101 protein-coding genes, 2 rRNA genes, 2 pseudogenes and 1 riboswitch (2 of these 106 only partly in view) are annotated in these 109,967 nt (G+C 45.2%); of the genes and pseudogenes, 73 read left to right on the top strand and 32 right to left on the bottom strand.

Annotated elements, in window-relative coordinates; translation table 11 throughout:
- A 23S ribosomal RNA gene (locus KIK04_RS06590) occupies positions 1–2,056 on the top strand (it extends 878 nt beyond the left edge of the window).
- Between the two features lie 100 nt (positions 2,057–2,156).
- A 5S ribosomal RNA gene (gene rrf, locus KIK04_RS06585) occupies positions 2,157–2,273 on the top strand.
- A gap of 150 nt (positions 2,274–2,423) precedes the next feature.
- Here the strand turns inward: rrf and KIK04_RS06580 are convergent.
- On the bottom strand, positions 2,424–3,143 hold the full coding sequence (locus tag KIK04_RS06580) for a 3-ketoacyl-ACP reductase (RefSeq protein WP_232277485.1): 720 nt from the start codon (positions 3,141–3,143) through the stop codon (positions 2,424–2,426).
- Between the two features lie 15 nt (positions 3,144–3,158).
- On the bottom strand, positions 3,159–3,485 hold the full coding sequence (locus KIK04_RS06575; RefSeq protein WP_232277484.1) for an antibiotic biosynthesis monooxygenase: 327 nt from the start codon (positions 3,483–3,485) through the stop codon (positions 3,159–3,161).
- A 226-nt stretch (positions 3,486–3,711) separates the two neighbouring features.
- On the opposite strand from KIK04_RS06575, the gene KIK04_RS06570 reads away from it, so the two are divergent.
- The 19 genes from KIK04_RS06570 (at position 3,712) to KIK04_RS06480 (ending at position 25,121) form a co-directional block, all read left to right on the top strand.
- A complete protein-coding gene (locus KIK04_RS06570; protein WP_232277483.1) occupies positions 3,712–4,629 on the top strand; it encodes a transglycosylase domain-containing protein in 918 nt (305 codons plus the stop codon).
- Positions 4,630–4,656: 27 nt separating this feature from the next.
- Positions 4,657–4,938, top strand: a complete 282-nt coding sequence (locus tag KIK04_RS06565) for a DUF1294 domain-containing protein (protein ID WP_232277482.1) — start codon at positions 4,657–4,659, stop codon at positions 4,936–4,938.
- A gap of 310 nt (positions 4,939–5,248) precedes the next feature.
- Positions 5,249–5,349, top strand: a riboswitch (purine riboswitch).
- Positions 5,350–5,504: 155 nt separating this feature from the next.
- Complete coding sequence (gene purE, locus KIK04_RS06560; RefSeq protein ID WP_442951141.1) at positions 5,505–6,077, top strand: 5-(carboxyamino)imidazole ribonucleotide mutase; 573 nt, start codon at positions 5,505–5,507, stop codon at positions 6,075–6,077.
- A complete protein-coding gene (gene purK, locus KIK04_RS06555) occupies positions 6,074–7,573 on the top strand; it encodes a 5-(carboxyamino)imidazole ribonucleotide synthase (protein WP_442951140.1) in 1,500 nt (499 codons plus the stop codon). Before purE ends, purK begins: the two co-directional genes overlap by 4 nt.
- Positions 7,566–8,870, top strand: a complete 1,305-nt coding sequence (gene purB, locus KIK04_RS06550) for an adenylosuccinate lyase (protein WP_232277481.1) — start codon at positions 7,566–7,568, stop codon at positions 8,868–8,870. Before purK ends, purB begins: the two co-directional genes overlap by 8 nt.
- Positions 8,871–9,163: 293 nt before the next feature.
- Positions 9,164–10,081, top strand: a complete 918-nt coding sequence (locus KIK04_RS06545; RefSeq protein WP_232277480.1) for a phosphoribosylaminoimidazolesuccinocarboxamide synthase — start codon at positions 9,164–9,166, stop codon at positions 10,079–10,081.
- 165 nt (positions 10,082–10,246) lie between these two features.
- Positions 10,247–10,489, top strand: coding sequence for a phosphoribosylformylglycinamidine synthase subunit PurS (gene purS, locus KIK04_RS06540; protein ID WP_232277479.1), 243 nt, complete (start codon positions 10,247–10,249; stop codon positions 10,487–10,489).
- Between the two features lie 4 nt (positions 10,490–10,493).
- On the top strand, positions 10,494–11,180 hold the full coding sequence (gene purQ / locus KIK04_RS06535) for a phosphoribosylformylglycinamidine synthase subunit PurQ (RefSeq protein ID WP_232277478.1): 687 nt from the start codon (positions 10,494–10,496) through the stop codon (positions 11,178–11,180).
- On the top strand, positions 11,161–13,446 hold the full coding sequence (gene purL, locus KIK04_RS06530) for a phosphoribosylformylglycinamidine synthase subunit PurL (RefSeq protein ID WP_269671002.1): 2,286 nt from the start codon (positions 11,161–11,163) through the stop codon (positions 13,444–13,446). The genes purQ and purL overlap by 20 nt, the downstream gene beginning before the upstream one ends.
- Before the next feature lie 35 nt (positions 13,447–13,481).
- On the top strand, positions 13,482–14,990 hold the full coding sequence (gene purF, locus KIK04_RS06525) for an amidophosphoribosyltransferase (RefSeq protein ID WP_232278628.1): 1,509 nt from the start codon (positions 13,482–13,484) through the stop codon (positions 14,988–14,990).
- Positions 14,991–15,150: 160 nt separating this feature from the next.
- The gene (purM, locus tag KIK04_RS06520; RefSeq protein ID WP_232277477.1) at positions 15,151–16,191 is read left to right on the top strand and encodes a phosphoribosylformylglycinamidine cyclo-ligase; all 1,041 of its coding nucleotides are present in this window, start codon (positions 15,151–15,153) and stop codon (positions 16,189–16,191) included.
- The gene (gene purN, locus KIK04_RS06515; RefSeq protein ID WP_232277476.1) at positions 16,188–16,817 is read left to right on the top strand and encodes a phosphoribosylglycinamide formyltransferase; all 630 of its coding nucleotides are present in this window, start codon (positions 16,188–16,190) and stop codon (positions 16,815–16,817) included. Before purM ends, purN begins: the two co-directional genes overlap by 4 nt.
- 455 nt (positions 16,818–17,272) lie before the next feature.
- Positions 17,273–18,820, top strand: coding sequence for a bifunctional phosphoribosylaminoimidazolecarboxamide formyltransferase/IMP cyclohydrolase (purH, locus tag KIK04_RS06510; RefSeq protein WP_232277475.1), 1,548 nt, complete (start codon positions 17,273–17,275; stop codon positions 18,818–18,820).
- A 15-nt stretch (positions 18,821–18,835) separates the two neighbouring features.
- Positions 18,836–20,113, top strand: a complete 1,278-nt coding sequence (gene purD, locus KIK04_RS06505; RefSeq protein WP_232277474.1) for a phosphoribosylamine--glycine ligase — start codon at positions 18,836–18,838, stop codon at positions 20,111–20,113.
- Positions 20,114–20,202: 89 nt separating this feature from the next.
- On the top strand, positions 20,203–20,463 hold the full coding sequence (locus tag KIK04_RS06500) for a hypothetical protein (RefSeq protein ID WP_232277473.1): 261 nt from the start codon (positions 20,203–20,205) through the stop codon (positions 20,461–20,463).
- Positions 20,464–20,686: 223 nt separating this feature from the next.
- Complete coding sequence (locus tag KIK04_RS06495) at positions 20,687–21,517, top strand: alpha/beta hydrolase family protein (protein ID WP_232278627.1); 831 nt, start codon at positions 20,687–20,689, stop codon at positions 21,515–21,517.
- 629 nt (positions 21,518–22,146) lie between these two features.
- The gene (locus KIK04_RS06490) at positions 22,147–23,268 is read left to right on the top strand and encodes a DUF3048 domain-containing protein (protein WP_232277472.1); all 1,122 of its coding nucleotides are present in this window, start codon (positions 22,147–22,149) and stop codon (positions 23,266–23,268) included.
- 147 nt (positions 23,269–23,415) lie between these two features.
- The gene (locus KIK04_RS06485; protein WP_232277471.1) at positions 23,416–24,027 is read left to right on the top strand and encodes a DUF47 domain-containing protein; all 612 of its coding nucleotides are present in this window, start codon (positions 23,416–23,418) and stop codon (positions 24,025–24,027) included.
- 92 nt (positions 24,028–24,119) lie between these two features.
- Positions 24,120–25,121 carry an inorganic phosphate transporter gene (locus KIK04_RS06480; RefSeq protein ID WP_232277470.1) on the top strand — a complete coding sequence of 334 codons (1,002 nt, stop codon included), beginning with the start codon at positions 24,120–24,122 and terminating at the stop codon, positions 25,119–25,121.
- Positions 25,122–25,244: 123 nt separating this feature from the next.
- On the opposite strand, the gene KIK04_RS06475 is transcribed toward KIK04_RS06480, so the two are convergent.
- Positions 25,245–25,949, bottom strand: a complete 705-nt coding sequence (locus tag KIK04_RS06475; protein WP_232277469.1) for a hypothetical protein — start codon at positions 25,947–25,949, stop codon at positions 25,245–25,247.
- Between the two features lie 306 nt (positions 25,950–26,255).
- On the opposite strand from KIK04_RS06475, the gene KIK04_RS06470 reads away from it, so the two are divergent.
- The 4 genes from KIK04_RS06470 to rlmD all read left to right on the top strand — a co-directional run bounded on the left by KIK04_RS06470 (position 26,256) and on the right by rlmD (position 30,221).
- A complete protein-coding gene (locus KIK04_RS06470; RefSeq protein WP_232277468.1) occupies positions 26,256–26,546 on the top strand; it encodes a YerC/YecD family TrpR-related protein in 291 nt (96 codons plus the stop codon).
- Positions 26,546–27,367, top strand: coding sequence for a sirohydrochlorin chelatase (locus KIK04_RS06465; RefSeq protein WP_232277467.1), 822 nt, complete (start codon positions 26,546–26,548; stop codon positions 27,365–27,367). Before KIK04_RS06470 ends, KIK04_RS06465 begins: the two co-directional genes overlap by 1 nt.
- Before the next feature lie 26 nt (positions 27,368–27,393).
- Positions 27,394–28,305 carry a diacylglycerol kinase gene (locus tag KIK04_RS06460; protein WP_232277466.1) on the top strand — a complete coding sequence of 304 codons (912 nt, stop codon included), beginning with the start codon at positions 27,394–27,396 and terminating at the stop codon, positions 28,303–28,305.
- A gap of 341 nt (positions 28,306–28,646) precedes the next feature.
- Positions 28,647–30,221 carry a 23S rRNA (uracil(1939)-C(5))-methyltransferase RlmD gene (gene rlmD, locus KIK04_RS06455; RefSeq protein WP_232277465.1) on the top strand — a complete coding sequence of 525 codons (1,575 nt, stop codon included), beginning with the start codon at positions 28,647–28,649 and terminating at the stop codon, positions 30,219–30,221.
- 522 nt (positions 30,222–30,743) lie between these two features.
- Here the strand turns inward: rlmD and hpaB are convergent.
- On the bottom strand, positions 30,744–32,207 hold the full coding sequence (gene hpaB / locus KIK04_RS06450; RefSeq protein WP_232277464.1) for a 4-hydroxyphenylacetate 3-monooxygenase, oxygenase component: 1,464 nt from the start codon (positions 32,205–32,207) through the stop codon (positions 30,744–30,746).
- A 541-nt stretch (positions 32,208–32,748) separates the two neighbouring features.
- On the opposite strand from hpaB, the gene KIK04_RS06445 reads away from it, so the two are divergent.
- The 7 genes from KIK04_RS06445 to KIK04_RS06415 all read left to right on the top strand — a co-directional run bounded on the left by KIK04_RS06445 (position 32,749) and on the right by KIK04_RS06415 (position 39,758).
- Positions 32,749–33,846, top strand: coding sequence for an alpha-helical endospore appendage domain-containing protein (locus KIK04_RS06445; RefSeq protein WP_232277463.1), 1,098 nt, complete (start codon positions 32,749–32,751; stop codon positions 33,844–33,846).
- Positions 33,847–33,867: 21 nt separating this feature from the next.
- Complete coding sequence (locus tag KIK04_RS24180; protein WP_269671001.1) at positions 33,868–34,956, top strand: collagen-like protein; 1,089 nt, start codon at positions 33,868–33,870, stop codon at positions 34,954–34,956.
- 39 nt (positions 34,957–34,995) lie between these two features.
- Positions 34,996–36,105, top strand: a complete 1,110-nt coding sequence (locus tag KIK04_RS24175) for a collagen-like triple helix repeat-containing protein (protein WP_442951162.1) — start codon at positions 34,996–34,998, stop codon at positions 36,103–36,105.
- 30 nt (positions 36,106–36,135) lie between these two features.
- Complete coding sequence (locus tag KIK04_RS06430; RefSeq protein WP_232277462.1) at positions 36,136–37,008, top strand: hypothetical protein; 873 nt, start codon at positions 36,136–36,138, stop codon at positions 37,006–37,008.
- Between the two features lie 793 nt (positions 37,009–37,801).
- Positions 37,802–38,371, top strand: coding sequence for an SF0329 family protein (locus KIK04_RS06425; RefSeq protein ID WP_232277461.1), 570 nt, complete (start codon positions 37,802–37,804; stop codon positions 38,369–38,371).
- Between the two features lie 160 nt (positions 38,372–38,531).
- On the top strand, positions 38,532–39,239 hold the full coding sequence (locus KIK04_RS06420) for a DNA alkylation repair protein (RefSeq protein ID WP_232277460.1): 708 nt from the start codon (positions 38,532–38,534) through the stop codon (positions 39,237–39,239).
- Between the two features lie 126 nt (positions 39,240–39,365).
- A complete protein-coding gene (locus KIK04_RS06415) occupies positions 39,366–39,758 on the top strand; it encodes a DUF1259 domain-containing protein (RefSeq protein ID WP_232277459.1) in 393 nt (130 codons plus the stop codon).
- A gap of 166 nt (positions 39,759–39,924) precedes the next feature.
- Here the strand turns inward: KIK04_RS06415 and KIK04_RS06410 are convergent, their stop codons facing one another.
- Positions 39,925–40,491 (bottom strand): TetR/AcrR family transcriptional regulator, encoded by a 567-nt coding sequence (locus tag KIK04_RS06410; protein ID WP_232278626.1) that lies wholly within the window; start codon positions 40,489–40,491, stop codon positions 39,925–39,927.
- A 195-nt stretch (positions 40,492–40,686) separates the two neighbouring features.
- On the opposite strand from KIK04_RS06410, the gene lpdA reads away from it, so the two are divergent.
- The 3 genes from lpdA to KIK04_RS06395 are packed head-to-tail and all read left to right on the top strand — an operon-like array spanning position 40,687 to position 43,915.
- Positions 40,687–42,090: a dihydrolipoyl dehydrogenase gene (lpdA, locus tag KIK04_RS06405; protein WP_232277458.1), complete on the top strand. Its 1,404-nt coding sequence runs from the start codon at positions 40,687–40,689 to the stop codon at positions 42,088–42,090.
- Between the two features lie 36 nt (positions 42,091–42,126).
- Complete coding sequence (locus KIK04_RS06400) at positions 42,127–42,759, top strand: biotin/lipoyl-containing protein (RefSeq protein WP_232277457.1); 633 nt, start codon at positions 42,127–42,129, stop codon at positions 42,757–42,759.
- On the top strand, positions 42,743–43,915 hold the full coding sequence (locus KIK04_RS06395; protein ID WP_232277456.1) for an ABC transporter permease: 1,173 nt from the start codon (positions 42,743–42,745) through the stop codon (positions 43,913–43,915). The genes KIK04_RS06400 and KIK04_RS06395 overlap by 17 nt, the downstream gene beginning before the upstream one ends.
- Positions 43,916–44,017: 102 nt before the next feature.
- Here KIK04_RS06395 and KIK04_RS06390 read toward each other — a convergent pair whose 3' ends face one another.
- Positions 44,018–44,353, bottom strand: a complete 336-nt coding sequence (locus KIK04_RS06390) for a GNAT family N-acetyltransferase (RefSeq protein WP_232278625.1) — start codon at positions 44,351–44,353, stop codon at positions 44,018–44,020.
- Between the two features lie 678 nt (positions 44,354–45,031).
- Between KIK04_RS06390 and KIK04_RS06385 the strand changes: the two genes are divergently transcribed.
- The 3 genes from KIK04_RS06385 (at position 45,032) to KIK04_RS06375 (ending at position 47,623) form a co-directional block, all read left to right on the top strand.
- A complete protein-coding gene (locus KIK04_RS06385; protein WP_232277455.1) occupies positions 45,032–46,039 on the top strand; it encodes a phosphoribosyltransferase-like protein in 1,008 nt (335 codons plus the stop codon).
- The gene (locus KIK04_RS06380; RefSeq protein ID WP_232277454.1) at positions 46,032–46,367 is read left to right on the top strand and encodes a helix-turn-helix domain-containing protein; all 336 of its coding nucleotides are present in this window, start codon (positions 46,032–46,034) and stop codon (positions 46,365–46,367) included. Before KIK04_RS06385 ends, KIK04_RS06380 begins: the two co-directional genes overlap by 8 nt.
- A 233-nt stretch (positions 46,368–46,600) precedes the next feature.
- Positions 46,601–47,623 (top strand): retron St85 family RNA-directed DNA polymerase, encoded by a 1,023-nt coding sequence (locus tag KIK04_RS06375; protein ID WP_232277453.1) that lies wholly within the window; start codon positions 46,601–46,603, stop codon positions 47,621–47,623.
- A 155-nt stretch (positions 47,624–47,778) separates the two neighbouring features.
- Here the strand turns inward: KIK04_RS06375 and KIK04_RS06370 are convergent, their stop codons facing one another.
- A complete protein-coding gene (locus KIK04_RS06370; protein WP_232277452.1) occupies positions 47,779–48,168 on the bottom strand; it encodes a hypothetical protein in 390 nt (129 codons plus the stop codon).
- Complete coding sequence (locus tag KIK04_RS06365) at positions 48,165–48,371, bottom strand: helix-turn-helix transcriptional regulator (RefSeq protein WP_232277451.1); 207 nt, start codon at positions 48,369–48,371, stop codon at positions 48,165–48,167. Before KIK04_RS06365 ends, KIK04_RS06370 begins: the two co-directional genes overlap by 4 nt.
- Positions 48,372–48,797: 426 nt before the next feature.
- Between KIK04_RS06365 and KIK04_RS06360 the strand changes: the two genes are divergently transcribed.
- The 4 genes from KIK04_RS06360 (at position 48,798) to KIK04_RS06345 (ending at position 51,220) form a co-directional block, all read left to right on the top strand.
- Positions 48,798–49,646: a P-loop NTPase family protein gene (locus KIK04_RS06360; protein WP_232278624.1), complete on the top strand. Its 849-nt coding sequence runs from the start codon at positions 48,798–48,800 to the stop codon at positions 49,644–49,646.
- Positions 49,647–49,716: 70 nt separating this feature from the next.
- Positions 49,717–50,133 (top strand): GNAT family N-acetyltransferase, encoded by a 417-nt coding sequence (locus KIK04_RS06355; protein ID WP_232277450.1) that lies wholly within the window; start codon positions 49,717–49,719, stop codon positions 50,131–50,133.
- Positions 50,127–50,648: a GrpB family protein gene (locus KIK04_RS06350; protein WP_232277449.1), complete on the top strand. Its 522-nt coding sequence runs from the start codon at positions 50,127–50,129 to the stop codon at positions 50,646–50,648. The genes KIK04_RS06355 and KIK04_RS06350 overlap by 7 nt, the downstream gene beginning before the upstream one ends.
- A gap of 131 nt (positions 50,649–50,779) precedes the next feature.
- On the top strand, positions 50,780–51,220 hold the full coding sequence (locus tag KIK04_RS06345; RefSeq protein ID WP_232277448.1) for an OsmC family protein: 441 nt from the start codon (positions 50,780–50,782) through the stop codon (positions 51,218–51,220).
- Between the two features lie 120 nt (positions 51,221–51,340).
- Here the strand turns inward: KIK04_RS06345 and KIK04_RS06340 are convergent, their stop codons facing one another.
- Complete coding sequence (locus tag KIK04_RS06340; RefSeq protein ID WP_232277447.1) at positions 51,341–52,099, bottom strand: GNAT family N-acetyltransferase; 759 nt, start codon at positions 52,097–52,099, stop codon at positions 51,341–51,343.
- 179 nt (positions 52,100–52,278) lie between these two features.
- Here KIK04_RS06340 and KIK04_RS06335 point away from each other — a divergent pair, with 179 nt between their 5' ends.
- Positions 52,279–52,857 carry a GNAT family N-acetyltransferase gene (locus KIK04_RS06335; RefSeq protein WP_232278623.1) on the top strand — a complete coding sequence of 193 codons (579 nt, stop codon included), beginning with the start codon at positions 52,279–52,281 and terminating at the stop codon, positions 52,855–52,857.
- 134 nt (positions 52,858–52,991) lie between these two features.
- Here the strand turns inward: KIK04_RS06335 and KIK04_RS06330 are convergent, their stop codons facing one another.
- Positions 52,992–53,351 (bottom strand): hypothetical protein, encoded by a 360-nt coding sequence (locus KIK04_RS06330; RefSeq protein WP_232277446.1) that lies wholly within the window; start codon positions 53,349–53,351, stop codon positions 52,992–52,994.
- Positions 53,352–53,519: 168 nt separating this feature from the next.
- Between KIK04_RS06330 and KIK04_RS06325 the strand changes: the two genes are divergently transcribed.
- Entirely contained in the window at positions 53,520–53,945 is a 426-nt protein-coding gene (locus KIK04_RS06325; protein ID WP_232277445.1) for an NUDIX domain-containing protein, read from the top strand.
- Between the two features lie 124 nt (positions 53,946–54,069).
- Here the strand turns inward: KIK04_RS06325 and KIK04_RS06320 are convergent, their stop codons facing one another.
- Positions 54,070–54,360 carry a hypothetical protein gene (locus KIK04_RS06320; protein ID WP_232277444.1) on the bottom strand — a complete coding sequence of 97 codons (291 nt, stop codon included), beginning with the start codon at positions 54,358–54,360 and terminating at the stop codon, positions 54,070–54,072.
- A gap of 224 nt (positions 54,361–54,584) precedes the next feature.
- A pseudogene (locus KIK04_RS06315) lies at positions 54,585–55,319 on the bottom strand (methyltransferase domain-containing protein).
- Between the two features lie 281 nt (positions 55,320–55,600).
- On the opposite strand from KIK04_RS06315, the gene KIK04_RS06310 reads away from it, so the two are divergent.
- Positions 55,601–57,514, top strand: coding sequence for an acyltransferase family protein (locus tag KIK04_RS06310; protein WP_232277443.1), 1,914 nt, complete (start codon positions 55,601–55,603; stop codon positions 57,512–57,514).
- Between the two features lie 70 nt (positions 57,515–57,584).
- Here KIK04_RS06310 and KIK04_RS06305 read toward each other — a convergent pair whose 3' ends face one another.
- Complete coding sequence (locus tag KIK04_RS06305; RefSeq protein WP_232277442.1) at positions 57,585–58,397, bottom strand: metallophosphoesterase; 813 nt, start codon at positions 58,395–58,397, stop codon at positions 57,585–57,587.
- 332 nt (positions 58,398–58,729) lie between these two features.
- On the opposite strand from KIK04_RS06305, the gene KIK04_RS06300 reads away from it, so the two are divergent.
- The 6 genes from KIK04_RS06300 (at position 58,730) to KIK04_RS06275 (ending at position 64,437) form a co-directional block, all read left to right on the top strand.
- Positions 58,730–59,185, top strand: a complete 456-nt coding sequence (locus KIK04_RS06300; RefSeq protein ID WP_232277441.1) for an ASCH domain-containing protein — start codon at positions 58,730–58,732, stop codon at positions 59,183–59,185.
- A gap of 572 nt (positions 59,186–59,757) precedes the next feature.
- A complete protein-coding gene (locus tag KIK04_RS06295; protein WP_232277440.1) occupies positions 59,758–59,940 on the top strand; it encodes a DUF3934 family protein in 183 nt (60 codons plus the stop codon).
- Positions 59,941–60,083: 143 nt separating this feature from the next.
- The gene (locus tag KIK04_RS06290; protein WP_232278622.1) at positions 60,084–60,515 is read left to right on the top strand and encodes a HEAT repeat domain-containing protein; all 432 of its coding nucleotides are present in this window, start codon (positions 60,084–60,086) and stop codon (positions 60,513–60,515) included.
- 69 nt (positions 60,516–60,584) lie between these two features.
- A complete protein-coding gene (locus KIK04_RS06285) occupies positions 60,585–60,872 on the top strand; it encodes a hypothetical protein (protein WP_232278621.1) in 288 nt (95 codons plus the stop codon).
- Positions 60,873–61,216: 344 nt separating this feature from the next.
- Positions 61,217–62,173, top strand: coding sequence for a GNAT family N-acetyltransferase (locus KIK04_RS06280; protein WP_232277439.1), 957 nt, complete (start codon positions 61,217–61,219; stop codon positions 62,171–62,173).
- Positions 62,174–62,475: 302 nt separating this feature from the next.
- The gene (locus tag KIK04_RS06275) at positions 62,476–64,437 is read left to right on the top strand and encodes a DUF2075 domain-containing protein (protein ID WP_232277438.1); all 1,962 of its coding nucleotides are present in this window, start codon (positions 62,476–62,478) and stop codon (positions 64,435–64,437) included.
- A gap of 182 nt (positions 64,438–64,619) precedes the next feature.
- Here the strand turns inward: KIK04_RS06275 and KIK04_RS06270 are convergent, their stop codons facing one another.
- From KIK04_RS06270 to KIK04_RS06250, 5 genes are all read right to left on the bottom strand, one after another.
- Positions 64,620–65,267 carry an ABC transporter ATP-binding protein gene (locus KIK04_RS06270; RefSeq protein ID WP_232277437.1) on the bottom strand — a complete coding sequence of 216 codons (648 nt, stop codon included), beginning with the start codon at positions 65,265–65,267 and terminating at the stop codon, positions 64,620–64,622.
- A complete protein-coding gene (locus KIK04_RS06265) occupies positions 65,264–66,922 on the bottom strand; it encodes an ABC transporter permease (RefSeq protein ID WP_232278620.1) in 1,659 nt (552 codons plus the stop codon). Before KIK04_RS06265 ends, KIK04_RS06270 begins: the two co-directional genes overlap by 4 nt.
- Positions 66,923–66,924: 2 nt before the next feature.
- Positions 66,925–68,022, bottom strand: a complete 1,098-nt coding sequence (locus tag KIK04_RS06260; RefSeq protein WP_232277436.1) for a Fe(3+) ABC transporter substrate-binding protein — start codon at positions 68,020–68,022, stop codon at positions 66,925–66,927.
- A 151-nt stretch (positions 68,023–68,173) separates the two neighbouring features.
- Positions 68,174–69,616 (bottom strand): sensor histidine kinase, encoded by a 1,443-nt coding sequence (locus tag KIK04_RS06255; protein WP_232277435.1) that lies wholly within the window; start codon positions 69,614–69,616, stop codon positions 68,174–68,176.
- Positions 69,617–69,628: 12 nt separating this feature from the next.
- The gene (locus KIK04_RS06250; RefSeq protein WP_269671024.1) at positions 69,629–70,315 is read right to left on the bottom strand and encodes a response regulator transcription factor; all 687 of its coding nucleotides are present in this window, start codon (positions 70,313–70,315) and stop codon (positions 69,629–69,631) included.
- A 219-nt stretch (positions 70,316–70,534) separates the two neighbouring features.
- Between KIK04_RS06250 and KIK04_RS06245 the strand changes: the two genes are divergently transcribed.
- The 4 genes from KIK04_RS06245 to KIK04_RS06230 all read left to right on the top strand — a co-directional run bounded on the left by KIK04_RS06245 (position 70,535) and on the right by KIK04_RS06230 (position 73,179).
- Positions 70,535–71,131: a DUF2087 domain-containing protein gene (locus tag KIK04_RS06245; protein ID WP_232278619.1), complete on the top strand. Its 597-nt coding sequence runs from the start codon at positions 70,535–70,537 to the stop codon at positions 71,129–71,131.
- Entirely contained in the window at positions 71,131–71,823 is a 693-nt protein-coding gene (locus KIK04_RS06240; protein ID WP_232277433.1) for a hypothetical protein, read from the top strand. Before KIK04_RS06245 ends, KIK04_RS06240 begins: the two co-directional genes overlap by 1 nt.
- A gap of 122 nt (positions 71,824–71,945) precedes the next feature.
- A complete protein-coding gene (locus KIK04_RS06235; RefSeq protein WP_232277432.1) occupies positions 71,946–72,551 on the top strand; it encodes a DUF4190 domain-containing protein in 606 nt (201 codons plus the stop codon).
- A gap of 232 nt (positions 72,552–72,783) precedes the next feature.
- Complete coding sequence (locus KIK04_RS06230; protein ID WP_232277431.1) at positions 72,784–73,179, top strand: DUF4190 domain-containing protein; 396 nt, start codon at positions 72,784–72,786, stop codon at positions 73,177–73,179.
- Positions 73,180–73,232: 53 nt separating this feature from the next.
- Here the strand turns inward: KIK04_RS06230 and KIK04_RS06225 are convergent, their stop codons facing one another.
- Both KIK04_RS06225 and udk read right to left on the bottom strand, forming a co-directional pair.
- Positions 73,233–74,135, bottom strand: coding sequence for a DMT family transporter (locus KIK04_RS06225; RefSeq protein WP_232277430.1), 903 nt, complete (start codon positions 74,133–74,135; stop codon positions 73,233–73,235).
- 251 nt (positions 74,136–74,386) lie between these two features.
- Entirely contained in the window at positions 74,387–75,037 is a 651-nt protein-coding gene (udk, locus tag KIK04_RS06220) for a uridine kinase (RefSeq protein ID WP_232277429.1), read from the bottom strand.
- Between the two features lie 202 nt (positions 75,038–75,239).
- Here udk and KIK04_RS06215 point away from each other — a divergent pair, with 202 nt between their 5' ends.
- Complete coding sequence (locus tag KIK04_RS06215; protein ID WP_232277428.1) at positions 75,240–76,112, top strand: aminoglycoside 6-adenylyltransferase; 873 nt, start codon at positions 75,240–75,242, stop codon at positions 76,110–76,112.
- Between the two features lie 209 nt (positions 76,113–76,321).
- Entirely contained in the window at positions 76,322–78,202 is a 1,881-nt protein-coding gene (gene htpG / locus KIK04_RS06210; protein WP_232277427.1) for a molecular chaperone HtpG, read from the top strand.
- A gap of 541 nt (positions 78,203–78,743) precedes the next feature.
- Here htpG and KIK04_RS06205 read toward each other — a convergent pair.
- A complete protein-coding gene (locus KIK04_RS06205; protein WP_232277426.1) occupies positions 78,744–78,944 on the bottom strand; it encodes a helix-turn-helix transcriptional regulator in 201 nt (66 codons plus the stop codon).
- A 441-nt stretch (positions 78,945–79,385) separates the two neighbouring features.
- Positions 79,386–80,576 (bottom strand): helix-turn-helix domain-containing protein, encoded by a 1,191-nt coding sequence (locus KIK04_RS06200; RefSeq protein WP_232277425.1) that lies wholly within the window; start codon positions 80,574–80,576, stop codon positions 79,386–79,388.
- A gap of 242 nt (positions 80,577–80,818) precedes the next feature.
- Here KIK04_RS06200 and KIK04_RS06195 point away from each other — a divergent pair, with 242 nt between their 5' ends.
- From KIK04_RS06195 to KIK04_RS06180, 4 genes are all read left to right on the top strand, one after another.
- The gene (locus tag KIK04_RS06195) at positions 80,819–81,361 is read left to right on the top strand and encodes a hypothetical protein (RefSeq protein WP_232277424.1); all 543 of its coding nucleotides are present in this window, start codon (positions 80,819–80,821) and stop codon (positions 81,359–81,361) included.
- A 157-nt stretch (positions 81,362–81,518) separates the two neighbouring features.
- Positions 81,519–82,127: a transglutaminase-like domain-containing protein gene (locus KIK04_RS06190; protein WP_232277423.1), complete on the top strand. Its 609-nt coding sequence runs from the start codon at positions 81,519–81,521 to the stop codon at positions 82,125–82,127.
- A gap of 167 nt (positions 82,128–82,294) precedes the next feature.
- Positions 82,295–84,076 carry an HSP90 family protein gene (locus tag KIK04_RS06185; RefSeq protein WP_232277422.1) on the top strand — a complete coding sequence of 594 codons (1,782 nt, stop codon included), beginning with the start codon at positions 82,295–82,297 and terminating at the stop codon, positions 84,074–84,076.
- On the top strand, positions 84,073–85,131 hold the full coding sequence (locus KIK04_RS06180; protein WP_232277421.1) for a hypothetical protein: 1,059 nt from the start codon (positions 84,073–84,075) through the stop codon (positions 85,129–85,131). Before KIK04_RS06185 ends, KIK04_RS06180 begins: the two co-directional genes overlap by 4 nt.
- A 205-nt stretch (positions 85,132–85,336) precedes the next feature.
- Here KIK04_RS06180 and KIK04_RS06175 read toward each other — a convergent pair whose 3' ends face one another.
- Positions 85,337–86,116: an ANT(4')-I family aminoglycoside nucleotidyltransferase gene (locus KIK04_RS06175; RefSeq protein WP_232278618.1), complete on the bottom strand. Its 780-nt coding sequence runs from the start codon at positions 86,114–86,116 to the stop codon at positions 85,337–85,339.
- 328 nt (positions 86,117–86,444) lie between these two features.
- On the opposite strand from KIK04_RS06175, the gene KIK04_RS06170 reads away from it, so the two are divergent.
- Positions 86,445–89,006 (top strand): diadenylate cyclase, encoded by a 2,562-nt coding sequence (locus KIK04_RS06170; RefSeq protein ID WP_232277420.1) that lies wholly within the window; start codon positions 86,445–86,447, stop codon positions 89,004–89,006.
- A 15-nt stretch (positions 89,007–89,021) separates the two neighbouring features.
- The gene (locus KIK04_RS06165) at positions 89,022–90,515 is read left to right on the top strand and encodes an alpha/beta fold hydrolase (RefSeq protein WP_232277419.1); all 1,494 of its coding nucleotides are present in this window, start codon (positions 89,022–89,024) and stop codon (positions 90,513–90,515) included.
- A gap of 115 nt (positions 90,516–90,630) precedes the next feature.
- On the opposite strand, the gene KIK04_RS06160 is transcribed toward KIK04_RS06165, so the two are convergent.
- A complete protein-coding gene (locus KIK04_RS06160) occupies positions 90,631–91,398 on the bottom strand; it encodes an arylamine N-acetyltransferase family protein (RefSeq protein WP_232277418.1) in 768 nt (255 codons plus the stop codon).
- 175 nt (positions 91,399–91,573) lie between these two features.
- Between KIK04_RS06160 and KIK04_RS06155 the strand changes: the two genes are divergently transcribed.
- From KIK04_RS06155 to KIK04_RS06140, 4 genes are all read left to right on the top strand, one after another.
- Positions 91,574–92,455 (top strand): LysR family transcriptional regulator, encoded by an 882-nt coding sequence (locus KIK04_RS06155; RefSeq protein WP_232277417.1) that lies wholly within the window; start codon positions 91,574–91,576, stop codon positions 92,453–92,455.
- A 284-nt stretch (positions 92,456–92,739) separates the two neighbouring features.
- Complete coding sequence (locus tag KIK04_RS06150) at positions 92,740–94,296, top strand: GNAT family N-acetyltransferase (RefSeq protein WP_232277416.1); 1,557 nt, start codon at positions 92,740–92,742, stop codon at positions 94,294–94,296.
- Between the two features lie 186 nt (positions 94,297–94,482).
- Positions 94,483–95,148 carry an NAD(P)H-dependent oxidoreductase gene (locus KIK04_RS06145; protein ID WP_232277415.1) on the top strand — a complete coding sequence of 222 codons (666 nt, stop codon included), beginning with the start codon at positions 94,483–94,485 and terminating at the stop codon, positions 95,146–95,148.
- 165 nt (positions 95,149–95,313) lie between these two features.
- Positions 95,314–95,709 carry a winged helix-turn-helix transcriptional regulator gene (locus KIK04_RS06140; protein WP_232278617.1) on the top strand — a complete coding sequence of 132 codons (396 nt, stop codon included), beginning with the start codon at positions 95,314–95,316 and terminating at the stop codon, positions 95,707–95,709.
- Here the strand turns inward: KIK04_RS06140 and KIK04_RS06135 are convergent.
- The 3 genes from KIK04_RS06135 to KIK04_RS06125 form a co-directional block, all read right to left on the bottom strand.
- On the bottom strand, positions 95,706–96,284 hold the full coding sequence (locus KIK04_RS06135; RefSeq protein ID WP_232277414.1) for a hypothetical protein: 579 nt from the start codon (positions 96,282–96,284) through the stop codon (positions 95,706–95,708). The two genes, KIK04_RS06140 and KIK04_RS06135, sit on opposite strands and share 4 nt — an antisense overlap.
- Before the next feature lie 329 nt (positions 96,285–96,613).
- On the bottom strand, positions 96,614–97,921 hold the full coding sequence (locus KIK04_RS06130) for an MFS transporter (protein ID WP_232277413.1): 1,308 nt from the start codon (positions 97,919–97,921) through the stop codon (positions 96,614–96,616).
- A gap of 151 nt (positions 97,922–98,072) precedes the next feature.
- The gene (locus KIK04_RS06125) at positions 98,073–99,230 is read right to left on the bottom strand and encodes a winged helix-turn-helix domain-containing protein (protein WP_232277412.1); all 1,158 of its coding nucleotides are present in this window, start codon (positions 99,228–99,230) and stop codon (positions 98,073–98,075) included.
- Between the two features lie 350 nt (positions 99,231–99,580).
- On the opposite strand from KIK04_RS06125, the gene yunB reads away from it, so the two are divergent.
- Positions 99,581–100,759, top strand: coding sequence for a sporulation protein YunB (gene yunB, locus KIK04_RS06120; RefSeq protein WP_232277411.1), 1,179 nt, complete (start codon positions 99,581–99,583; stop codon positions 100,757–100,759).
- Between the two features lie 126 nt (positions 100,760–100,885).
- On the opposite strand, the gene KIK04_RS06115 is transcribed toward yunB, so the two are convergent.
- Positions 100,886–102,004, bottom strand: coding sequence for a M23 family metallopeptidase (locus tag KIK04_RS06115; protein WP_442951161.1), 1,119 nt, complete (start codon positions 102,002–102,004; stop codon positions 100,886–100,888).
- 176 nt (positions 102,005–102,180) lie between these two features.
- On the opposite strand from KIK04_RS06115, the pseudogene lipA reads away from it, so the two are divergent.
- Both lipA and KIK04_RS06105 read left to right on the top strand, forming a co-directional pair.
- A pseudogene (lipA, locus tag KIK04_RS06110) lies at positions 102,181–103,077 on the top strand (lipoyl synthase); the annotation flags it as partial.
- A gap of 103 nt (positions 103,078–103,180) precedes the next feature.
- Positions 103,181–104,209, top strand: coding sequence for a YutD family protein (locus tag KIK04_RS06105; protein ID WP_232277408.1), 1,029 nt, complete (start codon positions 103,181–103,183; stop codon positions 104,207–104,209).
- Positions 104,210–104,339: 130 nt separating this feature from the next.
- Here the strand turns inward: KIK04_RS06105 and KIK04_RS06100 are convergent, their stop codons facing one another.
- Positions 104,340–105,173 carry an NAD kinase gene (locus KIK04_RS06100; RefSeq protein ID WP_232277407.1) on the bottom strand — a complete coding sequence of 278 codons (834 nt, stop codon included), beginning with the start codon at positions 105,171–105,173 and terminating at the stop codon, positions 104,340–104,342.
- Positions 105,174–105,336: 163 nt separating this feature from the next.
- Positions 105,337–106,629 (bottom strand): sporulation integral membrane protein YlbJ, encoded by a 1,293-nt coding sequence (gene ylbJ, locus KIK04_RS06095; RefSeq protein WP_232277406.1) that lies wholly within the window; start codon positions 106,627–106,629, stop codon positions 105,337–105,339.
- 574 nt (positions 106,630–107,203) lie between these two features.
- Between ylbJ and KIK04_RS06090 the strand changes: the two genes are divergently transcribed.
- Together KIK04_RS06090 and KIK04_RS06085 are read left to right on the top strand one after the other, a co-directional pair.
- Entirely contained in the window at positions 107,204–107,584 is a 381-nt protein-coding gene (locus tag KIK04_RS06090) for a globin domain-containing protein (protein ID WP_232277405.1), read from the top strand.
- A gap of 18 nt (positions 107,585–107,602) precedes the next feature.
- The gene (locus KIK04_RS06085; RefSeq protein ID WP_232277404.1) at positions 107,603–108,340 is read left to right on the top strand and encodes a DUF2225 domain-containing protein; all 738 of its coding nucleotides are present in this window, start codon (positions 107,603–107,605) and stop codon (positions 108,338–108,340) included.
- Positions 108,341–108,459: 119 nt separating this feature from the next.
- Here the strand turns inward: KIK04_RS06085 and KIK04_RS06080 are convergent, their stop codons facing one another.
- Together KIK04_RS06080 and KIK04_RS06075 are read right to left on the bottom strand one after the other, a co-directional pair.
- Complete coding sequence (locus tag KIK04_RS06080) at positions 108,460–108,687, bottom strand: hypothetical protein (RefSeq protein ID WP_232277403.1); 228 nt, start codon at positions 108,685–108,687, stop codon at positions 108,460–108,462.
- Positions 108,684–108,917: a YycC family protein gene (locus KIK04_RS06075; protein WP_232277402.1), complete on the bottom strand. Its 234-nt coding sequence runs from the start codon at positions 108,915–108,917 to the stop codon at positions 108,684–108,686. Before KIK04_RS06075 ends, KIK04_RS06080 begins: the two co-directional genes overlap by 4 nt.
- 134 nt (positions 108,918–109,051) lie before the next feature.
- Here KIK04_RS06075 and KIK04_RS06070 point away from each other — a divergent pair, with 134 nt between their 5' ends.
- Positions 109,052–109,967 carry the 5' portion of a M3 family oligoendopeptidase gene (locus tag KIK04_RS06070; protein ID WP_232277401.1) on the top strand. Its footprint extends 875 nt past the window's final position, so the window shows 916 of its 1,791 coding nt (coding positions 1–916); it begins with the start codon at positions 109,052–109,054; the stop codon falls past the right edge of the window.

Below are 109,967 nucleotides of genomic sequence, written 5' to 3'. Positions count from 1 at the left end.
GGCTAGCCTCGGAATTAAGAGTCGTGGAGGTAGAGCACTGATTGGGTGCGGGGCCCGCCAAGGGTTACCAAGCTCAGTCAAACTCCGAATGCCATAGACTTATATCCGGGAGTCAGACAGTGAGTGCTAAGATCCATTGTCAAGAGGGAAACAGCCCAGACCATCATCTAAGGTCCCAAAGTGTGTGTTAAGTGGGAAAGGATGTGGAGTTGCACAGACAACCAGGATGTTGGCTTAGAAGCAGCCACCATTTAAAGAGTGCGTAATAGCTCACTGGTCGAGTGACTCTGCGCCGAAAATGTAACGGGGCTAAACACACCACCGAAGATATGGCTTGCGACGTATGTCGCAGGGGTAGGGGAGCGTTGTGTACCGGGTTGAAGGTAGACTGTAAAGACTGCTGGACTGTACACAAGTGAGAATGCCGGTATGAGTAACGAAAAGACATGTGAGAATCATGTCCGCCGAAAGCCTAAGGGTTCCTGGGGAAGGCTCGTCCGCCCAGGGTAAGTCGGGACCTAAGGCGAGGCCGAAAGGCGTAGTCGAAGGACAACAGGTTGAAATTCCTGTACCACCGTGAACCGTTATGAGCAATGGGGTGACGCAGAAGGATAGGGACGCGAACTGATGGAATAGTTCGTCCAAGCAGTGAGGCCGATGTGTAGGCAAATCCGCACATCACTAAGGCTGGGCTGTGATGGGGAGGGAAATTTATAGTACCGAAGGTCTTGATTTCATGCTGCCGAGAAAAGCCTCTAGCCAGGGAGAAGGTGCCCGTACCGCAAACCGACACAGGTAGGCGAGAAGAGAATTCTAAGGCGCGCGGAAGAACTCTCGTTAAGGAACTCGGCAAAATGACCCCGTAACTTAGGGAGAAGGGGTGCCTCGGTAGGGTTAATAGCCCGAGGGGGCCGCAGTGAATAGGCCCAATCGACTGTTTAGCAAAAACACAGGTCTGTGCGAAGCCGCAAGGCGAAGTATACGGGCTGACGCCTGCCCGGTGCTGGAAGGTTAAGGGGAGTGGTTAGCCGCAAGGCGAAGCTATGAACCGAAGCCCCAGTAAACGGCGGCCGTAACTATAACGGTCCTAAGGTAGCGAAATTCCTTGTCAGGTAAATTCTGACCCGCACGAATGGCGTAACGAATTGGGCGCTGTCTCAACGAGAGATCCGGTGAAATTTTAATACCTGTGAAGATGCAGGTTACCCGCGACAAGACGGAAAGACCCCATGGAGCTTTACTACAGCTTGATATTGGACTTTGGTACGGACTGTACAGGATAGGTGGGAGCCTTAGAAACCTGAGCGCCAGCTTAGGTGGAGGCACCGTTGGGATACCACCCTGTTCGTATCGGAGTTCTAACCTAGGACCGTTACCCGGTTCGGGGACAGTGTCAGGTGGGTAGTTTGACTGGGGCGGTCGCCTCCTAAAGAGTAACGGAGGCGCCCCAAGGTTCCCTCAGAATGGTTGGAAATCATTCGAAGAGTGCAAAGGCATAAGGGAGCTTGACTGCGAGACCTACAAGTCGAGCAGGGACGAAAGTCGGGCTTAGTGATCCGGTGGTACCGCATGGAAGGGCCATCGCTCAACGGATAAAAGCTACCCTGGGGATAACAGGCTTATCTCCCCCAAGAGTCCACATCGACGGGGAGGTTTGGCACCTCGATGTCGGCTCATCGCATCCTGGGGCTGAAGTAGGTCCCAAGGGTTGGGCTGTTCGCCCATTAAAGCGGTACGCGAGCTGGGTTCAGAACGTCGTGAGACAGTTCGGTCCCTATCTGTCGCGGGCGTAGGAAATTTGAGAGGAGCTGTCCTTAGTACGAGAGGACCGGGATGGACATACCGCTGGTGTACCAGTTGTTCTGCCAAGAGCATCGCTGGGTAGCCAAGTATGGAAGGGATAAGCGCTGAAAGCATCTAAGCGTGAAGCCCCCCTCAAGATGAGATTTCCCACTTTTGGTAAGACCCCTTGAAGACGACGAGGTTGATAGGTTCGGGGTGGAAGTACAGTAATGTATGGAGCTGACGAATACTAATAGGTCGAGGGCTTATCCTAAATAAGCAAGATGATTCGAAGTAACGATTTACCTTTCACGATCAGTTTTCAGGGCGCAAGTCTTGAATTAAATATTGGCGAGTATTAACGAGCCAAGCTGTCTGGTGATGATGGCGGAGGGGTTCCACGCGTTCCCATACCGAACACGACCGTTAAGCCCTCCAGCGCCGATGGTACTTGGACCGCAGGGTCCCGGGAGAGTAGGACGTTGCCAAGCAGCAAAGACCACTGATGATAACCATTGGTGGTCTTTTTATGTTTTTTTTACATATTTATGATACAAAAAAGTTACTCACAGCATGTGCATTGTGAGTAACTTTTTGTTGTTATGTCTTTATTTTGTCTTAACTTTTGTTACTTTGTTATCTTATTGTGGATTTGTTGTCCAAATCCCAGCTGTTTTAACGAATACACGTTGTGGCAGCTTCAATGTTGCAAGTGCCAATTCAGCTACGTCTTCTGGCTGCATCATACGATCTTCGTCACCGATTTTGAGCCCAGCACTTGTTGCAAGCTCGGTATTTACTGTGCTTGGTGTCAAACCAACGACACGAATATTGAACTTGCGTACTTCTTGCATCAACGCTTCCGTCATACCCATAACGGCGAATTTGGACGCATTGTATGCAGAGCCTGACGCGAAGCCACGCTCACCAGCTGTGGACGAAATGTTGATGATATTACCGGTGTTCTGTTCGATCATTGTTGGAAGAACAGCACGTGTTGCATAGTAAGTACCCATCAAGTTCACTTGAATGATACGCTCCCAATCTTTCGAGTCCATATCGACAAGTGTGCCGAATTTAGCAATACCTGCATTGTTCACCAACACATCAATGGAACCGAGCTCGTTTTTAATCGTGCTAACGGCTTGTTCGATGTCTTGTTGGTTTGAAATATCAGCTGTAGCGATAACGACTTTTACACCGTGAGCTTGTTCAAGCTGTGATTTCAATGTTTCCAAATCGGATGTTGTGCGTGCAATCAATCCGAGGTTAGTACCTTCTTTTGCTAATGCTTCTGCAATTGCTTTACCGATGCCTTTACCTGCGCCTGTAATAATCGCAGTTTTATTTTTCAATTCCATATGATATATCTCTCCTTATGCTTCTGACGCTTCTTTAAGGGGTGCGAGTAGTTCGTACTTGTTGAGTGAGGCTCCGAGCATATATTGTTTGCTCTCGCTTGCTCCAGGTCCACGATGGGCGTTGCGGAATGACTCGCTTGACGTCCAATTGTGGAATGCTTCTTCGTTTTCCCAGACGGTACACACTTTCAATTCCTCTTCACCTTCGTTGCCTTTTCCAAGCCATAGTTCAAGGCGAACAAAACCGGGCATTTCCTGTACACCTCTACCTTGCTGAAAACGTTCTGCAATTTGCTTTCCATATCCTTCTTTGATACGGATTGTATTTGTTACGACTAACATGCTCTCGCCTCCCATACTCGAATAGGTCATTTTTTCATTACAGGCATGTCCTGTATTCCTATTATAACGAAAATGTGAGGAGAGTTCACATTTATCGTTATCTTTTCCAACTGTAAATAAACTACAACTTCAACCTTTCAGCATTGTAAGATATATGCAAGCCAAAACGATAGGATGTTATGCTCATTTCCGGTATAGTGGAGGTATGGAGAGGAGGTCGTCGCAGATGCATCATAAGAAGTCGGGACATACTGTCCAAGTATCGATGCTCGTTCCTTTGCAGACGACAGCGACACACGCTTTCCGAAATGCGAAAGACATACGAAATCAGAAAATGATGCACTTTGCTCAGACCAAAGAGTTGGGAAAGCAAATGTCATGTGTACGGCAATGGAAGAGTTGGCTTATATACATTTTGGTGGCAGCGTTGGTTGTACCGCTTGTAGTCTGGACAGCGTTAGCGATGGCGGGTACCATTTGGATCGATAATGACAAGTTAAAAGCATTCAATACTCAAATCGTGGCGGGTTCGACGGCTACAGGGGCTACAGGAGCTTCGGGACAGCGTACGGTTCGTTTGCAGGATATGCCTGCTTATGTAACAGAGGCACTGCTTGCAATTGAAGATCATCGTTATCGGATGCATCTAGGGGTAGACCCTATTGCGATAGTACGTTCCGTGTGGGTAAACGTTGCCAAGCAAAAAAAGGCGCAAGGCGGTAGCACGGTAACGATGCAGTTGGCTCGCAATTTGTTCTTGTCTCATGACAAAACGTACAGTAGAAAGATAAAGGAAATAGCGATCGCAGCCCATTTGGAGCTGAAATATAGCAAGCAGGATATTCTTGAAATGTACATGAATAAGGTGTATTTTGGTCAAGGGCAGTACGGCATTGAAAATGCAGCCCGCACGTATTTCGGCAAGACAACACGAAAACATGGTGATGTGCCTACTATTAATGTAGCGGAAGCAGCTATGTTGGTTGGGTTGCTTAAAGCACCAGAGCGTATTAATCCGGTTAAAAATATGGAGCTGGCGGTGAAACGGCAGCGTGTAGTGTTGAAACGGATGAAGGACTTGGGATGGCTGTCTGAAGCGGAAAGCCAACTGGCGTTAGCTGCAAAGTTGGATAAAGCCATCTAAGCGTGTGTAATAGGTAATGGGAGGCGGATGGACGTGTTTACGCTTAGCTTATTTATATATTTGCTTATTGTTAATGGGGTAGGCTATCAACTGATGGTTGTCGACAAGCGGCGTGCAGGGCGTAAGCGTCGCCGTATTCCGGAGCGTAAGCTGTTTTTGACGGCTTGGCTTGGAGGCGCGCTAGGTGTACTGGTTGGGATGTACAGCAAACGCCATAAGACGCAGCATGTGTCTTTTACAGCAGGTATTCCATTTATTTTGCTGGTGAACGCTTTTGTGGTTGTTTTTTTGATGCTTCGGTTAGGATGAATTAGTGTATGTAGTGTATGTGGTGATCAGCTAGAATGAAAGCGGACAAGCTCAGAATCGGAAATGTCCAGAAATAGAAAGTTACAAGATGAAATGATGCAAAGCTGAAGTGACGAATAGCTGAGATACTGAAATAGTGAAAAGCCGACGACTTACGGATCAACGTGAGTGAGTTGGCTTTTTGCGTTAATGGGGTATTGTGTTGAAGTAATAACCGAACATTAAATTATAATTATATATTAATGTTCGTATATTGGGTTGACACTATGTGGTGGCCTTGTTAAACTGGAGTTACTTTAAATGATAATCGAATAATAAAGAAATCATGACTCGTATAGTTCCGGAAATATGGCCGGAAGTTTCTACCCAGAGACCGTAAATCTTTGGACTACGAGAGGATGAGGAACAGCAGTCGTATGGCGTATGACTTACGATTTAGCTGTTGTTTGCATTCTCGTAATAGGCCCAAGATGAACAGTTCAGGGGAGACGATATTTTGTCTACTGAACTTTTTTGTGTTTTTCGGCAATGTGACGATATGGACTTGTTGAAAGTGGGTTGATGGTGTGATGGATAAGTTGACGAGTACGTATACGGAAGAGGAACAGAAGCAGTTGCGGGAACGAGAGCAAGAGCAAAGTAAGGCGAAGGGTATTCTTCCGCAAGTTGGCGTTATTATGGGCAGCACTTCAGATTGGGAAACGATGAAGCTCGCTTGCCAAGTGTTGGATGAGTTTGAAATCCCGTATGAGAGCCGAGTCGTTTCGGCACATCGTACGCCAGATGAGATGTTTCGCTATGCAGAGAGTGCTGCTGAACGGGGCTTGCGTGTTATCGTGACGGGGGCCGGCGGTGCTGCGCATTTACCAGGCATGGTTGCAGCAAAGACGGTGCTTCCGGTAATCGGCGTGCCCGTAAGATCGTCGCAGTTGAACGGTCTTGACTCGTTGCTATCCATTGTGCAAATGCCTGCTGGTGTTCCTGTAGCTACGGTTGCGATTGGTCCAGCTGGAGCGACGAATGCAGGGCTGCTAGCTGTACAGATGCTAGGCATGTATGACGAGGATTTGCGTCGTAGGCTTACGGAGCGTAGAGAAGATGTGCGGCAGAAGGTGCTGGCTACAGGTGAGTTGGTATGAAGGCTCAGGTAGAGCAGTTAACCCTGCTGTTGGAAGAGCAGGGAGAGGTTGCTCATGATGTTCATGAGCAGGACGAGAGGTTGCACACGCGGACTGTGGTGTCGGAAGCTGCAACAGAAGCCAAGTTAGAGGTAGATGTAGCAGAGTTAGAGATAGATGCAGTAGGCATAGCTAAGGTAGATGTGGTAGGTGCAACAAAGGTAGGTACAGCAAGCGCAGCAAAGTCAGCTATGTCGATTATGGAGTCAAGGTCAGGGATTGCTACTGAAAATGAAGGGACCGTTCCGACATATGCAGGAACTAGACGGGGCGAAGCGCCTGTGCTTCTGCCAGGCGCGACGATTGGTTTGCTCGGCGGTGGTCAGCTTGGTCGCATGCTGGCGCTCGAAGGGCTGCGGATGGGTTACCGCTTTGCATCGCTCGATCCGCTGCCCAATGGTCCAGCGGCAGCCGCTTCGTCAGCTATTACAGCTGACTATGGAGATTCACTGGCGGCCCAGCAGCTAGCGGAGCGCTCTGATGTAATCACGTATGAGTTCGAGAACGTGTCCGCAGCCGCTGTCGAGCAACTGGAGCGCATGGCGTATGTGCCGCAAGGGAGCGATCTGTTGCGCCTCTCGCAGCATCGTGTGCGAGAGAAAGAGGCACTGACGGCTGCTGGCATCCCGATCGCACCGTATGCAGCGGTATCCTCTGCTGAGGAGGTGCTTCGGCAGGTAGAAGCTTTTGGTGGCAAAGGCGTGCTAAAGACTGCCACGGGTGGCTATGATGGAAAGGGACAACGTATGATCCATCATCCTGATGAAGCGGGTGAGGCATATGCCGCCCTAGCTGAAATGAAGCGATCTGTCGATGCTGTCGGGCCAGAGCTTGTGTTGGAAGCCTTTGTACCGTTTGTGCAAGAGTTATCGGTGATCGCAGCTCGCAACCCTAATGGAGACATTGCCACTTTTCCGGTGGCTGAAAACATACATCAGCATCACATTTTGCATATGTCCATCGTGCCGGCTCGTATTCCGCAGCATGTACAAGCGGAAGCCGAACGGCTAGCACACAAAGTTGCGGAGGCACTCGGTGTGGTCGGGCTTATCGCGGTCGAAATGTTCCGCACCGCGGACGACGAGTTGCTTGTCAACGAATTGGCACCGCGGCCACACAATTCGGGGCACTATACGATGGATGCTTGCCGAACTTCACAGTTCGAGCAGCACATTCGAGCCATTTGCAATTTGCCGCTTGGCGACCCGAGCATGACGACCCCAGTTGTCATGGTGAACCTGCTCGGCGAGCATCAAGACGACATGTTACAATGGTTCGGTAAGGACGACCCTGCCGCTAAGCGCTATGGTGTGACGCCTAAGTTGCATTGGTACGGGAAGTCAGAAGCTAAAGCTATGCGTAAAATGGGGCACATCAACGTGCTGGCATCTACTACGGACGCTGCGCTAGCTTGGGTGAAAGAGACGAACATGTGGAGGAATAACGAACATGATTGAACGCTATTCACGTCCGGAAATGCGGGCGATTTGGACGGAAGAAAATAAATTTAAAGCTTGGTTGGAAGTGGAACTGTGCGCGTGCGAAGCGTGGGCGGAACTTGGCATCATCCCACACGAGGATACGAAAGAACTTCGTGCCAAAGCGAGCTTTGACATCAACCGCATTTATGAAATTGAGGAAGAAACGCGTCATGACGTCATTGCGTTTACGCGCGCAGTATCGGAAACGTTGGGCGAAGAGCGCAAATGGGTGCATTATGGCTTAACTTCGACAGATGTCGTGGATACAGCGCTCGGTTATTTGATGAAGCAAGCGAACGAAATTATTGAGCGCGATTTGCTGAACTTTATTGAGATATTAAAAAATAAAGCGCTCGAATATAAAGATACGCCGATGATGGGGCGTACTCATGGTGTTCATGCCGAACCGACAACGTTCGGATTGAAAATGGCGCTCTGGTATGCTGAAATGAAGCGCAACTTGGATCGCTTCCGTCAAGCAGCAGATGAAGTGGAGTACGGAAAAATGTCAGGTGCGGTCGGCACGTACGCGAATATTGATCCATTCGTTGAAAAATTTGTGTGTAAGAAGTTGGGCACGAAGTCTGCACCCGTTTCGACACAAACGCTCCAACGTGACCGCCATGCGGAATATATGGCGACGCTCGCCCTGATCGCGACATCACTTGATAAGTTCGCAACAGAAGTGCGTGCTTTGCAAAAAAGTGAGTTCCGCGAAGTGGAAGAGGCGTTCGCTAAAGGACAAAAAGGTTCTTCTGCGATGCCGCACAAACGGAATCCGATCGGCAGCGAGAACATTTCTGGCTTGTCGCGTGTGATGCGCGGATATATGTTGTCTGCTTATGAGAACGTTCCGCTCTGGCACGAGCGCGATATTTCGCACAGCTCAGTAGAGCGCATTATTTTTCCAGACGCAACGATGCTGTTGAACTACATGTTGAACCGCTTTATGAACATCGTCAAAAACTTAACGGTGTTCCCAGACAACATGAAGCGCAACATGCAAAGCACGTACGGCGTACCGTTTTCTGGCCGCGTCATGACGAAGCTTATCGATAAAGGTTGGAGCCGCGAGCAGGCGTACGATACGGTACAGCCACGCGCGATGCAAGCGTGGGAAGAACAGCGCAGCTTCCGCGACATTATCGAGCAGACACCGGAGATTACGACGGTGTTGGCACAGGCGGAGCTTGAAGATGCGTTTAATCCGACATGGCATTTGAAGCATGTCGATACCATTTTCCGTCAAGTTGGCTTGTTGGAAAATGAATAAATAGATCGTATGAATTGAAAATAGGTTAACAAGTTTCGGTACTGTTATATACGGCAGTATCGAGTTTAATTCCGTAGGCCATTCCCCATGGCCGAATATGATGGGCTGTCCTACCCTCCACCCTTTTCTTCAGGACGGTCCATTGTAACGGTGGTTAATGTTGCGGGAGGCAACTTCGGAACGAGCAGAATAGTAGCATGGTAACATAGCAGCATTATAGCAATAGCAAAGCATTGAGCAGTCTTTTTCATGTTGGGTCTATAGAGAACCGGAGTTTAGGAAGGAGCACGGGGATGTCTACACCGAATGAAGTCTTGCCAACTGCATCTGCGCTTGTGCCGTTTCCACTGATTCATCGTGGGAAAGTGCGCGAGTTGTATGAGCTGGATCATGAACATTTGCTTATCGTCGTAACGGACCGTATTTCCGCTTTTGATGTTGTCTTAAAGCCCGAAGTTCCTGACAAAGGTCGGGTGTTAAACCGTTTGAGCACGTATTGGTTTGAGCGGACGCAGCATCTTATTTCAAATCATGTCGTCCATACAGAGGTCGAACAGCTACAACGTACCTATGCACTAGACGAATCACCTTCACTTATTTCCCTTAATGAACGAATTGTAATTGCTCGCCGAGCAAAGCGCATCGACTTTGAATGTGTCGTACGCGGTTATTTAACGGGCGGCGGCTGGCGCCAATATGAACAGCATCAAGTCGTTAACGGCATTGAATTGCCAGCTGGCTTGCGTAAAAATACGAAACTGGCAGTACCTATTTTTACACCGGCCCGTAAAAATGATTTAGGTCACGACGAGGACGTGCCGTTTGAAACGATGTGTGACCAACTTGGTCATGATTTAGCTGAACGTCTTCGTCAGACGAGTATCGCGTTGTATGAGTTTGCAGCGCGAGAGTGCGCATCCAAGGGCATTTTGCTCGCCGATTGCAAATTTGAATTTGGACTTATAGATGGGGAGATTATCCTTATTGACGAGTTGTTTACTCCTGATGCCGCGCGGTTCTGGCTAGAACAACATTATGCGCTCGATGTTGAAATCGAGAGTTTGGATAAAGAGCCCGTGCGCAGTTACTTGGCGAACAGCGGCTGGGATAAGGAAAGCACACCTGAACCGTTGCCCAATGAAGTGGTCGAGGCAACGCGTAAGCGGTATGTAGAGCTGTATGAGCGGATAACTGGGGAACAGTGGTCGTAGCGTTAATTGGTCGTAAGTTCGCAAGGTTGTAAGTTCGTAAGTTCGTAAGTTCGTAAGTTCGTAAGTTCGTAAGTTCGTAAGTTCGTAAGTTCGTAAGTTCGTAAGGTTGTAGGGTAATTGCAAGCGTACAACTGACAGAAGTGGAACTCATGGGAGGAATAATCGATGAAGGTCAAAGTATATGTGACGACAAAAGCAAATGTGTTAGATCCGCAAGGTACAGCTGTGCAGCAGGCGCTTCATACGATGGGCTATAGTGCGGTTGAGGATGTTCGGATCGGAAAATATATGGAGTTTGAGCTTCAGGCAACAGATCGTGTTGCTGCGCAAGCAGAAGTAGAGCGGATGTGCGAGCAATTGCTAGCGAATCCAGTCGTTGAAGACTATCGTTACGAGCTGGAGGACTAATCGGATGAAGGCAGCTGTACTCGTATTTCCAGGCTCTAATTGTGATTGGGATTGCGTTCACGCGGTAGAGGACGTTATGGGGATTGATGTCGATCGCGTGTGGCATACGGAGTCAAGTTTACAAGGGTATGACCTCATTATTTTGCCAGGCGGCTTCTCTTACGGTGATTATTTGCGCAGTGGAGCGATAGCGCGCTTTGCTCCGATTATGAAGGCAGTAACGGAAGCGGCTGCGGCTGGTGCTTACGTGCTTGGAATTTGTAACGGTTTTCAAGTATTGACGGAAGCAGGACTGCTACCAGGAGCTTTGAGACGTAATAATGGTTTGAAATTTCGCTGTCACCCTTGCAAGTTGCAAGTGGTGCGTACGGATACAGCGTTCACTTCAGGCTATGCGGATGGAGACATCATCGACATTCCGATTGCGCATGGTGAAGGTAATTATTATTGCGATGAAGAGACGTTGCAGCAGTTACAGGAGCGTCGTCAAATTGTGTTTACTTATGACCAGAATCCAAATGGATCACTCGAAAATATCGCAGGAATATGCAACGAAGCGGGAAATGTGCTCGGTATGATGCCTCACCCTGAAAGAGCGGTAAGTGAACTGCTCGGTTCTGTGGACGGCGTTCGAATGTTTACATCGATACTTCAAGCTTGGAGGGAACAGCATGCGGTCAACAGTAAATAGTATCCACTTAGGTCAGGAGAATATGGCCAAGGAACCGACAGCAGAGCAAATTGCCGCTGAGCGTATTTACAAATCGATGGGTGTAACAGATGCAGAGTACGATCGTGTCTGCGAGTTGCTCGGCCGTAAGCCGAACTATACGGAAATTGGTGTATTCAGTGTAATGTGGTCTGAACACTGTGCCTATAAAAATTCGAAGCCGCTCTTAAAAAGATTCCCAACGACTGGCGAGCGTGTGCTTGTTGGGCCAGGTGAGGGTGCGGGTATCGTCGATATTGGTGACGGTCAAGCGGTGGCATTCAAAATTGAAAGTCACAATCACCCGTCGGCAATTGAACCTTTTCAGGGAGCTGCAACGGGAGTTGGCGGCATCATCCGTGATATTTTTTCGATGGGGGCTCGCCCGATTGCAACATTGAACTCGCTGCGCTTTGGCCGTTTGCATGATGAGCGCGTGCGTTACTTGTTCGAGAACGTTGTGTCCGGCATTGCTGGTTACGGAAACTGTATCGGCATACCGACGGTTGGTGGCGAAGTCGTATTTGATGACAGCTATGAAGGTAATCCGCTCGTTAATGCTATGTGTGTTGGATTAATTGACCATAAAGATATTCAAAAAGGCGTTGCTAGCGGTGTAGGCAACCCTGTCTATTATGTAGGTCCTCCAACTGGACGTGATGGTATCCACGGGGCAACGTTTGCGTCTGAGGAGCTGACGGAGGAATCGGAAGCGAAGCGCCCTGCGGTGCAGGTGGGCGATCCATTTATGGAAAAGCTCGTGATGGAGTCTTGCTTGGAGCTAATTCAATCAGGCATCGTTATCGGAATTCAAGATATGGGCGCAGCTGGCTTAACTTGTTCGAGCGCGGAGATGGCGAGCAAGGCAGGCAACGGGTTAGAACTGGTGCTTGATGAGGTGCCGCAGCGGGAAACAGGCATGACTCCGTATGAGATGATGCTATCCGAATCTCAAGAGCGCATGTTGTTCGTTATTGAAGAGCATAACGAGTCGATCGCGATGGAGATTTTCAATCGTTGGGGCGTCATTTGCCGTAAGGTTGGGCGTGTCACTGATGATGGCAAGCTGCGCTTATTTTATGGCGGCGATGTCGTAGCAGAAATGCCGGTAAGCGGATTGGTGGATGAGTGTCCAATTTACAATCAGTCGTCACAAATTCCAGCCTCTTATGAAGTGAACGGTCAAGTCGATACGACAGCTTACCCAGAGGTGAAAGACGTAAACGATGCACTGCTACGCGTGCTTGCTTCCCCGACAGTGGCAAGTAAGGAATGGGTTTATAGTCAATATGACAGCATGGTTCGTGCGAGCACGGCAGTTATGCCCGGATCGGACGCAGCAGTTGTCACGGTTCGTGGTACACGGAAGGCGCTAGCGATGACGGTGGATGGTAATGGCCGTTATGTGAACTTGGACCCACTAGTAGGTGGACGGATTACGGTATGTGAGGCAGCGCGCAACATCGTATGCTCCGGTGGTGAGCCGCTGGCGATTACGGATAACTTGAATTTTGGTAATCCGGAGAAGCCGGAAAATTTCTGGCAGATGGAGCAAGCAGTGGACGGTATGGCAGAAGCATGCCGTACGTTAGCAACGCCTGTTATTGGCGGTAACGTGAGCTTGTATAACGAAAATGCACGTGGTTCGATTTATCCGACACCTGTAGTCGGAATGGTTGGTCTTGTACACGATGTAGACCATATTACGACGCAGTCATTTAAGCAGAGCGGCGACATCGTCTTGCTGCTTGGTGAAACGAAGGCAGAGCTCGGCGGTAGTGAGTTCCAAGCGGTGTTGCATGGTGTGACAGAAGGACGTCCACCAGCAGTAGATTTGGAGACGGAGCGTCGATTGCAGCAGACCGTGTTACGCGCTATCCAAGATGGACTTGTACAGTCAGCGCATGACGTGTCAGATGGTGGGTTTGCAGTAGCGGTAGCAGAATCATGCATCAGCGGTCAAATTGGTGTGAAGCTTAGCGCCCAATTTACGGATGCAGCAGGGTTACTGCGTACCGATATGGCTCTCTTTAGCGAAAGCCAGTCACGCATCGTGTTGTCCGTACAGCCAGAGCATGCGGCACAAGTTGAAGCGTTATGTGCAACAGGCGGTGTAGTGGTGCAAACGCTTGGTACAGTAGGTGGGGAGCGGATTCAGATCGAAGTAAATGCTACTCCAGCCATTGATATTGTGTGGACGGAGGCGGAACGAGCTTGGAAGGATGCGATTCCGTGTCTGATGAAATAAGCTCTATCATTGCGGATGAGAAGGGGGAGTTGAAAGTGCAGGAGCGGAGCGATAATGCGTTAGAGTGCTTTACGTGGAATAACCCGGACACGGACTCTTATTATAACGAAGGCAACGGCAAGGACGGTCCGTTTGACCGTCTGAAAGAAGAGTGTGGAGTGTTCGGTGTGTTTGGGTATGAGGACGCATCAACGCTCACTTATTACGGCCTGCACACCCTGCAGCACCGTGGTGAAGAGAGCGGGGGCATGTGTGTTTCCGATGGGAAGTCATTTAGCTACCATCGGGGCATGGGCTTGGTCAAAGAGGTGTTTGACCAAGAGCGCTTAGCTACTATGGGCGGTGATCGCGCGATCGGACACGTTCGTTATTCAACGTCAGGCGATAGCCGCTTAGCGAATGCCCAGCCTCTTGTCTTTAAGACGCGTGATGGTGATTTGGCGGTAGCGACGAATGGAAATATCGTGAATGCCCCGCAAATTCGTCGCGAGTTGGAACTTAAAGGCTCTATCTTTCAAACGACGAGCGATACAGAAGTAATCGCCCATTTAATCGCGCGCTCGGAGCACGATTTGATTACCGCGACTAAAGATGCGCTTCGGCAGCTCGCCGGCGGCTTTGCTTTCTTAATTATGACGAACGATAAGCTACTCGTCGCATCTGATCCGAATGGACTGCGTCCAATCGTGATGGGACGCATTGGGGATGCCTATGTGTTTTCCTCTGAGTCATGCGCTTTGGAGGCGGTTGGGGCAGAGCTACTACGCGCGATTGAGCCAGGTGAGCTACTTATTGTTGACGCGATGGGCTATCGCTCTGAACGGTATGCGTCGGTTGTGCGTCGCTCCTTATGCGCGATGGAATTTATATATTTTTCACGACCAGACAGCGACCTATATGATGTGAATTTGCATACTGCGCGCAAGCGAATGGGGAAGCAGCTTGCTCGTGAAGCTTTTATTGCTGCTGATATCGTATCTGGGGTTCCGGACTCTAGTATTTCAGCAGCGATAGGCTACGCAGAAGCGACTGGTATTCCTTACGAAATGGGACTTATTAAAAGTAAATATACAGGCCGAACGTTTATTCAACCGAGTCAGGCACTGCGTGAACAGGGCGTTAAGATGAAGCTGAGCGCTGTGCGCAGTGTTGTGGATGGCAAACGGATCGTATTGATAGATGACTCGATCGTACGTGGCACGACTTCGAAACGTATCGTACGCATGCTGCGTGATGCAGGGGCTTTGGAAGTTCATTTGCGCATTGCATCGCCGCCGTTTAAGCATCCGTGCTTTTATGGCATTGATACGCCTAGTAGTGACGATTTAATTGCGTCATCACATTCAGTGCAGCAAATTTGTGATTTGGTTGGCGCGGATTCACTCGCATTCTTGTCTCAAGACGGCATGATAGAGGCTATTGGGGGCAGGCACGAAAAAGATTTTAATGGGGGATTATGTCTGGCATGCTTCGATGCGGACTATCCGACCGAGCTATCGCGGGAAGCGGCCGACGCAGCAGCCCAGATGGGCTGCGGTTGTTAGCAGACAGCGTTGGTAAATTGCTGAGTGCAAAGGCAAAGTGTCGAGTCCAAAGGCAGAGTGCAAAGGCAGAGTGCAAAGTGTGCTGTGCACTGTGTGTACTGTGTGTACTGCGTAGTAAAGATTTGAGATGATTTTCAGAAATGAGAGGAGCTCGCAACCGATGTCAGAAGCTTACAAACAAGCAGGAGTCGATATTGCCGCAGGCAACGAAGCTGTAGAACGAATGAAAAAGCATGTCCGCCGTACGTTCCGTCCCGAGGTGTTAACGGACTTAGGGGGCTTTGGAGCCTTGTTCCAATTGAACGCAAAGAAATATGAGGAACCGGTGCTTGTATCCGGCACAGATGGAGTTGGAACGAAGCTAAAGTTGGCGTTTACGCTTGATAAGCATGATACGATCGGCATCGATGCTGTTGCCATGTGTGTGAATGACATCGTTGTGCAAGGAGCTGAGCCGCTCTTTTTCCTCGATTACGTTGCGTGCGGTCGAGTTGTGCCAGAGCGGATTGAAGATATTGTACGCGGTATAGCTGATGGATGCATGCAAGCGGGCTGTGCTTTAATCGGTGGTGAAACGGCAGAGATGCCAGGTATGTACGCTAGTGAGGAGTATGACATCGCAGGCTTTAGTGTAGGCGTCGTAGAGAAGGCGCGCATCATTAATGGCGATGCCATTAAACCCGGAGATGTCATACTCGGTCTAGCATCGAGCGGGTTGCATAGCAACGGCTTCTCGTTGGTACGCAAGTTAGTCGAGCAGGGTGGGTACCGCCTGGATGCCCCGTTGTCAGAGACGGGATCGGCCACGTTAGGTGAGGTACTACTAACACCGACACGCATTTATGTGCGGCAGATGTTGAAGTTGATGGAGTGTGTAACGGTAAAAGGAGCTGCGCATATCACGGGCGGCGGATTTTTGGAAAATATACCACGAGTGTTGCCAGAAGGTACACAGGCTGTAATCGAGTACGGTTCATGGCCGGTGCTGCCGATCTTCGAATTACTGCGTCAAGAAGGGAACTTGACGTGGGAAGAGCTGTTTACGACGTTTAATATGGGAATTGGTATGGTTATTGTTGTGGATCATGCTGATGTAGATAAGGCAGTTGCAACGCTTGAGGAGCAAGGTGAGACGGCGTATATACTTGGTTCTATTAAGGAAGGCGAGCGTAAAGTTCTAATTCCAGGCGTAGGGATATGACAATGAAAAATGCGGCAGCGGACGCTACTAATCGTACACTCCGCATCCCACCGCGTATAGCTGTATTCGCATCAGGTGCGGGAACGAATTTTCAGGCCTTGGTGGAAGCGGTGAGAGCGGGCAATCTCGATGCGGAGATTACATTACTTGTATGCGATCGACCTGATGCGCCTGCTCTAGAGCGGGCGCATGAGCTTGAAGTACAGACAGCGGTATTCGAGCCAAAGCGTTACGATTCACGTGAACAGTATGAGCAGGATGTGTTGAGTAAGCTGCGGGCGCAACAGATTGAATGGGTGGTGCTAGCTGGGTATATGCGTCTTGTCACTTCTGTACTGTTGGAGGCTTACGGGGGTCGCATGGTCAACATTCATCCGTCTTTGCTTCCAGCTTTTCCAGGGCTGCATGCAGTCCGTCAAGCTTTGGAGTACGGGGTGAAAATTACAGGTGCAACTGTTCATCTCGTTGACGAGGGGATGGATACGGGGCCGATTGTGGCGCAGCAAGTGATTGATATTCGACCGGAAGATACGCTAGAAACGTTAGCTGAACGTATTCAGGCGGTTGAGCATGAGTTGTATCCGCGTGCTATTCAGTCTTTAATGCAGTCTCTGACGCATTGTTAGGTGATATGTGCTTGAGGTGTGGACAAACGATAGTATTGTCTATACAAAGGTGGACTTGGGTAGTATCTTGCCGCGGGGCGATGTGAGAAAAATCGTGATCTGTATATAGGGGTGAGGAAGTTATACTCACTATATATGGGGGTAGCACGGGGTTGTAATAGCATTGATATAGAGTTGATATAGAGTGTCAGGGTGTGGTGGCATATATCTTTGGTGCAGAATTGTGTCTACTATTTGGAAGACATTTGTTGATATATTCCGTTATAAGAGGACATGCCGAAAATAAAGGATATGCTGAAATTAAAGGACAGTGCGTGAGACGAAGGGGCATGCCCGAATGTAGGGGAAATCGTGCGAGACTTAAGGCAGTAGTACGAAACTTAAGGCAATAGTACGAGATTGTGGGATATTATACTAGATATCAATGCTAGATAAGGAAAAGGGGAGAGGATAGCATGGCGATCAAAAGAGCTCTGATTAGCGTTTCTGATAAGTCAGGCGTGGTGGAGTTTGCTCGTGCATTAGCGGAAGCAGGAGTCGAACTGATTTCAACGGGCGGTACGAAGTCACTATTGGAACGTGAAGGTGTACCTGTCATCGGTATTTCCGATGTGACTGGCTTTCCTGAAATTTTGGATGGGCGCGTGAAAACGTTGCATCCTGCTGTCCATAGCGGCTTGCTCGCGGTACGTGATAATGCTGCGCATCAGAAGCAGTTAGAGGAGCTAGGCTTGTCCACGATTGATCTTGTTATCGTCAATTTATATCCATTTCAGCAAACGATTGAAAATCCAGCAGTGTCTTATGAGGATGCGATCGAAAATATCGACATCGGCGGGCCGACTATGCTTCGTTCAGCTGCAAAAAACCATGCGTTCGTAACAGTCGCTGTTGATGCGTCTGATTATGGGACGATTTTGGAAGAGGTGCAAGCGAACGGGGATACTTCCCTTACGACACGCAAGCGCTTGGCTGCTAAGGTATTCCGTCATACAGCCTCTTACGATGCGCTTATTGCGGACTATTTATGTAAGCAGGTGGGCGAAGAATGGCCCGAGCGGCTTACGGTTACGTATGAGCGGGTACAAACGCTACGCTACGGTGAAAATCCGCATCAGCAGGCCGCTTTTTACCGTCTGCCGATCGCGAAGCAAGGTAGCTTGGTGAATGCCGAGCAGCTGCACGGCAAGGAGCTGTCGTATAACAATATTAACGATGCGAATGCAGCGCTTGCGGTTATTAGTGAATTTGAAGCGCCTGCGGTTGTGGCGATTAAGCATATGAATCCTTGTGGCGTAGGTATTGGTGAAACGATTGCAGAAGCGTATCAGAAGGCGTATGCTGCGGACCCGACATCCATTTTTGGCGGAATTATTGCTGCAAATCGTATGATCGATGAAGGGACAGCGCGTAGCATTGCTGAAATCTTTCTTGAAATCGTCATTGCGCCGGAATTTACACCTGAAGCACTTACCATTTTGACACAGAAAAAAAATATTCGTCTGCTTCGCACGGGCGTCGCACCATCACCTGCAAATCGCACGGAAACACGGATGTTGACGTCTGTGGATGGCGGTGTGCTTATTCAAGATCAAGATATACATGCGATTGACCCGTCACAGTTGAAAGTTGTGACCGAGCGGCAGCCAACAGAGGCTGAGTTGAATCAGTTGCTGTTAGCTTGGAAAGTTGTGAAACATGTGAAATCGAATGCCATTGTGCTCGTGCAGGACGATATGACAGTGGGCGTTGGAGCGGGACAAATGAACCGTGTCGGCGCAGCGAAAATAGCGATTGAGCAAGCAGGAGCAAAAGCGCAAGGTGCTGTGCTGGCATCGGATGCGTTCTTCCCACTCGGTGATACGATGGAGTTAGCGGCACAGGCAGGCATCAAGGCTGTGATTCAACCAGGTGGCTCAATACGTGATGAGGAATCCATCCGTGTGGCCAATGAGCATGGAATTGCGATGGTGTTTACAAGTGTACGTCATTTTAAACATTAGGCTGGGGGAGCGAACATGAACGTATTGGTCATTGGTAGTGGTGGCAGAGAGCATGCGCTTGTGTGGGCGCTCGGTCGGAGCTCGCAAGTTACACGAATCTTTTGTGCTCCAGGAAATCCAGGCATAGCCGAGTTAGTGGAATGCGCTCCGATCGCGGTGAGCGACTTTGAAGCCATTGCGGAATTTGCACAGCAAAAAACAATTGATCTTGTCATCGTGGGTCCTGAGGACCCGTTGGCAGACGGTATCGTTGATGTGCTGCAAAGCAAAGGGCTGCGCGTATTCGGCCCTAATCAAGCTGCCGCAGAGATCGAGGCGAGCAAAGTGTTTATGAAACATTTGCTGCGTAAGTACGATATCCCGACTGCTGCTTATGCCACATTTACTGAAATCGGGCAGGCGCTTGACTATGTGCGTCAGCAACCGCTGCCGATTGTGATTAAAGCGGATGGACTTGCCGCGGGTAAAGGCGTCACGATAGCCCACACGCTAGCTGAGGCGGAGCAGACGCTGCATGATGTCATGGTGGAGCAAAAGATTGGCGCTTCGGGACAGCAGGTTGTGATTGAAGAGTTTATGCAAGGTCAAGAGATGTCGATTCTCGCGTTTGTTGATGGTGAGACGGTGCGAGCATGTGCACCAGCTCAGGATCATAAGCCGATCTTTGATGGGGATCAGGGGCCAAATACGGGCGGTATGGGCACGTACAGCCCGCTGCCTCATATGTCTGAATCAATCGTGAATGAAGCGGTACGCACGATTCTTGAGCCGACAGCTAAAGCGATGGTGGCAGAGGGACGCCCGTTCAAGGGGCTGTTGTTTGCGGGGTTGATGATTACGCCGGATGGCAAACCAAAGGTCATTGAATTTAATGCGCGCTTTGGCGATCCGGAGACGCAGGTTGTGCTTCCTCGCTTGCAGACAGACTTGCTGGATGTGTTGAATGCGGTCGTGGACGGCAAGCTGGAACACATTCAACTACAGTGGAGCGATCAGGTAGCGGTATGTGTCATTGTTGCATCTGAAGGGTATCCAGCGGCGTATCGGAAAGGCGATTTGATTGAAGGTTTGGCTGAAGCGTCGAACCATGCACTCATTTTTCATGCGGGTACAGCACTTCAACATGATGGCGCTTTGGTGACAAATGGCGGCCGTGTGCTTGGTGTATTGGGGCAGGGCGAATCTGTGGACGAAGCTCGCAAGCAGGCTTATGAGGCAGTTCGTTGTATTCGTATTGCGGGTATGCAATATCGAAAAGATATTGCAACTAAGGCGCTTGTTCCCTTTGTATAAGCCTTTTGTAAAAGCTGACGCATAAAGTTTTCTTCACCATCCATACTATGGTCATAGTGATCATTTAGAAGTGATGACAGGAGGTATGGATGGTGAATAAGAGTCCAGAGGGGCAACCGTTCTCGTATCGAGACTTAAATGAGCAGCGATCACGAGGAACTTCAGGTGAGGTGTATGCGGGGCCTTCAGCTGCGTCTTCGTCTTCTTCGTTGCAGCAGGCGGATGTGGAATTTGCAGCAGACGATTTCGGAGGCACGACGACAGCGAAACAAACAGGGGATTCCGATTTTGCGGAAGGTGCAAGTGAAACGAATCGTCTGTTAAGTAATTATTACGGAATGCACGATTAAGATGCATGATTAAGATGTTCGATTAGACGCAGCACGGAAGTGAAGTTGAAGTTAGGAAAGTGAAAAACGGCGGCGTTGCAAAACGTGGTCGTTTTTTTTTGTGCGGATGAGGGTTGACAATTTTCGGAATTCATTGTACTTTACTATAAAGCATAGTAATTTAATCGGAATAATTAGAAATGAAACGCTACATGCGAATATATATACGAAGCGAGGGAAAATGATGGAGCGTCACGTACACATTCGATGGCAAGAAGAACAGTTAACGGCTACATTGCATTATCCACAGGAGAGAGCGCCATTTGATTCAAAAACAGAACAACGTGCGCCGCTCACTGTCATTTGCCATGGCTTTATTGGCACTCGCATCGGAGTTGATCGGTTATTTGTGAACGCGGCTCGTCAGTTGGCAAATGAAGGCCACATTGTCGTCCGCTTTGATTACGCGGGCTGCGGCGAAAGTACGGGGGATTATGGCGCACAGGGCATCGACCGTTTAATTGAGCAGACACAAGCTGTTTTGGATTACGCGCTGCAATGTGGAGATGTTGACCCGCAGCGGGTTACGCTGATTGGCCACAGCTTAGGTGGGGCGGTTGCTTTGTTGACAGGGGTGCGCGACGCACGGGTAAAGCGCCTAGTTCTGTGGGCACCTGTTGCTTATCCGTTTAACGATATTGCACGAATTATTGGCCGTGAACGGTACGATAAGGCGATTACGGATGGGAAGGCCGATTACTTGGGCTACGAATTTAAGGCTAATTATTTCAAATCGTTAGAGCAGCATCAACCGTTGCAGGAGGCGTCAAAGTTCAATGGAGATGTGCTACTCATTCACGGAACGTCGGACGACATTATTCCGGCCGATTATAGCTTTTTGTATCAGAAGCTGTTCTGGATGCGTAGTGATGGGCAGTGTGATAAAGAGATTGTGTTTCAAGCGGATCATTTTTTCTCGCATGCGGAGCATCGTGAACTGGTGTTCAGTCATACGCTGGACTGGCTGAAAAAGTGGGAGAAGCGTCAACGAAATTGGGCGAATTGGAGCATATAAGTTTGATAGGCAAATAGGCATAATAGAGTATCTAAGTATCTAAGTATCTAAGTATCTAAGTATCTAAGTATCTAAGTATCTAAGTATCTAAGTATCTAAGTATCTAAGTATCTAAGTATCTAAGTATCTAAGTATCTAAGTGCAACATATAGAAGAGGAAGAGCGCTGCCGTGGGTAGCGCTTTTTTTTGTTTGTACGCATAGATTTGAGCGCAATACAATAATAGAATAGAAGAAATGTAAGCCATTCAGGTTTATGGATTGTTTGTTGTTCATCAGTGGAAAAAGGCGATTTTGTCTATACAAAGGTGGACACCAATTCCATAGCTAGGAAGAGACGACTTCCAGTTCGCATGTCTATATACATAGAGGGAAATCGTTATTTTACACTATATATAGAATGTATATGGTAGGCGACGTGTATCTCCCTTACGAAAATGTGTCTACTATTTGAAAGACATTCAAGTTGAACATTCCGTATATAAAAGACAGTGTGCCTCGTCCGTGCTGGATCATCCATAACAGGTTGGATTGACTGCTCTATTTAACTGTAGTCGTAATGATGTTCGTTTGTTGTTCGTATTTGTATTCATATTTGTATTCGTTATTCAAACAAAGAGAGGTGCTTGAATGCGCGCAACACGTACTTGGCTGACGATGATTATTGCAGTTGCAACGATATTGCTATTGCTTACCTCGTGCAGTTCGGATGGAGATCAGGCGGGAAAGAATGCTTCGGAAAATGGAGTTGACCTACCCAATGGCGGAGAGCAGCGTGATGTTGCACCTGACCATATAGGCAAGCCAGCTCCCTTAACGGGAGTACGCAGCACGGATATAAATTCGGAGCACCTGCATCAGAAGCGGCCCGTCGCGGTGATGATTAATAATTTTAAAAGGGCGCGACCGCAATCGGGTCTGTCGCAGGCGGATATGTTAATTGAGGTGATGGCAGAGGGTGGCATTACGCGCATCGTGGCTATTTTTCATAGTCAGCTGCATTATGATGGCCCGATCGGTCCTGTGCGGAGCATTCGTCCATATTTAATTGATATTGGCGAGAGCTTTAACGCTGTGCTTGCCCATGCAGGGGGCAGTCCAGAGGCGTATTCCATTTTGAAAAAAGAACGTAAAGCGTACTTGGACGAAATTACGAATGCCGGAAGCTATTTTTGGCGTGAAAAATTTCGTAAGGCACCACACAATTTGTATACCAAGTTAGAGCAGTTGGAAGCGGGGGCTTCAAAAAAGAAGTATAGGCAGGATGTAGATGTTCCAGCGTTTCTTTTTGAGGAAAATCAGGATGTTGCGCCACAAAGTGTAGCTGTTGCTTCATTACCACAGGGGGCACAGGCTGCACATGAAGTCGAAGTGCATTTTATGAAAAATGATAATCCAGTTAAGTATGTTTATGAAAAAGAAGGCAGAAGCTATGCGAGGTATATGGATGGGAAAGCGCATATCGACTTAGTCAATAATAAGCCGTTAACGGCGGCAAACGTGATGGTGATCGCTGCGCCGCATCGGGTTATCGACGATGTGGGGCGTTTAGAAGTGCAGCTTCAGAACGGTGGCGAGGCATTGTTGTTCAAACAGGGTCGGGTGGAGCGTGGCCAGTGGATTCGCCATGAAGGCGACGGACCAATGGTGTTCATACAGGATGGAAAAATGGTACCTATGGCCTCTGGAATTACGCATATTTTGGTTGTTCCTAGTCAGTTGAGCATAGAAAAATATGCAAATTGGAAGTGAATGCGATTTCATTTAAGGATAAAATTCGACAAGTTATGCCTTTATTCGTATAGGTTCTTTACAAACCCTATACAACCTGTGATAAGATATGTAAGGTTTTAAAAGTTATCAAAACAATCGGATTTGGTTGCAAAGGAGATTTCAGAAATGTTCAAGAAACAGGACGTATTTTTTGAAACGCTGCAAAATATGGCGGATACGCTTGTGCAAGCGTCAGAAACGTTCGCCCAAGGTGTAGAAAATTTAAGTGATGTGTCGTCTTTTGCGAAAGAAATGAAAGAGCTAGAAAGCAAATGCGACAAATTCACACACACAATCGTGTCGGAGCTTAACAAGACATTTATTACTCCGATCGAGCGTGATGATATCATGGCTTTGACGACAGCGTTGGACGATGTACTGGACGGTATGGAGGCATGCGCATCCCGTTTCGAAATGTACCAAATGATTGAACGTGATGAAATTGTTGTGTTGTTCGCAGACGTCATTAAGCGCTCCGCGCTTGAGATTCAAAAATCGATTCGCCTGCTTACGCAAAAGAAATTGCTTGCGATGCGTGAACATAACATTCGCATTCATGAGTTGGAGAACTCTGGCGACGATTTGTTGCGCCGTGGTATTAGCGCTTTGTTCGCTAACATTAAAGACCCGATTGAATTGATTAAGCGTAAAGAAGTATACGAGCGTCTTGAAGATACGACAGACAGCTGTGAAGATGTAGCGAACCAGCTTGAGTCGATCGTCATGCGAAATTCCTAATAACTGTCGTAGCGCTAAAAGCGAAAGTACGAAGGAGGTTGGGGATTGCGCGGACAAGGCCAAGAGCGGTTTCGTGCAATCATAGATAAATTATGGATATGTTTTTATTTTCCGTGGGGGTAGTCATATTCCTCGCGTTGGCGTTTGACTTTATTAACGGTTTCCACGATACAGCAAACGCTATTGCGACTTCGGTGTCGACAAGAGCGTTAACTCCCCGAGCTGCTATCATTTTGGCATCGACGATGAACTTTGTTGGTGCCCTGACATTTACAGGGGTTGCTAAGACAATCGGCGGAAGCATCGCTGATCCAGCTACGTTAGACAACGGTCTGATGATTGTAGCTGCGGCGTTACTTGCAGCTATTGCTTGGAATTTGATTACATGGTGGTTCGGAATTCCTTCCTCATCTTCTCATGCGTTGATCGGTTCCCTAGCGGGTGCGGTCTTTGCAGGTGCAGGTATGAGTGGTCTGAACATGGGTGGATTTAAAAATATCGTATTGGCGTTGTTATTGTCGCCTATTATTGCATTCGTTGTTGGTTATATCGTGATGACCTTAATTAAGTGGATTTTTGCTCGCAGAAATCCGCATACGATTAATAAAGGCTTCCGCACAATGCAAATTTTCACGGCTGCGTTCCAAGCGTTTACGCACGGTACGAACGATGCACAAAAAGCGATGGGTATTATCACTTTTGCACTCGTAGCAGCTCAATTGCAAGAAGGTATGGAAGTTCAGTTGTGGGTTAAACTCGCAGCTGCAACAGCGATGGCACTTGGTACATCTGTCGGTGGTTGGAAGATCATTAAGACGATGGGTACGAAAATTTTCAAAATCGAGCCGGCAAACGGCTTTGCAGCAGACTTGTCCGCTGCATCCGTCATTATGTCTGCTACAGTTACTGGTTTGCCAATCAGTACAACGCATGCGATTACTTCCGCTCTTCTTGGTGTAGGTTCCGCGAAGCGTTTCTCCGCTGTTAAGTGGGGCGTTGCAGGTCGTATTATTATCGCTTGGTTTATTACGATTCCGATCTGTGCGGCATTTGCAGGATTGACCCTGAAAGTGTTGGAAATGATCTTGTTGTAATATAAAAAAAGTGAATGTGCAATTGATAGGAAAGCCGGCCCTTGTGGGTCGGCTTTTTTTGTTTGCTGGAGCGGGGTTTACGTTTCTGAAGGACTATGCGGTATGTGTCGAAATAGAGACATACTAGGTATTGAATTTGGGCCTGGATTTTGCATTCGCATTCGGTCTTGAACCTGACCGCTTACGCCTGCCTGGGGGTCTGTCATACGTTTTGCCATAATATTGTGATGATGTATCGCTTTTAGGGCCCGTACGTTTACGTCGGCGGCGGCGTGGAGGTGGCGCTTCTTGTGTTTCAACTTCTTCTTCGCGGGCAGAATCGCTGCTATCGTTACTACTCGATTTGCTAGGCATAAGGCTCATCACCATTTTTACAATCGGCGCGACTTGCTGTATACTTTGCACGACCTTCTGTACCTTCCCGACCGTAGACACGATACCTTCAACGCCTCCCAACCGGTCAACCATTCCTTTGACATCGTCAAAAGAGAAGCCACTTCCTTTTTTATCTTTACTATCTGTGGCTTCAGGTGTCTCGGTCACTGCTGGTGTGGATGATGGAAACGTTGGTAGTGTTGGGTTCATCGGAAGTGGGGGGATTTCAAATTTGGAAGGGTACGGTATAATGAAATTGGACTGGTTTGGAAAAGAGAATTTGGGGGGACCGGAGTTATATCCGGAACCAAATCCAGAATTGTAGCCTGAACCGAATCCAGATCCAGAATTATAGCCCGATCCAAATCCAGAACCGAAACCAGGACCACCTGAAAAACTACGATTGGATGGTGAGTTATCGTAAGGACGATTCATCGATTGTGATCGATTCATGTTGGTGAGGCTTGGGTCGTTTGTGAAGTTTTTCGGGGGCGTCGCCGATGTTCGGGGGTTGTTATAAGGAGCGCTCATTGGTTATCACCTTTCTCCCCTTGTTAAATTATGTTGCTATTTTAGCGTGGAATATTATACTGTATGTCGTGGGCGAACAACTCGCGTGGACGACTGCCTAAATAGAGTAGATTAAATCGGGCTCAGGATGCGGTAGTTCGTTAACGCAGAACAACTGTGATGCTTGAAAAGGCATGTTAAAGGAAGTACAATATGGACATCAGCGATTATGTGTAGGGGTGAATCGGTTTGCAACTTAAAAAGTTAAATGATAAAACAGTCGATCAGTTATTTGAAGCGATTTTAACGTTAAAAACGGTAGAAGAATGCTATATTTTCTTTGATGATTTGTGCACGGTTAATGAAATCCAATCGCTTTCGCAGCGTTTGGAAGTGGCGCGTATGCTTGGTAAAGGCTGCACGTACAATCAGATTGAAGCGGAGACGGGAGCTAGTACAGCTACGATTTCGCGTGTTAAGCGCTGCTTGAATTATGGCAACGACGGCTACAACATGGCGTTGGAGCGTTTGAGCCGCTAATGGACAAACCCGGTCTGCTTGTCATTAGCCACGGCTCACGCAGCGCAGCTTGGGTGGCGCTTGTAGACGAGGCAATTGCTCAGGCTAATTGGCCTGAAGGGATACCGGTAGTTTCTTCTTTTTTGGAATGTGTACCTGGGAGGAGTATTCAGGACGGCATTGATGAGCTGGAAGCAATAGGCGTGAACGCGATTGGCGTGCTGCCTTTGTTTGTCTCCTCAGGGAGTACACATGTAGATGAGATTGCGTATGCACTTGGGGTAAAGGCAGAGTCGTTGGTAGAAACGGATCTGGAGCCATTTGCTGTACGCGCGCGTATCTATTATGGACAACCTTTAGATGGCGATGAAGCGGTGCTGGATATGCTAGCATCTAGGTTAAAGGGGTTACGTGTAGCTGGTGAGCGCGATGGTGTTCTGCTTATTGCTCATGGCAGCCCGCATGAACCGTTTCAAACGCGTTGGCATGAAGGGCTGTCTCATTTAGGTCGTATGCTGCTGGAACGTGGTCTATGCGCGTACGCTGACCATGCGTTGTTATGTTGCGAGGATGTGGCAGGAGCGGCTCGGCAATTGCGAGTACGTACGGAAGCTATGGGCGGACAAGTGGTCGTTGTTCCTTTATTTTTGAGTACGGGTTATTTTACGAATCAAGTTATTCCAGAGCGGTTATCAGGCGAGACTGTTGAGTACGACGGTCAAACATTGTTACCTCATCCTGCCTTAAGCGTGTGGCTTGAGCAGGAAGCATTGAGGGTGTTAGACACGATGCACGAGTCGAGTGACAGCCGTCCTGTAAGTGGTCGGATTGTGCAGCAATGAATAGATTGTAAATGGGTGACGCAAGCATGTATAAAAGAGCGAGGCTAATTTATAATCCGACTTCCGGCAGAGAGGAAGGAAAGAGGCGGCTGGCCGACATTTTACAACGGTTGGATTCGGCAGGCATCGAGACGACAACTCATGCTACGGAAGGGGAAGGCGATGCGACGCGCAGCGCTGCTGATGCGATTGATCGTGGATACGATATTATTATCGCGGCTGGCGGGGACGGCACGTTGAACGAAGTGATCAACGGGATGGCGGTGAAGGATCGTCGTCCGCCGTTAGGCATTATCCCGCTTGGGACGACGAATGATTTTGCGCGTGCGTTGGGCATCCCGCGTAACTGGGATGATGCGTGTGAGCTTATCGTACGTCAGCAGACGCGTGTGATTGATTTGGGACGGGCGAATGATAAGTATTTTATTAACATCGCTGGCGGCGGCTCGTTGACCGAGGTGACGTATGAGGTTCCGAGCAAGATGAAGACGATGATCGGGCATTTGGCTTACTATGTGAAGGGGCTTGAGAAAATTGGACGCTTCCGTCCGACGGAGCTGCGCATTGAAGTGGACGGTCATGGCGTGTTCCATGAGGAGTTTATGTTGTTCCTAATTTCGAACACGAACTCGGTTGGCGGCTTTGAGAAGCTGGCCCCAGGTGCCCGCATAGATGACGGATTGTTCGACATCTTAATGTTGAAAAAGTGCAATTTGGCTGAGTTTATTCGGATTGCCGGATTGGCGCTGCGCGGCGAGCATTTGGCGGACCCGCACATTATACACGTGCAGTCGAAGTATGTGCAGGTGACTTCGCCTGATGTGGTGCAGCTGAATTTGGACGGTGAATTTGGCGGCACGCTGCCGGCGACGTTCGAGGTGCTGCCGAGCCATTTGCATATTTTTGCGGATGTGTCGGGGGAGTCGTCGTATCGGTAGGATGAATGTTGAGGGCTGGAGCTGTGATCTGGGTAGTAGCTGGACGTGGCTTGCGGCCAGTGGCAGCATTCTCTCATATGCAAAATGGGCATACCAATGTTAGAATAGAATGACGACATAATACATGGTGGCGGTCGGTTTCGCACTTGTTCTTCTGAAAGAGGGAGAGCTGGCGGGGCGGGCCGCTTCTTGATGTTGGGTCATGAAGAGGTAACCATTTTGACAGTGGAAAGTTAGTTGTGGATATTTTGGTGCTTATGCGCTTAACAATAGGTTTATACTAATAAGAATGACCAATACAGACAGGACAAGTGAGTGAGGGACGGATGAGGAACAAAAACATGAGTAAGCAATCGCATAAGCGGTCGGACACGAGAGGGAAAAAAGGTTCCGTTGGACATAAAAAGTTAGCTGAGAAGGTAAATGTAAATCGAAACACGAGTGGAAATGGGAATGGCGTGAAGGGACCTGATAGGTCAACTGCCAAGGCACATACTGCACCTGTGGATAAAAATGATGTTGTCGTTGTGGATATTATTGGCCTAACTCATGAGGGGGAAGGCGTTGGGCGCGTAGAAGGTTTTACGCTGTTCGTGAATGGTGCGCTGCCAGGTGAGAAGGTACGTGTGCTTGTGCTTAAAGTGAAGAAGCAGTACGGCTACGCGAAGGTCGTCGAGCGTCTTGCAGCTAGTCCGCACCGCATTGAGGCGGAGTGTGAGATTTACGATCAATGCGGCGGCTGTCAGATGCAGCATTTGTCGTATGCGGAGCAACTGGTATGGAAGCGTCAGCATGTGGTGGATGTGATGGAGCGTATCGGCAAGTTCAAGACGAATAATGCTGAGATGGGGTTGAGCGAGGGTGATTCACAAGAGGAGGCTGTTGTGATTTTGCCTACGCTTGGTATGGAAGATCCTTGGCGCTACCGCAATAAAGCGCAGGTTCCGATCGGCATGAATGAGCGTGAGGGCGGGCTTATCGGTGGGTTTTATGCTCGTAACAGTCACCGGATCATTGATACGGATACATGTTTAATCCAGCATGAGGCGAACGATGAAGTGGTCTTGCAAGTGAAACAAATTGCGCGTGAGCTAGGCATTCAGCCTTATCACGAAGAGACGCACCACGGCTTGCTGCGCCATGTGGTTGTTAAATACGGCTTCCACACAGGCGAGCGTATGATTGTACTGGTTACAAACGGCGACAACATTCCACGTCGCAATGAGCTTGTGCGTGCGTTGGCAGAGAAAGTGCCTAATGTAAAGAGCATTTGCCAGAACGTGAACACGAAGCGCACGAACGTCATTTTTGGCGATTTGACGCGTGTGTTGTGGGGCGACGAGCATATTACCGATTATATTGGCGATGTGAAATTCGCCATCTCGGCACGCTCGTTCTATCAGGTGAATCCGGTACAGACCGAAGTGCTGTACGGTAAAACGGTTGAGTACGCTGGACTGACAGGGAACGAAACCGTTATTGATGCTTATTGTGGCATCGGAACGATTTCGTTGTTCTTGGCGCGGAAGGCGAAGCGCGTGCTCGGCGTAGAAATTGTCGAGGAAGCGATTGCCGATGCACGCCGCAATGCGGAGCTGAACGGCATGACGAACGCGGAGTTCGAGGTCGGCCCAGCCGAGGTCGTTATTCCAGGCTGGAAAGCGCGCGGTTTAGCGCCGGATGTGATCGTGGTCGACCCGCCGCGTAAAGGCTGCGATAACGCGTTGCTGGACACGATGCTTGAAATGCGCCCAGAGCGCATTGTGTATGTGTCGTGCAATGCGTCGACACTGGCGCGTGATTTGCGCGTGTTGGCGGATGGGGGCTACACGGTGAAAGAGGTGCAGCCTGTGGACATGTTCCCGCACACGGTGCATGTGGAGAGTGTTGCGGTTTTGGTGAGGGGAAATTTATAGTTGAGATGTATTGGCGGAATTAGTAAAGAGGGGCTTTCGCCCCTCTCTTTTTTTACCCAAAATGGTTGAGAGATCCACCTTGCATAAGTTTGGTGGATCGTTTTACATATTAGCTGGTATAGGTGAATATCAGCCAAATCATATTTTTTGTTTTCTACCGTCAGCAGTCATCTCCTGTAGAGTGCGTAGTGTCAATAGATTGAATATACAAATAATAGGTTGCCTAAACCATATATAGATGCTTATAAGACGAAAAGTTTACTAAATCAAATGGATAGCATATTTAAATCGCACTTTTAGATTGCAAGGACTGCCAACCAGTCGGGATTGCAACTCATAAGTGCGATTTTAATATTACAATGCCATTTTTCACCGGATACGGTCTACGAGCCTTTGAAGACAGGTATTTGTCGCGGCGCATGGTTAAACATCTATCAGCAGTAACAGCATTTATGAAATTGATTCATAGAGGAAAGTCTAAGTTCGCGAAAGCGTCAAAATGCAGCGAGATCTTTCCTGATATTAATTGTTTGTTATGGAGTCAGACAAAAAATTGCTAACCTTCTCGGCATATACATCCTTATCCGTATATCCGTAATACAACCGGTTAGCCACTTTAATGGCATCGCCGAAAAAAAACCGCTCATACAAGCTTTGCCGCCCGGCAAACGAGCTTGTACTCAGTTCCCAGGCGAGCCGGAATAAGCCGACATTCCGCTTCGCATTCAGGTTGATACCTCTCAAAAAACGGTTGATATCTCCGGCCGCTTCGGATACGAAATCTTGCTCGCTTGGAATCATAACGATGCCGCTCGCACCTAGTAGTTGCACGATTTCTATCATCTGGGGATACAGCTTCGGAAACAAGTAGTTAGCGGCATACAGCGGTCTGGAATCCGGCAGCATCGAACCCCACTGATCCAGCTGCGCGTTCGCTTCGCAAGCGACCAGTAGCCCCTTTAGCGACTCTAACGCGGCGATCACCTCCGTTGCTTTTTCAATAACCGGGGTGTACGTGCGCAAGCCTAACGACTCTATTATTAATTCAATCGTCCCGAGCAAAAATTCGGTTTTTGCAATAACGCGGCACAATACCTGATGCCCTGCATGTGTATGGAAATGGCTTTCTTCGAAAAAACGCGCCATCATCTGTGTATCGCCATACATAAATACCCGCTCATGCGGTACAAGCACATGATCCAGTACAACCAGCGTATCCATTTCCTCAAAGCGGGAGCTTAACGGATAATCGTACCGCGATGTTCCGGCAACGAAGCTTTCTCGGCAAATAAATTTGACTCCGGGCAAATTATTCGGAATGGCGAAACTGAAGGCATACGGATTTTCTCTATGAGGAGAAGGCAGCGGCGACGGGTACACCAATATTTCCTCAGCCGTAACTCCTTGTGTTGCGATCCAAAACGCGCCATTCACGATCAAGCCTTCCTTCGTCTTTTCGACAACCATCGGAGCATCCGGCAGCTCCAGTGTCTTCATCAAAGTTCTCAACCTTGCCATATGCGGAACGACGAAAGCGTGAGATAACGTAATGTCGTTTTCTCGGCAATATTCATAGTAAGCTTTCACGTTTGCGGCATACATTGGATCATACTCGGACAACAGCTCCGCCGCCGCACCGAAAGCCATCATCGTCGTATTCATATAATCCGGGGAACGGCCGAGAAACCCATGATGAACGTCGGTCCAACGTCCGATCATGATTCTTCGTTTCTTCAGGTCTGACTTCGACCGCGGAACTAGAAACGACATTCCTACCGGATCTCCTGTTGTCGGTGATTCATAAGTCATATCCTGTTGGAACGATGGCTGACCTTGTATATCGTACAATTCAGCCTGAGCAGAGATGAGCCCGGCAAACGCAGGATGGCTCGATACGGGAACGGTTACTCTGCTTCCTTGAATCCAGACGTTGGTTTTGGATGCGTCGAGTCGCTCGACATACTGCTTGCCGTCTTTTATTGGCATACAACCATCTCCTGAAAGTTTTATGTATAGTGTACGCGGCTCGGGAAATTCGGATATGGATTCCTAATGATTTTTTGACGCAGGTATCAGGGATTTTTCCTACAACTATCCACAAGCCTTCGAGATTCCAGACTCATGTTAAAAAGTCTTACAGTGACAAAATCCGATCGTTTCGAATATATAGCATAGTAGTTCTCCGCAGTTCATTCTCTTTTGGCTGGTGCAGCTGATTAACCTATTCGAGATTTGGAGAGGTGCTCCTGAATCACTTTTTCTCTGGAAGGGTTTGAATTTATGAAATTCATTCAACTAGGAGAAATATTAGAATCCCCATGATTATTATTTTTGTCATCGTTTTTTGAAGCTTGTTGGGCATATGATTTTGCCACGGTTACAGAAGACGAACTATCACATACACTTGACCACATAAATCATCGATCAAGAAAATGTTTTGGGTGGAGAACAGCTTACGAATCATTCATGAATGAGCTGTCACAGTTGGCTTGAAAATCCGTCTCACTAAAAAAGGAGGGAGCCATAAATGTCGCAGGCTAACGTACCTAATATTACTCCAGGGATCACTGTAAATCGTGATGACGCTATCAACTTACTGCTCGCGTCTATCGCACTAGAAGAACTAGGATTAAGCCACGTAATTAACGCGGAAGCGGAAAAAATCCAGTATGTTATAGGTACACTTCCTGGATTAACGACTCCTGCCACTATCAGCGATATTCTTGCTGTTAACGAAAGTGTCAGAGACATGATGAATGTGCTGACGAAGAAAGAATTTTTGTTAGATACGATGCTCTCAAGCGTACTTAATTCCGAAGTGACAATCGGAGCGACGGGGGCAACTGGGGCTACTGGAGCTACAGGTACAGGTCCGACAGGAGCCACAGGAGCGACAGGGTCAGCAGGAGCTACTGGGCCTACCGGAGCTACAGGAACAGCCGGGGTAACCGGAGCTACTGGGGTGCCGGGACCGGCAGGAACGACGGGTCCAACGGGTGCGACAGGTGCGACCGGAGCTGCGGGAGCTGTGGGTACGACGGGTACGACTGGGGTTACAGGACCCTGTCCAACTTGTCCGCCAGGGCCGACAGGTCCAACAGGAGCCACTGGCGTTGGAGCGATGGGGGCAACGGGAGCTGCAGGCGCAACGGGCGCAACGGGGCTGACGGGTGCTACCGGAGCCACTGGGGGAGTCGGTGTTACAGGTGCAACAACCCCCCTTGGATCTGCTAACTTCTTTACTCCCAATACTCTCCCCCAAGTCGTAGCGAATGGAGCCCCTCTTATTCTACAAGGAAACAATTCCGTTATAGGTACGTTAATTTCAAACACTGCCGGAACCGGGACGATTAATCTTGCTGCAAACCACACGTATTTTGTCTTTTATGCTGTACAAGGGATCCTTACAACGACATTGTCGACGGCTCTTTTTTTGGACGGTGTTATTGTGCCGGGAACGACGAGCTCTTTTTTGCTCACTACAGGGGCAGCAATTAATCGACAGTTGCAAAACCAAACCATTATTCAGACTGGAGGCACACCTTCAACGCTGCAAATCATAAACACGTCCGGAGTTTCGGCCCAGTTCTCCACTATTTCTATATCTATTTATTCACTTCAGTAATTTAGAAAGGAGTAGTGCCATATGTCACAAGCTAATTTGCCTAATATTACGCCTACAATTACACTGAGCCGGGATCAGGTTATCCCATTGCTGCTAGCTTCTATAGCCAGTGAGGAACTGGGGCTCAGTCACATTCTTAATGCCGAAGGAGAGAAAATTCAGTACGCGGTCGGTACACTGCCTGGATTAACGCCGGGGGCTACAATAAGCGACCTTCTGTTAGTAAATGATTCTGTTCAGGATACAATTCTTGCTTTAGCCAAGCAGGCTATTATGTTGGAATTCAAGTTAGACAACATCTTGCAGCAGGATGTGTCTACAGGAGCTACCGGTGCTACGGGGGCAACCGGTGCGATAGGGCCTACAGGTCCAGTTGGAACAACCGGAGGGATAGGAGCGACAGGAGCTACAGGAGCAACTGGTGCAGTCGGCACTGTTGGGGCAACAGGAGCAACTGGTGTGACAGGCACGGTGGGTGCTGCGGGTACTACTGGCGCGACGGGAATTACCGGGGCATCCGGCGCGACCGGTACTGTTGGTCCGACGGGACCAACGGGTACTTGTCCAACAAACTGTCCACCCGGACCGACAGGAGTAACAGGGGTACCAGGACCGGCAGGCTCGACAGGCTCTACAGGTGTTGCTGGCACTGCTGGTACTACTGGCGCTACAGGCTCGACAGGCGCAGTGGGAGCAACAGGAGCAACAGCCCCTGTAATTACGAATTTCCTAAGTGCTTTTTCAACGGGGCTATCTGTAACTGGTTCTAATGCACCTATACCAATTAACACGATCAGACTACAACAAGGGTCATTGATTTCACTTGTTCCAGGCAGCAATTCAATAAATTTAACTGTTGGACACACCTATTATTTTGCAGTTACATTTGCATTTACCACGGTTGTTAATCTTGAAGCTAGCGCTATTGCAACTATTAATTCTGCGTTGCTCCTTAGATTTTTTGCGGCTGGGGCGACGGGAGATACTACGGGTGCGGGAGGTAGCGCTATCATAAATGCTACTTTTCCTACAACCTTGGCATTTTCAACGAATACTGGTTCAATCGGATCGATTAACGCTATAAATGTCTCTGTCATTGCCTTAAGTTGAGCTGACAAATACGACGCTTAAGAGATTGGAGTGATCATGGTGTCACAAGCGAATATTCCCAACATCACGCCAACGATAACAATTGGCTTAGATGACGCATTAAATTTGTTGTTAATATCTGTTGCCCTTGAAGAGCTAGGGTTAAGTCATATTATTAATGCGGAAGCCGAAAAGATTCAATATGCGCTTGGAACCCTTCCAGGACTAACTCCGCCTGCATCTGTTAGTGATCTGCTGAATATTAACAGCAGTGTAAGGGATACGATCGTGCAAGCTGTAAAATATGAAATGCTGTTATCCGATAAATTAATCTCCGTTATAAACACACCGTTAAAGGGACCTACCGGGGCAACTGGGGCTGGCGGGGCAGCCGGCACGACCGGTCCTGCTGGAGCGACAGGGCCGAGTGGAGCAACCGGCATCTCAGGGAGTACTGGGGCTAATGGCGCGGCAGGTGTGACAGGCGTAACAGGTGCGACAGGTTCTGCTGGAGCTACGGGTAGTCCAGGGAGCACGGGAGCTGCTGGCAGCACGGGAGCTACGGGAGCTACTGGTGCAATTGGAGCAACAGGAGTCTGTCCGTGTGTAACTGGACCTACAGGTGCCACTGGAGCAAGTATTGCTGGAGCAACCGGAGCAACAGGGGCTACAGGAACAGCTGGAGCTACGGGAGCAACAGGCGCAACAGGTGCAACAGGGGCTACGGGAGTAACAGGCGTGCAGGAAGTTGTGAATAATTTATATTCGGATAGTATTTTCGGACTTGGTCCATTTCCAGCAGGCACTGCACTTACATTTCCAAATAACGTTGCGGTTAATGGTACCGCGATATCTCATGTACCAGGCTCAACGGATTTCTTTCTCGCACCTAATCAAACCTACTACATCGACTATCATGCGAAACCATTTTTATTTACTTCGCAACTTTACACTGGGAATCTGGCATTACAGTTGAATGGAGTTACGATTCCTGGCTCGGATACAACGGATACGTCATCGTCTGTGTCCGCTGAAGCGGATAGTGTGTTGGTATCGACCACAATCATCAACACACCTGGCGGGGGTCCAAGTATACTAACCGTAATAAATAACTCTGCTATAGCTCAAGCGTACGATAGCTATGGCATAAGTATTATTAAACTCGCATAAGACCGCAAGGAAAGGAGGAGGATCTGAACAATGAGCAGTAGTGCAGACTTTTCTTGCTCGGGAGGATGCGGAGCCATCTCTGCCAATGGATCGCCAGCTATCTTGTCTACGGTTGTTCAAAACGGCTCTTCTATTCAATTGCAAGGATTGTCTAACATTTTGCTGACCCCATGCAAAGCTTATTTGGCTGAATATAACGTTCAGTTTAGTACGCCAACTGCGGGGTTTGTTTTATCATCTCAGTTAACTCTTAACGGCACGCTCGTCCCCGGATCGCAAACCCTTTCCTTCCCCTCGACAATCCCTCCGGGATTAACTGCGCCGGTTTCAAGCGTATCGGGAGGAGTTGTATTTAATACGCCACCAGCACCGAATCCAAGTGTTTTGCAGCTTACCGGCTTTCCCCCTTCCGGTGTGGCGGGATCAAATTTTAACAACGTTAACCTCAGGATCGTGGAAGTCAGTCCTTCTGGGAATTCCGCAACTAACAATAATGCTGGAATCTACGGATTCGGGTATACAGATGTCGGCTCTCAAGAGCCATTTCATTTCCTAGAGGCAAAACCGGTTAACGGTACTGGCATCATTCTTTTGCCAAGCGAGCGAACGTCTATTTCGTTAGCGCCCAATGCCACCTATTTTGCTTCCTATAATTTCGTTGCTGTCCCCGGAATCACAGGGATATCTGTTAGCATGGTATTAACCTTGAATAACGATGTTTTGGTGCAAAGTTATTCGGTGGCCCCAGCACTTGCAAACGAATTATCCATGTATACTAGCGCAGCGGGTTCAGCCGTCTTTAATACAGGGTCAGAACCTAGTCAAATTCTGCGATTGGTCAATAATACAAATAGAACCACAAAGTTTTATTCAGCCGTTATAAACATGATGCAAATTGGATGATGAACCATATTTTCCCGTTTGTAAGTAGTGACAACAATAAGGGGCTGTCCCAAAAGTAGATGTACTACTTAAAGGGTACGCTCCCTTTTCATACTTAATGAGCGACTGATCTGGTTTCTGACTGCTGAAACTGACGGTTTAGCTTATTAGGTTGTTGTTCCTCATCGCAAAAGAGCCTTGCGCGGCTTATACTGGGCAACCGTATAGGTGGAAGCAAGCCCATGCTCCTTCATAATACGGTCTATTCTTCTGGGAAATTTCAACGATAGGTTCCGTGGCATCGTCATCCTGCTGTTTTTGTTTTACTTCATACATAAAAGATACTCTTGGAAATTTGCAGGACGTCGTACATTGCTGATATTGTTTGATCCATCGATCTAAGGTAGATGCACTTCGTTCATATTCGTCTATAATAGCTGCTTTCTTTTTGCCATTCTCATGCAATTGTAATTGATGAGCCGTCGTTCACAAAGCTTGTTGAAGAAGAGCTTGATTATGATTAAGGAAACGACTGATGTAGTTGTTATTTGTTTGGTAGTTCGATAGCCTGTATACTAGGAGGTGAGTACGGTACATCTCAAACGGTATTAGTTTCTACCGTCAGCATTCCTCCCATGTGGAGAGTGTGGCGGTGCTGGTTAAGGATGTGTAACCCGTGCTCTACGGAAAGTAGATACCCAACCGTCATAAGTTCATCATTAAACGAGGTATTGTTTAAAAAAGAAAGCCTGACAGTCTAACAGACTGACAGTCGCAAATACGGGTAGTAGGTTTTGAGAACATAGGAGGATTCATGTCCTGGAGCAAATTAAAGCAACAACTGGAGAGTTTTCTCTGTCCTGCGTTAGTTGGAAAGGTCGAATACCGGGCAAGTGCTTACCGTTATTTACCTGATAAATCAGGAATTTGTTATATTGCCGTAGATAAAAAGAACGTACTCAATATGAATGACACAACTAGCTCAATCAGATGGTATCAGACGGAGCAGGAAATTAAGAATGATTCAGACATCCAAATCCCTATCAACCATGAAGAAATTGAAGCGGTCAGAATAGATACTAAGGGGACTGTTCCGGAAGATCGTCTAAAAGTAATTGCAAGAAGTAGAAAAATATCGGAACATGCAAAGGAACTTTTGTCAGCACAGGCATCACTAAGTAAATCAAATTTTATCGTTGTAGCTACTACGTTTTTATCTATTTCTATAGAGGAAAGCTTAGAGAGCAATGATATTTTATTGAATATTTTAGCTCTAGTGGACAGACGAGTTGGAAAAAAGCGAATTTTAAACATGACCGAGAAAATGAAGTTAAAGCATCCCATTGTGCAATATTTTTATGAACTACGGCGTAGCACATTATGAAAACGGGTACCCATAATCTAGACACTTCAAAAAAGTGCGGGCTATGGGTACCTTTTTGTATAATAGAGAAAGCAATGGAAACATGACATGAGTAATGGATTTATGGATTTGATGGTTATCCCTTTAAAGGAAAACATGCACATGAAAGAAGTGATATACGATGGATTTAGAAACGATCATGCAAGAGCTCGAAGCGCTCGGTAAGGAACGAACCAAAAAAATATATATGTCCAATGGCGCTCAAGAGCCTCTTTTTGGCGTGGCTACAGGCCAAATGAAGCCGCTTGCGAGAAAGATCAAAATAGATCAATCCTTGGCTGAGCAGCTTTACGCCACTGGGAACTACGACGCCATGTACTTTGCAGGTGTGATTGCAGACCCCAAAGCAATGACCAAGGCGGATTTTGACCGTTGGATGGATACGGCTTATTTTTATATGCTGTCCGATTATGTAGTTGCAGTAACTTTAGCTGAAGCAGATATTGCACAAGAAGTTGCGGATGACTGGATCACAAGCGGCGAGGAATTGAGAATGTCGGCAGGCTGGAGCTGTTATTGTTGGCTGTTGGGCAATCGCCCAGATCATGAATTTTCCGAAAGCAAAATGTCTAATCTGCTTGAAATGGTGAAAACAACGATTCACGATTCTCCTGAACGAACGAAATACGCGATGAATAATTTTATATATACGGTGGCAACTTCCTATTCGCCACTCCACGATCAGGCGGTCGAAATCGCAAAGACGGTAGGCCCGGTCGAAGTTCAGAAAGATAAGGCAAAGAGCAAATTCTTAAATGCTTCCGATAATATTCAAAAGGCAGTAGATAAAGGACAACTTGGCTTCAAACGGAAACATGTAAGGTGTTAATCCTGTAGCCCTTTCTTAATGGAGAGGGCTTTTTTTATTTTCATCCTGGGGGCAGGTAGGTTAAAGTCCGTTTCAACCCTGTTTTGGTACTCATACCATAAATAAAAACAGGGGAGGAAACGAAGTATGCCTAATAACGATTTGCTTTGTAAGCGGTTCTCAAAAATAATTGGGGGGCAACCCGGCTTTGCTGGCGGAAAGTGCGTCTCGACAATCAATCGAAGTCAAATAAGAGCAACTATTTTGGGCAAAAGATTTCAAGTCACGTCATCTTTCTCGTTTGAATCCTTAAATGAAAAAACGGGCAGGGCGCTGTGTCTAGGCAGAGCAGCATTCCTAGAAAAAGAAGTGAATTTGTTCATTACGGCCATTCGGAAACAAGGCATTAAAGTGTCGTCTATTCATAGCGAATGGCTGTTCGATTGTCCACGTTTGATTTATGTCAATATTGAGGCCGTTGATAAACCGCTTAGGTTCGCACGTAAAGTCAGGTTAGCGTTAGATGGCATTCATGAATAAGCACATATAGAAGGAGTTGGATTTAGGAAGCTCCTCCATCAAGTTGGTAGAGCAGGCACGTATGTATGTCTGCTCTTTTCACTTATTTTTTCACATACAGTGGAAGGATTCTCTCTCCTTTTTGCAGAGCAGCTTGTTAGGATTCAAAAAAAGTAAGAACAGATAGTTAGGCCACAACGAGTGCTTTGGCATACTGCTTGCCTGCCGAGAGAAGGTTGCCGCTCAGTTCAGGATTACTGACAGTTCGTGCAAGAACAAGCGAGCCGACCATGGAACTCATTAGGGAGCTCCCTTTGGACGTGTCGATTTCCGCCAGATTAGAGATAAAAGCAATCATCCGTTCCAGTTCAAGGGTGAACACCTGCCGAATTTCTTCCGAAGCACGGGATAACTCGCCAGAAAGGGCGGGAATAATGCAGCCCATCTCCGTGTTGTCGCGGTGATACGTACTTAAATAATAATCAATGACCGTATTGATCTTGGGGTTCTGTTTCTCTTGGTCAGCGGCTTGCTGTAAAAGGGCGATGGTATCACTGATGGCATACCGACAGGCTTCGGCGACGAGCTGTTCTTTGTTGTCAAAATGTGAATAAAACCCGCCATGAGTCAATCCGGCCCCCTTCATAATGAACGGAACACTTACATCGTGGATACCATGGGTACGAAAAGCCTTGGCAGCACTTTCAACGATCTTATTCCGCACTTTCATCTTATGTCCTTTGGGATACGGTATTGTAATCACTCCACAGCTTTATGATTGTATTTTCAAAATATTATAAGCGTCATAATAAGACGTGTCAATTTAGCGATCGGGTAGCTGTTAGTTCAAGAAAGGCTGAACACGGTTGTTGACGCTTTTAAAATATGATGGTTATAATATATTATGATCATCATATTTTAAAATAGCTTCAATCGGAGGTATCAGAATATGAGTAAGCTTGAATCCGTAGAAACGTTGGTCATTGGATCAGGTCCGGGGGGCTATGTGGCGGCGCTGCGATCTGCACAGCTTGGTATGAAGACGGCAATTGTCGAACGTAGTCAGCTTGGCGGAGTCTGCACGCATGTGGGCTGCATTCCATCCAAAGCATTAATTGCTGAATCGCATCGCTATGATTTGCTCAAAGAGTTCAATCATGCAGATGCGGCAGCGTCATTTAAGGATGCTCAGCATTTCAAGCAAGCAATTGTGAACAAGCAGGCAGGCGGAGTTCATTATTTATTAAAAACTGCCGGCGTGAGCATTGTGGAAGGGGAGGCTAGTTTGGTTGATGAACATACCGCTGTTATCAATCAATCTGGACAGGAGCAGACCATTTCATTTAAGTACGCCATACTGGCAACGGGATCTCGTCCGATTGAGCTGCAAGCATTTCCGGTTGGAGGACGTATTTTGTCTTCTACAGAAGCTCTGTCGCTTCCTCAGGTTCCGACCAGTCTGATCGTTGTAGGTGGTGGATATATTGGTGTTGAACTGGGACAAATGTATGCCAAGTTTGGAACAAAGGTAACGATTCTAGAGGGGGGAGAGCAGGTGCTGCCTGGATTCGAGGCGGATCTTACGGCCCCTGTTGTCCGACAGTTGAAAGCAGATGGCATTCACATGATAAGCGGGGCTACAGCTGAAAAAGTGGTACAGAACGCGGATGCCATTACACTGCACTATTCGAAAAATCAGGAGCAGCATCATGTTACAGCCGAGTATGTGTTAGTCACGATCGGTAGAAAACCGAATACAGACGGCAAGTTAGGATTGGAACGCATTGGCTTGCCAGTAACGAGCAGGGGATTAATCGAGACGGACGAACAGTGCAGAACGGCAATCCCGCATATTTTAGCCATTGGCGATATTACGGCTGGCCCAACCCTCGCTCACAAGGCGTCCTATGAAGCCAGAATTGCGGCAGAAGCTATTATCGGCCTTACCTCTGTGGTTGATTATAGAGCCATTCCGCTCGTCGTTTTTTCTCATCCAGAGCTGGCTAGTGTCGGCTTAAGTGAAACGGAAGCAAGGGCACAAGCGATCCCGATTATGATTGGCAAAGCAGCTTTCGCGATTAACGGAAGAGCATTGGCATTGAGGGAAACCGAAGGATTCGTCAAGATTGTAGCAAACCCGACCACAGGCATTGTGATTGGTGCACAAATCGTAGGTGTGGAGGCATCAACACTCATATCAGAGCTTGCGCTTGCGATCGAGATGGGTGCGACCGTGGAGGATTTGGCTATGACGATTCATCCTCATCCTACATTGGGAGAAGTGATCATGGAGGCTGCGGAAAACGCGGTCAGAAAAATGATGCTGAAAAGTAAAAAAGAGCAGCAGGATTAACCTTACATTGGGGATCGTAATAGGAGGGATTGAAGGATGAAGATCAAAGTAGGCATTTATATCGGGATTGCAATTGCAATGATCGTTGGAGGTTCGTTACTTGTTGTGAAAGGAAAGGATGCTGTCAGTCAGGCTGAGAGCAGGAAACAAGGCGTGCTTGAGGCGGAGCAAAAGACCGTATTTTATCAGAAGAGTCCCGGGGCGATTGTTGAGGTTGGTGTGGCTGTAGGCGATTCTATAAAAAAAGGAGAGGTGCTATTCAAGGTTAAGTCAGCTACAGCAGGAGACATAGATGTATTCGCACCGGATGATGGCGTGATCAACAGGATGATTGTAAAGCCGGGAGATCAAGTACAGCAAGGGGTGCCGCTCGTAATTTTGCAAAAAAATAATTATTATACAGATCTCTACATACAGGAAAGTGAAATCCAAAAGCTTGGGGTTAATCAAAACATTACTGTTCATTTCCCCTATTTGGATCACCCAACGCAGGTGATGGGTGTTATTGCTTCCATCTCAGCGGCCCCTCAATTTGCAAACTTGCGTATGACACGTGAAAAAGGGCAAGCCGATTTAAGTATGTTTCTTGTCCGAATACGTATGAATTCGAATGCTGATTTGCTTCCGGGTATGACAGCGGAGGTGAAACTTGATGAAGTCACTGATTGATGAGTGGAAGTATGTAGCGGGCAGTAAGTATGTTCGCCTGATTTTTATCGGCCCGCTTGTCGCGGCCCTATTTTTTGGCTTCATGTTTTCGCAGAACCAAATCAGCGAATCGCCTGTTGTTGTCATTGATGAGGATCACAGCTCGTATTCACGGCAACTGATCTCTAAAATAAACGCGTCCCCACATATGAGCGTCACAAATGTGCACGCTAGCCGCCTGAACCCAGAAATATTACTCGCCAATGAGCAGGCTGTAGCGGTCATCATGCTCCCCAAACAGTTGGAGCTACGTCAGCAGCAGGGGATAACAACGAATCTCGGCATCTTAATGGATAACACGATGCCCTCAGGGCTAACCGGCATCCGGACCGCGATTCAGGAAGTTATCCTAACGGAAAATATGACCCTTTCTATGATCCGTCTGACCCAAAAAGGGATGGATGCCGAAACATCACAGGGACTTGTTGCTCCGTTGTCCCTTCAGCAGCGGATGCTATTTAATCCGACCACAAGTTATGTAGACTTTATGGTACTTGGATTTGTGAATATCGTGGTGCTGATGATTACAACAAGCGCAGCAGGCTCGATTGGACCTCGCTTGCGTCAGGAAGGAAAGCTTTTTGCAAACGGAAAGTCGCCTTTGCAGCTCTGGATTCGTAGTGTACCGTACGCTGTCTTGACCACTCTTTCGCTACTCCTGTGCTATGGATTATTAAAGCAGGTGGGGGGAATGAGGTTTGAAGCGGAGCCTTATCTGTTTATTATTCCACTGCTTGTTTATGCCTTTGCCTTGTCACTTATGGGTCTATTGATCGGTTATTCAGCCACAGACGTGTCCAAAGTCAATTTACGAACTAGTTTCGTATTGTATCCGTCGTTTCTTGCGACTGGCATTCAACTGACCCCACTTGCATTTCCAGAGTTTTTTCAAATTTCCGCATGGGCACTACCGATGAATTGGCTTAACCGCCTCATACGCGGGATGGCTTTTCGGGAAGGGGAGCTAAGTGCCTACAGTCAGGAGTTGGGGGCGTTGCTGATCATTATTGGTGTTGTGTCCTTATTAATGGGATTACTGGTGCTACGGGAAGCAGGGAAGGTTTATCCTAGTCGGGAACAGCATGTGAATCTGGGCGTTCTGCCGAGCAGCAGTTAGTTACATGTAGGTTCGGTTGCGTAGTTGGTCAGAAATGACTATGCGCTTAGATGTATCCGCGAAAATAGTAAAAAGGGGCGCTTCCGCCCCTCTATGTGCTTGTTATGACTTACGATTCAACCACTCCGAGCGAATCGTTCCTAAGTGCCAGACGTCTTCGTATGTACCCCATTTTAAAACTTCATGCCGTGCTAATCCCTCAACAATCAAGCCTGACTTCTCCATAACTCGTTTAGAGCCGATGTTAGTAGCCATGCATTTTCCATGTATTCGTTCAAGACCTAAGTTCTTAAAACCGAACTCAACCAAAGCTTGGCAGGCTTCTGTAGCCAAACCTGTATTCCAATAATCGGGATGAATAAAATATCCGAGTTCACCGTTGTTGTGCTCTTTGGAGACACGGACTAGTCCACAATTGCCCATCGCCTTGATGCTCATCAAAAACAGCTTCAACAAGGTTTGGAACGCATTAAGGATAGGATGAACGATATTGACAGAGCCACAGATGCTATCCAAAGTCCACGTACACAGTGGTAGTTATAAGCGGATATAGGTGAACTTGTTCCGTTTATCATATGTTAATATTGCTCCGTCGTGATGTTGTCTGTTCTACGCAAACCCCAAACATGGAGTGATGCTCACTACGTGTGAGGAGAGAATAACATTAGATGTGACGGTATCAAACCCCTTCCAATTTGGCGGAAGGGGTTTTGCTAATATGTATGGCAATTAACATAGAATTCGGCGGATTGGATGAATGTTAAGGATTATATTGGACTTGGGTGGAACACGTTGATTCATATTTTTTAATCTCATCCAGTTTTACATTGATAATATTGAAAGCGTTTGTCGTCACTGTTTACTTACCGCGTGCGGAGAGCTGAGGGTTGCTATTGAGGAGTGGTGTTTAAAGTTTAAATAAAAAGGCTAGCGTTGAATTGATCCTAAAATCGTACGCCATTTGATACTTTCCTTTATGAGAGTTGTTGAGAAACGAATATAATACAAAAGCAGGAAGATGTTTGGTGTAGTCGAATTTCTAATGAAGTATATGTAGTGCTATTAAAAAGTAGTGAACAGTACCAAACAATATTGATGTAGAGGAGTTTTAAGTGGGTGTTACCAGCTAGTGAACTTTTTGAAATTCGCGAGGCGTTAAGGCAATTCATCGAGAACAATAATATACTTCCAGAGATGCTGGTTGTAGATAAAAAATTAAGAGATATAGAACAGAAACTGGTCAATTGGCTAGAGCCGATTACACCTAGTGATAGACGAGTATTTTTACATTTATTTAAGCATTTCCAGTATTTTGACCGCCTGACTATTATAGATTGGTTTGAACGATCTTATCGAGATTATGTGTCGTTAATATCACCGACCAATGATTCTATATTTGTACCAGTATGTTCTTTTGGAGGTATTATGAATGGGGCAATAAGCTTGTTTGATTGTATGAATGAAGCGGATGTAAATATTTCAAAAAATATTATGGCTGTTCAACCTAGAGACTTTTATGATGAAAATGTATTAACGAAAGTACAAAATATTGTGCTTGTAGACGATATAGTGGGCAGTGGGGATACGCTAATTGACTTTATGGAAAGAACACAAATGACGTGCCCTGACTTTTTCCAAGGAAGACAAATTTATATTTTACCCATACTTTGTCTTGAGAAGGGAGTCGTCAATGTGTTGAAATATGCGGAGGAGTCAGGTCTTAGCATAAAATTTCTTGATCACTCCGTTGCCAATAAGGTGTTTTCTGATCCTGTGATCTATCCTGACTTAGGACATGCAAAAGAAGCAAAGAAAATATTAAAGCCTTATGAAGAAAGGGTTGCGTCACAATCTGTGTACACATGGGGATACAAACGTTCGGAAACATTAGCGGCATTTTATTTCAATACACCTAATAATACGCTCTCAACTTTTCATGAGAAAAATGAAGTGCTACCTTGGAATCCTGTTTTTCCAAGAAAGAAAAATGGAGATAGTTTAGATGTTAAAGAATCAAGTACTTTACATGAAATTAAAAGAAGAAAAGAAGAGAGACGCGATATGAGGTACCAACTAGCAAAAAGTGTGGAAGAAGAAAGAAGGAAAAGGGAATTGAATGACTAATCATGAGGTGGATTTTCATAAAATATTAATATTAATCTACTTAAATAATCATGAATTTGTTCTTGATATCAATGATTTATTAGAACTAGTTGGTATGAACTATAATCTTGTCAGGCAATCCATCTCAGAATTAATCAGAGAAGGGTTTATAAATCGTAATCAAGATGTTAGAGCCTATCGTTTAACTTCGCTTGGTAAAAAGTTTCTCAGTGATAAATATCTCGACAATATTTTATTGGAAGATCTAAAATCAACCGTCGATGGTCCAGATCCGACAAGATTGTTCCATATTTTTGTACCAAAAAACTTTAAAAAGAGATTGAAATAGTGTTACTATTATTTATGAGAGATCTTCTAGATTAGAATAACGAGTCGTTATTCGATGATAGTAAGGGGACTTTTTGCTCGGGGAAGAAAATCTCCGCCGCTCCGCTTGCTACAATCTTCTCCCCCGAACAATAAGAAAAGCACTTATTGTTCTTTCTAATTAAAGTGTGTGTGCTAGGCCATAAAATGGGTAGAAGGTCTCTCATTACTTAAGAGTATATTTATGAGGTACAGATGAGCAATTCACTCAATTACTTGATTTTGTTAGAAGAACAGATGGTGCAAGAACAATATCCAACAGATGATATCCAGTTGGTAAAGTTATATGCACAAAGACTTATTTCCAATTCCGTGGCTGTTATTTTTGATTTTGATCATTTATGTTATTTGCTTGAATGCTCACCAGAAGATATGCGGTCTTATATGTATAACAAGGAGTATAATTATCATTCTTTTGAAATACCTAAAAAAAGTGGAGGCACAAGGCAGCTTGAAGCTCCATCATACCCCTTAAAGATGATTCAAAGATGGATATTGGATCACATTACATGTCAGGTTCCAATTTCCTCACATGCTTTTGGCTTTAGGAAAAAGCGATCTATCCTTGATAATGCTAAAATCCATGAAGGACAAGAGTGTATCGTTAATATAGATATCGCCAATTTTTTTCCCAGTATTAAAGGCATACAGATTTATAAACTGTATCGATACTTAGGTTATACCAAGCAAGTGGCCTCTATTTTAACAACTTTGTGTACTAAAGATGACTGTTTACCGCAAGGTGCCCCAACAAGCCCGTACTTATCCAATATTGTATGCAAAAAACTAGATAAACGTATCAGTGGGCTTGCAAATGCTATAGGAGCTAAGTACAGTCGATATGCTGATGATATAACGTTATCAGGTTCTTCATCCATCACAAATTATATAGGAACTTTAAAAAAGATCTTAACGGATGAAGGATTTATAATCAATTATAAAAAATTAAGAATACAATTCAACAATCAAAAGCAAATGGTGACAGGTCTTGTTGTAAATCAAAAAGTTAATGTTCCAAATGAAATGATTCGGTCATTACGACAAGAAATTTATTATTGCAAAAAGTATGGAGTAAACGGTCATATGAGACAAAGAAATATTAGAAATTCTAACTATAAAGAGCATCTTTATGGAAAGGCGTATTTTATTAAAATGATAAATCCAGATTTAGGCCTAGATATGATTCGTCAATTGGATCAAATACTGTGGGAATACTAATTAGCATAGATCTGGCGATAGAATGCATCCGACTGATCAATGGCAAATGTCTTGATGGGGAGAGTGAGATGCCAGTACTATAGATACTGGGCTATCTGGGCTATATGACGTGAACTAGCGCAGGATAGCCCTTATGTAATTCGTTGAAGGGTATATTACTGGTACCTTCTAGCGTAGAAAAATTCTACAATCGGCAATAGGATCACAGATAAGCCAAGTAACGCTAATAGAAACATATTAACTGTGCCATTTATGTATGTATCCAACCCTACTGCCCCAAGAATGAAAATAGTGAGCAGCAAGTAGCTAAGTTTAGAGCTTTTTTCGGTGATACGCTGTCCTAGTTCCTCTTCTTGTAAAATTCCGTCTTTTTCTTGCTTAGACCCCCAAGTGATCGAAGATAAGAATATGGATAATATGGCGGCGATAGAGAACACTTCATTAAATCCAATCTCATTTCCAGTGAGTCCTCTGTAAATGGCATATCCGATTACAATTAGCGTAGCTGTTCCCATGATGATGGAACCGACTTTTCGTCTGCTCATGATTTATCATCACCTTCCGGCAAAAATAGTTGATCAACAGTCACTCCTAAGTGCTTGGCAATATCAAAAGCTAATTGCAGACTGGGGTCGTATTTTTTATTTTCAATAGCATTAATGGTTTGACGACTCACATTGCACAGTTCAGCCAATTTTCCTTGCGAGATCCCTTTTTTCTCGCGAAATGGTTTAATCAGATTATTCATGGAACAAAGCACAATCCTTTCGAGTGTAAAACATGTTTTACATCTTGAATATATAAAATTTATGATTACGTGTCAAATATGTTTTACACCTAATGAGCCTAAATTATAATACGCATATGAAATTTAATGTTTAATTTTTCCATGCCCAGTGTTAATTTGAAATCATAGAGATGCAAACAAAGGAGCATACACCCTATCATGTGGATTACTCTGTAAAGACTACCAAATTAAAAGGATGCCTGTAATAGTGATGACACTATTTTATTCGGCGTGCTTTTCTTTAATCTTACAGGGAGTGCAGGGAAGGGTATATCATAAGCCCATTCTGCGGATACCTGTTGGTATCCGTTTTTGTGTTATGGGAAGTCGCATCTCTAGTGATTCTCACCTGCTTGTCCTCCCAACCGATAATGGAGGAATTTGATGATGAAATCGAAATTAATTTTGATTGAGGGATTGCCGGGATCAGGGAAGACAACGACCGCTCAGCTCGTGCATGATATTCTTACAGAAATGAACATGACATCTCAGCTTTTTGTAGAGGGGAATCCGGAGCATCCTGCTGATTATGAGGGAGTAGCTTCTTTTAAGAAACATGAATTCGATGAATTAGTACGAAATAATGAAAAATATCGAGATTTGTTATGTGATCGTGTGATTAAACAAGACAATCATTACTTCCTGGAATATGGAAAAATAATAAATGAATCCGGATCAATGTTCCCAGATGAATTACTGTGGGAAGTGGCCAAACATGATGTTTATGAATTGCCGTTACATCAAAATAGAGAAATGATAATAATTAAGTGGAAGAGGTTCGCAGAGCGTGCTCTGAATAGTTCAGACACGTTTGTGTTCGAGTGTTGTTTCATTCAAAACCCTGTCACCGTGGGGATGATTAAATATGGCGCAAACAAAGGAGACGTTATAGGCTATGTTACGGAACTGGAAACGATTGTGAAGCAGCTTAATCCACTGTTGATTTACGTAGAGCAGGGCGATCTCGCTCATTCTTTTAAAAAGGCTGTTCAGGAAAGAACTGAAGATTGGTCAAAGGGATTTATTGAATATTACACAAACCAAGGCTACGGAAAAAAGCACGGCTATAAAGGGTTAGAGGGAACTTTGCAAGTTCTTAAGGCAAGAAAGCATGTGGAAGATGAAATATTTAACGGCCTAACGATAGCCAAGAAAAAAGTGGACAACTCTTCCTTTCATTTAGCCGAGTATAAGCAAGTGTTGGCGGGGTGTTTGTTGGATTCTGTGTTTAGGTGAGAATAAGTAGGGCTTGATCAAAGAATCGTATGTCTAATCATACTCCCATCGAATAAGGTTGGTGAAACCTATGGAAATCAAATACGTGACGAATCCTAGGCTTACAGCAGAGCAGGTGTTGCACATCTATGAACAATCAGGTTTGCGCCGTCCAACTGAAATACACCGTATTCAATCCATGCTTGAGAATGCTAACGTTATGATTTCTGCTTGGCACGAGGATAAGCTAGTTGGCTTTTTACGGGCTATGACGGATTTCACCTTTGACTGTTATGTAAATGATTTGGCAGTGCATACGGAGTACCAAAAACATGGGATAGGTAAAGAGTTAGTCAATCGTCTTCATGAGCAATTAGAAGATAACGTGCTGATCTTCCTTATTTCTACTGAAGATGCGAAGAGTTTTTACTCAAATTTAAATTTTAAAAGTGATTTCGCAAGATTTGGGGAGCCGATGTGTAAGGTTGCTGGGGGACAGTCATGCTAGGATTACCTAAAGGTGAAGTGTTTCTTGTTCCTTGGACAGAGGAATGGAAAACGGAATTTTTATTAGAGAAAAAGAGAATCGACACAGAAATTGGGGAGCTAATTGTCGCTGTCCACCACATCGGCAGCACCGCCGTGAGACATTTAAGTGCAAAGCCAATTATTGATATTGCAATTGAGCTAACAGATTTTCAACAAGGATACGAATGTGTGCAAGGATTGGAGAGCCTAGGGTACTCCTACAAGGGAATAAACATCTTACCGGATAGGCATTATTTCAGTAAAGGTGAACCGAGAACGCATCAAATTCATATGTACCGAACAGGAAGTCCTTATTTATTAAGGCAACTTGCGTTTAGAGATTATTTAATTCAGCATGAATCCGCACTTCAGGCATATCAAGCGTTGAAGGAAAGGCTATCGCAAGCACATAACAAAGATAAATTGGCCTACGCGGATTTAAAGACCGATTTCGTGAATTCTATTTTAAAGAAGATAGGGTTCGATAATATATGAAAATGATTAAATAGGATTAATCATTCCTTCTAAAGTGTAATATACTAGACACATACTTTGAAGTTCGGTGAAAACATCGGCGCGACAGGCATATTAAGTAACCACTGGACTTTTGGAAAAGAGGGATTAGGATGCCGCTTGAGACGTTTAAAGCAACTGCGCACTTACAAGATGGAATGGTCGTAAAGGCGAAGTCTAGACATTTTGAAATTACGATCGACGAACCGAAATCACTAGGTGGCACGGATACGGGGATGAATCCAGTTGAGTTGATGCTGTGTGCGCTGGGAGCCTGCCAATCTATTGTGGCTAGGGTGTATGCCCCGAAGTTCAACATTAAGTTAGAACAATTCTGGGTTGAGGTGGAAGGAGACCTTGATACAGACGGATTTATGAACAAATCGGATGTTCGGCGTGGCTATTCGGAAGTGAGATATAACATCCATGTCAAGACTGATGCTTCGTTGGAGCAGGTGGAGAAGTTCGTGGAATTTATAGAGCGCACCTGCCCAGTTGGGGATACGATTCATAATCCTGTGTCTCTTGTGCTTAACAAAATCATTTTGGAATAATTACGCTAGCGATATTCGGCATTAGAACGATGATTCGTTACGATATGAGTAGTAAAGAGGGGCCGAGAATTAGAACTGAGCCCCTCTTTTTGCTGTGCAGCCTTACAATCCCTACATGTTCTACCCTTGAACAGAGTCCTTCACCCGATACCAATACTTATAAACCTCCGCATAACCGAGTTTCGAATATAGTCGTAACGCAGGCTCATTATTCGCTACAACTGCTAAGTAACTGTACCTCGCGCCGTTTTCTTTGCCCCATTTTAACAAATTCAAAATCATCTGCTCCCCGAATCCTTGATTTCTATAGCTCGTATCCGTCACGACATCATACAGCCCTATGTATTCTCTCTCGATAACGCCGAGCCCGCAAGCAACGACTTGTCCTTCCCTATACAACGATATAAAGCCCTTTTTCGTGTGAATGTTGGAGAGCATTCGCTCCATAGTGCGCTTATATTTGTCATCAATATGGTTGAGTCTACAAAAATCCGCTAACCACTCCGCATTCACATGTTCATCTATGTGGACGGCGTGTAGTTGGGGTTCGTTGATCGTTTCCAAGTTTAAGGTTTGGACACTTGTCGTATCGATTAAGGAGTAGCCCTGTTCTTCCAAGACTTCATCGATATGTGGCGGTTGAACAAAGGGTGTGATTTTGTATGTGGGACGCAAGTTGTTGTCAAAATAGAGTTGCTCGCAATGTTGGATTTTAAGGTTTAAGTCGATAGTTGAGTGGGTCGAATCATGGATAGGGTTAATCGAGTTGGCGCGTTTGGTGTAGCCATCGGCAAAGCGCAATATCCAGCCGTCGTACAGTAAAGTGGATAGGGGCGGCCAGTTGTTCAGGGATAGTTCTTCGATAAATTGATATTTCATACGTATAGGTGACCTCCTTGTTAGTATTGAGTAATAATAAGTTAATATGAATAAAAATACAACAAAAGAGATCTTTAAGCTGTTCATGTTTCCCATATGAGGAGTATAATTGTGGTAATCAAACGCATGGAATTGGAAAGTCGGCACAAGCGAAGAACATGAACACGGACGGTGACGAAATGAACGTAGAAGCTATTTTTGCACAGTTTCCTAGCTTACAGTCAGCTAATTTGACTTTGAAAAAGATCGAGGTTCACCATCTTGATGCAGTGTTTGACATCTACAGCAATGACAGCGTATTTAAATACTGCGGCATTATCCCTAAACATAATAAAGAGACGGTCAGGAACATGATTGGCCATTTTGAAAGAGATTACAATAAAAGATTGCGGGTCAAGTGGGGGATATTCGCCAATGCTGAACCCGAGCGGCTGTGTGGAATTATTGAAGCTTTCGACTTTAATCAAAAAGTAAACGTAGTGACGATTGGCTACTTTTTGGCGGAATCGTATTGGGGACGAGGTATCGCTACTGAGGCGGTGAGCCTAGTGCTTCGTTTTTTGCTTACGGAAGTTAACGTCAACCGCATTCAGGCGGAAGTGATGCCTCCGAATCACCCTTCAAAGAAGGTGCTATTGAAAAATGGCTTCACCTATGAAGGCACGTTAAGACAAGCAGCGCTATGGTCAGGCAAAGGAATCGTCGATTTAGAAATGTACAGCATGTTAAAAGAGGACTTCGCATTTGTAACCGGATAAAGCCATAAAGAGCCTCTATGTTAGGTAGGGGTTAAACGACATGTGAATTTGCCCTAGTTCTTTACGCCATAGAAAAAAGTCGGCTACTGATTAAGCTACTGACTTCACCGACTTGGATGTACTATGTTATTAGCTTAGCCTTGATGGGAACAGATGTGAGACGTTATATATCTAAGCTCTACCTCAATCATGTAATATCTCAGATGTCCCGACTGACTCGGTAATAGCACACAACCGACAACGGTATGCGGTAGTCCAAATACAACTTTTCGAATATACATCCAAAAGTTACCCAGCTTCGTATTTGTCCAAAAATAAGCCCACTTATCAAGACACGGAATTAAATCTAATGGGTTAGGGGGATTGGGTATAAACGGAGGGCTCGGTTGACTTGTAGGAGGCCAGCCGATCGTTTGACATAGGCCATAGTCATATCCTGCTGGACTTACACTTCCGACTGCATCTGTAGCAGACATTGGGGTAGTCATACTCATGCTAATAGTTCACACTCCCGAACACATAATGAATGTACCTAAGGTATACTATGCATCCGTCTAGATTTGGACTGGACTGTTGTCATGGGTAAGGAACAGCATGGTTGTATTATAATGGTTGGGTAAAGGTATATGGTTTCTTAATAAGCAAGGGAATGAGTGAATGAGATGAATGAACATAATGTACTTCCCCGAATGGGTGTGGGAGCAGTTATTTTGAACGAGCACAGTGAGATTTTATTGCTACTACGGAATCGGAATCCGGAAAAAGGCATGTGGAGCATACCAGGCGGCAAGCTAGACCCGTATGAACATCTTGAGCAATGCGTCATTCGTGAAGTGAAAGAAGAGGTGAACCTTGAGGTTGAGATTAAGGGTTTACTGTGCATGGCGGAAACGATTCGACCTGAATCTGCGGAACATTGGGTTTCAGCCATCTATGAGGTGAATGTAAAAGGTGGAGAAGCTCGTAATATGGAGTCGGGCGGGGCGATTGCAGATATGAGATGGTTTGGTCTGGATCAATTGCCTGCAAATCTAGCATGTTTCACAGTCCCTGCTATTGATCATTTGTTAAACCGAAGTACGCGGTGATTGTCGTAAAAGGATTAGTTGGCGCGCTTCCGATAAATGTTAAGAGAGGCCTAGTTATTCATACTAAAAGAGCGAACTCATTTAAGAGCTCGCTTCTCCCTCCACAAATTGAAGGAGGTACAAGTTATTTACCTTCAATTTTCAAAGCATCAACATATTTTTTGGCTTCTAATAATGAAAGCCCTAATGTTTCTCTTGCTTTTTTTACGGCTGTGACATAATTGCCTTCATTAACTAATTGTCGTAATTCATGTTGTAATTCATCAGCTATCGCCTTCTCAGGGACACCAGAGTGTTTAGAAATCTGATCTAAAGTGCGCTGCATACCTTTTACTCGATCATCAAGTTTATTGACCGCTAAGAGTAGATAAACACCAATGAATAATATTAATATTTCTACGAAATTAAATTCCACGTAAATGCCCCCTTTAAACGATGCGATAATGCTATTGAATCTGCCGCATTTTTCAATTCCATTTTATTGATATTTTAATAGATAATTGAGCTTATTTCAAAGTTGCATACAAAACAACAACGTTTATGAAAACAGCGCCTGAATGAAGTGGCGAGAAGTTCGTAATAAGCGTAGATGATGTTATGAAAATAGAGGGGTAGCGACTGCCCCTCTCGGTATACTTTTTATTCTTTTTTAGACGCCGCGAAAAATAAAAATAACGGAATTCTCATCCTGCGTTCATACGTCTCTTCGTTAATAAGGTTCTCTCTGATCGGCTTGGATTCTCTCAATTGTTCGACGGTAAAGCCTGCTTCTTGCAGGGCCATAAAATAATCCTCTACGGTGCGGTGGTATTTGTGAACCGTTCCGCCTAGCCATTGCTGTTCACGATAACCTTCAGCAAAATAATTATCGACAACTCAGTCCGTTCGCGTACCGGACTGTTGCAAGGTTGATGTGATGACAGGGTGCTCGACCGAAAATATAAACCTTCCGTTTGGCTTCAAAGTCTGCTGCACACAACGAAATACAGCTCTAACATCTTCGATGTAATGGAGCGCAAGCCTTGAGAGCACAAGGTGAAAATGCTCATGAGGGTACTCTCCATTTTCAATCGTGGTGTGAATGACTTTTCCGTTATACCCTTGGCCCTCTAAATTTTTGACGGCAGCTTGTACCATATTGCGCGATCCCTCAATGCCGATGTATTCCGCGCATCCCTTATTGAATAGTTCGATGCCGAATCTAGCGTCACCACAGCCTACATCTAAGATGTTCGCTCCGGAGACATCGCCGAGAAGTTCCCAGATGATAGGCTTTTCGAGCGTATCATTAGCGTTCTCTTGCCTCTGTCGACGTTCCATATAAGTTTCAAAGTTGCTGTTGTTATCGTAAAATTGAGAACCATTGTAACGCATAGCGAGCCCCCTTGAGTCGTTTTCCTGATTATACCATGAAAAGGCAAGGGTTCGAGTCCCTGCAACGCTCTTCATAATAGGACGAAGCGTAGATGGGGGTTAGTCGAGTGATCGGCTATGCCACTATCGTCATGAACGGTAACTAAATTGATTCTGAACTGTAATGGATTCGTAACGAAACATTCATACACGGCTGCCTATAATAGAGTCATCGGTACCCCCTAACATTAGAGGAAGTCGACCATTCTATTACTTCTTAGAGGGAGACAACAAGAGCAACAATGAAATGGTTACACAATAAATCAGCAAGTAACAACGCTTATCTACCCGGTATTGACGGTCTTCGCGCGTTAGCCGTGCTTGCTGTTATCGCTTATCATATGAACTTGGATTGGGCGAACGGAGGCTTTTTGGGTGTTGGCATATTTTTTACGTTGTCCGGATATCTCATCACTGATTTGCTGCTAGAAGAAAAGCGCCGGAACGATGACATCAACCTAAAGACATTTTATATACGTCGGTCGCGCAGGCTGCTGCCCGCGCTCTTGTCCGTGCTCCTCGTCACTGTGGCCTGGCTGACGGTGATGGACCCTTCACGGCTTCCTTCCTTACATAAAGAAATCTGGTCAACCTTTCTGTATGCGAACAATTGGGTTCTCATTTTAAGCGAAGTATCCTATTTCGATAGTTTTGGGCCGCCATCGCCGTTTACTCACTTATGGTCATTGGCTGTGGAAGGACAGTTCTACCTGATCTGGCCGCTCCTGCTTATCATCGCATTGCGATATGATATGAGACGAGGCTGGCTGTTCGCGTGGACCTTGGTCGCCGCAGCTGTATCAGCCATCGCAATGGCTGTTATGTATGAACCGGGCACTGATCCAAGCCGCATCTACTATGGCACGGATACGCGGGTGTTCGCCCTGCTTATCGGCGCCGCACTTGCTATCATCTGTCCTCGCCAGCGGCTCTCAGGCCAAGCTGGACCCAAGACGAGGCAGATTATCGATATGATTGGCTCCATTGGATTCATAATTATCATCTACATGCTGTTCCATATCAGTGAGTACGATTCTGTTGTGTACCGTGGGGGGCTCGTGCTGCTAGCGGCAGCTACAGCTATGCTCATGGCTGCGCTTGCCCATCCTGCCAGCCGCTTAAACAAGCTGTTCGGCTGGAAGCCATTGCAATGGATTGGAGTACGTTCATACTCCCTGTATTTGTGGCATTATCCGGTTATTATGTTGAGTAGTCCTGTCGTGGACACGAATGGATTCAATGCTGTCCGTGCTATTGCTCAGCTTGTTGTAAGCCTCGCCCTTGCTGCTCTGTCTTGGCGTTATATTGAAGAGCCGATACGTAGAGGCGCGGTTGGTACACGATGGACAAGGCTGAAATCCAAGGAATGGACTTGGCACACTTGGCACACCATCACGTGGCGGCAATGGGCTGCATCGGCTTGTATGGTCGTGCTGCTCGTCCTCTTTGGCCTCGGTATGGGCTACGAGGGCAAGGCGTCGTCCATACAATCGGCTTCAAGTAGCCTAGATTCTTCATCAGTAGAGACAGGCAACACAAGCTCATCGCACAAGCAGGGAGTCGAGGGACTACAACCGAAACCTATATTGCCGAAGAAGCCAAAGCCTACCTCGAAGCCCGACGATAAGTCGAGGGAAAAAGAATCGAAGGCGCATGGTAGCATCGAAGCGGACAATGACTGGTCAGTAACCGTGATTGGCGATTCCGTTATGGTTGACGTGGCGCCTTACTTACAGAAACTGCTGCCCGGTGCGTTTGTGGATGCACAGATCGGACGACAGATGTGGACATTACCTGATACGCTTACTAAGCTTCAAAAGAACGGTGAGTTGGGAGAGTACATTATTATCGCACTCGGAACGAACGGTGTCTTTAATCAGAAGCAGCTCGAAGCGCAAATGAACTCTTTGCAAGATGTGAAGCATATTATTCTGGTAAATACTCGGATGCCTGAGCGTTGGGAAAGCGAAGTAAATGACAAGCTGGTGGAAGTCGCGCAGGCGTACCCGAACGTTACACTTTTCGATTGGTACGCTGCCAGTCAGAATCAGGATGCTTACTTTGAGCCAGACGGAACCCATCTTCGTCCCCAAGGAGCTCGAGCTTACGCGTCAAAGTTAGCGGCAATGGTGAGGTCGTTAGCAAAGGCTAGTTAGGTTAGAGAAACGGAGATATTCCAGTCACAGAAAAAGAAAAAGGATAGGCAGTCAGAAGGTATCTGACAACCTATCCTTTTTTGTTCTTATCGCCAGTTCGACGCTGCTTGTCGTGATCTCCGATCTGAAATACCGTAATCTCGGGTGGGCAGGCGAATCGAAGAGGGATTTTCACGGTTCCCAACCCACGGTTAATATAGAAATGTTTACGCTCACCTAAGCGTTTAAGCCCAACATGGTAATCCTTATATGCGCCTATCGTTCGGCCAAACAGTCTTACTTGGCCACCATGTGTATGCCCGACAAGTAGCAAATCATAGGGCAGTTGATACTCCTCGATCATTTTGATGATCGTTGGAGAATGAGCAAGCAGCATCACATAGTCATAGTGTTGTAAATCTGTATCGCTTACACGGACTCGTTCATTTCCGTAGATAGAGTTATCGAAGCCGTAAATAAACAATTGCTTATTATGAATATTCACCGTTGCGCCACTGTTTTCGAGAACCGTTATCCCTTGATGCTGGAGGGAAAGGATAATGTGCTCGTATTCTTTTGTGGAAAAAGTATATTTACGAAGCTTATGTATTCCCTCACGTTCATAATTACCGGGTACAAAATAAATGTTGCGACACTTTATATTTTGCAGTTCTGTTAACACGCGTGCTAAATGCTCTTTTTTCGAGGCGAGATCCCCTGTAATCATGACATAGTCCGGTTGAATCTTGTTGACCATGTTGCTTAGTGAGCCATTCATAAAGCGAGTGCGACCATGGATATCAGATAATTGAACAACGGTAAATTTAATATTGGACTTGTTACTAAGCTGATAATACGAGCGCTTTACGAATAGAGTTTGGAATACGAGACTAGTTATTAACACTATCGCGATTGCGATTGTTACTATTATGATTACCATTATCAGGATTACCACCTATGCGAAAATAGACTGATTTTATCATACTATGTGGTTTGTTTTTGTTCCACTATCTACCTGTCGGAGGGCGAAGGAATTATAGCGTATTGTAGGATAGTAAGCGAATGTCTGTATATGAAAGAAAAATTATTATAAAGGGGCTGATGAAAATGGAGCGGGAAAAACGGTAGAAGTGAATCCGCTCGCTTTGAAAAAAGATACATATGATATGCCTAGAAATGCTAGAGTAGCAATAATAGATGATGCGATAGCATATTTGTAAATAGGGGTGTTTGACCATGAATAAAGCAGCTCAAGCGTTCTGGGAAAAATATTGGGGAAATAGCGTGCGCCCATCCTCCGTGAGTGAATGGAAGTTCGGGGATACGCCGGATAGGCTAGCTGAGCAGGTAGTAGCAGGGGTTAAAACAGCAACGTGTTCAGGGCATGTGTTCTACGAGCTGGAAAATATGCCGTTACCTGTGGCGGGTCAATACGGTGTTATTTTGAATGGTCAGGATGAACCCGTCGCCATTGTGAAGACGATTGAAGTTTCGTTAACGCCTCTGAACGAGGTGACAGAGGCGTTTGCGTTAGAGGAAGGTGATGGTACTTACGACAACTGGAGAAGTATCCACGTGAATTACTTCCGTTCGGAATTGCAGAAGGTTGGGCTTGAATTTTCAGAAGATATGCTACTCGTATGTGAGAGATTCGAACGTATTGACGTGACGAAGAACGATACGGATCTTTGATGTATGGCAGTTGCGGACTGACGCTCCACGATGTGGATTGAGGCGTTTTTTAACTTGTTAGCGAATTCATGGTCCGCCGAAATGCAGAGAGGGATGTCGTACCGTTATTTACAATGACTGTTCCGACACGCCATTTAATTATCATTATTTAATGGTAAATATAGCAAGAATGATACTAAAGTCCAAACATTTATTGGATTATATAGTGCTAAAATACTATGAATATCACCTCGGAGTGGACTTCATACGCTGCTGCGCTGCTTAGGGGATGAAGACAGTTGACTCCACCGTAAATTTAGATTCGTATTTAGATCGCTTACGTGCTAAAGTATTAGTGGTGGATAAACCCTTCAGTGAAATGCGTCTCTAAGAATGATCATTGGAGAAGAACTTATTTATCTGATGATATTCTTAGGTATGCATTTTTTGGCGTCGGCTCAACGTTAATGTGAATCTGATGTGATATTGATGGTAAGAATTATATGTAGCGGCAAGTTAGCCTAATAAAATCAAAAATGCCTTATCTAAAATATGGTGTTAAGAGCTAAGTACTAACACAATGGAGTGATTTTTTGAGTAAAGCAAAAGGCAAGGGCGGAACAGGTAGGGGAACAGACAAGAAAGGCTGGAATCGGTGGCAGGCTAGTGCTAACAGAGCAAAGAGCGCACCTAAGCCTTATAAGAGCAAAGGCACTAAAAATCAGAAGGGGACTGAAGGTCCCGCTAATGACAAGGGCGGAAAGTCCGACAAATAGAGCCTTTTGCAGCTTTTTTTCGTACAGCATAAAGCAGGCATGTTATTATTAAATGGCTTCTTTCATAAAAAATAGAATGGGATGCGATTTATTTGGAAAACCATGAACTAAATAATGACAATCAGCACGACAATCTTGAAGAAATTACAGAGCTGGATGCTGTCTCAAAGTATGATCAGTTAAAAGCGTCTGCAAATCGCTCGGCTAATTGGAGAGAGCGTTTAGAGGCTGTTCAACAATTAGGCAAGCTGGAAAATAAACAAACAATCGACGTGTTAACGCATAGAATGAATAATGATACTGTGTATCAAGTTCAAGAAGCAGCTTACGAGCAGCTCAAACAACTTGGCGTAGATGTTCAATTGCCACCGAAGAAAAAAGGCGATTTGATTAAAGGAATTTCCAAGATTTTGCTGAGAATTAAAAAAAGCTTGCCACAAGGGCATTCTTTTGAACAATTCAAAGAGAAGTTACAAAAAATGAGAAGCGACGTTTATGATATTTATGAAGGTGAAAAGGGCGCTGATTTTGATCAGTGGCTTGAGGAAACGTGGGCTTCATTAGCAACAAAGTAAACAGGAAAATAGGGAAATAGGAACAAAAAAACAGATCTGGGAGTGGTTAAGCTGAGAAAACAGAAACCAATGTCATTTGAAGATTTATTAAAGGAATTACAAGGTCAGAAAACGATGCAAGAAGATCCGAATCATGTCTCATTAGACAAATTATTTAATGATGCTTTCATGAGCAAGCATTCCACTTGCCAAAGCTTTGGTGAGTTTGCAGAGAAAGGCAAGTTTCAAATCGAGACTCATGAAGATATTAATAACATTCCCGACGAGTTGTTCGAGCGTCATGTCGCTAGGGAAACGAACTTTGCGAATTGGAAATCGATGCTGGATACCGCAAATGCGGAGTATGCTGGCAAATAATATAAAGTTAGTTGATTGACAAACCTAGTGAGAAGCTGTACGCTCTTACTTGAAATATATTCATTTATGATTAAAGGAGGGTATCCACATGAAAAAGACATCGTTGAAATCTTTGTCCAAAGGTATAGGGTACTCTCATGCCATTTTCTTTGATTGTGCTAACTACGGGAGAAGTGTGTCCAAAATTGGATGATTGCGACTTAAATCCTTGAGTTAGTATGATTTTATTAGGATTCGGTGGAAAATTCACCACAGGTCGCATGCCTGTGGTTACATATTTTTTTGTGTACACCACAGGTTACCTGTGGTGTTTTTTTGTATTCAAAAAAGGGGAGCGATGGAAGATGAAGTTAAATGGCGAACATGTTTTTGTAAGATTGGTTGAGGAATCAGACGCGCAGTCATTGTTAGAACTCGAAGTGAATAACAGAACCTTTTTTCAATTATTTACGGGTCTAAGAGAAGAGTCCTTTTATACGTTACAAGGACAAGTGGACAGAATTAATGGCGCTGTGGAATTGAAAGAAGATGACAGAGGGTATGTCTTTTTAGTTGGCTTGCAGGGGTCTGGAAAAGTAATTGGCGAGGTTATTTTATCCGAGGTCGTGCGAGATATTTTGCAAGGTTGTTGGATCGGTTACTTTTTGGACAAAGACCATAATGGAAAAGGGTATATGACGGAAGCTGTGAAGCTGGTCGTTCAATACGTCTTTGAGAAACTAGGCCTTCAGCGTATCGAGGCGGGGGTCATGCCACATAATACGGGTTCCATCAAAGTGCTGCTGAAAGCAGGATTCACGAAGGAAGGTATCGCGCGGAAAAATGTAAAGATTAACGGGCATTGGGAAGATCATCAGACGTTGGCGATGATTAAGGACGATTTTGTGGAAAGCAAGAAGGAGCAGGTTCAAGTGAAAGTGGTACGTAAAAATCCGCAGAGCATTGTTCCGCCGATTGGACCTTATACGCATTTGACGACTGTTCCTAAAGGGGCAGAGCTGCTCGTGTTTTCGGGACAAGTTGGGAATGATGTGAATGGTGATTTACCAGATGATATGAACGAACAGGTTCATAACACACTTCAAAATATTAGCCGGGTGCTAGAGGAGGAGTCTGTATCTGTCGATAATGTCATTAAAATTAATATTTGGGCAACAGAGAACGTGGATTGGGCGTATTTTAATGAGGTGTGGAGCGAGTTTCACGGTGGCACGCCACCTGCTATGACGATGTCTTATGTTCCTGCATTAGCGATTCCTTCGCTGAAGGTGGAGATAGAGGTTTGGGCGGCTAGGTGGTAAGCCTAAAATGATTTTTATTTAGCTTATAATGTTGAGTGTCCAACATCAAAGGTGGTAAAATGTTCTAAGGTAATAGTAATGAGCCAGTTCACGTTTATATACCTTATCAATGTATAAAAGAAGGTCATGAATATCCAGAACCTTGGTATAATTGGACGAAAAAACATATTTTCACTTGGTTAAGTCGGAAATGTGAGTAAATATTTGAGTTAAGAGCCTCGGTTATGCCGAGGTTTTTTACATATGTTCTAAGCATTCGTTAATCAGAATGGAAATAGTAGACTTATTATTAGAGGTGCAGCATGCAAAGATCATATTATGCGAGAAGTGTAGAAACGTTTTTACTAGAAGAGGATAGTTTTATTTTAGGAGAACTGGTCAAAAATAATCCATTTTCTTTAGACGATCTCCAAAGAAATGCCTGGATAAGTGAAATGAAAATGCTAAAAGAAGTGCTACGAGGATTTGAAAGTGGTCATATTATATTTGAATATACAATTCCGCGCATAGGTAAAAGAATTGATTGTGTACTCATTTATTCTGGCGTTATTTATTTATTGGAATTTAAAGTAGGTGAGCGTGAGTATCACAAATATGCCATCGATCAGGTTAGTGACTATGCGTTAGATCTTAAAAACTTTCATCAAGAAAGCCACAATAACATATTAGTGCCAATGGTCATCGCAACTAAAGCCGGCAAAGTACATAATACGATAGCATGGTTTGAAGATAACATATGTAAACCGATTCTGTGCAATAGTGAGACTTTGCATGAAGAGTTAGTTAAGCTGAGTGCCTCTATAACGAATGAATCAATTGATCCTGAAAAATGGATAAACTCTTTGTACATGCCAACACCAACGATTATTGAGGCGGCACAAGCGCTCTATAGGGGGCATGATGTAAGTGAAATATCCCGAAATGATGCAGGAGCAAAAAATCTAAACGCTACAACACACGCAATCAATAAGATTATTGATCAGTGTAAAGTTAGTAACAAAAAAGCAATTTGTTTTGTAACCGGTGTCCCGGGGGCAGGTAAAACATTAGCGGGTCTCAATATTGCCAACGAACGACATAAGTTTGATGAAAATGAACATGCAATCTTTTTATCGGGTAACGGGCCGCTAGTGGATGTGCTACAGGAAGCGTTAGCTCGTGATGAGTTCGCTAGGAAAAATGGAGCGATTACAAAAAGCCAGGCTACCAAGAATGCAAAAGCCTTTATTCAAAATATTCATCATTTTAGAGATGATGCACTAACCGTAGAGAAGGCACCTATTGAAAAGGTTGCGATATTTGACGAAGCACAGCGTGCTTGGAATTTACAACAAACGTCTAAATTTATGCAAACGAAAAGGGGGCTATCCGATTTCGAAATGTCGGAGCCGGAGTTCTTAATTAGTGTTATGGACAGACATATGGACTGGTCCGTAATCATCTGTCTAATCGGTGGAGGTCAAGAGATTAATGTTGGTGAGGGAGGATTATCAGAATGGTTTACTGCACTTAAAGAGAAATTTCCTGAATGGGATGTCTATGTTTCAGACCAAATATCAGATTATGAATATACAAAAGAATTAAAATTTAGTGAACTGATTGAAGGGCTAAACTATAACGTGCTCAATGAGTTGCATCTCTCTGTATCTCTAAGGTCTTTTAGGAGTGAAAATGTATCAGCACTTGTAAAAGCTGTACTAGACGCCGATGTAGAGACAGCTAAGCGGTTGTATAACGACCTTAAGTCTAATTATCCGATAGTACTAACAAGAGAGATAACGACCGCGAAGAAGTGGGTCAAAGAGAAAGCACGTGGTACAGAAAGATATGGGTTAACAGCAAGCTCTGGTGCAAAAAGGCTACGTCCGTTCGGAATTTGGGTACAAAATCGTTCTGATGCGGTTAATTGGTTTTTAAACGATGATACAGATGTCCGCTCATCATATTTTTTAGAGGATACGGTAACCGAGTTCGACATCCAGGGGCTTGAAATGGACTGGAGTATTGTAGGCTGGGATGCAAACCTACGTGTTGAAAATGGTACTTTCTCATTTTACAATTTTACAGGAACAAGATGGAATAAAATAAACAAAGCAGAAAATATTTTGTATTTAAAAAATGCTTACCGAGTTCTGCTTACGAGGGCAAGACAAGGCTTGGTGATATTTGTGCCTAATGGTGACGATCAGGATGTGACAAGAAAAAGTGACTTTTATGATGGGATATATCATTATTTAAAAGAAATAGGAATCGATGAAATATAAAATACTATTATATTTTCGGAAAACTTATAATGCTTTAGTACAAACCCCCGCCACTGCGCAAATCAGGGCGGGGGTTTGTACATGCCGAACGGTTAGCCTTAACGGGGGAGCTCCAATATTAGCCCCATCGTTAGCCTCAGCGTTGGCGTTAACGCTCGCCTCAACGCTTGCTTCTACATGGCTCATCGCGCATTCGACATATGCACCGTTCGATCACAGATGGCCTCCGCATCCTCTTTGTCATGCGTGACCAAAATGGACGTTATGTTGGCTGCGCGTAACATGTGCTTTAAATCATGCCGAATCTTCTGCTTCAGATCGGCATCCAAATTGCTGAACGGCTCATCCATCAATAAGATATTCGGCTGGGGAGCCAACGCGCGAGCAAATGCCACGCGCTGCTGCTGCCCACCGCTAAGCTCATGGGGATACCTTTTGCCGAAATCCCGCAGCTCTATCAACGCAAGCATTTCATTTAGGCGTGCGATTCGTTCTTTTTTTCCAAGCCGATGAAGGCCGAATAAAATATTTTGCTCCACCGTCAAATGAGGAAACAGCGCATAATCCTGAAAAATCATGCCCACTCCGCGCTGCTCTGGATGAACAAAGCAACGCTCATCGACCAGCGTGTTTCCAGCAATGATGATACTTCCCGAATCGGGGGCTTCCAAGCCAGCGATTAACCGTAGCAGGGTGCTCTTCCCGCATCCGCTTTGCCCGAGTATGCCGACAACTTCTCCTTTATCCATGTGTAAGGAGAAATCTCGTACCGCAGTTGCAGTTCCATGTTCATAGGCGAATGAAAGGTTCGATATCTCAATAAAAGTCATTTTGAATGCTTCTCTCCTAACCAATGATAGACAAAGACCGATAACATACCGACTGCGATAATGAATAACGAAGGCACAGCTGCCTGATGGATTTGCTCATCACTGGCGTATTGATACGTTTTCGTCGCCAACGTTTCGAAATTAAAGGGCCGCAACAGAAGCGTAAGCGGCAATTCCTTCACAATTTCCATAAACACGAGAATACAACCCGTGAGCAGGGCACCTTTAATCAGCGGCAAATCTACTTTGAAAAAGGTGCGCGTCATCCCCATGCCGAGCAGGCGAGAGGCCTCAGAGTAGCGAGTGCCAATCTTCTCGAATCCAGCTTCCACAGCGTTAAAGCCCACCGCAAGGAAGCGAATCACGTAAGCGAACATAAGCATAATGAGCGACATACTGAGCACTAGCTTGTTGGTGCCCCATCCCAGCCATAGGTATAGCCCACTCAGTTGGCTATCTAGAGAGATGAACACGGCAAGCACGCCGATGGATAGTACCGCACCAGGGATGGAATATCCCATCGCCAATAATTTCGTTAAAATAAGCGTAAACGTAGAGCGCCGCGAGGCGCGACTTACGTTGGCTGCGATAACGGCAAACAGCATCAGCACCACTATCGATAGGATGGACACCGATAACGTATTGGCTACGAGTTCCGCAAACTTGGCGTTTAAGACATCTTGATACGTCCACGTTGCCCAGATGATCAATTGCACCACAGGAATTAAAAAGGATAATGAAAAAATAAGTATACTCAAAAACAGTGCTGCATACGCAGGGAATCCGCGCAGTTTTCTCCGTTTAAGCGGATTCATTTTGCTAGTTGGAGAGTTGTACCGTTTGCGTTTGCGCAGCAGTCTTTCGACGACGAACAATCCGATAATAATACTCATCAACCATGCAGCCAAGCGTATGGCGGTCTCTACATCATACATGCCAAACCACGTCTTAAATATGGCAGTCGTGAAAGAGGAAATCCCAAAATGCTTCGTAACGCCAAAATCGTTTAACACTTCAAAAGCAACGAGACTTGCGCCTCCAATAATTGCAACTTGCGAGAGAGGCAGCACGATTTTGAAAAAAATGTGCAGCGAATTTTTACCGAGCAGCCTTGCATTTTCGATAAATGCGGAGCTCTGTTGTTCTAGAAACGTCTTCGTGATCAAATACACGTAAGGAAACAAAAATAGGGTAAATATAAAAATAGCACCCTTCATGGACATGATATCAAAATAACTTTGATTCGGAGTCGATCCGAGTGTGTTGCGCATAAAAGTTTGAATGCTTCCTGTATAGCTAAGCATCGAACCGTACGTATAGGCCGCGATATAAGGCGGAATAGCCAAGGGCAGTACAAACGCCCAATTAAAGAAGCGGCGTAAAGGGAAGTCGTATGCGGCTACTAGCCATGCTAGCGTAACGCCAATTACAACAGTGAACGTGCCTGTGCCTAATACGAGCCATAGCGATTGAATGACGGAATCTTTCAGCACATATTCCTTCACATGCTGCCAGTTATCGTTCGGCTGTTGAAAAAGCCCAATAAAAATATAAAGGGATGGGAGAAGAGCCACAAAGGCCCCCAGCACACTTAGCGCCACCCATCCGTTCATATGTCGTTTCAAGTTTCGTACAATCACGGAAACAGAAGACATTGTTATTTCCAACCTACTTTGTTGAGAATCTCAACTGCTTTTTTGTTATGCTCGCCGAGCTTCGCAAAATCAAGCTGTTGCGTTTTGAAAGTACCCCATTGCTTCAGCAATTCAGGCTTGTCCGCTGCTTCGTTAACAGGGAACTCGTAGCTGCCTTGCGTCAGCATCGTTTGTGCTTCTTTACCCGTCAAAAACTCGATGAGCTTGATCGCATTGTCTTTGTTCTTCGCATGTTTCGTAAGTCCCACACCGCTAATGTTGAGGTGTGCACCCGTTGTGTCTTGATTCGGGAAGAAGACACCGATGTTTTGCCCGACTTTCACTTCTTCTGCATCTTTGGAATGCAGCATTTTACCGACATAGTATGTGTTCATAATCGCAACATCGCCTACTTTAGCTGCGATCGCTTTAGCTTGATCGCGGTCGCCGCCTTCAGGTTGGCGAGCAAAGTTGTTGACGATGCCTTGTGCCCATTGCTCGGCTGCTTTCTCTCCGTTAAGTTCAACGAAAGAAGCGAGCAGTGACTGGTTGTACAAGCTGGAAGAAGATCTCGCCAATACTTTGCCCTTCCATGTGTCGCTAGCTAAATCTTCATATGTGGACAATTGCTCTGGCTTAACGCGATCTTTTGCATACACGATAACACGAGCACGTGTTGCGAGACCTACCCAGTTATTTTCCGTGTCACGCAATTGTTTAGGAACGTTCTTATCAACTTGTTCGGACTGGATAGGCTGAAGTACGCCGTTCTGCTTCGCGTAGTTTAATACGCCGCCGTCTACCGTGATGAACAAATCAGCTTCCGTGCTTTCGCCTTCACGCTTCATGCGCTCGACCAATTCTTCAGCTGTGCCTTTGATTTCATTGATTTTGATACCAGTTTGCTTCGTGAATTCATCAAACATCACGCTGTCTGAATCATAGTGTCGTGCCGTAAAGATGTTCACGACTTTTTCTTTATCTGTTGTTGCAGCTGCATCTTTTTTCGGTGATTCTGGGTTTGCCGTCTTCGTTTCCGCTGGACTTGAACCGCAACCTGCTAGGACAAGCAATGCCATCAACGTGACGAGCAGGGTGCCAAAACTATATTTTTTTCTCATTTGTGAATACCCCTCGATCTCTAAAATAGTCCCGATAATGAAAATCATTATCGCTAGTTGTAACGTTATTGTATCGAATGAAAATGAGAAAATGATGTGAAAATAAAAAAAATTAAAAATCGAGTATAATAGTTGCTTCAATTTGATCGATTTAAAATGGTCGCTTCACGACGGGTGATGAATGACGAGCAACGAGCGGGAAGGTTACGGTTACCGTCGTTCCTTGCTTCTCCACGCTGCAGATCGCAATCGCTCCATTGTACTTCTCCACAAGTCGTGCTGCGATCGACAAACCGAGACCGTGCCCACCTTGTGCAGAACTGCGCGCTTTATCGACACGATAGAAGCGATCCTTGACGTACGGAAGGTCTTGTTCCGGTATTCCAATGCCAAAGTCAATAATAGCAATAGAGACAGCATCTCGGAGCAAGGAGCCTCTAACTTGGATCGTCTTACTTGCGCCAGAATATTTAACGGCATTGTCCAGCAAAATGAGTAACACCTGCTCCAAATGTGTTTCGGAGATGGCGAGCGACACGTCTGCTAATGAATGTAGCTCGACTTCGAAATGGAACGTAGGATGAAGGACGGCAACATTTTTGATAAGCTTGTGAATCGCTTGGTCAGGCTGCTGTAAGTGGACATTGGTCTCAGCATGTCCTTTTTCTGCGCGAGTTAATGCCAATAGTTCCTGCACGAGCCCATTTAAACGAGATAGCTCCTGAACGGAAGCTTGCAGCGACTCCTCTAATACAGCGGGGTCCTTTTTCCCCCAGCGCTGCAACAGTTTTAAATGACCCTCGACGATAGCGATCGGCGTTCGCAATTCGTGTGAAGCGTCCTCGACGAACTGCTTTTGTTGTTGAAAGGATCGTTCTACCTGATCCATCATTTCGTTGAACATTTTCATCAATGTAGCGATCTCATCCTGATTATCGTTAAATTGAACCCGTTCATGGAGCCCTTTTTGCTTAATATTCGTCATCGTTTCGTTCATCGATTGTAAAGGTTTGAGTAACTGTCGCGCCAGAAGTCTGCCCCCCAAGCCACTAATCAGAATAGCTCCCAAGCAGCCTATCGCCATAACATTAAATATCGTGCTGCTCAGCCGTTCGAAATCCTCCATGTTTTTCACTATTTCAATGCTTCCATTAAAATGGAAAATAGTCAAAGGACTTCTCGTCATTAACAAATTATCTGTTACGTATTGGGTTCCAGCCGACTGTGCTTCGGGAATAGGGATCATGGCTAACCAACGCTCGGACACATCCTCGGTAACGACGACAATGGGATTTCCTTTCGCGTCTAAAATGCGGATAAGCTGATTTTGTTGATTCATTTTTTCGAGAAAATGCCGAATTTGTGTGTAGTCTTCCTCTTGAAAGGCCACCTCTTGTTCCAAAAAGTAATTTAAAATTTCCCGCATATCTTGCTGGGCGGTCGTTTTTTCCTGCTTGACCATCCACTTTTCAATAGCGATGTATTGAACGGCGTTATAGGCTGCCAGCAGCAGAAAAAGCAGCAGGGAAGACCAAATCGTTAATTTCCATTTGATTGGAATGTTTGAAAAAGGTAGCGTTATTTTTCGTCTCATCGTTTCATCGTCTCATTTTCTCATCACATAGCCAACGCCGCGAATCGTCTGAATGAAGCTCGCCTCGTCAGGGTTATCGATTTTGTTACGTAAATATCGAACATATACATCTACTACATTCGTATCAACCGCCGCTTCGAACCCCCACACGGTATCTAGTAGCGTTTCACGGGACAGCGCACGGTTCGTATTTTTCATAAACGCAACGAGCAATTCGTACTCTCTCTTCGTCAAATCGATGATTTGACCGCCTTTGGTGACCATTCTCGCGTTCAGATCAACGCATAGTTCATGAAAGGTAAGGAGCGATCGCTGCTCTGCTGCCAGCTCCTCGAGTTCCTCTTGGCGTCTAAAGACGACTCTGATTCGCGCCAACAATTCCTCAATCGCGAACGGCTTCGGGATATAGTCGTCAGCGCCGCTATCTAGACCCGAGACCCGATCCATAATACTGTCTCTTGCGGTTAGCATCATAATCGGCGTTTTTTTGACAACGCGTATTTGGCGACACACCTCGATCCCATCCAATTCAGGTAGCATAAGATCCAATAAAATGACATCCCACTCGTCTTTCAATGCAAGGTCGAGCCCACTGTTCCCATCATAAGCTACGGTGACGGAGAACGATTCATGCCGCAACTCCAGTTCAATAAAACGTGCTAAATTTCTCTCATCTTCAATGAGTAGAATTTTTTTCATCATGGTGTCCTGCCTTTATATAAACTGTTGTGCCATTGCCATCATTGTATTTGATAATCTTTCTCACCGTCTACCTCTAAAATAGGTTTGACAAAATACTCCTTTTTCATTACTATCTAATTTAACATATATCTAATTAGATAATGATCTAATCAGATGATCTAAACCAGTGATCTAATCTAAGGTGTTCCATACGAAGTACAGAGAGGAATTACGATGATGCAATTAGACAAAGTGGTCAATTATCATAAGGCGCTTGCAGACCCTACCAGAATAAAAATATTAATTTTGCTTGCTGACGGAGAGTTGAATGGCCAAGTGCTGGCGGAGAAGCTGTCCTTAACACCTGCGACGATTACTCATCACGCGGCCAAGCTTCGGGAGGCGAGTCTAATCAATGAGCGCAGAGAGAAGAATACGATTTATTTTTCATTAAACGACTACTTTATCAAAAATAATGCCACTGCCGCGGTGAATTTAATTTACCGCACAACCGAAGGAGGAGCGATCGACTTGGATGAGAATCGTACGCGCATGAAGGAATCGGTTATTCGAAATTTCTTTACGGTCGATGGAAAATTGAAAAGTGTTCCGGCGCAGCTGAAGAAGAAGCTTATTGTATTGGAACATTTGATTGGGAAGCTGGAAATGGGAAGGAAGTATAGTGAGCAGGAAGTGAATGCGTTTATTAAACATGTTCACGCTGATTTTGCAACGATACGCAGGGAGTTTATTATGCACCAGTTCATGTTTAGGGAGAATGAGGTTTATGAATTGAACCCGCCGGAAATGTGGGCCAAATGGGAGACTCTGTAGTGGCTACTGGTTGCACCGTAGGAATTCTTGGCGTGACGCATGACCCGATGCTCAGGGAAAAATACAATTTTTCTTTGGATTTAATGAAGGAGTTAATTGTAGCATTTAATCCCGATGTGATTTGTGGCGAGGTACTGCCTGAGTATTGGGAATGGTACCAGCAGGATCAGGGTAGCACCGAACAGGATAGGAAGAGTACCAAGCGTGGATACCGGGGTGAGCCTGCAAGTGAGTACTGGGATTTGATTTTTCCTCTGTGTGAAGAGATTAACATCGCTTTTGAGCCTATGGATTGGATGGAGCTTGATGTTTGGGCGGATTTTGATCCGTTTCAACGTTATGACGGTGCTGAAAGGCTAGCTTTGCAGGAGGAGTTAGAGCGGTGGCAGCAACGGCAATTTGCAACGGTGGATTGCAGTTTCAGTTCCAGTGCGATTCCGTTTAATTCGTGCGAATATGACATTGTGACGAAGCAAATGTATGAATGGTTAGAGCGCGTGAATCCGCAAGCCCATATGTTTAGATGGATTTGTCGCCATCTTATTATGATTCAGCGTATTAAAAATGCAATTAAAAAGCATGCAGGGAAGCGAATGTTGTGCATAGCAGGTGCAGACCATAATTATATGTTCGTTGAAGCTTTGCGTCAGGAAAAAGGGGTTCATCTTGTGTACCCTTTGCGAAATACATAACGTGTCACGCTTAGGGAGAAATAAGCAGATATATAGGGAAAAACAGGGATGATAAGAGGATTTTAGGTGAAATTGTCGAATGGTACATCATACCTATAGAAGATAGAAGGGGATCATTCGAAATGCAGCGAACAACAAGACCGACACAAAGTCAGCCTCGTAGATCAACTCCATCATCAGCGAGCAGGCCGGATTCAGATCGAAAAAGATCGGAAGATAAGCGAAGGGAACAATCAAGAGAGCAATCAAGAGAGCAATCAAGAAGCCCGAGGCCTAGAGAGCGCTCACGGGAACAGTCAAGAGATTCGTTAAGAGACCGAGAACGACCAGGTAGTGGTCGACCAAGGGAGATGCAATCAGACAGAAGTCAACAAACATCATCCCGTCAGTATGAAGACAATTCAAGTCCTTCGATTGAAAAAGGACCAAAGGATAGATTGGGACAAGCCGTTGTGTCGATGATATGTGGTATTTTCGCGAGTCTATTATTTCTGATAGCATTCGTACAATTTATCGCCGATGCGTTGCTATCTCTCGATACGGGAGAATTTATTGCAATTACTTTTTTCTTCTTGTCTTACATCATTAGTATTGTTGGTATCATTCTGGGGATAAGAGCGAGACGTTCACCTAGAGGTAGAGGGATGGCCATTGCTGGGATAACGCTAACTGCCATTCCGTTTGGCTTTGGGACGATAATAGTAGTAATAGCTGTAAGCAGGTTGTAGCTACGTTTCGATAATGGAGTTAACAGATACGAGAATTTAACCGAAGGGAATCGCACAAAATGCAGCGAACATCACGACCGACACAGGGTCAGTCTCGTAAATCGGCTCCAACCAGTAAAAGACCGGATTACGATCGGAAAAGGCCTGCAAATCCGCCTAAAGAGCGTTCACGGGAACAGTCGAGAGAAACGTTAAGAGAACGGAACGACCGGGAAGCGGACGACCAAAGGAGATGGAACCAGACAGAAGTCAGCAAACATCATCCCATCAGTATGAAGACAATCAACATTCCCCATCTAATAAGAAGCAGCCAAAGGATAGATTAGGACAAGCCGTTGTCTCGATGATATGCGGTATTTTTGGGCTGTTACTCCTTATACTTGCTTGGTATGAAACCAACATTCGAACGGAGTCTTATTTTTATAGGGGACCAGATTATACGCTTGGTTTTATTGCCGCTTCTTGGTTCATTAGTATTCCTGGTTTTATTTTGGGGGTAAGGGCGAGACGTTCACCTAAAGGCAGAGGAATGGCCATTGCAGGGATAACGTTAGCTCTTATATCTGTTGGATTGATGATCGCTTCTCTAGTAGTTACTTTGTGGTATAAAATCAAACTATCATCTTGATATACAAGGGTGTCATTATGCTCACATGTAATGACACCCTTTCCCTTCGTAAGCTACGCCTCCACTTTTTCGACGACAACAACGTCCTCCATATCACTTCGTGATTTCGCAGGTTTAAGCGTCATAAACAACCCACCGAAAATAAGCAAAATGCCCGACCATTGCAACCAATCCGGACGAAAATCGGTCAAAAAGATATCCAGTAAGATAGCTACGGCTGGATCGACAAAAATCATAAACGAAACGATTTGCGTAGACAGATGGCGTATACTATTAAAAAACAGCAGATACACGATACCTGTATGCACAATTCCCGTGAAAATCGCATAAAACCACTGCATCGAATCAAGTGTGGTATATGCGGTGAAATTAACGAACGGAACGAGTAGCACGATTCCGATCGTCATTTGCAAACAGGTCGTTGCATATACGCTTGCCTTACTTATACTCTTGCCCAATAACATCACTGCGGCATAAAAGACAGCGGCCAGCACACTATTTACAATTCCGCTCCATCCCAACGAAGATGAGCTTAATTCGCCCAATCCCATAATCAACACCGTGCCAATAAAGCATAAGCTAATGGCGAACATGGATAGCCATGTGAGCTTTTCTTTAAACAGGAGGCTGCCGACAATAAGCACAAATATCGGTGCTAAATGATAGAGTGAGATCGCTATCGTGATGGAAATTTGCTCGAACGATTTAAATAAAAATATCCAGTTCAACAAGTTAGCGCTAGCACAGAGGATAATGAACAACAGTTCTTTCTTATCCCATACCTCGGTCTTAAACTTTCCAGATATCATCCAAGCCGTAAATAAAAAGATAGCTGCACATATTAAGCGAACAAACACGAGTTCAATGGCGGGCAGCCCTGTTAGACTCGAAAAGAAGCCGACAGAGCCAAAAATAATCATGGCTAGAGTGAGTTGTGTGAGTGCTTTGTTGTCCATGCGAGTTCTCCTTATGTAAGTTAAGACAATTGTATGCCTAAATATGACATAAGTAAAACGGCTGCTGGGGAGGCCATTGTGCCACATATGCGTTCAATCGCTGAACATATGGCGCATATGGAACACGAAGTGGCGACTATTTCGTTAACGCTTCCTACGGAAGCCGCTACATGAATAAAGGGGTTGTCCAGAAGTAGTTTCCTACTGCTGTACACCCCTTTTAACAAGCTATACATGTTAGCTAATAATCATTAATTGTTGTTATTGTTGTCCAATACCCAATCGCAATCACTCGTCAAATATTTCTCAGTCAAGATGGACAGCAATTGAATGCCGACCTCATTATGACCACCTTCAGGAATGATCAGGTCAGCGTATTTTTTGGACGGTTCGATAAATGCTTCGTGCATCGGCTTTACCGAATTCAAATATTGATTATGAATCGACTGTATTGTCCGACCGCGCTCTTCAATATCACGCAGCACACGACGCAGAATACGTACATCGGGATCGGTGTCTACGAATACTTTGATGTCGAGCATTTGGCGCAAATTTTCGTCAGACAAGACGTGCAGTCCTTCGATAATGACAATATTGTTCGGCTTGAGTTCTACAGTATCCGTAGTGGAACGGGCATGAACTGTAAAATCGTATACAGGAGCGTATACCGTTTCGCCTGCTTTGAGACTTTTGAGGTTCTCAATTAACAGCCCATTGTCAAAGGCAAACGGATGATCATAATTGATCGTTTCGCGTTCAGCCATTGTGAGCTGAGAATGATCCTTATAGTAGTTATCCTGCGATATGAACGTTACTTTTTCTGACCCTTGACGGTCTATGACGGATCGAGCAACCGTTGTCTTGCCGGAGCCGGTGCCGCCGGCGATACCTATAATTAGCATGGCGCTTTAATAAACCTCCCTAAGATGTTGCCGGTGCAATCATTTGATTTTAGCACAGCTTTCATTTTTTTTCACCTTGGAAGGGTTAAATGAAGTGTGGCACTTTTTATCAGTATTCGACATCATGTATTAAAATAAAGGTTTTTCAAAGGTATAGCAGAAATGAATACAGTACCATGTTCACAAAAAAGGAGGCAGCGCAGTGCGGTCTGAACAGGAAATTATACAGCTGGCCTTACGAGTAGCCGCACAAGATGAGCGAATTCGGGCGGTCGCTATGAATGGTTCGCGCACGAATCAGAATGTCCCTAAGGATCGGTTTCAGGATTTTGACATTGTATATCTTGTCACCGATGTGGCGTCATTTATACGCGATCCGAAATGGATTGACGTGTTTGGTGAGCGTCTGATGATGCAGACGCCCGAAGCGATGTCGATGTTCCCAGCGGAATTAGGCGGAAGGTTCGCGTATCTGATGCAGTTCACAGACGGTAATCGAATCGATCTGATGCTAATTCCTGTCGCTGAAACAGATGAATACTGTCATGAGGACAAGCTCACGGTTATTTTAATGGACAAAGATCATAGCTTGCCTCCCATTCCAGCACCTACGGATGAGGACTATTGGGTAAAGAGGCCTTCCGCGGAATGGTTCGCGGATTGCTGCAATGAGTTCTGGTGGGTGTCTATGTATGTGGCAAAAGGGCTGTGGCGAAAGGAACTCCTCTACGCGCAGGACCAGCTGAACCAGATTGTAAGACCGATGCTCATTAAAATGCTGGAGTGGAGAGTCGGCATTGAAACTGATTTTTCCGTCAGTATCGGAAAATCCGGCAAATATATCGAGAAATATGTGCCGGAGGCTATTTGGAACGAACTGCTATCTACTTATGCTAATGGCAGCTATGCGGACACGTGGAGAGCCTTATTTGCAATGGGCAACCTGTTCCGCAGCACGGCCGCTGTTGTTGCGGAGCAACTTGGATATGATTACGATCGCGCTGAGGATGAGCGTGTCACGGCCTATTTACGGCATGTCGAGCAATTACCGCCAACGGCTACGCAGATTTATTAGGCGCAACAGCGCTACACATGGATTCCACTTTTTGCTAGTCATATATTGACATTAAAAATTAGAATATGGTATATAGAAAGAAAGGGTTAGCACTCTTCGTGCTTGAGTGCTAATACGTTTCGGCAAAGAGCGCATTTACCAACATCTACGAACATTTACTTATATGCCGCTATTCATGATCATTTTCATAATTGGAAGGGGACTTACATATGGCTAAGAAACAGTTTAAAGCAGAATCGAAACGATTGCTCGAAATGATGATCAACTCCATTTACACGCAGCGCGAAATCTTTTTACGTGAACTCATTTCCAATGCAAGTGATGCGATCGACAAAATGTATTACAAAGCGCTGACGGATGAGCAAATCGTGTTCGACAAAGAGAACTATTATGTGAAAGTGACCGCAGATAAAGCGAATAGAACGTTGACGATCACGGATACAGGAATCGGGATGACGAAGGAAGAGCTTGAAAATAACTTGGGCGTCATCGCCAAGAGCGGCTCGTTAGCCTTTAAGAAAGAAAATGAGCAGAAAGACGGACACAACATTATCGGCCAATTCGGGGTCGGATTTTATTCTGCCTTTATGGTGGCGGATGTTGTTACGGTAATAAGCAAGGCGTTTGGCAGTGATGAGGCATTCAAGTGGGAGTCCAAGGGTGCAGATGGCTATACAGTCGTGCCATTTGAGAAGGAGTCTGCTGGAACTGTCATTACGTTGAAAATTAAACCGAACACCGAAGATGATAACTACGATGAGTATTTGGAAGAGTATCGTTTAAGAGCGATCGTTAAAAAATATTCTGATTTTATTCGTTATCCAATTAAGATGGATGCCAAAGGTCAAAGACCTAAAGAAGGCAGCGAGGAAGAGCTTGAGGAGTATACCGAGGAACAAACGGTAAATAGCATGGTGCCGATCTGGCGGAAAAATAAGAGCGAGCTAACTCAAGAAGATTACGATAACTTCTATGCAGAAAAGCGCTACGGCTTTGATAAGCCGCTTAAGCATGTTCATATTAGTGCTGACGGTGCGGTTGTCTATAACGCGATTATGTTTATTCCGGAAAATACACCATTTGACTATTACACGAAGGAATACGAAAAAGGTTTGGAGTTGTATTCGAACGGCGTATTGATTATGAACAAGTGTGCGGACTTGCTGCCTGACTATTTTGGCTTTGTCAAAGGGATGGTCGATTCTGAGGATTTGTCGCTTAACATTTCCCGTGAAATGTTGCAGCATGATCGTCAATTGACTCTGATTGCAAAGAACATTAAGAGCAAGATCAAAGGTGCGTTGCAAAGCTTGTTGAAGGACGAAAGAGAAAAGTACGAGCAATTTTACACGGCTTTCGGCAAACAATTGAAATACGGCGTATACAGCGATTACGGTACGCACAAAGACGTTTTACAAGACTTGATCATGTTCTACTCGTCGGCGGAGAAGAAGCTAGTTACGTTGGATGAGTATGTGTCGAGAATGCCGGAAGAGCAAAAATATATTTATTATGCGTCTGGTGAATCGATTGAACGTATCGAGAAGCTTCCGCAGACGGAGATCGTATCGGATAAAGGATATGAAATTTTATATTTCACGGACGATATTGATGAGTTCGCAATCAAGATGATCATGTCCTACAAAGAGAAAGAATTTAAGTCCGTATCGAGCGGTGATCTAGGTATTGAACCGGATGCAGATGAGCAATCGTCTGCGGAAGAAGAAAGCGAGAACAAGGATCTGTTCGAGCATATGACGGCTGCGCTGGGTGACAAAGTGAAAAGCGTCCGCGCGTCGAAACGCTTGAAGACGCATCCGGTATGCTTGTCTACTGAAGGCGAACTGACGATTGAGATGGAAAAAATATTGAAAGCAATGCCGAACGCACAAGATGTGAAGGCGGACAAGGTGCTGGAAATTAACATCAACCATGAGGTGTTCCAATCGCTGAAGGATGCTTATGCGACGGATAAAGAGAAGCTGAATTTGTACACGAGTTTGTTGTACCATCAAGCGTTGCTGATCGAGGGCTTGCCGATCAATGATCCGGTTGAATTTACGAATGATATTTGCAAAATCATGGTGTAATTATCGAAATACGTCCCGCACAACACCCGTTTCTGGCGAAAGCTAGAGCGGGTGTTGTTGTGGAATACAGCTGTTCTACTAATTTTAAACTATCTCTCCGTACGGTTACCAGAAAATTTGTTGCACTCGTAGGGCTATTGATAAGTTTTTAGTTGTGATTGCCATGTCTAAAATGGTTTCAGGGCTTTAGATTTTTGCTCTATTTCGATGTGTTTTTCAACGTGTTTTGTAAAGGGGATGTTAAGAACGGAGGAAATTGCCTGTATCGTTGTATAAACTCTCCCGAAGGTGTAGTTTCGCGGTTCGCATGTTCGCCTTCCTTCGGATAAATAAAAAATAAATAATTCGATCACATTTTACCCTCGGACTCCAAGTATGCAAACCTAATTTTGTTTATTTCAATATATTTGGGTGGCGGTGAGTAAAATTGAATTGCAGATCAAAAACTGTTTTAATCACATACATTTTATTCTTAAAATCACATTGAAAAGACCAGATAGACTCACTAGCTCCATCTGGTTTAGTACGCTACACAACTTTCTCAAAGGGTGTAGTCATCTTCAAAAAAGCGCTGCCATTTAAAAGCGAGAGTTTGTCCAAGATTCTTGGCTACGCGAACACTAGGTACGCGTCTTCCTGTCTCAATATTCGAGTAGGAACTTCTTTTAATACCTGACAATAGAGCTACTTCCTGTTGGGTTCTGCATCCTCGGATTTTTATTAGCCATTTTAGCTGATTCATTATGTTCTCCCTCTTCTTAGTGATGATTCTCTAGGTCTAGAAAGCACCTATTAAGACTTGAATAAGTAAGATAACAAGATGCATTTTGAAACTATTTTGTTCGTCTAGCATAGCTGTTAGTTTCCTCAGTAGGGTTAAGTCGATTTTTTATCTAGCGTGAGTGTAAATGAAGTTGGGCAAAATAAAAAGTTTAAAAATTTTGCGAAACTTTTGTCCATATTTTACCTATTTAAGGGGGCGTAATTTATAATTGAAGATGACCATAATAGAATATACAACTCTACTATGGTCATGAATGTTTTTAATTCGTATAAAAGAAAATGTATTTAGGGGGTAATGTTGTGATTTAAAAAGAAGCAGGATTGGGAAGGGAATCAAATGATTAGTCGGATTCTATTCTATCGCAAAGTGTCACCGCTTGGTGTGCTTGGGGCGTGGAGTTTATACTGGAATAAGTACTTTTTTAGCCGCGTCATATAGTCCTATTTTCATATACTCTATGGCGCTATCCAAATAATAATCAAAAGCTTGTTCGACATCCAGTGGTAGTAGTGCATGCCCAGCCAATTGATAAAAATACGCTAGTCTAGCTTTTTTATCAGGTGCAGTATACTTGTTATTCATGGATTTTTTCATTTCGGCTACGTACTGAAGTAGCTTTCTAGCAGAATCAAAGTCTGCTTTACATACATACAAATCCATAAGCATGGTAACTGCATACACAAGATTAAATTCAGATGTGTTTTTTACATATTGTTCTAATTGATTAATGCCTAAATCAATTTCCCCCATTCGTCCGTTTATGCAACCCGTCATGAATGCGACATTGTCTTCAACAAAAGAATATGAATAATTTTGGTACAGAACAAGATATGTTTTACTTGTTTCAAAATCATTTAAATAATAATAACAGTTGCAAATATTAAATGTAGCATGGGCACTTAATTGGCTTTTGGCAATGTCGATTTCAATAACTATTCTACTAAATTCAATGGATTCGTTGTAAATCATAAGGCCATAGGCATGATTTGCTAAAGAGTAATAAAGCTTTAACTGTTCATCAGTACTTAAGAAACCAACATATGCTAATATACTTTTACCCGATTGATAAGAAACCTCTAACTTGCTGAAATCATTCCGTTCAATCATATAGGTTTGAAATAAGCCTCGCGCAATATAGGGCATAATACCATGGCTGCGTGAGTAGTCGACAATACTCTTATATAGAGAGATTCTTATAGAGGTGTCCTCAATGAGATTCGTTGTTGAATACAATTTTGCTACTAATTCTACACTGTCTTCTTTTTCTGTCTCAAGAAATTTAGTTGCTATCTTGGGGGCTATTGGTGCATGCTGTGGAGATGAAACGGCTGTTTCTAAAATTCCTAGCAGGATATCCGGTTTCTTTTCTATTTCGATATATGCTGAAACGTATTCCGCATATGGAATGTTTAGAACGGCTGCAACGGCTTCAACGATTTTGAAGTCCGGTTTCTTCGTTTCACCAGTTTCAATTCTAGACAAGCTTCCTTTTGATACGCCTACCTTACTGTCTAGAGATGCTAGAGTCATATTTGCTCTGAATCTGTATTGTTGCAGCAGTTCTCCCAAAGGTGTCATTTTGCGGCTCACATGTTCACCTTCCTTCGGCTAGATAAGTTCCAAATAAATACATTAATTGGATTTTATCATTGGGCTCCAAGTGTGTAAATGATTTTTTGTGCGTTTTAGAAGTGGGACTTCCGTGTGGAAACACCAGTTAACGTATAAACCAGTATATGGTATGATATATTCAATTACTACAATTGAAACTTACTAGCATCGAACATGAAAAATATTTCTGTTTATATCGCTGACTAGGAGAGGTGATTCATGTGTTTACCATTTTAAAAACGAAGGGCTCCAAAGAAGCAACTCTTATGGTAGAGAATATTCATTTTAGTTCAACTCAGGTTTCTATCGATCTGATTGGTAATTGGGCTGAAATTTATGTTAAGGACTATTATGCATATGAGAAGGTATCACTAACAGAGCTTGGAAGCTTGCCAGAAGAAGTGTCAACTATTATTGTTGACGTTCAAAAAGGCGATATTGACGTAGATTTTTTATTATCCAAAGATAGTGAATCGAATCAATGTGAAATAGGTATTCTTACTACTCTACAACCATCGAAATGGAGAAGTTTATGCGGCATCGAACAATATTTTGAGATGATGCAGAAAGTTGTTATGAATCATTTTGAAGATATAGATATATCTGTTTATATTGATGTCAGTGAAACGACTGATAGCTTCTATGAGATCACGTGCAAAAATTTATCCGCAGAACAATCTATAAAAGATGCTTACGATACATTTGTGAAAATTATAGATAAGATTCATGAAAAAAACTGCGAAATACTTTTGGAAAACTTATAAGTGTTTTGTAAAATTGGAATTCGTGCTAACGCTTATCTTAGTCACGAAGCAGGAAATGTTCTTTTATCCGTAACACCCGAATCAAACGAAAAAACATGCAGCATTGAATGAGAGGTATACAAATTCACATTCGAAAGGTGACAACAGGTGACAACCAATGCAATTAATCTGTGAATCCAACATCTTAGCTGATTACTTGGCAGCCACAGAAGAAATCGACTATCACCATCTCTCTATAAAAGAAACAGCCGACCAACTCCACGAATCCACTACACACGAAATCGAATTCATCCAACAATCATTCGCATTTGTCCGTGACCAAATCAACCACTCCATAGACATTCAAAGCTCACGCGTTACGTGCAAAGCATCCGAGGTACTCTATTTTAAAGAAGGCATCTGCTACGCAAAATCGAACTTGCTATGTGCCATTTTAAGGAGCAAAGGGATTCCTACGGGATTTTGCTATCAAAGACTCACCTTAGGTGACACACCCGATACAGGGTACTGCATTCATGCTCTAAATGCTGTGTACATCCAATCGTTAAAGCGCTGGATCAGAGTAGATGCTCGTGGTAACAAAAAGGGAGTAGACGCACAGTTCTCAGTCGATAAGGAACAGCTGGCTTTTTCGATACGAGAACATTACGGTGAAATTGATTATCCCACCATCTATGTGAATCCTAACGCACAGACAATAGAGACCCTGAAAAGTCATACAGCTTGTGCTGACATGTATCTTCACGGTCTGCCTACAGAGATTTGAATCCATATCCAATTTTATTATCACAGCCACTCCATCGTCAGGGGTGGTTTTGTTTTTATTTGCGAGCCATCTATGAATGAAAATATATCCACCCCGCAACCTAAATTCTTCCGCTTTTGATATAATAAAAATTGCAAGTTATCCTATACAAAATGACGAGGATCGCCATGACTAATATGAACTTTCAAGTGAATTTGCAAGGCATCATAGATTTGTTATCTAATCATCTCTACTCGGACCCTGGCGTGTTTATTCGTGAGCTGCTTCAGAACGGGGTAGATGCGGTTACGGCGCGGAGACGGCTGGGGCAACCTTTTGATGAAACGGTAAAAGTGGAAGTATTTGCGTCTGCTCATACGCTATCGTTCTCTGACAATGGCTGCGGGCTGACGGAATCAGAAATCGAGCAGTTTCTTGCGAGAATCGGCAGCTCCACCAAAAGGGGCGATCAGGACGGCGCAGACGATTTTATCGGTCAGTTTGGCGTTGGTCTGTTGTCTTGTTTCGTTGTGAGTGATGAGATTGTGCTGATTACGCGTTCGGCGCTTGAAGGTGACGCGCTGGAATGGCGCGGGAAGCCGGACGGAACGTACTCGATCAACAAAATCAAACGGAACGTCCCCATTGGGACGACGGTGTTTTTGAAGGCTAAGCCGGAATACGAGGAGTATTTTGAGTATTACCAGGTGAGCGAGCTGCTGGAGAAATACGGGCAGTTTTTGCCGATTCCGATCTTATTAATAGAAGACAAATACGAACGCAAAGTTAACGTCACGAACCCGCCATGGAACATGGACAAGCAAGAAGCGCTGGATTATATCGAAAGTATCCATTACTCCAAGCCTATGGATATTATCCCGTTAACGTCTGTAATTGGCGGTGTTACCGGTATAGCACATATTCTCCCGTATGCGGTTAGTTTGCAGGATGAGAAGAAGCATCATGTGTATTTAAAAAATATGCTCCTATCCGACAAAATGAGCAACATCTTGCCGCCGTGGGCCTTTTTCGTAAATGGCATTATGAATACCGACAGCTTGCGCCCAACGGCGTCTAGGGAAGCTTTTCAGGAGAACGATCTGTTCTTTGCGGTACAAGCGGAGCTTGGGGAATGTATTAAGAACTACTTAATCGACTTATTCGAAAATGATCCGAAGCTGTTCGAACGAATTGTCCGTGTCCACTACGCTTCTATTAAAGCAATGGCCGTGGAGGATGACGATTTGTACTCTTTGTTCATCAAGCATTTGAGCTTCGAGACGTCTTACGGTGATATGAAAATGGCGGATATTTTGCGCGATCATTCGTCGATTTTAATTACGGCTTCACTCGATGAGTTCAGGCAAGTTGCCCGTGTTGCGAAGGCGCAAAATTTGTTGGTCGTAAATGGTGGATATGTCCACGATCTTGATCTTGTGCGGCGTGTAACGGAAGTGGCGGACGTTGAGGTGGATATTCTTCATATTTTGGAATTCGCTAGTCGCTTTGAAGAGCTGGATCGTGAAGAGAAGCTTTATGTGCAGCCGTTTCTCGAACAGTCAGATGCGCTGCTGGACAGATTTCAATGTCGTTCGTTGACTAGATGGTTCGAACCTGCGGATATTCCAGTGTTGTATAACACTGATCAGGAAACGAATTTTTTGAACATAACGGACGAGACTGAAAAAGAGGCGAATCCGCTCTTTGCGGATGTCGTTCGCGTGATTCGAAGTGAAATGTACGGGCAACATTATGCCCGCATTTGTTATAACTTCAACAATCCGATGGTGCGTAAGGTGATGGCTTCTCATGATCCTGAATTGCGGAAGGCTGGCATCGAGCTGTTCTACACGCAAGCTTTGTTGTTAGGCAATTATGCGATGGGGCCGACGGAGCTAAAGATGATGAATGAATCGCTGTTGAAGTTCATGAATCGGGGTCTCGATGGGGTAACAGAGGTGGGGCGATGAGGGATCGATTCAATGAACTAAGACGTGTGAGCTGGGATATGCCGGATAGCAAGCAGAAACTGGCTGTTCTAGAGGAAATGATTGCAATTGCCGACCGATATATGACGGAAGAGGATGCTTACAACGTCCGGATGGACTATATGACCGCCGCGGTAGATATAGGTTACTTGGAGCGGATGCTAGTCGCTTTCTCATGGTGCTTGTCGAAGTATGATCGTACACCTAGCGCGTACTCCCAGTATTATTTGATGTGGCATTATAAATGGGTGATCAACGATATGTGGCGGATGCCCGAGTTCAGCTTGGCGCAGGTTGATTCCATTTTCGAGGATTTTAAAGAGCGATGCTTGAAATACGGTTATAATTTACGGCCTTACTATCATAAGAAAGTGAACTACTTGTTATCACAAGGGATGATTTCAGAGGCTGCACAATATTATAAACTGTGGCGGTCTACGCCTAGGGATGATTTGGCAGATTGCAAGGCTTGTGAGCAGAACATGTTTGGCATCTACAGCTTCCGCATTAATCATGTCAAGAAGGGCTTGCAAACGGTGAAGCCCATACTCAACGGCAAGATGGTTTGTAGTACGATACCGCAAAATACGTTCAGCCAAGTGATCATCCCGTTATTGAAAATGAAAGAGTATGAGCAGGCTGCTTCGATTGCGAAGAAAGCATATCGGGTCATTAAAGGACCGCGCTTTCTCGAGGAGCATGGCATGATGCTGGAGTTTTATACGGTGACAAGTATGGACAAGGCCGTGAAAATCTACAATGACACGATTCGTTACGGTTTGGAAAGCAAAGTGGGCTGGGATAAATTTAATTATTTTCTCTCCGTGCGCATTTTTCTCAGGGAGTGGCATAGGAAAAAGCGTAGAAGGAAGCTTGCTGAAGATGATCGTGTGACGCTGGATTGGCTGGATCAAGAGATTGCTGCATTAGCGGATGCATTCAACCGCCGGAACGGCAACGATTACGTGAATGAGTTTATTGTTGAAAAAGAGAAGAACACGCAGATGTTGATCAAGGCTTATCAGTTGCAGAGTTAATGGCAGGTGGTAATTGGAGCCGTGTTGGGGAATAGCGATGAGTGATCTGGAGGGGCTTTTGCTTATGAGGCGGCTTAGCTGCACAAAGCAAAGTCCCTCCGCCGTTATGGCGGAAGGGACAGTTCAACATAGGCTGCCGGATGGTCCGTTCGATCCAGTTCAGCCACGTGTTGCTGGACGTGAGTGGCTGTGCTACTTCGTTTGCTCAGAAAGGAATTCGCGCGGTATGAATGACGTACCCATTTTCAACAGCCCATTCCTCAAGACCACTCCAAAAACGCTCACAGGCTGCAACGATCCTCGACGAATCGGTTAATTCACCGGACATGACCATCCTCGCAACATCATCGAATCCGTCAGGGAGATTCGGCAGCTCCAATGCCTCTGGCAGAACCATGGCGCCAGTAGTGAACAGCTTCCGATTGTGCAATCCCACTAACATCGCACCGTACTGCGCAAACTGCATAGCCAAGTAGGGCAAGTAGGTGTGAGGGCCATTCAGATGTATGTTTCGAAGTTTGCCGATAAACTCGTACATTTCACCAACAAGTGTTTCGTTGATGGCATGCCTGAAATCCTCCTTGGTTGGTGATTCGGCGGCTTCCTTCAATGTTGGAAAAAAGCCCTTCGGATCATATAGACAAAGTGGAGCAAAGAAAGGGCCGTGCGTCAACGGCCATTCGCCATCCACCGTAGAGGCGTTTTCAAGCAGTACGTCCGCGCTGCACACGTTCACTTCCGCTTTCCAAGGCCCCGAAGACCATTCATAGCTGAATTCAATGGGCGTACTAGACTCACTAGGCTCGCCTAGTACACAGAACATCTCGATATCGGAGAAAGGGCCGTCCGTACCTCTGGAAACAGAGCCGTAGACCCCGATGGCTATGATTCGCTCCCCGTAAACCTCATGTAATCTCTCCGCAATCTCATGGCATGTTTGAAGCCTTTCGCTTCGCGACATTTTCATTGGGCCATTTATGTTCATCATTAGCGCGTATCTCCCTTTTAATAGTTTGGTTGAGTTCACACTAATGCATAAATGGCGGGCCACGGGCCTAACGAGGGACTTTCTGTGGATGCATCATAAGAAATCCTCCTACATAGATGTTGTTGAGGAGATTATAGCTTGCTTGGTTGACTTTTACAAAGTCATTCATAGATTATTCGAAGTCCATGAGTTGTCAGGGGATGAACATGCAATCAAATATCTAAAAATCAGCTAATAATATGACATCCTATGTTAAAATAAATAGGTAATTATTTCTATGTTTGAATTATAAAAAGGGGCTCTTTTTGAAAGGATGGTAGGTTTTTTGAAGGAGTTTGAACAAATAAATAAGACGGTATATGGAAATCTGGAGCAAATTTTGCGTAATCTTGATGATAGATTGGATTTGAAATTGTATGCACTCGTATTAGATGAGAAGAGAAATTGTATTAAAACACTTCGGGTCAAAAGTGTGTTAAGCGGTGAAGGTGGCCGAAACACGAAGGTCATTCAAGAAGAATTTAAGGAACCCGATGAGGTTTTCAAAAAACTTGGCCTCCCCCTGAAGAATCTGAATACAGATATAAGTCAAGTTGAGCTTGAAGTAATTCAGTCATCTGAAATAAGTCAAAATTCTAGTGTACCTGATGAAGCTGCCCTAGAGAATCGAGTTGATTTGGGGAAAAATTATGTTTCTCCGATTAAACAAGACTTTTATGAGTGGAATATTTTATACACTAACTCCTTTATTATTAAGCAAGATAAAGAAATTTCTCAGATGAAATACATTCTATCAATTGAGTATGTCGATGCTAATACAAGAAATATTTTTCTTGAAAGACCACAAATGTCCTTTATTAGAATGGTCCTAGATTATTATTTTCTAGACTACTACACGGTATTTCGCGATAACGATTTATTATTTCTTAATGAAGATACTGAACTTGAAAGCAAGTATAAAGAAAATAGTGCTCAGTTCCTTCAGCGAATGGCCCGTTTATTTTTTGGGAAAATTCAGGAGTTTATCATATGTGAGCAAAGTTTAAGCAATGTCTCTGGTCATTACATTGATTTATCGGAAAGGGTGAGAAACCAGAATTATATAAACAACTTGCTTGAAAAAATCGATGGCATTTCAACAAGAACGTATGAGGGTGAGAGCCCCTTTGGGTGTATGTTAATTATAAATGAGAATTTGCTGGCAAACAGTGATCTCATTCATTTCTCGATTAAGTTTCAAAATCATCAACCTATTCAATTAGAGGATGCCCGACGCATCCGAAAGCTTCTTGAGCTTACGAACAATGAGAGCGATTTGTACTTGATTGCAGATGACAAAGGCATTTATGGAGTAGGGACAATCAACTGGAGCGAGTTAGCCAATAATCTCGTGTTCAAAGTAGAGTTTAAGGGATTATCCAAATATGATTTGCTACTTATAACAACTGAGGAAAAGCCAAGTACAGATGCTCGTGTTGTTGCTGAAGATGAATCAAGGATATTTAAAATGACCACTAATTTAGAAATTGTGCCTCAGAAGTTAATAGGTATATCATTTAAAAACCCAGTAATTGCGTCAGGAGGCTTCACATCTGAACTGTTTAAACGAACAATGAGGGGCCAATTTAAGAACGCGGAGTCTATCACTGTTACAGATGAACAAATTGAAAAACTGGGGCTTGTCATTAAGAAAGCGACTGAACAGCAAAGCGGTACAATGGTGGTAATTACAGACCCTGAAACTGCGGAAGCTGAGTTGAAAAAGCTGCAAAAACAGTCTACACCAATTTTTCCGACGGAAATAAGCCCGACATTTATTAAACACCTTACATCTATTGACGGTGCGATTTATTTTGATACCACTGGATCTTGTCATGCTATTGGCGTGATTCTTGATGGGCTTGCACATGAGAGTCTAGGAGATGCAAGTCGTGGTGCGAGGTTTCATTCTGCATATCGTTATTTAAAAAAACTAAAAGATCGTAACAAGCCTTGCGTTATTGCGATCATTTCCGAGGATGGGATGGTCAATCTGATTCCAGAGCGTGTAAATGAAGCTGTTATTCGGCAATTGGTTGGGGATATGATTACTCACATCAAAGATGATAATGAAGATAGTGAAGAAAAGCTGCAAGATTGCGAGAAGCAACTTCAACAATTTGCAAAGGAGACAGAAATCGATCCTCAACACTATTTCAAGCTCGCATTTACCTTCTATGTAAAATCACGATATTTACAGGCTGCCGAATTTTACGAAAAGGGATATGAAGTTAATAGTAAATATACCTCAGATTATCTTCTTCTGGTCTTATCATATTTAAATTATGCTAGAAGTATTCAAGACGAGGATGAAAAAAAGCATGAATATTACATGAAAACTTTGAAGGGTATTGAACATGTATTCCAGCACGGTGCGGAATCGGAGATTACTATTGGCCTTTATACTATCCGCGGGATTTCACTTTATGAAGTTGGAATTGGGACTAAAGGAGCTACAAAGAAAGATTACTTCAACAGAGCATTGGCTGATTTTACAAAATCAATAGAAATGCAGAAAATTGATTCGCTCTTTAGAAATCATATACTCTATCAAAATCGAGGTGACTTATACAAGTCAATGGGAAATTGGAAGGCCGCTATTGATGATTATATAGATTCTGAATTAATAAAATCACAACAATATACTATTGATTTAATAGCGGAGCTTATTAAAGAGGGCATCCCATTATTTTTCCATGCTCAAGACAGTTACTTTGAAAAGAGAAGTGAACATCGCGATAGCGAGGCTCTTAAAAAGCTGCTAGAGGAACATGGTGCAAAATTGGATCCTAGCCATCCCTTAGTAGCGGCTGGTTTAGAGAAGCAACAGCCAGAAGACGAAGAGTAAACGAGGGAAAATATAATGGGCGTAGAGAAAGCAAGGCTAATAAAAGTAGTTTCTCGATCGACGAAAAGCAAGCTTGCGGTTATTTTTGTACATGGTTTAGCGGGCGACCCTCATGGCACATGGAGGAAATGTGAGCAATCCCCAACCATGATGGAATTACTCGGGCAAGATCCATCGTTGCTTGATGCGGAGATTTACAGTTATGGTTATCGGACAGGCTTTAAGCCGCTACAATATGATTTCAAGACGGTAGCAGAGCTGCTACACGGGGATATTCAGGTGGATTTAAAAGGAAAGGATATTGTTTTCGTAGCGCACAGTATGGGTGGATTAGTGGTGCAGCAATATATTGTGAATCGTTACGAAGATTTTGATGAGGACAACTTAAAATCAATAAAGGGTGCTGTTTATTTATCTGTTCCCTTCCACGGATCTGGGCTGGCTAATGTCTTTCCAAAATGGACGGTTAATCGCCAATTACAATCGTTGCGCAAAAACAGCCCTCATTTGGCTCAATTAGAGGCTAGCTGGAACAAGTATGTGTATCGGGGCGGGACAGAGAAGCTGCCCGAGAAGTTGAAACACGACATCTCACAGCTTGCACTGCGCGGAGCGCGGGATAGAGTCGTAGCAGAGGCTTCTTCCACTCCGCTATATTTGGGTGCAGATGTTGTGAATGTTGATGAGGATCATTCAAGCATTTGTAAGGCCGATCCTAGTAGTACGGCATACAAAACGATTCGTGATTTTGTGCAAAAGACGATGGAATCACAGGCGACAAAGCCTACACCTATGATATTTCATATTCACGGGTACGATAAACAGCAGTATGCGGAGCAACCGCAAGTCGAGTTGGATTGGCGCGAATATTTTGGTGTCTATGCCTCACCAAGGAAGCTGCCTTCTAGAGAGAATTGGAGTGCGATGACCACAGCATTGGAGAGTGCTGCTGATCACTGGGCGCAGAACCGAGCTGCTACGCAAGGTTACATACGCATATACACGAAGATTTGCTTGTCTGGTGGGGTTCTAATTGGAAGTAGATTTTCACGTGTAAGAGGAGCAATTATTGAAATAGAGCAAGGGGAGTACATTTGGTCGTCATTAAAGTCTGATCCTTCGTTTATAGTGTCGCCCGACATATGGATAGGAAATGATTTAAAGAGTTCACGCGCTATTTTGGTACTTAGCGTTACTAGGGATATTAAAGAGCCAGTGCATGCTCATTTGAAGCAAACGAATGTTCAATACCATACATTAATCAATGTACTTCCTCCGACTGGAGTAGGACATGATAGCATCGCAAGCGCAGAGCAGGCGGTCGCTTATGCCGTGAAAGTGAAGGCCATTGTGGATGATTTGAAACAACGAGGGATTGAACACATTGATTTATATCTAAACTGTCCGATAAGCGTAGCAGTCTTTGTTGGACATCATTTAACAGCTGTAGGTCCAATACAAGTGTTTGATTTTCAGCACCCAGGCTATGTTCCGGCTTGCCTGATTTAGTTGTGGTATAAAAACAAGGGCGATAGTGTACGAATTGTTGGCTAAGAACGTTTCTATCGCCCTATTTAGATGCTTGTATATTCCTTTGATTAGTCTATACAAGCTTTGCGTCTTGTTAAACCGTCAACTCAAAGTAGCGCTGAACCGCTTCCGCAATCTCATGCTCCTCAAGCTTTTGCTTCGTTTTTTCCTGACCATTGACAGTAATTAACGTATTCCCTAACAGCGTAATGCGCCCGTTCTCCGTCACTCGGGACAAGAAATACATCTTGTTAAACATGGACTCAGGCGCCGTTTCCGTCAGCACACAAACAGGGTGTATCGTGTCCAAATTCCAGCGCTGCGAAGGCGTCTCAAAGCGATATAGCGTTTCATACTCGCCGTCACTCTTCTTCTGCAAATAGAACATGGAGTCGGCCTCGTTTTTCATGACGCGATAAGTCCCATCGCTATCAACGACTTCCTCCCCATTCAGCGGAACAGGTAGGCGTGGGCAGTTGCCCCCAAATCCTACATCAACCACATACTCCTTACCTTCAAGCGGTACGATGCTAAACAAATGGCCATGTTCCAAGGCCCAGACTCCATTGCCTACATGTACAGTTGCTGCCATTAGATAAGCGTGAAAGCCGAGCTCTTGTAACAAATGAACAAATAACCCGTTCAGTTCGTAACACACCCCGCCTTGCTGTGCATGTACCAATTTGTGATACAGATCCTCGACCTGCAAGGAGAGAGGCTTTTTTGACATAATATCAAGATTTTCAAAATGGACGTTGAGCACATGCTGTTTTTGCAGATGGGATAAATAGTCGAGACTGACTTCGTCTTTCTTGGTAGCTTGAATACGATCCAAATAAGTTTGCACGTTCAACTTGATCACCAATCCTTTTTATTAAAATGGTTATGTGAATACTATTTATGAATGAAATGGGGACTTCATTAGTCTAGAGCAAAGGTACATGTATAGTGTAAGGTGATTTTTAGATAATTAAAAATATATAATTTATAATCATACTCATAATGATTTTTATATGGATTAAAGGTGGAAATGATGGATGGACTTGCTGCAACTCAAATATTTTCAAACCGTTGCCCGTACCGAACATATGACCAAGGCAGCGCGTGAGCTACATATCGCCCAGCCAGCTCTCAGCGTGATGATTGCACGTTTGGAAGAGGATTTAGGGGTACCGCTGTTTGATCGGATCGGGCGACAAATCCGGCTCAATGTGTTCGGCAAAGCTTTTCTCAAAAAGGTGAACAATGCGCTTGGGGAGCTGGAAGAAGGTCGGCGCGAATTGGAGGATTTAGCGGGATTGGAGCGGGGGAGTATTTTACTGGCGACAACTACCTTGTATCGCGTAGCTGATTTTTTAGGGCCTTTTTTAGCCTTGCATCCGCACGTGAACTTTCGCATTACGCAAGCCATTACCGAGGACATGAAGATTGAATTACTCGAAAAAGGCGAAATCGACTTCTGTCTCGCCACGGCATCTATTCAACGACCTGGAATCGTTAATTTACCACTACAGACTGAAGAAATGGTACTGGCTGTGCCACCTACACATCGCCTTGCAGGCCGCAGCCGTATTCGGCTTAGCGAAGTGGCCAATGACCCGTTCATTAATTTGAAGGCAGGGTATAGCTTCCGTAAAATTACTGATGAATGTTGTCATCGAGCGGGGTTTATCCCGAACATTATTTGCGAAGGTGACGAGCCCGCAGCTATTAGCAGTTTGGTTCGGGCGGGTCTTGGTGTCGCGTTTCTGCCGATAGCTGCCAAGCGCGAAATACCGCCGCTTAATCTGCTTCATATTGAAGAGCCGGCTTGTCAGTGGACACCTCACTTGGTGTGGCGAGAGAAACAATATTTATCGCTTGCGGCCCAAGCGTTTCGTGAATTTGTTGTGGCGCATTATACGCAAGTATCGCCATAATCGGATTTCAATAAAGCGTTTACAAAAATCCAGCAATCGATTAAAATACACATAGGTTTATATTGGAAGGAGAATTCATAGCTTATGCCAGAATCCTTGTAGTGGACGTAGAGAACACCTAAATTTCGTTATCTATTTAGTTAACGGGATACGTGTGTCTTCTTGACCCATTACAAGGAACTTCGGGCTAAGTATGTACCTATACTTGCGGAGTGCCTTTTTTGAGGCACTCCGTTTTTTTTGTACCCATAACCAACAATCAATTACACAAGAGGTGCTTAACGATGAACCATACACATACATTCACGATCGACACTGATTCAATCCGTTTGCGGACATTTTCAACAGCCGACTATGAAGAATTGCATCAACTGACAAGACAATCAGAGATTACGGACATATTACCGGATTGGAACATGACGGAGGAGCAGCTTGAGCAATTTTTATCGTTTGTGGTAGGCAGCTACGAGAAGTTTGATCCTCACAATGTGCAAATCTTACTGGCGGTGGAGCACAAGGAGGACAAGCGACTCATTGGCTGGTGTGGCGTATTTCCAAATGACTTATTAGATCCGGCAGCTCGAGAAGTTGCTTATGCCATTTCAAAGGATTACAGAAATCAGGGGTACACGACAAGCGTAGTTCGAGCGATCGCCTCATTTGTCTTTGCCAACACAGAGCTTGCTCGAATTGTTGCTATCGTCAAACCGTTTAATGTGGCTTCACGAAGAGTAGTGGAAAAGGCGGGGTTTGATCATATTCGTCTAACGAAGCTAGCAGACCAGCAGGAATACGACTATTTTGAAATGAGAAAACATACAGCACACGAAGCCGAAGAGACAGAAGAAACAGAAGAAACGGAAAAAACGGAAGAAACCGAAGGGGACATCAACAATATGATGATTCAGTTTCGCAGAGCACAAATTGAAGATGCTGCACAACTTTCAGCTTTGATGAAAAGGACGTTTGATCAGGAGATCCAGAAGTGGCATACAGGTGATGGAGCCCCGGACAGCAACCTTCGTCCGCCTGGCTACGATTCGCTGGAAATGCACAGGTACTTGACTCGGGAATTGGATTATTACGCGATTGTATTAGGAGGAATAGAAGGAACAATAATCGGTGGCATCTCGGTCGAATCTTCGGGCAAAAGACATGCCAGACTCGATAAGATCTTTATTGATCCGAGCTATCAGGGGCGAGGATTGGGTTCCAAGGCCATTGCATTCATTGAAAGTGAATTCCCAGCTGTTGAAGAGTGGAGATTGGAGACGTCGAGCAGGCAAATTAACAATCATTTTTTCTATGAAAAAGCGGGCTACGTGCGGACGTATGAGTCGGAGGATGAGTACGTGTACGAAAAAATAATGGCTGGAAACGTCGAGCATTCAGCTACTGCTCCATCGAAATTTAAGGATCAGAACCTTTCGCATACGCAGTTTGAGAGCTGCGCCATGAATGGGGCTGATTTTTACAAAATGAACGTGGAAAAAGCCTGTTACAGCAACAGCAATCTAAGCGGCAGCCAATTTACGGACTGCAATCTAAGTCACTCTACATTTAAAAATATGAATCTCACTAACGTCCTGCTTGCTGATTTGAGATTGAGCAATAGTGAAATAGCGCTGGTTTCTTTAGATGGGGTTCGCTTTCACGATACGAATCTAGGCGCCTCCCATACGCCTATGACATTTGAAAGATGTGATCTACGTGGGACGGAGATACGCGGGAGCAATCTGTCGAACGTAAATATCGATCAGTGCAACATTTCGGGGATGAAAATTAACGGTATACCTGTAGAGGAACTGCTACGTGCATACGAGCAAACGAATGGAGACTAACTAGCGGCACATTGAACACGCAACAAATAGGCTGCGAAAAAGCTGCGCACGAGCTGCGGGCAAGCTGCAGTCTACGGTATACAAATGAATACTATATACCAAAAATGTGCGTACTGTTAATATTTTTATCCATAATCTACACTGTGCTTATGAACTGGAATAACGAGAGCGGAAGGGGAAATGAACATGCAAAACGTAAAAGATCAGATTATGGAGGCGCATCAATTTCGCCATGCTTGCAAGGAATTTGATCCCGCGAAAAAGATAAGCGCCGCCGACTTTGAGTTTATTTTGGAAACGGGACGTTTATCCCCAAGCTCGTTCGGGTTTGAGCCTTGGAAATTTGTTGTCGTCCAGAACTCGGAACTGCGCGACAAGCTGCTTCCGGTCACATATGGAGCCCAAAAACAATTGCCAACATCGAGCCATTTTGTAATAATGCTCTCTCGTACGAAGGCCGATTTGATGGCGAATTCTGAGCATATCCAACGGATGATAACAGAAGTTCAGCAGCTTCCAGCGGACATCCAGCAACTCAAAGGAGAGGTCTATCACAAATTTCTCGAAGATGATTTTAAGTTGCTTGAGCACGAAAGAATTGTCTTTGAATGGGGCAGTCGCCAAACGTATATCGCTTTGGGCAATATGATGACTGCAGCTGCGCAGATCGGAATCGATTCCTGCCCTGTGGAAGGGTTCCACAAAGAGAAAGTAGAGCACATTTTACAGGAAGAAGGAATACTTACGGGTCATTTCGGGGTTGCTTGCATGGTTGCATTCGGATATCGAATTCAAGAGCCTCGTCCCAAAACGAGACAAGCGATGGAACACATCGTGGAGTGGGTGGACTAACACCTTAGCACTCACTAGCTCGCTAAAAAATAGGAGAAGGCAGCCGCGCGCTGCCTTTTTTTATTAACGTGGTAGTGTGGGCAGTGTGGTAAACTACAATGGTGTAACTACGCTCAAATTTGCTAGGTAGGTTCCATTTTTTATACGTAAAGGAGTGCATGAATGATGACTGTCCGTAAAAGGAGATTTGGCGATGCACCTAATGGAGAAGCGTGTCCCGTTGAGTTTACACTTGATATTATCGGCGGAAAATGGAAAGGTATTTTACTGTATCATCTGATGGACGGTACGAAACGATTTAATGAACTCCGTAAAATTTGTCCCCATATTACGCAGCGCATGTTGACCTTGCAACTAAGGGAGCTAGCAGAGGACGGCGTTATTCACCGTGAGGTATATCAGCAAGTGCCACCGAAAGTGGAGTATTCGTTAACCGAGTTCGGAAGAACGTTGGAGCCTATTCTTGTGCTTTTGAAGCAATGGGGTGAATCCTATAAGGATCAGTGTAATAGGGCGGCTGACAAGCGTGACAAGGACATGGATAACGAAGAGAATTCCTAATTATTAGACGCTTCTTCACCCTTGTTATTTATTCCTTTACCATAATGATCCACTGCAAAGCTAAATAACACTTTAAGCATAAACAATAAAAAGATAGTCAACATATAGGGCTGTATATTTGGCAACAGTGGCATCCCACCCAGGCCCACAGATAGAAGTAAGCCTGCAACATGCAGTTGTGATCGTTTGCCGAGTAGCGCATTCACGATTAAAGCCCCTGCAATTGTATACGCCCACACCCCAATCGAGTACCATATATGTGTATCTAATAGAAGTGCAACAAGGATGATGTGGGCATGTATCGCAATAAATACGATTCGATTCGTTTTTCTTGCCGCATAAAAGTTGCTGGTTGAAGCAGTGAAATTAGCTATACACCCAGAAAAAATATCGAAAATAAGTAGTAATGCCAGTGCGGTACGCCACAACGGTAATTGGTCCGTTAACGCAGGAAATAGCACATATAATGCAGTGGTTAACAGCCCGCCAAAAAGCAGGATGGACAAGATCGACGCCATAGACTGCTTCTCACCGAACACATCATGTAAAAATAAAGGAATCCGTAGTTGCTTCATTTTAACAGCACACTCCCATCATAAAGTAATGTTTGAACAATCACTTACTTTTGTAGGTATAGCGTGAATGGATATCATGACTACAACATGATTGTAATTGAACAAAATGGAATTGGCGATGCTTTATTTCACGATGTTCAAGATTGTGCTGTTCTTCTATGGACTAGTTGGACAGTCGACATGTAAGTAGCTGTAGTGCTGCGTTTGAGCTCCTCCCACATAAAAAGCCAACTGCAATTAGCAGCTGGCCTCTAAACTGTTTTTGAAGGATAGGAATGGTGAACAGGTTCATATAGGTGCATGGAATCTACATGATGTCGGTTATATTTCTATGCTCCACCCATCGAATGCTCCAAAGCGCGGTCTCTGTTCACTACTTTGGACGTAGGCCACAACAGATTGCCGAACAAAATGCCCAACAAACCTAGCACGGCAACTAAAATTCCGATCATTAAAAATGTTTGCATCGGGCCGATAGCTTGCACCAAGGTTCCGCCAAGCAGGGGTGCTCCAATCATAATCGTTCCTAGGATGGTGCTCTGAATCCCGAATACACGGCCTGTCATATGTGGAGGTGTCTCTTTTTGCAGGCAATAGCTGAAAGTAATCATAAATATGCCGTTGCCCAAGCCCATTACGAACCCTAGTATCAATACAGGAAGAACCGATACGCCAGGCTCGAGTAATCCCAGTCCTGCCACAGATATGCCTATCAGCACGTAGCCACTACCAAATTTCCAACCATAACCCGATTCACGGTTCATTTTGTTCATCGCCGTAATGATCGTTATGGCACCTACACCTGATGCTGCAACTAACCAACCGAGCAAAGATTCTTGCTGGGGAGCAATGGTCCGAAAGAGGCTGGTGAACTGAAAATCGATCATCTGGATAGAGAGTGCCCCAGTTATCCCGAATAGCATCGTGTTGAACAGCAGTCTGCTATGGAAAATAAAGCTCCATCCTTCTTTCCACATCGTACGTAGCGGAACTCGTTGCTCTGTTGCAGATACGGAGAGGGATTCCCCCTGAACTTCTTTCTTGATGTTTATCACCTCTGCGTCCTTGACGGTGAGCAAGAGGATATAAGCACCGACCCTGAAGCAGGCGCATATCAAAATGCACCATTGTGGCGACAGGAAGGATAAAGCGACGCCGCCCAATAAAGGCCCAGCGATCTTGGAACCTTGATTCACGATCCCGTTGAGTGAAGTAGCTTGCAGCAGTTGATCCTCTCTTACGATGCTACGTGTTAGCGACTGCTGAGCGGGCACGTTTAACGTTGAGATGGCCGAACGCAACATAAGCAAGGAAAGCAGCCACCACATATTTGGAGCGAGCAACACGAGCAACGTTAAGACTGCCGTGAGCAGATCGCACATTCGCATCAGCTTCAGCTTGTTCAGCCGATCGGCAGCGACACCTGCAACGGAACCGAGCAAAATATTAGGCAGTGCGATGGCGATCGGGATTAGGGCCAGCATGAGCGGGCTGGCATGCCAACGATAACCTACGAGCACCTGAATAGCCAACATGTCGAACCAGTCTCCGAAGGTTGCTGAAGCATAAGCGCTATATACACGCCTAAATACTTTGTTACGAAGCAGGCTTGTTCCTGCTTGTTGAGTAGTTGTCATTAGGTATTCCTCCGAATCACAATAAGTTCATAAAGGGTATGAACCTACTGTAGCGGAGAAATGTCAGAGGATTATCAGAGCATCATTAAAGTATGATCACAGCGCCATCAGAACATTATCAGAGAATGATCAGACCACCATCCAAAGTAGGTTAGAAGCGGTTTAGTACATTTTGTAGCGTAGCTTCCAGCGGCCCTGACAGCTTATTGAAACCGATCTGCTCCTGTACTTCCGCATACTTATCGATGTATTTTTGCTGCAACTCTTTTTTTGGCGGAAACAGGCCACAGTAATAATGAATTCGGATTAGGGCAAACAGCCGTATCGGAACAAAGCCGGACTTGTCCAAAATGTGCAGCCCCTCGTCCAATAACTTCTCCGCTTCACGCCATTCTTGACGCTGTAACATCCAAAGCCCCTTGACCACCTTGTAACTCCCAACTTCACGCAGAAAAGGCTTGCTAGGCAAAATGTCAACTTCAATCGTCTCCGCCATTTTTCTCAGCTCATTCTCTTCGGCTCCTACAACGAGGTTTACAAACATTTCTGTGATCGCCGTTTGTGGTCTGAAATTCTCATAAATGGGATCGGTAATCACCGAATGACTCATCATCAACCGCTCCAGCGCTGCATCAGGCTTGCCTGCCATGGTATACAGATCAAGGATGTTGAGAATCTCCATTTCTAGTTGCCGGTCAGGGGACAACCGTTTCTTCGCAAGTATTTGCTCACAAAATACAAGCTTCTGCTTCGGGTCGCCCGAAAAAAGATAGAACAACAGTAGCCAATAGATGCGTTCGCTCAGTGGAACCTCGTCGGTATGGAGCAACCATTCCAGATCGCCTTGTACAAAATGGACATAGACGGAATAAAACGGATCTAGCTCATAGCCAAGCACATCCTGTTGGCGTGCGAGGGTCAACATCGAACGACCTTGGCCGTATTGATGGTATTTTCCGAATACATCCCGCATTGCGTCATACAACTCTGGATCTTGGGTAGTAGGGTTCGCTTGCTCAGCAGTCTTTGGACGCAACACGGTCAGGCGGTACCCTAATCCACGGACCGATTTGATCTCCAGATCGATAAAAGGACGCAACTTCTTACGCAGCCTGTATATATGATCATCCACCGTCCGTTCAACCGGATATTCCAACGGCCATACGTTATCCAGCAGCTGTTCCCGGCTGAATGTACGATCGCTGTTACGGTAGAGAAATTGAAAAAGAGCGAATTCCTTGGGCAGTAGCGCTACCGTTATGCCTTCCGCTGTCACTTTATATTCACTCGCGTATAATTCTAGTTGCATCCAGGTAACCCTTCTTTCCTATGGACTAGCTTTATGAGCTAAGTATACCAGCTGCCCTTTGTCCTACACTACAAAAAATGCCTATAATTCGTTAACGATCCGTGTGGAAGCTTGGGGGAATTGACCAATTTAATTGGAAAAAAGAAGTTGTGATCCATTAATGAAATCGTTCCAATTTAGATCAACGTTGCGGTATAAATGGAGGGTTTGCTCATTTTCGGAGATAAATCTTAAACGAACTTCACTGTTGTATGAAATACGAGCCCGTCTTCTTTTTTGCAAATGGGTTGCATAAACTGGGAACGTATACGTACGTACAGGCCAGATGTGCAGCTAGAGGAGGGATGCGGTTGAGCAAATGGCGACCGAAAGGTTGGCGTGGAGGCGGCACGCTGTTGGGGCAGTTGCTGCATGCATGGAAAGCGGGGAGGACGAAACGCTGGGGCTCTAGTTGGAGATGGCCAACGCGGCGCAACCGCGTAGAGACGGTTAGCAGCTTCAAACAACAAGCAAAGCCACGCTCACCAAGATGGTACAGTCGTCCGGGGAAGCCGCGCAGCAAACGTAAAGCTTGGTTTATTGCGCTCGTCATCTTCTTTTTTCTATCCGTACAATTATTCGTCTACGTTGATCGTCATTTGCGTGGCCCGATTATGCATCTTGCCAAAATACGTGTGAAACAAATTGCCACGCAAGCGATTAATAAAGCGATTACGAATGAAGTGATGAAGGATAGAAAAATTGATAAATTAGTGGATTGGAAGACGGATTCACGTGGCAAGGTGACAAGCTTTGTTCTGAACTACAATGAGCATATGCGCATAACGGCTGATACGGTGAATATCGTTCAGTCGTCACTCAAAGAGCTTGGGATGATAAATGATCATATCCCGGTCGGCCAAGCACTAGGCAGTCCGCTTATTGCCTCATTTGGCCCACGTGTGCCGATTAAGATGGAACCGCATGGCGTCGTCAAAGTCGATTTGAAGACGAGGCCGATCAATGTGGGCATTAACATGGTATTAGTTGAAGTGTATATCAAAATCGTGGAGGAGGTGTCCATCGTCATTCCTTTTGATTTGGAACCGGAAGTGGTGGAAACCGAAATTCCGATTTCGTATTTGCTCGTTGTCGGCGACGTGCCGATGTACTATTACGACGGCTCAGGTCGGCCAGTTGGCAACAATCGCGAGCAGGCCCCGCCATTGTCACTGCCGATGCAGCCGCCTGCCGCTGGCACGGATGCTCATGCTGGACCACCGCCAGCGCCATCTAATGAAAGTGGCGGTATTAGCAATAACTCTCATCCGACGACATCCCATCCGGCCACGTCCGTTCCGTCGCAATCGATGCATTCAACGAACCTGACGAGCCCGACGCATTCGACGAACCCAACGAACTCAACGAGCCCGACTACAATGAACCCTTTGGGCCCCATTGTAGTGCCGCAGCGTCCTGAATCGCAAGGGAGTGGCGATGGCGGGGGAGCTAATACGGAGGGTTTCACGCCTTCAAATGAAGGGAACTAGAAACAAGGGGCTGTCCCATACCCCATAGCCGATAGCTCATAGCTCATAGCTCATAGCCTCATATCAACAACGACTAAAGCCCGCATCGCTGCGGGCTTTTTGCTCGAAAACGCATATCCGGGCCGCCTACGAAGCAGGCGAACTTTTCTTGACTTGCTTCGCTTTTTCACGCTCCTTTTTCTCTTGCTTAAACTGGCGAATATCGCTCGATTCCCATTTGCGCAACAAAGGATACGGATCAAACGCATACTCAAGCAGCCCACGATCCCGATACACGCCGAAATGCAAGTGAGGCGGGAATTTTCCCGATGTGCCAGGCTTGCCGTACCCTGAGCTACCAACCCATCCGATCGGCTGACCTGGGACGACGATATCGCCTAACTTCATATTTTTTTCGAAGCCGGACAGATGAGCGTAGTAGTGATAAATATTGTTTAAATCACGAATGCCGATCCGCCAACCCCCGTACCGATTCCATCCTTTAATCTCGACGATTCCGTACGAAGTGCTGCGCACAGGCACGCCATGCGGAGCAAATATATCCGTTCCTTCATGAATACGGAATCCGCCATAATGTCGGCCCATTCCCCACGTGCTACGGTAAGAATAGACAGCGGAAACCGGAAGCGGAAATGCCGAACCGTACAAGTCCAATCGGTCAAAATGCTCGTAAATGCGTGCAAACTGCTTTATGCGCTGCACCGCTCGTGGGTTGTGATAATAGTTCCATAATCCGATACCGAAGTCATCTTCACCTAAGCCAAATGAGCCAATATATGCCGCTAAGCTGTAGAGTAAATCGTCATCGTTATTGTATTCCGCTTTAGCGTCACCGGAGCCGTCTCGACCCAAGCCCTTAAAAATCGAGATGGAGCGCGGATTGCGATCTTCCCAATCTGGATTCAGCATGCCGGCCCACTTTGGAGGTTCAATATAAATGCCAATTTTGCGTTCAGGATGCGCTCTATGTTTAGGATTCGCTCTCGTTAACGTTCGCTCATACTGATCGATGGCGGCTAAGCGATACCAAGGAATGCCGGTAGTTGCACTTATTTTTTCATATAACAGCCGTACGTCTCTCCATAAAAATGCAGATTTATCTTTATCCCCTTCAGATGATTTCGGTTCCACGTGCAGCGCTTTATTAGAAGCAAGAGCCTGCTTATTTCCGCCTGCTATCCATGCGTATGCACTTGCTGGTGTGATTGCTTGTCCACACCACAACATTGCAGCAAGTAAACTCATTACGATAACACTTCTGCGTCCCAAGAGAAGCCCTCCTTGTTCCAGTTTCTTAATCTTATTTACATTTATAATGCGCGTTGTTGAGCTTTTTATCCAAAGGAACACGGAGGTATGGATTTTATTAGGTTCATGGTATAATCTATAATTAGGTCAAGGTAAGCGAACAGAGAAAGAAGGTCAGCTCCATGAAGCCAAAAGAAAAAAAGCCCGACTGGATACGCATTAAACTGACCACGGGTGAGAACTACACAGAAATCAAAGAGATGATGCGTTCTAAAACGCTCCATACCGTTTGTGAAGAAGCGCGTTGTCCTAACATATACGAGTGCTGGGCGAATCGTACGGCTACGTTCATGATTTTGGGCAGCATTTGTACGCGTGCGTGCCGATTTTGTGCTGTCAATACGGGCATGCCTACTGAGCTCGATCTCGAAGAGCCAGAACGCGTAGCGGAAGCGGCTGAGAAGATGGGACTTCGTCACGCAGTTATCACGTCAGTAGCACGTGATGATTTGAGTGACGGTGGTGCATCGATCTTCGCTGCAACGGTACGAGCTGTTCGGAAGCGTCTTCCATTGTGCACCGTTGAAGTGCTTATTCCAGACTTTATGGGCAACAAGGATGCGTTGCAAGTGGTTATGGATGTGAAGCCAGACATTATGAACCACAATATTGAGACAGTAGAACGTATGTCTGATCGCGTTCGTGCGAAAGCGAAATACGAGCGTTCGTTGGAGCTATTGAGACGTGCTAAAGAAATGAACCCAGACATTCCGACGAAATCGAGCATTATGCTTGGTGTAGGCGAAGAGTGGGATGAAATTTTGAAATCGATGGACGATTTGCGTGCAATTGGCTGCGATATTTTGACATTGGGTCAATATTTGCAACCGACGCCTAAGCACTTGCGCGTAGATAAATATTACCATCCAGATGAGTTTGCAGTATTGAAACAAGAAGGTTTGAAGCGCGGCTTCAGCCACGTTGAGTCGGGTCCAATGGTACGAAGCTCGTACCATGCGCACGAGCAGACGAAGTCTGCAACGGCAACGTTGGCAGCTGCTAAGGTATAAGATTTGCGAGAATGTCGCCGATTAGTCGTTATCGAATCGGCGACATCGTAATCTTAGCCGCCCGCGTATCGGATGAACGACCGGGGAAGGAGGATTCGCGGCAGTGATTCATATCGGCGGAAAAATGTACGATCTTGTACACGAACATAGAACGGCGTGGAACCCTGAGGCGTTTCGCGATCGCTACAGCGAGGTGCTGGAGCGGTATGACTACATATTGGGAGATTGGGGCTATAGCCAATTGCGGCTAAAGGGCTTTTTTAAGGACAATCACCCAAAGTCAACGAAAGAATCCTCATTTTCGAGTGTGATGGATTATGTGAATGAGTATTGCAATTTTGGTTGCGCTTATTTTATTTTGGAAAAAGTGAGCAACAAAGACGCGCGTTGGCGTCCGCCAACTGAGGAGAGCGATTGGAGCGGAGAGCAAGAAGGAGCTGCTGCTTTAGAAGAAGGCAGCACTGCTGAACACGGAACTGCTGATCAAGCTGCACCTCAACCGCAAGGTATCTCGCTTCAACCGAAGGCGAACGCGCCAGAGGCTACGACAGCTGCTGTGCCAAGTGAGCGCAAGCCTAATCGGCAGCGTACTCGTCAGAAGCCGCACAGTAAATCCGGCTACCAAGGAGCTTCGCGTTCCGAACAAGCTCGTGAAGGACGTGGTACAGGCAAGGACCGCGATTCACGTGAGGCTAAAGACGTGAAAGATAACCGTGAAGGCAGAGAACAGCGAGATTCGAAGGCAGCTCAAGAAACGAAAGCAGCCTCGGAAGCGAAGAGTGCTCAAGGCTCAAGACCTGCGCAAGAAGCGAAGGTTGCTCATCAGGCAAGACCTACGCAAGAAGCTAAGACTGCTCATCAGGCAAGACCTACGCAAGAAGCTAAGGCTACTCAAGAGACAAGACCTACGCAAGAAGCGAAGGCTGCTCAACAGGCAAGACCTGCGCAAGAAGCTAAGGTTGCTCAAGAGACAAGACCTACGCAAGAAGCGAAGGTTGCTCAACAGGCAAGACCTACGCAAGAAGCTAAGGCTGCTCAGCAGACAAGACCTGCGCAAGAAGCTAAGGCTACTCAAGAGACAAGACCTACGCAAGAAGCGAAAGATACAAAAGACGCTCGCACCACGCACTAAAGCTTTGCATGACGTGAACGATGCGGAGTTGTAAACTTTCATATGCACGAAAAGGTGAAAGCCCTATGATCAGACGGCATGAGTAAGCATGCGTCGATTTCAAGGGCTTTTTGTGCGTGATCCTATGCAGTTACGTGATTTGACACCCGTTCTCGTCGTAGCCAAGAAACGCTTCACGAACACGATTCCAGAACGGGAAAGGACGATAGCGAACAAAAGTCACTTTTTGACTCGCAACACGGCAGCGGATGGACCGTAAATTTTCGACCGGAAAAGTAAGATGATCGACCGTCAGCAGCAGCCGCTGCTTTTTGCGCGAGAAAATATTACAGGAATGATGCTTAGGTAAAATTAATGGTGAACCAAGTGTGCGATACACACGGTTGTTAATGGAAGCGATTTCGGCGATTTGAATGGATTCAATTGAAGGATGCACCATAGCTCCGCCAAGACTTTTATTATAGGCTGTGCTTCCTGATGGTGTAGATACACAAATGCCATCGCCTCTGAACATCTCAAACAACTGGTCGTTAATGTCGATTTGGGCAACTAGTGTGCCGTCTAGCCCTTTAAGGGTAAACTCATTTAAAGCGATAAACGTCTTCGGTATATCATCGTCGCCATCGATTTCCAGCTCAATTAACGGATACTTCGCTGTACGTGGAGCGACTCGTTCCTGCTGCATATTGTCAGCCATGTATTGAACAAGCAGTTCAAGTTCGTCTGCTTTCCAATCCGCAAAAAATCCAAGATGACCTGTATGAATACCTACAAATGACGTTGAATCCAATATCGGAAAGTATTGATGAAATGCTTGCAGCATCGTTCCGTCCCCACCAATTGAAATAACAATTTCAGGGTGAGATTCATCTCGTGTAAGCCCATGAGCAGCAGCCAGTTCGTGAAAACGATTCGTCAAGGAAGCAGATAGTTCATCGCCTCGATGTAAAACAGCGTATCTCAAGGTGTTAGCTCCTTTTTGGTACGGGATATAATGAGCAGTATCAAAAAAACTTCATTTTCATATTATACGTTCTGCTCATGGAAAACAATCGCCATATTCGATTACACCGATGTTTGCGCGTTATCAATAGATAACGTTTCGCTACGGTTTCGTGTGTGTTCCGTTATTTTTTCGTAAAAAAAAGGACCCTTACCTGCCGAATCAGATGAATCAGCAAAGATACAGTGAGTAAAATGGCTAAAAGAATCAAGCTCCACCATAACCCGGTGAGCAAAGCTTGCTGTGCCATCGTCCACACCGAATATTCAGTGACAGTTAGGCCGCTGTTGGGCAACCAGGCCGCCAATTGTGGCTGCCACAGCTGCGCTAGTGGATATATAAAATAGGCGGCAACAGCAGCTATCATACTGTGCAACAATCGAGCTACTAAAAATGGCGTGTAGCGTAAGTCTGTCTGGTTCATAATGCTAGCCACTTGTGCATGGACAGATAGGCCAGCCCAAGATAATATCCACGCCGCCGCAACCACTTGCGCGTGGACACCGGCCGTTGCGGCAGCGCCCGCCTCTTTAGCCCCGAGCGTGACTTCGAACAGTCCGCCAGAAAACGATGCAGCCAGCGTAGCGGGTAAATGCAAGGCTCCCAGTACGGCTTGCAGCAGTACGTTCCACACATTCATAATGCCAACAGTAGCAAGCAGCTCTAACAGGACAGAAAAAAAGACGACTAGGCCCCCAACGACGACCATTAATTTTAACGAAGATTCAATGGCTTCCTTCAATAATGTGCCTAACGGGCGGCCATCTTGCTGACGTGCTTCATGCATCGCATAAAATGCTCGCAACAGAATCGAATTAGACCATTTACGCTGCCGCGAATGCGTTGCTTTAGGTTCGTGATCGTTGCTCTCTTGTTGCTGTGTAAGCGGAGACCGATAAGCGTGAAAACGCATCAGGACACCAACGAGCAAGCCAGAACAATAATGAGCCAAAGCGAGCGTGACAGCTAAGCCAGCATCGCCAAAAAATCCGACGGATACAGCGCCAATCAAAAATATCGGATCAGACGTCGTCGTAAATGCGACAAGTCGTTCGCCCTCTTCGCGTGAGATCAGGCCCTGCATACGCAATCGGGTCGTCAGCCTTGCCCCTACGGGATAGCCGGAGGCGTAACCCATCGCCACGACAAATCCCCCTACTCCCGGCACACGAAACAGTGGCCGCATCACCGGGTCTAATAGCGTGCCGATGAAATGGACGATCCCGAACCCAAGCAACGCTTCAGATATAATAAAGAACGGAAGCAGTGACGGAAAAAGCACATCCCACCATATCGATACGCCACGCGCAGCCGCGGACATGACGACAGAGGGGTGCTGGATCATTAGCAGCAGCGCTGCGCTAAACAAACACGCTATAACTAGCGTGCTTAGGCGTGTCCGATAGTTGGTGCGCATGCGTCAACTCCTTCCTCGACATACATCATGTGTTACGTTAAACGTATCACTCCAACATATGAACAAGCCCTCTTATTCATGCTTAGTAAGCGCAAAGCATTTTGTCTTCATTCTGTAATCAAAATGTAAAGAAACCGGTTGCATGATCGCGTATTTTTCTGGGAAAGATTATGATAAGATAAGGATAGAGAACGATGAAATGCGTATCCGTCGGTAAGGGGTGATGGGAATGAGCATAATAGCAGGCATCCTTGTTTGCGCTTTCGTCTACGTCATTCGGGAATCTTTAATGGGTCCACCGGAAGAGGATTGGGAAAGCTAAACATATTCATTCGATACAGTACGGCGCTGAATGTTAATCAGCGTCTTTTTGTTTACGTTAAGCATAGCGAATGACGGTGATTGTATGCTCTGATTAGGCACATCGGATCAATTAGGAATGAAACAAGGATGTGTTCATAAAAATGAGCCTTTCGTCGGCATCAGATAAATGATACTATTTGCCTATACACTTAAACCAAAAAAGCACTTTTTTTGTAACCATTAACGATTAACGCGTATTAAGGAGTAGACGATGCAAAAATACAATCAAACCATATATGAAGCGGTTGGCGGCGAAGCAGGTGTTCGCCAAATCGTTGAAGCTTTTTATCCGAAAGTGCAGGCAAATCCGTTGATTGGCCCACTTTTTCCGGAAGATATTGATCCGGTCATCGAAAAACAATATATGTTCTTGTCCCAATTTTTTGGTGGGCCGATGCTGTTCTCAGAGCAGTATGGACATCCGATGATGCGCGCTCGACATATGCCGTTTCCGATTACACGTGAAAAAGCGGATGCTTGGCTACAATGTATGCGCGAGGCGTTAGACGAAATTGGGATGGATAATGAGTTGGCGGATATGGTTATCCAGCGTTTATCGGGGCCAGCCTATCATTTTGTAAATACACCTTAGCAGAAGAGGAGAACTTCCGTGATAATAGAAGCGCTATTCCAAATCGATGCAGATTGTCCGTACTGTGAGCATACATTCAAAACTTCACGAGTGCGTTCGAGCTTCAAGCGGCCTTATAAAATGGATAGTGACTTTTGTCCTCATTATAAAGAGGACAGACCTAACCCTGATTTTTACGTTGTGCGGGTATGTCCCAAATGTGGCTGTGCCTCAACAGAGCATGCAACCAAACGCTGGCTTCCGCATCAACGTGTTGCGTTTGAAGCGAAGGTAGCTAAGCAATGGCAATCACGTGAATATGGTGGTGAGCGTTCATGGGAAATAGCGTTGGAGACGTATCAATTGGCGCTAGTTACAGCGCAAGCTATTTCGGAGAGTCAACGTGTCATAGCCGGATTGCTTCATCATATGGCTTGGTTATTTCGTTATCGCGGTGCAGAAGAGCTAGAGAAGCGTTATTTGCAATTTGCGCTTGATGCTTACATTAACACGTACGAGCAAGAGTGGCGCGATCAAAATGATGCGAAGCTTATTTACATGATCGGGGAAATGCATTTGCGACTGAGCCAATATAACGATGCCGCAAAATGTTTTGCCCGTATCATTCATGATAAGCGGATTATGGATGCTTCTGTGATTCGCGCTGCCCGTGAGCAATGGGTAGTGATGCGGGAGCGGATGGCTGCGGATAAGCTAGGTGAACCAGATGTGAAGCTGGAAGAAAAGAGTACGAAATTAAAGTATATATCGGGTTAATTCATTGTGAAATGGAACACCGAGCGGTGAAGCCCCCTGTCACGATAACGACAAGGATAAACAATAGGTACAGAGTGTACAGGTTGTATATCCCATCGTTAGCAGAAGCAGAAGGGGCTTTACCTTATGGCGCAGTTTGCCAACAAATAGTCTTGATCGGCATCAACAATCGTTACACGATGATGGCAGCATGGAAAGACGAGCAAATGTTTTTTGCCGCCTTGGATAATAGTGATGTCTTTCGGCTTGAGTGGCAGCAGGACATGATCTTGTCCGCAAAAAGGACACTGTGCAATAATGTCCCCCATTTGTTCATCGTAAGGCAGCGTGTTGGCTAATGGAATCATGATTTGCTGTCCTCACTTGATTCCGAAATAGCGGCTTGTTCGTCTTTACGCTCCGTTGCTTGCGTTTCTTGAGATTGCGCTTCTGCTTGTGCAGCTGTTTCTTCTTGCGCAAGCTGTGATAGCTTCTGCAATAAAATATGCTGCGGCGTATGCATCAAGTGCTCCAATGGGATACCAAGTGCTTTGGATAGCTTCAACGCGGTGTCAGCTGATATTTGTAACGGTCTCAACTTCATCCTCCTCCTTTAGTCATAAAAGATGTATAATGATATAGTTTAGTTATACACGGTGATGGTCGAAAATACAAACGCAAACCATACCAACCGAACAATACCGACTTCAACTTGAGAAAGGTGTGTGTAGCATGAAACATCCGTTAAACCAAACTTGGGACTTGGAAGTGTTTTTTGCAGGTGGTTCCGATTCTGAGGCTTTGCAACAATTTTTGGCTGAAGTTGAACAACAATTAGCAGCGCTAGGAACTCTTGTAAGCGAAACAGAGTCTCCGCAATCAGTTGAAGCGACAAATTCGCTTGTACATATCACGCAGCAATTACAAGATGTGTTTGTACGTTTAGGTGAGGCCTCATCGTTTATTTCCTGCCTGTGTGCAGCGAATACAAAAGATAAGAAAGCCGTGCAATTACACGGCCGTGTGCAGTCGATTAGTGCAAGCTTGCTTACGGTGAGTACGAATTATAGTGAACTTGTCCGTCAAATGCCGGACGATGTATGGAATACTTTCTTAGCATTGCCTGACATTGCAGATATCGCCTTTAATCTGACGGAACGTCGCAAGGAAGCACAGGAAAAGCTGCCACCAGAGCAAGAAGCACTTGCTGGCGACTTAGCAATTGATGGCTACCATGGCTGGGGCCAGTTGTACAATACGATTGTTTCTCACATTCGCATTGATCACGAAGAAGATGGCAAGGTAACGCAGTTGTCGGCTGGACAAGCGCACAACAAGTTGTCTAGTCCGAGCCGTGAAGTGCGTGAGCGTGTGTTCGAGCAGTGGGAAGAAGCATGGAGTGAGAAAGCGGATTTCTGTGCAGATGCGCTTAATCGCATCGCGGGCTTCCGATTGAAGTTGTACGAGCATCGTGGCTGGGAAAATGTATTGAAAGAGCCGCTCGATTATAATCGCATGTCGCAAGCAACGTTGGATGCAATGTGGGACACGATTGTACGCAACAAGCCTGCATTCGTGAAATACTTGGAGCGCAAAGCGAAGCTGCTTGGTGTTGAAAAGCTTTCTTGGTGCGATGTTGATGCGCCAC

It is taken from the genome of Paenibacillus sp. 481 (assembly GCF_021223605.1).
Lineage (GTDB): Bacteria > Bacillota > Bacilli > Paenibacillales > Paenibacillaceae > Paenibacillus_B.
Note: the sequence above shows the minus strand (reverse complement) of the source record. Positions and strands in the feature narration are given on the sequence as shown.

Coding starts and splice junctions, on each gene's coding strand:
- KIK04_RS06190 (WP_232277423.1), top strand. CDS start 81,519: ATGCAATTAATCTGTGAATCCAACATCTTAGCTGATTACTTGGCAGCC.
- KIK04_RS06245 (WP_232278619.1), top strand. CDS start 70,535: ATGCAATTAGACAAAGTGGTCAATTATCATAAGGCGCTTGCAGACCCT.
- KIK04_RS06380 (WP_232277454.1), top strand. CDS start 46,032: ATGACTAATCATGAGGTGGATTTTCATAAAATATTAATATTAATCTAC.
- KIK04_RS06490 (WP_232277472.1), top strand. CDS start 22,147: ATGCGCGCAACACGTACTTGGCTGACGATGATTATTGCAGTTGCAACG.
- KIK04_RS06235 (WP_232277432.1), top strand. CDS start 71,946: ATGCAGCGAACAACAAGACCGACACAAAGTCAGCCTCGTAGATCAACT.
- KIK04_RS06480 (WP_232277470.1), top strand. CDS start 24,120: ATGGATATGTTTTTATTTTCCGTGGGGGTAGTCATATTCCTCGCGTTG.
- purD (WP_232277474.1), top strand. CDS start 18,836: ATGAACGTATTGGTCATTGGTAGTGGTGGCAGAGAGCATGCGCTTGTG.
- KIK04_RS06300 (WP_232277441.1), top strand. CDS start 58,730: ATGAATAAAGCAGCTCAAGCGTTCTGGGAAAAATATTGGGGAAATAGC.
- KIK04_RS06275 (WP_232277438.1), top strand. CDS start 62,476: ATGCAAAGATCATATTATGCGAGAAGTGTAGAAACGTTTTTACTAGAA.
- KIK04_RS06255 (WP_232277435.1), bottom strand. CDS start 69,616: ATGAGACGAAAAATAACGCTACCTTTTTCAAACATTCCAATCAAATGG.
- KIK04_RS06205 (WP_232277426.1), bottom strand. CDS start 78,944: ATGAATCAGCTAAAATGGCTAATAAAAATCCGAGGATGCAGAACCCAA.
- KIK04_RS06400 (WP_232277457.1), top strand. CDS start 42,127: ATGAAGATCAAAGTAGGCATTTATATCGGGATTGCAATTGCAATGATC.
- KIK04_RS06135 (WP_232277414.1), bottom strand. CDS start 96,284: ATGAAGCAACTACGGATTCCTTTATTTTTACATGATGTGTTCGGTGAG.
- KIK04_RS06280 (WP_232277439.1), top strand. CDS start 61,217: ATGAAGTTAAATGGCGAACATGTTTTTGTAAGATTGGTTGAGGAATCA.
- KIK04_RS06545 (WP_232277480.1), top strand. CDS start 9,164: ATGTCTACACCGAATGAAGTCTTGCCAACTGCATCTGCGCTTGTGCCG.
- KIK04_RS06485 (WP_232277471.1), top strand. CDS start 23,416: ATGTTCAAGAAACAGGACGTATTTTTTGAAACGCTGCAAAATATGGCG.
- KIK04_RS06330 (WP_232277446.1), bottom strand. CDS start 53,351: ATGAGTATGACTACCCCAATGTCTGCTACAGATGCAGTCGGAAGTGTA.
- KIK04_RS06395 (WP_232277456.1), top strand. CDS start 42,743: ATGAAGTCACTGATTGATGAGTGGAAGTATGTAGCGGGCAGTAAGTAT.
- KIK04_RS24180 (WP_269671001.1), top strand. CDS start 33,868: ATGTCACAAGCTAATTTGCCTAATATTACGCCTACAATTACACTGAGC.
- KIK04_RS06475 (WP_232277469.1), bottom strand. CDS start 25,949: ATGAATCGATCACAATCGATGAATCGTCCTTACGATAACTCACCATCC.
- htpG (WP_232277427.1), top strand. CDS start 76,322: ATGGCTAAGAAACAGTTTAAAGCAGAATCGAAACGATTGCTCGAAATG.
- KIK04_RS06270 (WP_232277437.1), bottom strand. CDS start 65,267: ATGACTTTTATTGAGATATCGAACCTTTCATTCGCCTATGAACATGGA.
- KIK04_RS06335 (WP_232278623.1), top strand. CDS start 52,279: ATGAACGTAGAAGCTATTTTTGCACAGTTTCCTAGCTTACAGTCAGCT.
- KIK04_RS06390 (WP_232278625.1), bottom strand. CDS start 44,353: ATGAGCATCAAGGCGATGGGCAATTGTGGACTAGTCCGTGTCTCCAAA.
- KIK04_RS06225 (WP_232277430.1), bottom strand. CDS start 74,135: ATGGACAACAAAGCACTCACACAACTCACTCTAGCCATGATTATTTTT.
- KIK04_RS06115 (WP_442951161.1), bottom strand. CDS start 102,004: ATGAGTTTACTTGCTGCAATGTTGTGGTGTGGACAAGCAATCACACCA.
- KIK04_RS06445 (WP_232277463.1), top strand. CDS start 32,749: ATGTCGCAGGCTAACGTACCTAATATTACTCCAGGGATCACTGTAAAT.
- KIK04_RS06460 (WP_232277466.1), top strand. CDS start 27,394: ATGTATAAAAGAGCGAGGCTAATTTATAATCCGACTTCCGGCAGAGAG.
- KIK04_RS06150 (WP_232277416.1), top strand. CDS start 92,740: ATGAACCATACACATACATTCACGATCGACACTGATTCAATCCGTTTG.
- KIK04_RS06370 (WP_232277452.1), bottom strand. CDS start 48,168: ATGAGCAGACGAAAAGTCGGTTCCATCATCATGGGAACAGCTACGCTA.
- udk (WP_232277429.1), bottom strand. CDS start 75,037: ATGCTAATTATAGGTATCGCCGGCGGCACCGGCTCCGGCAAGACAACG.
- KIK04_RS06230 (WP_232277431.1), top strand. CDS start 72,784: ATGGAACCAGACAGAAGTCAGCAAACATCATCCCATCAGTATGAAGAC.
- purH (WP_232277475.1), top strand. CDS start 17,273: ATGGCGATCAAAAGAGCTCTGATTAGCGTTTCTGATAAGTCAGGCGTG.
- KIK04_RS06465 (WP_232277467.1), top strand. CDS start 26,546: ATGGACAAACCCGGTCTGCTTGTCATTAGCCACGGCTCACGCAGCGCA.
- purN (WP_232277476.1), top strand. CDS start 16,188: ATGACAATGAAAAATGCGGCAGCGGACGCTACTAATCGTACACTCCGC.
- KIK04_RS06420 (WP_232277460.1), top strand. CDS start 38,532: ATGGATTTAGAAACGATCATGCAAGAGCTCGAAGCGCTCGGTAAGGAA.
- KIK04_RS06310 (WP_232277443.1), top strand. CDS start 55,601: ATGAAATGGTTACACAATAAATCAGCAAGTAACAACGCTTATCTACCC.
- KIK04_RS06350 (WP_232277449.1), top strand. CDS start 50,127: ATGCTAGGATTACCTAAAGGTGAAGTGTTTCTTGTTCCTTGGACAGAG.
- KIK04_RS06285 (WP_232278621.1), top strand. CDS start 60,585: ATGTCATTTGAAGATTTATTAAAGGAATTACAAGGTCAGAAAACGATG.
- purQ (WP_232277478.1), top strand. CDS start 10,494: ATGAAGGCAGCTGTACTCGTATTTCCAGGCTCTAATTGTGATTGGGAT.
- KIK04_RS06260 (WP_232277436.1), bottom strand. CDS start 68,022: ATGAGAAAAAAATATAGTTTTGGCACCCTGCTCGTCACGTTGATGGCA.
- KIK04_RS06180 (WP_232277421.1), top strand. CDS start 84,073: ATGAGGGATCGATTCAATGAACTAAGACGTGTGAGCTGGGATATGCCG.
- rlmD (WP_232277465.1), top strand. CDS start 28,647: ATGAGTAAGCAATCGCATAAGCGGTCGGACACGAGAGGGAAAAAAGGT.
- KIK04_RS06495 (WP_232278627.1), top strand. CDS start 20,687: ATGGAGCGTCACGTACACATTCGATGGCAAGAAGAACAGTTAACGGCT.
- KIK04_RS06355 (WP_232277450.1), top strand. CDS start 49,717: ATGGAAATCAAATACGTGACGAATCCTAGGCTTACAGCAGAGCAGGTG.
- KIK04_RS06140 (WP_232278617.1), top strand. CDS start 95,314: ATGACTGTCCGTAAAAGGAGATTTGGCGATGCACCTAATGGAGAAGCG.
- KIK04_RS06125 (WP_232277412.1), bottom strand. CDS start 99,230: ATGCAACTAGAATTATACGCGAGTGAATATAAAGTGACAGCGGAAGGC.
- KIK04_RS06425 (WP_232277461.1), top strand. CDS start 37,802: ATGTCCTGGAGCAAATTAAAGCAACAACTGGAGAGTTTTCTCTGTCCT.
- KIK04_RS06580 (WP_232277485.1), bottom strand. CDS start 3,143: ATGGAATTGAAAAATAAAACTGCGATTATTACAGGCGCAGGTAAAGGC.
- KIK04_RS06250 (WP_269671024.1), bottom strand. CDS start 70,315: ATGAAAAAAATTCTACTCATTGAAGATGAGAGAAATTTAGCACGTTTT.
- KIK04_RS06080 (WP_232277403.1), bottom strand. CDS start 108,687: ATGATTCCATTAGCCAACACGCTGCCTTACGATGAACAAATGGGGGAC.
- KIK04_RS06415 (WP_232277459.1), top strand. CDS start 39,366: ATGCCTAATAACGATTTGCTTTGTAAGCGGTTCTCAAAAATAATTGGG.
- KIK04_RS06570 (WP_232277483.1), top strand. CDS start 3,712: ATGCATCATAAGAAGTCGGGACATACTGTCCAAGTATCGATGCTCGTT.
- KIK04_RS06090 (WP_232277405.1), top strand. CDS start 107,204: ATGCAAAAATACAATCAAACCATATATGAAGCGGTTGGCGGCGAAGCA.
- KIK04_RS06325 (WP_232277445.1), top strand. CDS start 53,520: ATGAATGAACATAATGTACTTCCCCGAATGGGTGTGGGAGCAGTTATT.
- KIK04_RS06375 (WP_232277453.1), top strand. CDS start 46,601: ATGAGCAATTCACTCAATTACTTGATTTTGTTAGAAGAACAGATGGTG.
- KIK04_RS06155 (WP_232277417.1), top strand. CDS start 91,574: ATGGACTTGCTGCAACTCAAATATTTTCAAACCGTTGCCCGTACCGAA.
- KIK04_RS06145 (WP_232277415.1), top strand. CDS start 94,483: ATGCAAAACGTAAAAGATCAGATTATGGAGGCGCATCAATTTCGCCAT.
- KIK04_RS06360 (WP_232278624.1), top strand. CDS start 48,798: ATGAAATCGAAATTAATTTTGATTGAGGGATTGCCGGGATCAGGGAAG.
- KIK04_RS06365 (WP_232277451.1), bottom strand. CDS start 48,371: ATGAATAATCTGATTAAACCATTTCGCGAGAAAAAAGGGATCTCGCAA.
- KIK04_RS06565 (WP_232277482.1), top strand. CDS start 4,657: ATGGACGTGTTTACGCTTAGCTTATTTATATATTTGCTTATTGTTAAT.
- KIK04_RS06500 (WP_232277473.1), top strand. CDS start 20,203: ATGGTGAATAAGAGTCCAGAGGGGCAACCGTTCTCGTATCGAGACTTA.
- KIK04_RS06175 (WP_232278618.1), bottom strand. CDS start 86,116: ATGAACATAAATGGCCCAATGAAAATGTCGCGAAGCGAAAGGCTTCAA.
- KIK04_RS06430 (WP_232277462.1), top strand. CDS start 36,136: ATGAGCAGTAGTGCAGACTTTTCTTGCTCGGGAGGATGCGGAGCCATC.
- purL (WP_269671002.1), top strand. CDS start 11,161: ATGCGGTCAACAGTAAATAGTATCCACTTAGGTCAGGAGAATATGGCC.
- KIK04_RS06265 (WP_232278620.1), bottom strand. CDS start 66,922: ATGTCTTCTGTTTCCGTGATTGTACGAAACTTGAAACGACATATGAAC.
- KIK04_RS06340 (WP_232277447.1), bottom strand. CDS start 52,099: ATGAAATATCAATTTATCGAAGAACTATCCCTGAACAACTGGCCGCCC.
- KIK04_RS06345 (WP_232277448.1), top strand. CDS start 50,780: ATGCCGCTTGAGACGTTTAAAGCAACTGCGCACTTACAAGATGGAATG.
- KIK04_RS06165 (WP_232277419.1), top strand. CDS start 89,022: ATGGGCGTAGAGAAAGCAAGGCTAATAAAAGTAGTTTCTCGATCGACG.
- purB (WP_232277481.1), top strand. CDS start 7,566: ATGATTGAACGCTATTCACGTCCGGAAATGCGGGCGATTTGGACGGAA.
- purM (WP_232277477.1), top strand. CDS start 15,151: ATGTCAGAAGCTTACAAACAAGCAGGAGTCGATATTGCCGCAGGCAAC.
- hpaB (WP_232277464.1), bottom strand. CDS start 32,207: ATGCCAATAAAAGACGGCAAGCAGTATGTCGAGCGACTCGACGCATCC.
- purS (WP_232277479.1), top strand. CDS start 10,247: ATGAAGGTCAAAGTATATGTGACGACAAAAGCAAATGTGTTAGATCCG.
- KIK04_RS06575 (WP_232277484.1), bottom strand. CDS start 3,485: ATGTTAGTCGTAACAAATACAATCCGTATCAAAGAAGGATATGGAAAG.
- lpdA (WP_232277458.1), top strand. CDS start 40,687: ATGAGTAAGCTTGAATCCGTAGAAACGTTGGTCATTGGATCAGGTCCG.
- KIK04_RS06185 (WP_232277422.1), top strand. CDS start 82,295: ATGACTAATATGAACTTTCAAGTGAATTTGCAAGGCATCATAGATTTG.
- ylbJ (WP_232277406.1), bottom strand. CDS start 106,629: ATGCGCACCAACTATCGGACACGCCTAAGCACGCTAGTTATAGCGTGT.
- KIK04_RS06130 (WP_232277413.1), bottom strand. CDS start 97,921: ATGACAACTACTCAACAAGCAGGAACAAGCCTGCTTCGTAACAAAGTA.
- purK (WP_442951140.1), top strand. CDS start 6,074: ATGAAGGCTCAGGTAGAGCAGTTAACCCTGCTGTTGGAAGAGCAGGGA.